The organism is Rhodococcus sp. RCBS9 (genome assembly GCF_029457415.1).
Classification (GTDB): domain Bacteria; phylum Actinomycetota; class Actinomycetes; order Mycobacteriales; family Mycobacteriaceae; genus Rhodococcus_F; species Rhodococcus_F qingshengii.
The window spans coordinates 3,260,343-3,375,357 of the sequence record NZ_CP120422.1 but is presented as its reverse complement, the minus strand read 5'-3'; the positions used below and the strand labels follow the sequence as shown (position 1 = coordinate 3,375,357).

The 115,015-nt window shown below is 62.4% G+C and carries 112 protein-coding genes, 1 pseudogene and 1 riboswitch (1 of these 114 running past the window's edge); of the genes and pseudogenes, 43 read left to right on the top strand and 70 right to left on the bottom strand.

The features are described from left to right. On the top strand, positions 1-229 hold the 3' portion of the coding sequence (locus P0M12_RS15915; protein WP_054826793.1) for an acyl-CoA dehydrogenase family protein. The gene continues 923 nt to the left of window position 1, outside the view; only the last 229 of its 1,152 coding nucleotides appear in the window; its start codon lies off the left edge, out of view; the stop codon is at positions 227-229. A 78-nt stretch (positions 230-307) separates the two neighbouring features. On the opposite strand, the gene P0M12_RS15910 is transcribed toward P0M12_RS15915, so the two are convergent. The 7 genes from P0M12_RS15910 to P0M12_RS15880 all read right to left on the bottom strand — a co-directional run bounded on the left by P0M12_RS15910 (position 308) and on the right by P0M12_RS15880 (position 8,224). Further along, positions 308-1,084 carry an enoyl-CoA hydratase gene (locus P0M12_RS15910; RefSeq protein ID WP_042451896.1) on the bottom strand — a complete coding sequence of 259 codons (777 nt, stop codon included), beginning with the start codon at positions 1,082-1,084 and terminating at the stop codon, positions 308-310. Positions 1,085-1,221: 137 nt separating this feature from the next. Then, positions 1,222-2,316 carry a CaiB/BaiF CoA-transferase family protein gene (locus P0M12_RS15905; protein WP_277376555.1) on the bottom strand — a complete coding sequence of 365 codons (1,095 nt, stop codon included), beginning with the start codon at positions 2,314-2,316 and terminating at the stop codon, positions 1,222-1,224. After that, complete coding sequence (locus tag P0M12_RS15900) at positions 2,313-3,860, bottom strand: acyl-CoA synthetase (protein ID WP_277376554.1); 1,548 nt, start codon at positions 3,858-3,860, stop codon at positions 2,313-2,315. Before P0M12_RS15900 ends, P0M12_RS15905 begins: the two co-directional genes overlap by 4 nt. Before the next feature lie 59 nt (positions 3,861-3,919). Beyond that, a complete protein-coding gene (locus tag P0M12_RS15895; RefSeq protein ID WP_277376553.1) occupies positions 3,920-4,888 on the bottom strand; it encodes an NADPH:quinone oxidoreductase family protein in 969 nt (322 codons plus the stop codon). 199 nt (positions 4,889-5,087) lie between these two features. Further along, positions 5,088-5,924: an SDR family oxidoreductase gene (locus P0M12_RS15890; protein WP_019749697.1), complete on the bottom strand. Its 837-nt coding sequence runs from the start codon at positions 5,922-5,924 to the stop codon at positions 5,088-5,090. Between the two features lie 40 nt (positions 5,925-5,964). Then, positions 5,965-6,756 carry a maleylpyruvate isomerase N-terminal domain-containing protein gene (locus P0M12_RS15885; RefSeq protein ID WP_042451910.1) on the bottom strand — a complete coding sequence of 264 codons (792 nt, stop codon included), beginning with the start codon at positions 6,754-6,756 and terminating at the stop codon, positions 5,965-5,967. Positions 6,757-6,769: 13 nt separating this feature from the next. Then, positions 6,770-8,224 (bottom strand): aldehyde dehydrogenase, encoded by a 1,455-nt coding sequence (locus P0M12_RS15880; RefSeq protein ID WP_277376552.1) that lies wholly within the window; start codon positions 8,222-8,224, stop codon positions 6,770-6,772. Positions 8,225-8,339: 115 nt separating this feature from the next. Here P0M12_RS15880 and P0M12_RS15875 point away from each other — a divergent pair, with 115 nt between their 5' ends. Continuing rightward, the gene (locus P0M12_RS15875; RefSeq protein WP_277376551.1) at positions 8,340-9,344 is read left to right on the top strand and encodes an AraC family transcriptional regulator; all 1,005 of its coding nucleotides are present in this window, start codon (positions 8,340-8,342) and stop codon (positions 9,342-9,344) included. Positions 9,345-9,386: 42 nt separating this feature from the next. On the opposite strand, the gene P0M12_RS15870 is transcribed toward P0M12_RS15875, so the two are convergent. Further along, a complete protein-coding gene (locus P0M12_RS15870) occupies positions 9,387-10,253 on the bottom strand; it encodes a crotonase/enoyl-CoA hydratase family protein (RefSeq protein WP_277376550.1) in 867 nt (288 codons plus the stop codon). Between the two features lie 160 nt (positions 10,254-10,413). Between P0M12_RS15870 and P0M12_RS15865 the strand changes: the two genes are divergently transcribed. The 3 genes from P0M12_RS15865 to P0M12_RS15855 all read left to right on the top strand — a co-directional run bounded on the left by P0M12_RS15865 (position 10,414) and on the right by P0M12_RS15855 (position 14,039). Then, the gene (locus P0M12_RS15865) at positions 10,414-11,001 is read left to right on the top strand and encodes a TetR/AcrR family transcriptional regulator (RefSeq protein WP_042451920.1); all 588 of its coding nucleotides are present in this window, start codon (positions 10,414-10,416) and stop codon (positions 10,999-11,001) included. 642 nt (positions 11,002-11,643) lie between these two features. Next, the gene (locus P0M12_RS15860; RefSeq protein ID WP_042451923.1) at positions 11,644-13,008 is read left to right on the top strand and encodes an MFS transporter; all 1,365 of its coding nucleotides are present in this window, start codon (positions 11,644-11,646) and stop codon (positions 13,006-13,008) included. 149 nt (positions 13,009-13,157) lie between these two features. Next, a complete protein-coding gene (locus P0M12_RS15855) occupies positions 13,158-14,039 on the top strand; it encodes an A/G-specific adenine glycosylase (protein ID WP_209911269.1) in 882 nt (293 codons plus the stop codon). Here the strand turns inward: P0M12_RS15855 and P0M12_RS15850 are convergent. Together P0M12_RS15850 and P0M12_RS15845 are read right to left on the bottom strand one after the other, a co-directional pair. After that, positions 14,036-15,061 (bottom strand): hypothetical protein, encoded by a 1,026-nt coding sequence (locus P0M12_RS15850; RefSeq protein ID WP_235867819.1) that lies wholly within the window; start codon positions 15,059-15,061, stop codon positions 14,036-14,038. The two genes, P0M12_RS15855 and P0M12_RS15850, sit on opposite strands and share 4 nt — an antisense overlap. A 59-nt stretch (positions 15,062-15,120) precedes the next feature. Further along, a complete protein-coding gene (locus tag P0M12_RS15845) occupies positions 15,121-16,032 on the bottom strand; it encodes a hypothetical protein (RefSeq protein WP_192711838.1) in 912 nt (303 codons plus the stop codon). 227 nt (positions 16,033-16,259) lie between these two features. On the opposite strand from P0M12_RS15845, the gene P0M12_RS15840 reads away from it, so the two are divergent. Both P0M12_RS15840 and P0M12_RS15835 read left to right on the top strand, forming a co-directional pair. Next, positions 16,260-18,947: a LuxR C-terminal-related transcriptional regulator gene (locus P0M12_RS15840; RefSeq protein ID WP_277376548.1), complete on the top strand. Its 2,688-nt coding sequence runs from the start codon at positions 16,260-16,262 to the stop codon at positions 18,945-18,947. Between the two features lie 39 nt (positions 18,948-18,986). Next, complete coding sequence (locus P0M12_RS15835; RefSeq protein ID WP_003945905.1) at positions 18,987-19,412, top strand: HIT domain-containing protein; 426 nt, start codon at positions 18,987-18,989, stop codon at positions 19,410-19,412. Here P0M12_RS15835 and P0M12_RS15830 read toward each other — a convergent pair. Next, positions 19,397-20,134 (bottom strand): alpha/beta hydrolase, encoded by a 738-nt coding sequence (locus P0M12_RS15830; RefSeq protein ID WP_042453393.1) that lies wholly within the window; start codon positions 20,132-20,134, stop codon positions 19,397-19,399. The two genes, P0M12_RS15835 and P0M12_RS15830, sit on opposite strands and share 16 nt — an antisense overlap. Positions 20,135-20,179: 45 nt before the next feature. Between P0M12_RS15830 and mhuD the strand changes: the two genes are divergently transcribed. The 3 genes from mhuD (at position 20,180) to P0M12_RS15815 (ending at position 21,702) form a co-directional block, all read left to right on the top strand. Further along, positions 20,180-20,488, top strand: coding sequence for a mycobilin-forming heme oxygenase MhuD (mhuD, locus tag P0M12_RS15825; protein WP_007726927.1), 309 nt, complete (start codon positions 20,180-20,182; stop codon positions 20,486-20,488). An 88-nt stretch (positions 20,489-20,576) separates the two neighbouring features. Further along, positions 20,577-20,716: riboswitch (cobalamin riboswitch) on the top strand. Positions 20,717-20,740: 24 nt separating this feature from the next. Continuing rightward, positions 20,741-20,935: a CbtB domain-containing protein gene (locus P0M12_RS15820; RefSeq protein ID WP_003945915.1), complete on the top strand. Its 195-nt coding sequence runs from the start codon at positions 20,741-20,743 to the stop codon at positions 20,933-20,935. Next, positions 20,926-21,702: a CbtA family protein gene (locus tag P0M12_RS15815; protein ID WP_256520328.1), complete on the top strand. Its 777-nt coding sequence runs from the start codon at positions 20,926-20,928 to the stop codon at positions 21,700-21,702. Before P0M12_RS15820 ends, P0M12_RS15815 begins: the two co-directional genes overlap by 10 nt. Positions 21,703-21,761: 59 nt before the next feature. Here P0M12_RS15815 and P0M12_RS15810 read toward each other — a convergent pair whose 3' ends face one another. Then, positions 21,762-23,597, bottom strand: a complete 1,836-nt coding sequence (locus P0M12_RS15810; protein WP_277376547.1) for an NAD(P)/FAD-dependent oxidoreductase — start codon at positions 23,595-23,597, stop codon at positions 21,762-21,764. 140 nt (positions 23,598-23,737) lie between these two features. Further along, positions 23,738-24,883 (bottom strand): hypothetical protein, encoded by a 1,146-nt coding sequence (locus tag P0M12_RS15805; RefSeq protein WP_065351896.1) that lies wholly within the window; start codon positions 24,881-24,883, stop codon positions 23,738-23,740. Between the two features lie 220 nt (positions 24,884-25,103). Between P0M12_RS15805 and P0M12_RS15800 the strand changes: the two genes are divergently transcribed. Together P0M12_RS15800 and P0M12_RS15795 are read left to right on the top strand one after the other, a co-directional pair. Continuing rightward, on the top strand, positions 25,104-25,883 hold the full coding sequence (locus P0M12_RS15800) for an acetoin reductase (protein WP_277376546.1): 780 nt from the start codon (positions 25,104-25,106) through the stop codon (positions 25,881-25,883). A gap of 77 nt (positions 25,884-25,960) precedes the next feature. Next, positions 25,961-27,229 carry a GAF domain-containing protein gene (locus P0M12_RS15795; protein ID WP_020968367.1) on the top strand — a complete coding sequence of 423 codons (1,269 nt, stop codon included), beginning with the start codon at positions 25,961-25,963 and terminating at the stop codon, positions 27,227-27,229. On the opposite strand, the gene P0M12_RS15790 is transcribed toward P0M12_RS15795, so the two are convergent. From P0M12_RS15790 to P0M12_RS15780, 3 genes are all read right to left on the bottom strand, one after another. Beyond that, entirely contained in the window at positions 27,208-27,852 is a 645-nt protein-coding gene (locus tag P0M12_RS15790; protein ID WP_007726933.1) for a DsbA family oxidoreductase, read from the bottom strand. The two genes, P0M12_RS15795 and P0M12_RS15790, sit on opposite strands and share 22 nt — an antisense overlap. Before the next feature lie 76 nt (positions 27,853-27,928). Next, positions 27,929-28,582 carry a response regulator transcription factor gene (locus P0M12_RS15785; RefSeq protein ID WP_042451934.1) on the bottom strand — a complete coding sequence of 218 codons (654 nt, stop codon included), beginning with the start codon at positions 28,580-28,582 and terminating at the stop codon, positions 27,929-27,931. Positions 28,583-28,630: 48 nt separating this feature from the next. After that, positions 28,631-29,986 carry a histidine kinase gene (locus tag P0M12_RS15780; protein ID WP_054781748.1) on the bottom strand — a complete coding sequence of 452 codons (1,356 nt, stop codon included), beginning with the start codon at positions 29,984-29,986 and terminating at the stop codon, positions 28,631-28,633. 24 nt (positions 29,987-30,010) lie between these two features. Between P0M12_RS15780 and P0M12_RS15775 the strand changes: the two genes are divergently transcribed. Both P0M12_RS15775 and P0M12_RS15770 read left to right on the top strand, forming a co-directional pair. Continuing rightward, entirely contained in the window at positions 30,011-30,526 is a 516-nt protein-coding gene (locus P0M12_RS15775) for a DUF4352 domain-containing protein (protein WP_003945701.1), read from the top strand. Next, positions 30,523-31,005 carry a hypothetical protein gene (locus tag P0M12_RS15770; RefSeq protein WP_064111334.1) on the top strand — a complete coding sequence of 161 codons (483 nt, stop codon included), beginning with the start codon at positions 30,523-30,525 and terminating at the stop codon, positions 31,003-31,005. Before P0M12_RS15775 ends, P0M12_RS15770 begins: the two co-directional genes overlap by 4 nt. On the opposite strand, the gene P0M12_RS15765 is transcribed toward P0M12_RS15770, so the two are convergent. Both P0M12_RS15765 and P0M12_RS15760 read right to left on the bottom strand, forming a co-directional pair. Next, entirely contained in the window at positions 30,980-31,414 is a 435-nt protein-coding gene (locus P0M12_RS15765; RefSeq protein ID WP_007726950.1) for an OsmC family protein, read from the bottom strand. The two genes, P0M12_RS15770 and P0M12_RS15765, sit on opposite strands and share 26 nt — an antisense overlap. 98 nt (positions 31,415-31,512) lie before the next feature. Next, positions 31,513-32,736, bottom strand: a complete 1,224-nt coding sequence (locus tag P0M12_RS15760) for a TetR/AcrR family transcriptional regulator (protein ID WP_042923747.1) — start codon at positions 32,734-32,736, stop codon at positions 31,513-31,515. A gap of 339 nt (positions 32,737-33,075) precedes the next feature. Here P0M12_RS15760 and P0M12_RS15755 point away from each other — a divergent pair, with 339 nt between their 5' ends. From P0M12_RS15755 to fadD5, 3 genes are all read left to right on the top strand, one after another. Next, entirely contained in the window at positions 33,076-34,065 is a 990-nt protein-coding gene (locus P0M12_RS15755; RefSeq protein WP_064075123.1) for a nitronate monooxygenase family protein, read from the top strand. Next, positions 34,062-34,841 carry an enoyl-CoA hydratase gene (locus P0M12_RS15750; RefSeq protein ID WP_065456172.1) on the top strand — a complete coding sequence of 260 codons (780 nt, stop codon included), beginning with the start codon at positions 34,062-34,064 and terminating at the stop codon, positions 34,839-34,841. Before P0M12_RS15755 ends, P0M12_RS15750 begins: the two co-directional genes overlap by 4 nt. 95 nt (positions 34,842-34,936) lie before the next feature. Beyond that, positions 34,937-36,526, top strand: a complete 1,590-nt coding sequence (gene fadD5 / locus P0M12_RS15745) for a fatty-acid--CoA ligase FadD5 (protein ID WP_003945871.1) — start codon at positions 34,937-34,939, stop codon at positions 36,524-36,526. Positions 36,527-36,583: 57 nt separating this feature from the next. Here the strand turns inward: fadD5 and P0M12_RS15740 are convergent, their stop codons facing one another. The 9 genes from P0M12_RS15740 to P0M12_RS15700 form a co-directional block, all read right to left on the bottom strand. Then, positions 36,584-37,063, bottom strand: a complete 480-nt coding sequence (locus P0M12_RS15740; RefSeq protein WP_007726965.1) for a nucleoside deaminase — start codon at positions 37,061-37,063, stop codon at positions 36,584-36,586. Between the two features lie 77 nt (positions 37,064-37,140). Continuing rightward, positions 37,141-39,684: an ATP-dependent Clp protease ATP-binding subunit gene (locus P0M12_RS15735; protein ID WP_003945604.1), complete on the bottom strand. Its 2,544-nt coding sequence runs from the start codon at positions 39,682-39,684 to the stop codon at positions 37,141-37,143. 297 nt (positions 39,685-39,981) lie between these two features. Then, positions 39,982-40,839, bottom strand: coding sequence for an alpha/beta fold hydrolase (locus P0M12_RS15730; protein WP_007726967.1), 858 nt, complete (start codon positions 40,837-40,839; stop codon positions 39,982-39,984). A gap of 38 nt (positions 40,840-40,877) precedes the next feature. Continuing rightward, complete coding sequence (locus P0M12_RS15725; protein ID WP_228402257.1) at positions 40,878-41,774, bottom strand: alpha/beta fold hydrolase; 897 nt, start codon at positions 41,772-41,774, stop codon at positions 40,878-40,880. A 150-nt stretch (positions 41,775-41,924) separates the two neighbouring features. Further along, the gene (locus P0M12_RS15720; protein WP_042923743.1) at positions 41,925-42,263 is read right to left on the bottom strand and encodes an Lsr2 family protein; all 339 of its coding nucleotides are present in this window, start codon (positions 42,261-42,263) and stop codon (positions 41,925-41,927) included. A 264-nt stretch (positions 42,264-42,527) separates the two neighbouring features. Further along, the gene (locus P0M12_RS15715; protein WP_167398192.1) at positions 42,528-42,680 is read right to left on the bottom strand and encodes a hypothetical protein; all 153 of its coding nucleotides are present in this window, start codon (positions 42,678-42,680) and stop codon (positions 42,528-42,530) included. 225 nt (positions 42,681-42,905) lie between these two features. Continuing rightward, a complete protein-coding gene (lysS, locus tag P0M12_RS15710) occupies positions 42,906-44,417 on the bottom strand; it encodes a lysine--tRNA ligase (RefSeq protein ID WP_065456175.1) in 1,512 nt (503 codons plus the stop codon). 11 nt (positions 44,418-44,428) lie between these two features. Next, a complete protein-coding gene (locus tag P0M12_RS15705) occupies positions 44,429-44,932 on the bottom strand; it encodes an anthrone oxygenase family protein (RefSeq protein WP_007726982.1) in 504 nt (167 codons plus the stop codon). Continuing rightward, positions 44,929-45,762 (bottom strand): NAD(P)H-binding protein, encoded by an 834-nt coding sequence (locus P0M12_RS15700; protein WP_277376544.1) that lies wholly within the window; start codon positions 45,760-45,762, stop codon positions 44,929-44,931. Before P0M12_RS15700 ends, P0M12_RS15705 begins: the two co-directional genes overlap by 4 nt. 80 nt (positions 45,763-45,842) lie before the next feature. Between P0M12_RS15700 and P0M12_RS15695 the strand changes: the two genes are divergently transcribed. Beyond that, positions 45,843-46,802 (top strand): AraC family transcriptional regulator, encoded by a 960-nt coding sequence (locus P0M12_RS15695; RefSeq protein WP_070161946.1) that lies wholly within the window; start codon positions 45,843-45,845, stop codon positions 46,800-46,802. A gap of 21 nt (positions 46,803-46,823) precedes the next feature. On the opposite strand, the gene P0M12_RS15690 is transcribed toward P0M12_RS15695, so the two are convergent. The 14 genes from P0M12_RS15690 to P0M12_RS15625 all read right to left on the bottom strand — a co-directional run bounded on the left by P0M12_RS15690 (position 46,824) and on the right by P0M12_RS15625 (position 58,857). Then, positions 46,824-47,246 (bottom strand): rhodanese-like domain-containing protein, encoded by a 423-nt coding sequence (locus P0M12_RS15690; RefSeq protein WP_003945445.1) that lies wholly within the window; start codon positions 47,244-47,246, stop codon positions 46,824-46,826. Beyond that, the gene (locus P0M12_RS15685) at positions 47,243-47,761 is read right to left on the bottom strand and encodes a cysteine dioxygenase family protein (protein WP_007726989.1); all 519 of its coding nucleotides are present in this window, start codon (positions 47,759-47,761) and stop codon (positions 47,243-47,245) included. The genes P0M12_RS15690 and P0M12_RS15685 overlap by 4 nt, the downstream gene beginning before the upstream one ends. A 261-nt stretch (positions 47,762-48,022) precedes the next feature. Then, positions 48,023-48,838, bottom strand: a complete 816-nt coding sequence (locus tag P0M12_RS15680) for a type III pantothenate kinase (protein ID WP_007726991.1) — start codon at positions 48,836-48,838, stop codon at positions 48,023-48,025. Positions 48,839-48,841: 3 nt separating this feature from the next. After that, positions 48,842-49,288, bottom strand: coding sequence for an aspartate 1-decarboxylase (panD, locus tag P0M12_RS15675; protein ID WP_003945761.1), 447 nt, complete (start codon positions 49,286-49,288; stop codon positions 48,842-48,844). 27 nt (positions 49,289-49,315) lie between these two features. Beyond that, on the bottom strand, positions 49,316-50,248 hold the full coding sequence (panC, locus tag P0M12_RS15670) for a pantoate--beta-alanine ligase (protein ID WP_003945953.1): 933 nt from the start codon (positions 50,246-50,248) through the stop codon (positions 49,316-49,318). Further along, positions 50,241-51,182, bottom strand: coding sequence for a DUF2520 domain-containing protein (locus P0M12_RS15665; protein ID WP_003945822.1), 942 nt, complete (start codon positions 51,180-51,182; stop codon positions 50,241-50,243). The genes panC and P0M12_RS15665 overlap by 8 nt, the downstream gene beginning before the upstream one ends. 110 nt (positions 51,183-51,292) lie before the next feature. Then, positions 51,293-52,414, bottom strand: a complete 1,122-nt coding sequence (locus P0M12_RS15660) for a DUF6779 domain-containing protein (protein ID WP_179090775.1) — start codon at positions 52,412-52,414, stop codon at positions 51,293-51,295. A gap of 68 nt (positions 52,415-52,482) precedes the next feature. Then, on the bottom strand, positions 52,483-52,950 hold the full coding sequence (locus P0M12_RS15655; protein WP_153213529.1) for a DUF3180 domain-containing protein: 468 nt from the start codon (positions 52,948-52,950) through the stop codon (positions 52,483-52,485). Between the two features lie 17 nt (positions 52,951-52,967). Next, positions 52,968-53,471, bottom strand: coding sequence for a 2-amino-4-hydroxy-6-hydroxymethyldihydropteridine diphosphokinase (folK, locus tag P0M12_RS15650; RefSeq protein ID WP_003945848.1), 504 nt, complete (start codon positions 53,469-53,471; stop codon positions 52,968-52,970). Next, positions 53,468-53,833, bottom strand: a complete 366-nt coding sequence (gene folB, locus P0M12_RS15645) for a dihydroneopterin aldolase (protein WP_042923559.1) — start codon at positions 53,831-53,833, stop codon at positions 53,468-53,470. Before folB ends, folK begins: the two co-directional genes overlap by 4 nt. A gap of 1 nt (position 53,834) precedes the next feature. Beyond that, entirely contained in the window at positions 53,835-54,695 is an 861-nt protein-coding gene (gene folP / locus P0M12_RS15640; RefSeq protein WP_277377922.1) for a dihydropteroate synthase, read from the bottom strand. Between the two features lie 5 nt (positions 54,696-54,700). Then, a complete protein-coding gene (gene folE, locus P0M12_RS15635) occupies positions 54,701-55,318 on the bottom strand; it encodes a GTP cyclohydrolase I FolE (RefSeq protein ID WP_019746783.1) in 618 nt (205 codons plus the stop codon). A gap of 59 nt (positions 55,319-55,377) precedes the next feature. Next, positions 55,378-57,942: an ATP-dependent zinc metalloprotease FtsH gene (ftsH, locus tag P0M12_RS15630; protein ID WP_064075117.1), complete on the bottom strand. Its 2,565-nt coding sequence runs from the start codon at positions 57,940-57,942 to the stop codon at positions 55,378-55,380. A 267-nt stretch (positions 57,943-58,209) separates the two neighbouring features. Then, complete coding sequence (locus P0M12_RS15625; protein ID WP_007727006.1) at positions 58,210-58,857, bottom strand: GntR family transcriptional regulator; 648 nt, start codon at positions 58,855-58,857, stop codon at positions 58,210-58,212. Between the two features lie 99 nt (positions 58,858-58,956). Between P0M12_RS15625 and P0M12_RS15620 the strand changes: the two genes are divergently transcribed. Together P0M12_RS15620 and P0M12_RS15615 are read left to right on the top strand one after the other, a co-directional pair. Continuing rightward, positions 58,957-60,297: an SLC13 family permease gene (locus P0M12_RS15620; protein ID WP_058039267.1), complete on the top strand. Its 1,341-nt coding sequence runs from the start codon at positions 58,957-58,959 to the stop codon at positions 60,295-60,297. Positions 60,298-60,325: 28 nt separating this feature from the next. Next, positions 60,326-61,735 carry an acyl-CoA synthetase gene (locus P0M12_RS15615; protein ID WP_064075114.1) on the top strand — a complete coding sequence of 470 codons (1,410 nt, stop codon included), beginning with the start codon at positions 60,326-60,328 and terminating at the stop codon, positions 61,733-61,735. A gap of 32 nt (positions 61,736-61,767) precedes the next feature. Here P0M12_RS15615 and P0M12_RS15610 read toward each other — a convergent pair whose 3' ends face one another. The 7 genes from P0M12_RS15610 to dacB all read right to left on the bottom strand — a co-directional run bounded on the left by P0M12_RS15610 (position 61,768) and on the right by dacB (position 71,601). Then, the gene (locus P0M12_RS15610; RefSeq protein ID WP_277376543.1) at positions 61,768-64,404 is read right to left on the bottom strand and encodes an RDD family protein; all 2,637 of its coding nucleotides are present in this window, start codon (positions 64,402-64,404) and stop codon (positions 61,768-61,770) included. A gap of 46 nt (positions 64,405-64,450) precedes the next feature. Then, positions 64,451-66,772 (bottom strand): PQQ-binding-like beta-propeller repeat protein, encoded by a 2,322-nt coding sequence (locus tag P0M12_RS15605; protein ID WP_277376542.1) that lies wholly within the window; start codon positions 66,770-66,772, stop codon positions 64,451-64,453. Between the two features lie 22 nt (positions 66,773-66,794). Then, positions 66,795-67,460, bottom strand: coding sequence for a DUF4190 domain-containing protein (locus tag P0M12_RS15600; protein ID WP_020968343.1), 666 nt, complete (start codon positions 67,458-67,460; stop codon positions 66,795-66,797). Between the two features lie 122 nt (positions 67,461-67,582). Beyond that, positions 67,583-68,137 (bottom strand): hypoxanthine phosphoribosyltransferase, encoded by a 555-nt coding sequence (gene hpt, locus P0M12_RS15595; RefSeq protein WP_003941159.1) that lies wholly within the window; start codon positions 68,135-68,137, stop codon positions 67,583-67,585. Between the two features lie 3 nt (positions 68,138-68,140). Further along, on the bottom strand, positions 68,141-69,118 hold the full coding sequence (gene tilS / locus P0M12_RS15590) for a tRNA lysidine(34) synthetase TilS (protein ID WP_050656872.1): 978 nt from the start codon (positions 69,116-69,118) through the stop codon (positions 68,141-68,143). Then, complete coding sequence (locus tag P0M12_RS15585) at positions 69,119-70,192, bottom strand: zinc-dependent metalloprotease (RefSeq protein ID WP_047269664.1); 1,074 nt, start codon at positions 70,190-70,192, stop codon at positions 69,119-69,121. It lies immediately after the preceding gene. Continuing rightward, entirely contained in the window at positions 70,192-71,601 is a 1,410-nt protein-coding gene (dacB, locus tag P0M12_RS15580; protein ID WP_050656873.1) for a D-alanyl-D-alanine carboxypeptidase/D-alanyl-D-alanine-endopeptidase, read from the bottom strand. The genes P0M12_RS15585 and dacB overlap by 1 nt, the downstream gene beginning before the upstream one ends. A 103-nt stretch (positions 71,602-71,704) precedes the next feature. On the opposite strand from dacB, the gene P0M12_RS15575 reads away from it, so the two are divergent. Continuing rightward, positions 71,705-72,196: an inorganic diphosphatase gene (locus P0M12_RS15575; protein ID WP_003941181.1), complete on the top strand. Its 492-nt coding sequence runs from the start codon at positions 71,705-71,707 to the stop codon at positions 72,194-72,196. 125 nt (positions 72,197-72,321) lie between these two features. Here P0M12_RS15575 and P0M12_RS15570 read toward each other — a convergent pair whose 3' ends face one another. From P0M12_RS15570 to P0M12_RS15560, 3 genes are all read right to left on the bottom strand, one after another. Beyond that, positions 72,322-73,152: a crotonase/enoyl-CoA hydratase family protein gene (locus tag P0M12_RS15570; RefSeq protein ID WP_007727023.1), complete on the bottom strand. Its 831-nt coding sequence runs from the start codon at positions 73,150-73,152 to the stop codon at positions 72,322-72,324. Positions 73,153-73,198: 46 nt separating this feature from the next. Continuing rightward, the gene (locus P0M12_RS15565; protein WP_124568973.1) at positions 73,199-73,405 is read right to left on the bottom strand and encodes a hypothetical protein; all 207 of its coding nucleotides are present in this window, start codon (positions 73,403-73,405) and stop codon (positions 73,199-73,201) included. Between the two features lie 133 nt (positions 73,406-73,538). Further along, a complete protein-coding gene (locus P0M12_RS15560; protein WP_277376541.1) occupies positions 73,539-75,068 on the bottom strand; it encodes an LCP family protein in 1,530 nt (509 codons plus the stop codon). A 122-nt stretch (positions 75,069-75,190) separates the two neighbouring features. Between P0M12_RS15560 and P0M12_RS15555 the strand changes: the two genes are divergently transcribed. Next, a complete protein-coding gene (locus tag P0M12_RS15555) occupies positions 75,191-76,009 on the top strand; it encodes a polysaccharide deacetylase family protein (RefSeq protein ID WP_007727026.1) in 819 nt (272 codons plus the stop codon). Between the two features lie 4 nt (positions 76,010-76,013). Beyond that, positions 76,014-77,993 (top strand): amino acid permease, encoded by a 1,980-nt coding sequence (locus P0M12_RS15550; RefSeq protein WP_078377438.1) that lies wholly within the window; start codon positions 76,014-76,016, stop codon positions 77,991-77,993. A gap of 486 nt (positions 77,994-78,479) precedes the next feature. Here the strand turns inward: P0M12_RS15550 and P0M12_RS15545 are convergent, their stop codons facing one another. From P0M12_RS15545 to P0M12_RS15535, 3 genes are all read right to left on the bottom strand, one after another. Continuing rightward, positions 78,480-78,707 (bottom strand): hypothetical protein, encoded by a 228-nt coding sequence (locus tag P0M12_RS15545; RefSeq protein WP_228401845.1) that lies wholly within the window; start codon positions 78,705-78,707, stop codon positions 78,480-78,482. A gap of 223 nt (positions 78,708-78,930) precedes the next feature. After that, positions 78,931-79,500 carry a recombinase family protein gene (locus P0M12_RS15540; RefSeq protein WP_228401844.1) on the bottom strand — a complete coding sequence of 190 codons (570 nt, stop codon included), beginning with the start codon at positions 79,498-79,500 and terminating at the stop codon, positions 78,931-78,933. After that, the gene (locus P0M12_RS15535) at positions 79,497-79,778 is read right to left on the bottom strand and encodes a hypothetical protein (RefSeq protein WP_228401843.1); all 282 of its coding nucleotides are present in this window, start codon (positions 79,776-79,778) and stop codon (positions 79,497-79,499) included. The genes P0M12_RS15540 and P0M12_RS15535 overlap by 4 nt, the downstream gene beginning before the upstream one ends. A 79-nt stretch (positions 79,779-79,857) precedes the next feature. On the opposite strand from P0M12_RS15535, the pseudogene P0M12_RS15530 reads away from it, so the two are divergent. Further along, positions 79,858-80,175 (top strand): annotated as a pseudogene (locus P0M12_RS15530) (UDP-galactopyranose mutase); the annotation flags it as partial. A gap of 108 nt (positions 80,176-80,283) precedes the next feature. Here P0M12_RS15530 and P0M12_RS15525 read toward each other — a convergent pair. The 4 genes from P0M12_RS15525 to P0M12_RS15510 all read right to left on the bottom strand — a co-directional run bounded on the left by P0M12_RS15525 (position 80,284) and on the right by P0M12_RS15510 (position 85,069). Continuing rightward, a complete protein-coding gene (locus tag P0M12_RS15525) occupies positions 80,284-81,477 on the bottom strand; it encodes an acyl-CoA dehydrogenase family protein (protein WP_228401842.1) in 1,194 nt (397 codons plus the stop codon). A gap of 182 nt (positions 81,478-81,659) precedes the next feature. Continuing rightward, positions 81,660-82,478 carry an SDR family oxidoreductase gene (locus tag P0M12_RS15520; protein ID WP_277376540.1) on the bottom strand — a complete coding sequence of 273 codons (819 nt, stop codon included), beginning with the start codon at positions 82,476-82,478 and terminating at the stop codon, positions 81,660-81,662. Further along, positions 82,471-84,273 carry a long-chain fatty acid--CoA ligase gene (locus P0M12_RS15515; protein WP_277376539.1) on the bottom strand — a complete coding sequence of 601 codons (1,803 nt, stop codon included), beginning with the start codon at positions 84,271-84,273 and terminating at the stop codon, positions 82,471-82,473. Before P0M12_RS15515 ends, P0M12_RS15520 begins: the two co-directional genes overlap by 8 nt. A 31-nt stretch (positions 84,274-84,304) precedes the next feature. Then, positions 84,305-85,069, bottom strand: coding sequence for an SDR family NAD(P)-dependent oxidoreductase (locus tag P0M12_RS15510; RefSeq protein ID WP_228401839.1), 765 nt, complete (start codon positions 85,067-85,069; stop codon positions 84,305-84,307). A 193-nt stretch (positions 85,070-85,262) separates the two neighbouring features. On the opposite strand from P0M12_RS15510, the gene P0M12_RS15505 reads away from it, so the two are divergent. From P0M12_RS15505 to P0M12_RS15495, 3 genes are read left to right on the top strand one after another with little or no spacing between them, the layout of a single operon-like run. Further along, entirely contained in the window at positions 85,263-86,495 is a 1,233-nt protein-coding gene (locus tag P0M12_RS15505) for a cytochrome P450 (protein WP_277376538.1), read from the top strand. A 19-nt stretch (positions 86,496-86,514) separates the two neighbouring features. Further along, positions 86,515-86,709 carry a ferredoxin gene (locus P0M12_RS15500; RefSeq protein WP_228401837.1) on the top strand — a complete coding sequence of 65 codons (195 nt, stop codon included), beginning with the start codon at positions 86,515-86,517 and terminating at the stop codon, positions 86,707-86,709. Next, positions 86,706-87,872 (top strand): FAD/NAD(P)-binding oxidoreductase, encoded by a 1,167-nt coding sequence (locus tag P0M12_RS15495; RefSeq protein WP_277376537.1) that lies wholly within the window; start codon positions 86,706-86,708, stop codon positions 87,870-87,872. The genes P0M12_RS15500 and P0M12_RS15495 overlap by 4 nt, the downstream gene beginning before the upstream one ends. Positions 87,873-88,162: 290 nt before the next feature. Here the strand turns inward: P0M12_RS15495 and P0M12_RS15490 are convergent, their stop codons facing one another. From P0M12_RS15490 to P0M12_RS15460, 7 genes are read right to left on the bottom strand one after another with little or no spacing between them, the layout of a single operon-like run. Beyond that, a complete protein-coding gene (locus P0M12_RS15490) occupies positions 88,163-88,609 on the bottom strand; it encodes a thioesterase family protein (protein WP_228401835.1) in 447 nt (148 codons plus the stop codon). Beyond that, positions 88,596-89,750, bottom strand: coding sequence for a CaiB/BaiF CoA-transferase family protein (locus P0M12_RS15485; RefSeq protein WP_228401834.1), 1,155 nt, complete (start codon positions 89,748-89,750; stop codon positions 88,596-88,598). Before P0M12_RS15485 ends, P0M12_RS15490 begins: the two co-directional genes overlap by 14 nt. Before the next feature lie 4 nt (positions 89,751-89,754). Beyond that, on the bottom strand, positions 89,755-90,543 hold the full coding sequence (locus P0M12_RS15480) for an enoyl-CoA hydratase-related protein (protein WP_228401833.1): 789 nt from the start codon (positions 90,541-90,543) through the stop codon (positions 89,755-89,757). Positions 90,544-90,560: 17 nt separating this feature from the next. Further along, positions 90,561-91,718, bottom strand: a complete 1,158-nt coding sequence (locus P0M12_RS15475) for an acyl-CoA dehydrogenase family protein (RefSeq protein WP_228401832.1) — start codon at positions 91,716-91,718, stop codon at positions 90,561-90,563. A gap of 27 nt (positions 91,719-91,745) precedes the next feature. Then, positions 91,746-93,272, bottom strand: coding sequence for a long-chain-fatty-acid--CoA ligase (locus tag P0M12_RS15470; protein ID WP_228401831.1), 1,527 nt, complete (start codon positions 93,270-93,272; stop codon positions 91,746-91,748). Between the two features lie 13 nt (positions 93,273-93,285). Further along, on the bottom strand, positions 93,286-94,182 hold the full coding sequence (locus P0M12_RS15465; RefSeq protein WP_277376535.1) for an SDR family NAD(P)-dependent oxidoreductase: 897 nt from the start codon (positions 94,180-94,182) through the stop codon (positions 93,286-93,288). After that, positions 94,179-95,132 carry an acyl-CoA thioesterase domain-containing protein gene (locus P0M12_RS15460; RefSeq protein ID WP_228401829.1) on the bottom strand — a complete coding sequence of 318 codons (954 nt, stop codon included), beginning with the start codon at positions 95,130-95,132 and terminating at the stop codon, positions 94,179-94,181. Before P0M12_RS15460 ends, P0M12_RS15465 begins: the two co-directional genes overlap by 4 nt. A 224-nt stretch (positions 95,133-95,356) precedes the next feature. Here P0M12_RS15460 and P0M12_RS15455 point away from each other — a divergent pair, with 224 nt between their 5' ends. Genes P0M12_RS15455 through P0M12_RS15430 form a run of 6 tightly spaced genes read left to right on the top strand, consistent with a single transcriptional unit; the run spans position 95,357 to position 100,236 of the window. Beyond that, positions 95,357-96,544, top strand: coding sequence for a lipid-transfer protein (locus P0M12_RS15455; RefSeq protein WP_228401828.1), 1,188 nt, complete (start codon positions 95,357-95,359; stop codon positions 96,542-96,544). A gap of 1 nt (position 96,545) precedes the next feature. After that, the gene (locus P0M12_RS15450; protein WP_228401827.1) at positions 96,546-97,007 is read left to right on the top strand and encodes a MaoC family dehydratase N-terminal domain-containing protein; all 462 of its coding nucleotides are present in this window, start codon (positions 96,546-96,548) and stop codon (positions 97,005-97,007) included. After that, positions 97,004-97,414, top strand: coding sequence for a MaoC/PaaZ C-terminal domain-containing protein (locus tag P0M12_RS15445; protein WP_228401826.1), 411 nt, complete (start codon positions 97,004-97,006; stop codon positions 97,412-97,414). Before P0M12_RS15450 ends, P0M12_RS15445 begins: the two co-directional genes overlap by 4 nt. A 26-nt stretch (positions 97,415-97,440) precedes the next feature. Further along, entirely contained in the window at positions 97,441-98,244 is an 804-nt protein-coding gene (locus P0M12_RS15440; RefSeq protein WP_228401825.1) for an SDR family oxidoreductase, read from the top strand. Continuing rightward, complete coding sequence (locus tag P0M12_RS15435) at positions 98,244-99,410, top strand: thiolase family protein (RefSeq protein ID WP_228401824.1); 1,167 nt, start codon at positions 98,244-98,246, stop codon at positions 99,408-99,410. Before P0M12_RS15440 ends, P0M12_RS15435 begins: the two co-directional genes overlap by 1 nt. A 31-nt stretch (positions 99,411-99,441) precedes the next feature. Further along, positions 99,442-100,236 carry an enoyl-CoA hydratase-related protein gene (locus P0M12_RS15430; RefSeq protein ID WP_228401823.1) on the top strand — a complete coding sequence of 265 codons (795 nt, stop codon included), beginning with the start codon at positions 99,442-99,444 and terminating at the stop codon, positions 100,234-100,236. A gap of 185 nt (positions 100,237-100,421) precedes the next feature. Here P0M12_RS15430 and P0M12_RS15425 read toward each other — a convergent pair whose 3' ends face one another. Then, positions 100,422-101,621: a TetR/AcrR family transcriptional regulator gene (locus tag P0M12_RS15425; protein ID WP_277376533.1), complete on the bottom strand. Its 1,200-nt coding sequence runs from the start codon at positions 101,619-101,621 to the stop codon at positions 100,422-100,424. Positions 101,622-101,925: 304 nt separating this feature from the next. On the opposite strand from P0M12_RS15425, the gene P0M12_RS15420 reads away from it, so the two are divergent. The 6 genes from P0M12_RS15420 to P0M12_RS15395 all read left to right on the top strand — a co-directional run bounded on the left by P0M12_RS15420 (position 101,926) and on the right by P0M12_RS15395 (position 107,853). Further along, a complete protein-coding gene (locus P0M12_RS15420) occupies positions 101,926-102,798 on the top strand; it encodes an ABC transporter permease (protein ID WP_228401821.1) in 873 nt (290 codons plus the stop codon). A 19-nt stretch (positions 102,799-102,817) separates the two neighbouring features. Next, on the top strand, positions 102,818-103,615 hold the full coding sequence (locus P0M12_RS15415) for an ABC transporter ATP-binding protein (RefSeq protein ID WP_277376532.1): 798 nt from the start codon (positions 102,818-102,820) through the stop codon (positions 103,613-103,615). A gap of 37 nt (positions 103,616-103,652) precedes the next feature. Next, a complete protein-coding gene (locus P0M12_RS15410) occupies positions 103,653-104,627 on the top strand; it encodes an ABC transporter substrate-binding protein (RefSeq protein WP_228401818.1) in 975 nt (324 codons plus the stop codon). Between the two features lie 67 nt (positions 104,628-104,694). Further along, positions 104,695-105,732, top strand: coding sequence for a LysR family transcriptional regulator (locus P0M12_RS15405; RefSeq protein WP_277376531.1), 1,038 nt, complete (start codon positions 104,695-104,697; stop codon positions 105,730-105,732). 121 nt (positions 105,733-105,853) lie between these two features. Then, positions 105,854-106,663 carry an enoyl-CoA hydratase-related protein gene (locus tag P0M12_RS15400; protein ID WP_228401815.1) on the top strand — a complete coding sequence of 270 codons (810 nt, stop codon included), beginning with the start codon at positions 105,854-105,856 and terminating at the stop codon, positions 106,661-106,663. Between the two features lie 41 nt (positions 106,664-106,704). Continuing rightward, positions 106,705-107,853 carry an acyl-CoA dehydrogenase family protein gene (locus tag P0M12_RS15395; RefSeq protein WP_228401813.1) on the top strand — a complete coding sequence of 383 codons (1,149 nt, stop codon included), beginning with the start codon at positions 106,705-106,707 and terminating at the stop codon, positions 107,851-107,853. A gap of 186 nt (positions 107,854-108,039) precedes the next feature. On the opposite strand, the gene P0M12_RS15390 is transcribed toward P0M12_RS15395, so the two are convergent. Further along, positions 108,040-108,228, bottom strand: coding sequence for a hypothetical protein (locus P0M12_RS15390; RefSeq protein WP_277376530.1), 189 nt, complete (start codon positions 108,226-108,228; stop codon positions 108,040-108,042). 489 nt (positions 108,229-108,717) lie between these two features. On the opposite strand from P0M12_RS15390, the gene P0M12_RS15385 reads away from it, so the two are divergent. Then, on the top strand, positions 108,718-110,523 hold the full coding sequence (locus tag P0M12_RS15385) for an alkyl sulfatase dimerization domain-containing protein (RefSeq protein WP_277376529.1): 1,806 nt from the start codon (positions 108,718-108,720) through the stop codon (positions 110,521-110,523). Positions 110,524-110,686: 163 nt separating this feature from the next. After that, on the top strand, positions 110,687-110,917 hold the full coding sequence (locus P0M12_RS15380) for a hypothetical protein (protein WP_228401810.1): 231 nt from the start codon (positions 110,687-110,689) through the stop codon (positions 110,915-110,917). Between the two features lie 143 nt (positions 110,918-111,060). Here P0M12_RS15380 and P0M12_RS15375 read toward each other — a convergent pair whose 3' ends face one another. Both P0M12_RS15375 and P0M12_RS15370 read right to left on the bottom strand, forming a co-directional pair. Then, a complete protein-coding gene (locus tag P0M12_RS15375) occupies positions 111,061-111,339 on the bottom strand; it encodes a hypothetical protein (protein WP_228401808.1) in 279 nt (92 codons plus the stop codon). Positions 111,340-111,739: 400 nt separating this feature from the next. Next, positions 111,740-111,955 (bottom strand): hypothetical protein, encoded by a 216-nt coding sequence (locus tag P0M12_RS15370; protein ID WP_228401806.1) that lies wholly within the window; start codon positions 111,953-111,955, stop codon positions 111,740-111,742. 167 nt (positions 111,956-112,122) lie between these two features. On the opposite strand from P0M12_RS15370, the gene P0M12_RS15365 reads away from it, so the two are divergent. Then, on the top strand, positions 112,123-113,157 hold the full coding sequence (locus tag P0M12_RS15365; RefSeq protein ID WP_064113761.1) for a diiron oxygenase: 1,035 nt from the start codon (positions 112,123-112,125) through the stop codon (positions 113,155-113,157). 263 nt (positions 113,158-113,420) lie between these two features. Here P0M12_RS15365 and P0M12_RS15360 read toward each other — a convergent pair whose 3' ends face one another. Beyond that, positions 113,421-114,017 carry a hypothetical protein gene (locus P0M12_RS15360; RefSeq protein ID WP_277376528.1) on the bottom strand — a complete coding sequence of 199 codons (597 nt, stop codon included), beginning with the start codon at positions 114,015-114,017 and terminating at the stop codon, positions 113,421-113,423. 89 nt (positions 114,018-114,106) lie between these two features. On the opposite strand from P0M12_RS15360, the gene P0M12_RS15355 reads away from it, so the two are divergent. Then, entirely contained in the window at positions 114,107-114,562 is a 456-nt protein-coding gene (locus P0M12_RS15355) for a hypothetical protein (RefSeq protein WP_277376527.1), read from the top strand. Positions 114,563-115,015: the final 453 nt, after the last annotated feature.

The window sequence follows — 115,015 nt, the reverse complement described above, 5'->3', positions numbered from 1 at the left end:
CATCAACGACGACCAACTGTCAGCAGTCGAAGCAGCACAGGCGAAGTGGTGGGCCAGCGAACTTCAGAAGCGCGTCGTGGATCGCTGCGTACAACTACACGGTGGATACGGCTACATGATGGAGTACCCGATCGCCCGGGCCTACGTAGACAGCCGAATCCAGACCATCTACGGCGGAACCACCGAAATCATGAAGGAGATAATCGGTCGCGACATCGCAAAGAGTTGATCAGCACCGAGAACGACCGTGGTCCCGAACATCCTGTGTTCGGGACCACGGTCGTTGTAAGCGCCGTTCTCGCTTCGTCTATCCGAAGACTGCTGCGCGCTTTTCCTGAAACGCCGCAACACCTTCGGCAAAATCACCACTACCCAACAGGTCGATCTGGCCTACGCGCTCGCGTGTGAACGCATCACCGAGTTCGGTGAGCGTAGCGTCGTTGATCGCCTTCTTGGTAAACCGAAAAGCAGGGGACGACCCGGCGACCAATCGGTGGGTCAGGTCTGCCAATTCCACCGCGAAGGCGTCGTCCTCGCACACGTGTGAGACCAGGCCGCAGTCGAAAGCATCTCGAGCGGATAATCTTTCGGCCAGCAGCGCCATGCGCATCGCGCGCGCGCGACCGATCGACGCTGCCACCAGTGCGGTAGCTCCACCGTCCGGCATCAATCCCACCTTGGTGAACGCGAGCAGAAAGTAACTCGACTCCGCCGCGAGCACGAGGTCGCACGCCAAAGCCAGCGAAACACCCACACCTGCGGCAGGGCCTCGTACCGCAGCGACCACCGGAAACGGAAACTCTCGAATGGTCTGCACCAAGGCATTGGCGGCATCGATCGTGTCCGCCGACGGCGGACCGGACAACGTCACGTCCGCGAGGTCCGCGCCCGTGCAAAAGGCCTTGCCCTCTCCTTCGAGAACCGCCACCCGCACGTCCGAGGATTGTGCGTGCTCGACGAAGATCGTGGCAAGTCTCTCCAGGGTTTCGGTAGTCAACGCGTTCATTCGCGCTGGCCTGTTGACAACTATGCGGAGCACCCCGCCGTCTTGGCTCGCGTAGACATCCGGTCGCGTTTCGGTCATTGAAATTCCTTGTCAGTCAGACTCGATCGAGTTGTGCTACAAAAGTTGATCTTCGCGATCCATCGACGATGAGTAGGGGGCAACGTAAGAACGATCGAGAGAGGCTGTCGCGATATTCCTCACCTGTACTTCTTCCCTCAGCCGCCCAGCCAATCCTTCGTCACGACGGTGGTGTCGGCCCCGGGTGGCCGAGCACCTGACGGCTGCGCAGTCCTGGAGCGGGAGAACCGCGGCGCGGGTGCCGCCTGCACTATTCCGTCGGCCTCGACAAGAGTTCCCCGCTGGGCAAGATGCGGGTGCAGCGCGGCTTCGGCGGGACTCAGGACAGGAGCAACACATGCGTCCGTCGATTCGAACAGCCCTGCCCAGGCGTCTCGCGTACGCGACGAAAACGCCTCCGTGAACCGTTCTCGGATTGTGGGCCAACCCCTTCGATCCATCTGTTCAGGCAACGATTCCGGCGCGATATCCAGGCCTTGGAGGAGCGCCGCGTAGAACTGCGGTTCGAGGGCACCGACTGCTACGAACTTGCCGTCCGAACATTCGTAGGTGTCGTAGAACGGCGTGGAACCGTCCAGGAGGTTGGTTGCACGTGAGTCACTCCACTGTCCGCTCCCTCGCAACGACCACATCATCTGCGCCAACACCGAAGTTCCGTCGACAATTGCGGCATCGACCACTTGTCCTTTGCCCGAACTCTCTCGCTCGTACAAGGCAGAGACGATTCCGAGGATCAAGAACATGGAGCCACCGCCGAAGTCCCCGACGAGGTTCAGCGGAACCGTGGGTTTCTCGGCCGGACCGATGGCGTGCAGGACTCCGGTCAGCGCCAGGTAAGTAATGTCATGCCCCGCCCGCTGCGCGAGTGGGCCGTCTTGGCCCCATCCGGTCATACGTGCGTAGATCAGCCGGCTGTTGAGTTCGGTGCACACGTCGGGACCGAAACCCAGCCGCTCGGTCACACCGGGCCGAAAACCTTCCAGGAGCACATCGGCTTTCGAGACGAGGGCTCTCACCAGCTCTCGGCCTGACTCGGTCTTGAGGTCGGCTTCCACCGACCGTCTCCCCCGCAAAAGTTGGTCCTGCTCCCGTGGCGAGATCTCGAGTCCACCAGACGGACGCTCGACTCGAACTACGTCCGCTCCGAGATCTGCAAGCATCATCGCAGCGTGTGGCCCCGGCCCCAACCCGGCGAGTTCCAGCACGCGAACACCGTGCATCGGGCCGCTCATCCGACGGATACCTCCCCTGAATAGTGTTCGCGCAGTTTCCCTTTGACCAGTTTTCCGGTCGGAGTTCGAGGTAGATCCGTACTGAACACGAGTCGCCTCGGCAACTTGTACTTGGCGATCTGTCCGCGCAAATGAGAAAGCAGTTCGTCGCGAAGCGCATCGCCGGCTTCGGCTTCGGGGACTGGCTCGACGACAGCCATCACTATCTCCCCCATCTCGTCGTCGGGCAACCCGATCACCGCCGCGTCCAATACCGAGGAATGCTCGATCAGCACGTTCTCGATCTCCTGCGGGTATATGTTCACACCACCCGAGATGATCATGAAGGACTTACGGTCGGTCAGAAACAGATAACCCTCCTCATCCATGAAGCCGACATCACCCGTAGTCGTCCAGGTCGGGTGGGCGGGATGCTGTGCTTCCTTGGTCTTTTCGGGCGCATTGTGATAACTGAAGGGCAATTCGTCACGTTCGAAGTACAGCGTACCCACCTCGCCGGAGGGTAGATCTTCGCCGTTCTCCCCACATACGTGGAGCACTCCCAGTGCGGCTCGCCCCACTGTGCCCGGCTTTCGCAGCCACTCGTCCGAGTGAACAATGGTCATGCCGTTGAGTTCCGTCGAGGAGTAATATTCGTCCAGAATCGTTCCCCACCAATCGATCATCTTTCGCTTCACATCGACAGGGCACGGTGCGGCTGCGTGGACGGCAAGTCGCAGAGACGATATGTCGTAACGGTCTCGGGTTTCCTGTGGCAGTTTGAGCATGCGCACGAACATTGTCGGCACCCACTGGCTGTACGTGACGCGATAACGCTCGATGTATTCCAGGGCCTTTTCCGGATCGAACCGATTCATCATCACTACGGTGCCACCCAGCGCCTGGACCGACGCGCACGTCCGGAGCGGAGCGGCATGATAGAGCGGCGCCGGGGACAGATAGATGTCGTCTTCGGTTACACCCCAAACACTTTGGTTCATTGTCGTCATCTGATCGCCGGGATCCTGTATCCGGCGATTCGGTAGAGCCGGTTTGATGCCCTTGGGACGGCCGGTTGTTCCCGACGAGTACAACATGTCGGCGCCGCGCGGTTGATCCGGGAGCGGTATGTCCGACTCCATGTCAGCCGCCTGGTCGAGGGAGTCGTATCCGTCTAGTTGACCGCCGAAGGAAAGCCTGGTCACCTGCCGGGGAACGAGTTCGGACAGCGTCTCTGCCAGCTCGCCCAGAGCAGCATCGACGATGACTACCTTTGCCTCGCAGTCCTCAACGATGTATGCACCTTCCGGAGCGGTCAGGTGCCAGTTGACCATCGTCAGGTAGACACCGGATCGCATAGCCGCCCAGTAGATGTCGAAGACCTGAACGTTATTGGTGGCGAGCACGGCCAGGTTGTCGCCTCGCCGCAACCCGAGTCCGTGGAGCACTCGCGCAATCCGAATCGAATTCGATTCCAATTGCGCGAACGTCACCGCTTCACCGGTCTCGGCAACGATTACCGCGGCCTTATCCGGGTTTGTCGCAACATACGCTCCGGGATACATGGTTTACTCCAAGGTTCGTTCGCAAAGGTCGTTTGTTCACAAAGTTGTTCGTGTAGAGATCATTCGAGAGACAGCGCGACTTTTCCTACCGCCGTACGCTCACGCAACGACTTCAATGCATTGGCGGCACGCGCCAAGGGGTAGAGGGTGGGCTCGGGCACCCTCAGAGCTCCCGACTCGAGCAGGGGGTAGAGCTCCTGCCATTGACGCGCCAGATACTTGGGATCAGTTTTCAGATATTCACCCCATCCTGCACCGGTAACCGAAATATTCTTCAGGAGAAGTCGATTGACTTTGACCGTGGGAATATCACCGCCGGTGAATCCCAAAACGACCAGGCGCCCGTTCGGCGCAAGGCTGCGCAGGCTGTCGGTGAAGCGGTCACCACCGACCGGATCGAGAATGATGTCGACACCGCGCCCATTCGTAATCCGTTGGACGCGTTCCTTCCACCCGTCGACCGACACGACGTGCGTTGCCCCGGACTCCGCGGCGATTTTCTCCTTCTCGCCTGTACTCACGACAGCGACGGTCTCCAGACCGAGCGCTGACGCGACATGCAACGCGGCCGTACCCAATCCACCGGCCGCGCCGTGAATCAGGACGGTCTCGCCGGCACGGTATCGCGCGCGTTCGTCGAGGGCGAAATGCGCGGTCAGATAATTCAGGAGAAATCCCGAGCCGGCCGAGAGCGAGACCGCATCAGGCAGAGCAAAGACATTGGACGGCGCGACCGCAACGGTCTGCTGCCACGCACCTTCCCCGGCCGTAAGCACGGCCACGCGCCGCCCGGGTGTGAAGCCGGACCCGGGTGGCGCGCTCCGAACGGTACCGGCGCCCTCAACCCCTAGCGCGCAGGGCAATTCGCGCACCGTTTGGTAGCTGCCCGTGGTCTGGAGAAGATCGGGGAAACTCACTCCGGCGGTGTGCAGATCAACTACCACCAGTGCCGGATCGACAGGTTCGTCGACATCGACCAACGACAGACCTCCGGGCCCCGTCGCCTCCACCAAGTGGACTGCTTTCATTCAAACTCCTCGGACTGGTCCCGGCGACTTCGTTGACAAACGGAATCCGCCGTAGCAACAGTTTAACGATCGTTAAGTAGGACTCTACGGCGACAGGCAGACCATGGCAATGGCGTCTGCCCGCGGGACGCCCCCGGGCCGTCGTCCTCGACGATGTTCGCGAAGCCACACTGGCAGGGAGCGGTTTTCGATCAGGTCGTCAGTACAGGTAATCCTCGCCGCTGGCGCGCACGGTTATGTCACTGATGCTGATACCCCATGGTTGATCAATGATGTGAACAACAGCGTCGGCCAGATCATCGGGCTTGATCAGCCAGTATTCGATGGAGTCGACGTCCTTCTGCCCGGGGCTGAGGGTGCCGTCGGTTAGATGCCCGACGTTCTCCATGTAGGTTCCCGCACGTTGACCGGTGAGACCCAGGATCGCGTTCTCGTTGACGATCCAGCTCGCCAAGTTTGTTCCTGTCACGCCTGTGGGCTTGACCGTCGTCACCTTGATCTTGCCCTTGGCTTCGATTCGCAGTGAATCCGAGATCGTGGTGACTGCAGCCTTGGTCGCGCTGTAGACGCCGGAACCGTCGATGCCTGCGTTTCCGAAGATCGACGAGATGTTGACGACTTGACCGCGTCCCTGCTCGATCATCTGGTCGTATACGGCGGAGATTCCGTTCACGACGCCCTTGATGTTGATGTCGATTGCCTTGTGCCACTTCTGCCACGCACGTTCGTGATCGGCGAAATACGCGAGAGGCATGACGCCTGCGTTATTGACGAGTACGTCGAGCGCTCCGTACTCCGAAATGCCGTGCTGCGCCGCAGCGATGACCTGATCCATGTCGGTGACGTCGGCAATCTTGTAGGTACCGGTGAATCCCGCGGCCGCGATACCGTCGAATACAGTCTTCAGGCCCGCCTCGTTGATGTCCACGCCGACGACTTTGGCGCCCTGCGCTGCCACCTTCTCGGCGATGAGTTGACCGAACCCACCGCCTGCACCGGTGATGAGAATGACCTTGTCCTGCAAGTACTGAGACATAGCTGTTTCCTCTTGTTCTGGATCTCGGGTTCGTTGTGGGTCAGACGATGTCGATGGCATCGAGGACTGCGGCGACGGTCTTGCGGTCGCCGGAAACCTCGACGGCAGACCGCCATGCAGATCGGGTGGTCCCCCACCGCAGGAATTCGGTGGCCTGGGTGGTCGCGACGTTCTCCGGCACGTCGTCAGCTTCGGTGACAGTCACTCCCCCATCGCCATGAGAGATGACGAAAGTGCGCTCGGTGGCGCCGTTGAGGCGCAGTGCCACAGGCGATGTCAAGGCGGCGGCGACAGCTTCGCCGCACATCTGCGGGAGCCCCGCAACCATCCAGTCGATCGCCGGATCGACAGCGGCCGCCACGTCGATCTCACCGTGAGGAAACGGTCCGAACGGCGACAGAAGATCCGACGTCAAATGGACGAGATGGTCGAACGACACTGCGTCACTGAGCTGATGAAGGCGATAAGTCCCGAGGTCGAGCATCTCGAGTGTGTTGTTGCGAAGCTCCTCTGTCTGCAGCGCGGCCAACGTCGCGAGTCCCGCTTCGGATTGTTCCCGGTAGTAGTCCAGGATCTGCTCGTGCGGTAGATCGGCACGCTCGCGGACGGCAGCATCGTTGAGCCGCTCGGACTTTCCACTGGGGTTCGGCGGGAACACCAGATCCGGATCGGCGATGAAGTTGAAGAAGAACGCCATGTGACCGATGAGATCGTGGACGCGCCAACCGTGGCACGCACTGTCTGCTTCCCACTCGGTCGTGCCGAACTGCTCGGCGATTTTCACTGTGTTTTCTGCCAGCGCACGAGCGCCGGCGAGTCCTGCGTCGGACATGGTGGCTCGATTCTTACGAGGATGCGAGGAAAATGGATTTGAGCTGCTGGTACGCCGCGAGCCCTTCGGGACCGAGTTCACGACCCAGGCCGCTGGCTTTGACTCCACCGAACGGTGAACCCCAGTCGAGGTTGAAGGTGTTGACACCGAACGAGCCGGTCTCGACACGTCGAGCAATTGCGATACCGCGTTCCTCGTCGGAGGTCCATACAGTCCCACCGAGGCCGTACTCGGAGTTGTTGGCAAGCGCGACAGCCTCATCGACGTCGTCGTATGAAATGACTGACAGCACCGGCCCGAATACTTCCTGCCGTGCGATGGTGCTGTCGTTGTCGACATCGGCGAACACCGTGGGCTGCACGAAGAATCCGGTGTCGAGGTCGGCGGGGCGTCCGCCACCCGTGGTGACAGTTCCGCCCTCCGAGCGTCCCTGGTCGATCAAGGACAGCACACGTTCCTGTTGCCTTGCGCTCACCATCGGGCCGACGAACGTCGACGGTTCCATCGGGTCGCCGACCTGCAGACCCTCGGCCATCGCGGTAATGGCGTCGACGTACGTCCGACTATGGCTGCGGGGAACCAAGATTCGAGTCGACATATAGCACGTCTGCCCACTGTTGAGCAGGGATGCAGTTGCCAGACCGGTTACCGTCTCCTCGACATCCGCGTCGTCGAGGACCAGGGCCGCCGACTTGCCACCCAACTCCAAGGTAACGGGGCGAAGCATACCGCCACACACCGTGCCGATGTGTCGACCGGCCGCAGTGGATCCGGTGAAGGCTACCTTGTCGATCCCGGGATGCGCCACGAGATACTGACCGATCTCCGGTCCGCCAGTCACGATGTTGATGACACCCGCGGGAAGTTCTGCCGCAATGGCGGCCTCGGCCAATATATAAGAGTCCAAGGTGGTTTCGGGAGAGGGCTTCAGCACGACGGTGCATCCCGCAGCAAGAGCCGGGGCGATCTTGAACATCGAAAGCACAGCCGGGAAGTTCCAGGGCGCGATGGCAGCAACGACACCGATCGGCTCGCGTCGCACGATTGTCGTACCCGGCATCGGTTGGCTGGCCCGTCGCTCTTCGGTAGGCATCGACTCGGCGAGGCCTGCGTAATAGCGCAAAAGCTGGACGGGTGCGGCCCCCTCGGCGAAACGGGCGAGCTCGATAGGCATGCCGTTCTGGTGAGTGACCGCCGACGCGCGGTCTTCGGATCGTTTCTCGAGTTCGTCGGCGAACCTGCGGATGACACGCGCACGTTCTGCGGCGGAAAGATCGGCCCAGTCATTCCGTCGCAACGCTTTTCGAGCCGCTGGTACAGCTGCGTCGACATCCGTCGATACGGAGGCGGGGAACGAGCCTATCTGCTGCTCTGTGAAAGGTGATACGGCTCGGATGATTTCGGAAGTATCCGGTGCTCTCCACAGTCCATCGATGAACAGTGCAGTGCGGTCGGTGAGTGTTGTCATTTCTGGCTCCTCCAGGGATGGCGCTCGACGTTGAACCAGCCAACCTGTGTTGATCATCACTGCTCAGGCGACGAGAAAATTGACATCATGCGCCAATTTATTTACATTTCGACACATGGCAGATCTGATCAGTGCCTCGTCGCTGACGCGACTGCCCGAGTTGATCTCCGAACTCGGTGGAGATCCGTACGAATTCCTCGACCGTGTGGGCGTCGATCCGGCCATCATCGGCGCGTACGACCACTTCTTGCCGTTCAGTGCCTTGTCCACGCTGCTCGGACTCTGTGCGGATGAATTGGAGTCGCCCGACTTCGCACTCAGGCTCGCAGGCAGACAGGACCCGGACATTCTCGGTCCGGTTGCCATCGTGGCCCGCAGTGCCGAGACGATCGGAGATGCGTTGCATGACGTCGCCCGGTACGCGCACGTGTACAGTCCGGCGTTGGCGGTCGATCTGACAGTCGGCGACACCGAGGTGTCCTACGGACTCGATACCGTGCTGCATCGACTTCCGTATCGGTCCCACGTCGTGGAACTGGCGATGGGCGTAACGCTTCAGACGTTCCGGATGATGGCCGGCCCGGATTTCCATCCGACGCACATCTCGTTTCAACATCCACGTATCTCCGAAATACGCAGGTATGTAGAGCATTTCGGTTGTTCCGTCGAGTTCAGCTCGGATCGGAATCTGTTGACCTTTCCGCGCGGAGTCATGCAGCGCCACCTGCCCCGGGTGGATCCGTTGGCCTACGACTTCGCCGTGCGTTTCATGGCGGGTCGAGATCCGGATGTCGCGTTCCACGACGCGGTGTCGGCTTTGATCGTGCGTTCCCTGCCTGCGGGTGCAGCCACACTGAAGCAAGTCGCGACATTGATGATGCTGCACCCGCGAACATTGCAGAGACGATTGGCGTTGGAAGGCAAGGCGTTCGAATCGCTCGTCGACGATTCACGACGCGAACTTGCTCTCGGTCTTCTCTCGAACAGAGACGTGTCCCTCTCCGAAGTGTCACGCCAACTCGGCTATTCCGAACCGAGCACCCTCACTCGAAGCTGTAGGCGTTGGTTCTCCACAACGCCCCTGGAGAAGCGGAGGGCACTTACCCGCCGCACTGATTGACCGCATGAGCTACAACGCCGACGGTTCGAAGGTCGTAGCGGCTCACCACCGGGGGCGTGGGAGATGGGATGAGAACAGATCTGGCATTGCGTCACTGCAACGGTCGGGAAACACCGCCTCTCGCTTTTCCAGAAACGCCGCAACACCTTCACGAACGTCAGCCTGAGCACCGCGAGCATTAATTCCGATGCTCTCGACGCGATGCGCAACCATGGGATGTTCGACTCCCAGCATGCGCCAGATCATCTGACGCGACAGGGCAACCGATACCGGCGCGCTGTCACGGGTCAGGCTATGCGCGAGCGCCGTCGCCTCCCCTGGAAGATCTTCGCGCGAATGCAGTCGGTAGACCAACCCGGCCGAAAATGCTTCCGCAGCAGTGAAGATCCGTCCGGAGTAGATCCAGTCGAGGGCTCGCTGGAGCGGAACCAGTTTCGGCAGCAACCACGACGAACACGACTCGGGCACGAGTCCTCGCCGATTGAAGACGAAACCCATCCTGGCGTCGTCGGCGGCCAAGCGAAAGTCGGCCGCAAGAGTCATGGTGATACCCACGCCGACCGCCGGTCCGTTGATGGCCGCAATGATCGGCTTCAATGAATCGAACATTCGCAGGACGACGCGTCCGCCGCCGTCCCGACGTAGATCGTCACCGTCCGCGTCAGTTCCGTTCGACTCGGCGCTCCATTCGGAGAATGTCTCTGCCCCCGAGGACAGATCTGCCCCCGCGCAAAACGCGCGGCCCGCTCCCGTCAGGATCACCGCGCGCACAGCGTCGTTCGCGTCGGTGGAGTCGAACGCTTCGATGAGCTCGTTTTCCATCGTCGTGGTGAATGCGTTCAGCTTGTCCGGTCGATCGAGGGTGATCACGGCGATACCGTCTTCGATACTCATCGATATGTGTTCCACAGGTACCTCTTTCTCCGGGTGGCGATCAGCGAACGATAATCGGTATTCTGCCCATATCGGCAGTTCAAGACGGTTCCTTTCCATCAGGTGTGTCCCGCGACTGTTCGGCTCTAAGCTGGGCAAGACGCAGGCACCGAGGAAATGAGAAGGAAACCGAACAATGAGTGGGGCGAAGACAGTCGTTGTCCGGCAACTCATACTCGATTCCGCTGTCCGAAACATGAACGAGCGCGGCTATCACGGGACGTCCATGCGTGACATCTCCGCCGGCGCCGATCTCACTGTCGCGTCCATCTACCACCACTTCAAATCCAAGCAGGAAATCCTTCAGGAAATCATGATTCGGGCGCTCCACGACGCCATCAGCATGACCCGCAGTGCACTGCTGCGCTCCGGCGGCGACCCGAAAGACCAACTGCAAGCAATCGTCCGCGCTTGGGTCATGTTCCATACGACCAGGCGCGAAGACGCCCTCGTAGGAGCGACAGAATTGCGCAGCTTGGACGAATCGGGTCACCGTCTGGTCGTAACCCTGCGTGACGAGCAGGAAAGCATGTTTCGCGACGTAGTCGAACGCGGCATTGAAGAAGGTGCTTTCCACACTCCCTTTCCCCGAGATGCCGTGCGCGCCATCATCAACATGGGGCAGCAAGTCTGTGTGTGGTGGCGCGTCGACGGACCGATGAATGCGGAAGATATCGCGTCTCGGTACTGCGCATTGGCGACCGCGATGATCGAATCAAGCTGAGCTGGGCGACACCTCCGCCAAAGAAGATCTGAAGGGTCGCATTGGCTGAAGCCACTCAACGCCGTCGATGTGCGAGACCAGCGTGCCTCGACTTTCGTCCGCACCCCCGCCGCTCGAATCGGTATCTCCATTCCTGAGACCTGCATCACTGACTAATCATCATCTCAGGCGAACGATCGTTTGGCAACAGATTTCGAATCGCACCCTCCTTGCGGAGAAAGTCGCTGCAAAAGCGCACTTTTCCCGACTATTGACATTTAACGATCGCTAGGTCAATGATGACTCGCAGCCGAACGATCGTTTGGCAAATTCGGAACGAAGGAGTGCGGGCCACATGACCACCTCCGCGTTGCCACGAGATGACGCTGCACACGTCGCCGGCGGCCTCGACGTGGTCACCTTCGCCACCCGACCTTGCGAGCGCCTCCGGTACGGCAATGGCGGCGAGATATGACTTCTCGTATCGAAGAACCCACTCGCACTTGGATATTGCGTCACCACCTTTCGACCCAATACCCGGCTAGCACGATTCCGTCTGGTGCCGGCGCTCGGGACAAGCTCGTCGTCGGCCGCACACCGAACTTGCCGCAACTCACGTCCTGACCGAACTCAACTGAACGACCCCACAGAGAGCGAATCGCGATGACCAACAACACCGAATCTGCGGTGGAGCGCCCGGGCAGATCTCGGCGCGCGTCCTTTGCAGCCGCTATCTCCACTTCCCTGGAGTGGTACGACTTCTTCATCTACGCGACTGCCGCCGCGCTCGTGTTCAACTCGACGTTCTTCGCCACCGACAGCGAGGTGGTCGCTGCAATGAGTTCGTTTGCCACCGTCGCAGTCGGATTCATCGCCCGTCCTATCGGTGGTGTGCTCGCCGGTCATTTCGGTGACCGGTACGGCCGAAAGCCGGTGCTCGTTGCCGCCGTGGTCCTCATGGCGGTGGCAACCTCCTTGGTTGGTTTCGTCCCCAACACCAATGTCGTGTGGCTTGCCCCGGCCATCCTCGTGACGCTGCGAATCTGCCAGGGCTTGGCCGTGGGAGCACAGTGGGGCGGGGCCGTATTGCTGGCCACCGAGAACGCACCGGCGGACCGCCGCGGGCTCTTCGGCAGCTTCGCCCAACTCGGTGTTCCGATCGGTGTGGTGCTGGGCAATATCGTGTTCCTGGTCCTGACAGCAACTCTTGCGGCTGATTCGTTCCTCTCCTGGGGATGGAGGATCCCGTTCTGGATCAGCTTGGTCATGCTTCCAGTGGCATTCCTCATCCATCGCTATCTCGAAGAAACCCCCGAGTTCAAGGCACTCGCAGAAAAACTCGCCGAATCTCCGGTCGTTCGGAAGTCCCCCATTCTCGAAGTGCTCAAGAAGAATCCAGGCACAGTCCTCGCTGCAGCAGGCGCCAATGCCATCGGCGTGATCTTCTTCTACACGATGATCACCGGTTCGGTTCAGTTCGCGACCACCTACCTGGAAATACCGCGGTCGACGGTCCTCACCTACATCCTGATCGCATGTGCAATACAGATTCCCCTGGTTCCGCTGGCGGGATATCTGTCCGACCTCTACGGTCGTAAACTGGTCTTCGGCCTCGGCACCGCAGCCATGATGCTCTGGGGTATCCCGATGTGGCTGATGATCGGTGGATCCAGCCCGGACACGATCTGGCCGTTTGCCGTCGCGGTTATCGTCGGCGTAGTAGCAATGTCCCTCCAAACTGGCACGCAGGGAACACTATTCGCTGAACTGTTCCCACCGGAGATTCGATTCTCCGGCGCTTCACTCGGTTATCAGATCTCCGCAATCATCGGAGGTTTCGCGCCGATGATCATGGTGATGCTGATCAACGGAAATCCGGACAACGCATGGAAGGTCGGTTCCTTCCTCGCCGCTGCCGGTGCTATCGGATTGATCTGCCTCTACGTGATCATTCGCCGATACTCCGGAACCTCGCCGACCGTCGCAAGCACCCGTGTGGAGACCGCGAACGCTCAGTACGCATCATGATCAACCTGGGGTGAGTGGTCTCGATGCCACTCACCCCAGGTTTTCGGGTACGAGAAATCACTGTCGGCGACTGCCGATAAAGTGGCGTCCACAAGTCGACGTGTCCTTCGTCGACCAGGAGCACAGGTTCGAGGAGTGTGTCGGTAGCAGTGGCAGTGGAATCTTCGGTGCTGCTGAAGTGGTACTCCGAGACGGCTCGCGACCTGCCGTGGCGACGCGAGGGCGTCAGTGCCTGGCAGATCCTGATGAGCGAGATCATGCTCCAGCAGACGCCGGTGGTGCGCGTTGCGCCAATCTGGGAAGAGTGGGTCGAGCGCTGGCCGGTGCCGTCGGCGATGGCAGCGTCGAGCCAGGCAGAGGTGCTTCGCGCGTGGGGCAAACTCGGTTATCCACGCCGCGCGCTGCGGTTACACGAATGCGCGGGCGTCCTGGCTGCCGAGCACGGTGACGTGGTCCCGGAAGACGTCGATACCTTGCTCTCGCTACCGGGAATCGGTTCGTACACCGCCCGCGCCGTCGCGTGTTTCGCCTACGGACAGCGAGTGCCTGTGGTGGACACCAACGTACGACGCGTGGTTGCGCGAGCCGTCCACGGCAATGCGGAACCCGGGAACCCGTCCAACACGCGAGACCTCGCCGACGTCGCGGCGCTGCTGCCGAGGACGCGTGCGCGCGCCGCCACCTACAGCGCAGCTCTCATGGAACTCGGTGCACTGATCTGCACGGCGCGGACCCCGAACTGCGAGAACTGCCCTTTGCCGAACTGCGCGTGGGTCGCTTCTGGCAAACCGGCACACACTGGACCACCCAAGAAGGTGCAGAAGTTCGCGGGCACAGATCGCCAGGTTCGTGGAAAATTGATGGCCGTTCTTCGCGAGAGTCACCGTCCGGTCGAGCGCGCGCAACTCGACATCGTCTGGCCGGCCGATCCGGGTCAGCGTGACCGTGCGTTGCATTCACTGCTGGTCGACGGACTGGTCGAGCAGACCGACGACGGCCTGTTTGCGCTGGCCGGAGAGGGTACGGCTTAGCCGACTCGCAGCGGGGTGCATTCTTCGGCTGTGGGTTCGTCGGTCTGGAGCGGTGCGACTTCCGGATCAGAACGCCGAAGTACTGCAGGAACGGCAGGCACCACTGGATCGCAAGGCGCAAGTGTCGGAATCTGTAGGGCAGCGCCGGGCGGGGGCCCGCTGGTGGAGGTCGCCGACTCGGCGCCGATGTTCGGGCTATCCGTGGACACCGCGCGCGACCCGTCTGGGGACAGCGCGATCAGCAACCCCGTCAACATGAGTAGAAGCGGCAGTACTATTGCCGCCGCCCACCGGACCCTGTTGACGGGCCGGACAGCCATGCCGCCACCGGACCGAACTTCGCTTCCGCGATCAGCCGCTACCAGCGCAGCCCCTATCGCCAGTTGGGTCCGCTCGCCGAGAAACAGGAAGCCGAGACCTGCCAGTTCAGCGGCTTCCGCGGACGGCTGCCGAGAGTCTTCCTTCACGAGCATCGCGACGAGCATCTTGGGCACAGGGTCTCGTTCGGCGACGAGGAGGTCCAATGTCGCAGCAAATGTCGAGCTGTCCGCAAGCAACTCGGCCGTGTCGTAACGATGCGCCGAGTCCACGACGCCTGCTCTCGGGTCGACGGCCGCGATCACGGTCTCACTGCCGTCCGGCCAGAACGCGAGAATCGGCGAAACACCAATGAGAGCGTCGACCGTCCGCAGGTAGGCAAGCCGTGCGTCGAGACCGTTGACCAACTCGATGTTCTCGAAAGGACTGGAGGACAACGAATCCGAGACAAGTTCGCGCACGTCCGCACGCTCGCACATCACTCCGACGACGGTGGGGCACAGATTCGAGCGCAGAGCTCGACCGGTGGCGACCTCGGCCGCGGAGGCGAGTGCGCGCGCCGACGCTTGCGGAGAGGGAACAGTCCCGTCTGCACCCCAGGGGTGACGGAACTCGTCGATCGAGCCAAGAAGGGGTGTGTCCGCATCTACGAGAGCTGTTGAAATTGACTGATTTTCGAATACAACGCCCAGGCTTTCACGCACTGGATCCTCCATTGACTGCTACTGACTGTTACGAGTGTTGCCATTCCTGCGAAGCAGTATCAGAACGTCAGGCCACCGACCGCCATTGCACCTGGTTCCAGCACCACATCCACCGGCGCTCGGCCGTCGACCGTGACGCGATACGTCCCCGGTAGCAGTCCGACAAACGAGAAGTGACCCTCGAACGGTTTCACCGTCCGCGCTGTCGCGTGCCCGCATTGATCGACGCCGTCGATCACCACCGCCTCCGAGATGCCCGATGTCACCAGACCTGAGATTCGTCCATCTGCCGAGACAGCAGCCCACTGGCTTCTCTGACCACCAACAGAAATCCCGTACGGATCACACACTCCCGGGGTGGTCGCCACCCGCACCGTGACATCGCCCGACCGCACGCGAACCGCCCCCCGATCTGCGGTGACCAGTGCAGCGATCGGTAGACCGTCGGCGTCTTCCCGCTTTCCCGCAGTCATCGTCGCCGTTCGGGTGAAGTACCGGTCCGCGTCCAGATTGCCTATCAGGCAATGTAATCCGACCTCGTCGACACCCGAGCCGTCTTCGCAGTAGTCAGGCACGGACGGCAGAACGAAACCTCGAGGCACCGGAAGTTGCACGACCACGTCGGCGAGCGGGTTGCCCCGGACACCGATGTCGATGACATACGTCACCGGATCACCCTCTCGGACAATGCCGTTGGACGGTCCCGAATCGAGCCCTGGACCGTCAGCGGGATCGAAGGGCGGTGCACCGTCAATCGCCGTCAGCTCGACGGTGAAGGGAGGCACGAACTCTCCCTCGGCCGCCAATCGAACATCCGACTGCATCGGCAGCAAGCCGAGCGCAGCAGCGCCGACCACCAGAGCTCCGGTCACGACAACTATGCCGATACCTCGCACTCCTCGGCGCCACGCTCTCGGCCGGAGTCCGACGACAACGGCCTTCGACCGCACCTCTGACAGACGAGTTCTCACGACGCTCCTTTCGATGTCTGACTCTCTCGGGCCTCCGACAGGCGCTCGCGGCCACATTTGGCGAATCCCGAGCTACGTTCAATAGAAGTCGCTCGAGGGACTCGAAAGCCAATGGTGACGGCGTGATTGTGTGGGTGAACTTCTCTCAGCCGGGGTGAATTCCCGGGTGAATTGCCCGGGATGGCACGCTCTGGATTCGCACCAGCTACGCTCCTCCCTGTAGATAGATGGATCGAGACAATCCGCCCAAACTCTTCAATCATTGCGGGGCGCGAAAGCAGAAAGGGTCCGCGCTGATGTTCGGGATGGACGGCCACGACTGGGCAGCTATTCCCGAAAGGCGCACCCTCGCGACGTCGATTCCCCGGCAAGCGCTCTTCGACAAACTTGACCGACGTGCCGCGCTGACAATCGTCCGTGCACCGAACGGCCACGGGAAATCGTCGTTGATCGCATCGTGGCTGCGCGCCCATTTGGCATCCGAACGAATACTCGTCTGGGTCTCGGCCCCACGGCCCTCGTCGACACTCGAAGATTTCTGGGCCGTTGTCCTCGATCGAATCCACGCTGCCGGAATCGCACTGCCCGACGTCGACGATCTCGCCGATCCTTTCACCGCTGTCGCCAAATCCCTGAACGCCCTCAGCCGCCCCGTGCTGCTCGTGCTGATCAGGCCGGATCTGATATCGGAACCAGAGTTGGACGATCAGTTGATCGAACTCCTCGCCCTCTGTCACAACCTGGACCTCGTGGTCACGCTCTCGGGCTTCGGCATGTTCTCCGAGCCGTACCTGCTCGACACGGACCACGAGGTGATAGGCGCGAGTGAGCTGTTGTTCACAAGAGCCGATACCGCCCATTTGCTCGCACAAGCTGACGTAAACACGACTGACGGTGATGCCGAACAAATCACATCCCTGACAGGTGGGCTGCCAGCGCTGGTTCGTGTCGCCGTTCCCGCCGTCCAGACATCGGGTAGCCGCAACCGCGAGCAGATGATCAGGAAGAACATCGCGCAGGCGATCGACGACTACGTGAACAAATCCGTTCTCATGACCGCTGATCATGTGGAACAACTCGAGTTCCTGCTCGCGACGGCCTTTGCGCGATCGATCACCGTCGACATCGCCGCCATGCTGTTCGAGTCCCAACACCCTGAGGATGGCGAGACCGTTCATCAGATTCGCGTGCGCCTGGCGATACTGGAGACAGCCGGGTTGTTGTCACGGGTCGAGACCGAAGCCGAAGAAACCTGGGAGCTGCCTCCCGCCATTCGTCGATCGATACTCGCGCACCGAAAGCGCGCTGGAGCCGATCCGGCGCAACGTCTTTCGTTCCTCGCACACAACCGACTCGACCACGGTCATCACGCGTCGGCGCTGGACTACGCGGTCGAGGCACAGAACTGGACCCTGGCAGTAGACATCGTCGAGCAACACTGGGTGACGATGATCGTCCACAATCTGGACTCGGTTCGCTCTGCTCTCCAACGGATTCCGGCGGAAGCAGCGGACAAACACTCTGCCGTGGAGGCAGGGCGCGCACTGTTCACGATGCATCCGAGCGAGCGCTCGACGGTAGTCGACTTGCTACCCGAATCGCCGGCAGAACTGTGGGCTCTCGGCGCTGAAGCCGGCGCGAAGGACGCCTTGAGCATTGCCTGCGTTCAATCGATCATGCTCAGGATGGCCGGCGAGTACGGGCTCGCAGCAGAAACCACCAGGCGCCTGTCTCATCTCAGTCGCAGTGCGCTGGAGAACAACCCGGAAGCGGTCAGCGCACAGCTCCCTCTCATGCGACTTCAATGGGCGATCAATTTTCAATTGAGCGGCAGGTTCACAGAATCCACGATCAAGGCTCGAATGGCGTACCACGGCGCCCTGTCTCATGGAGTCGACTTCATCGCTCGTAACTCTGCGGGAAGTGCCGCCCTGAATTGGGCGCTGGCTGGTGAGCCGCGGCAGGCCACACACTGGTCCGAACTCGAACAGAAGCATCCGGACCCCGGCGGTTGGCTCGAACCTGTGGTCAAGATCGCCGGCCTGACAGCACGGGCGCTCACTGCTCTCGACACACTCGACTTCGACGACGCACGTCTCGCATTGACCGAACTCGGTCTTCCGTCCGACACCGAGGAACTGTGGGCATTCGTCGTCTATGCGCATTGCCAATTCGCCTTGACCTCCGGCGACCACACTGCGGCACTACTGTTGCTCCACAATGCGATCGAAGCACATTCCAAGCAGTACACGGCTACATCTTTCGCGCTTCCTCTGTTGCAATCCGCCGAGATCGATCTCTTGCTCGCTCTCGGACAGGGGAACAATGCCGTAGCACTGGCCAAGGAGATCATCGATCCTGCAGCCAACCCGTGGACGCTCACGTCGGTGGCGCGTTTACGTCAGCGGATCGGCCAGAACGAGGCCGCGGTGGCGCTGTGTCACCAGTTCGACTGGTCTGGCGTATCCTATCCGCGGGCACAGATGGAATCGCTTCTGGTGCAAGCGGTTGCCCACTCCGAGCTGGGTGAGCCACGCCTCGCCTCTCAGGAGTGGTCCAGAGCGTGCAGCATCGCGGATCAGACCGGACTTCTACGTTCGTTCGCGACCATCGCATCGTCGGACGTCGAGAAACTCGAATCGATGGCCGAAACGAAATCGCGTGCACTCGCCGAATTCTCGAAAAGGGCTCCTGCGGAATCTTTTCCGGAATTCGTACATATCGTGGAGCTGACCGAACGCGAACAGAAAGTCCTCTCACTCCTGGCGCTCGGCATGGGGTCGGCTGCGATGGCCGACAAACTGTACGTGTCCGTCAACACCGTCAAGACTCAACTGCGCACTCTCTACAAGAAGCTCGACGTACACAATCGAAACGAAGCGATCACGAGGGCACGCCAACTGCGCTTGCTGTAGTCCGGGGTCGGATCTGATTTCGGACTACATTCTGTAGGCATGAGCACCGATTCCTGCGTCTTCTGCAAGATCGTCGCGCTGACCGAGCCGGCGATTCTCGTTCACGAGAGCGAGACAACTCTCGCATTCCTCGATGCACGGCCGGTGAGTCGCGGACACACCCTGGTGGTCCCCAAGCGTCATGCAGAGAACCTCGATGCTCTCGAAAGTCACGAAGGCGCAGAGATGTTCCGCGTCGGCACGCTCATCGCCGGAGCTCTACGCCGCTGCGACATCGCCGCTGACGGAGTCAACTTTCTCGTCAACGACGGGCGTGCCGCGGGCCAAACCGTGTTCCACTCGCACCTGCACGTCGTCCCCCGCCATCGCGGCGACAAGGCGAAGTTCGCTGCTGGACTCCTCGCCAGGCGAGCCGTCGAGCTGGAGCAGGTGGGCGCGTCGATCCGAAGTCAGCTCACGGTCTGAAGGAATTCCGTCACCACTTCGCGATAGCGCTGCGGTTGATCGTCGTGGACCAGGTGGCCTGCATCGGCAATACGTACGTACCGAGTTCCCGGCCTCTCGGCCATCTCTCGCATCTGTCCCTCGGGGGTGATGGTGAACTCTCCCTCGATCAGCAAGGTCGGCACCTCGATCGCCTTCCACTGATCCCAGAAATGCCTCGTGCCCCACTCCTCCGAGATGTCGCGGAAGGTCGACACGTCGCCGTGCAGGTACCACCCGTCGTCGCGGCGGTCGAAAGAATCGAGAAAGTACTGGCCGGCGACGGGGCCGAAGAATTCCTTCATCGCCTCCTCGGAAGCAAACGGCTGCGGCCACGCCGAGATCATCTGCGCCCAGTCCGCAGCGGTGCGTCCACGAAAGTCCGGGGCCATGTCTTCGAGGACCAGCGCACAAACCTTTTCGGGATGCGCGGCGGCGAAGCACCACGCATGCAGAGCCCCCATCGAATGACCGATCACGATCATCGGCTCCTCGATGGACGCAACCGCCGATGTCAGGTCCTCGACGAATGCCTCGGTAGTCAGTGCCGCTGGCGCCGGCCTGCCGTGACCGGCAGCGTCGAAGGTGTAGACGTGGCCGAACTCGCGGATCCACGGCACCTGGCGTCGCCACGTTCGGGAGCTGCCCATGAGGCCGTGCAACAACAGAATCGGTTGTCCCGTTCCACCTTCGTCATGCAACACGAGTGTCACGGTACGCGGTGAAGGTGCGCGGGTAATGTCGCTTGCATGGCAGTCGTGAAGATCAATGCAATCGAGGTCCCCGAGGGCGCCGGCCCCGAACTGGAGAAGCGCTTCGCAGCACGCGCTCACGCAGTCGAGAACTCCCCGGGCTTTCTCGGATTCCAACTCCTCCGCCCCACCGCCGGTGAGAGCCGCTACTTCGTGGTGACTCAGTGGGAGTCCGAGCAGGCGTTCGCCGATTGGCGTGACGGCCCCGCCCGTGAAGCCCATTCCGGCGAGCGCGCGAAGCCCGTCGCTTCGGGTGCGTCGTTGCTCGAATTCGAAGTTGTCCTGGACGTCGCCGCAAAGAGCTGATCTCGAGCGATTGTGCCTGCCTTGGCGGGCACAATCGACGGTCATCTCGGCTTCACGCGTTGACACGGTGCGGGCTGTAGTGCAAAAGTTCGCATGTAAACGCGATGGTCCGACAGGAATCCGGTGAAAGCCCGGAGCGGTCGCGCCACTGTAATTCGAGGTGAAGTGCCTTTTTCGGCACGACTATTTCGACAGCCAGACACTTCGGCCATCGCATGGACCTAGGGGACGCGAAAATCCCAGGAGGCTTCGATGGCTCTCGCCTATTCTCCCGATACGTCGATCGATTCGACTCGTCTTGCTTTCCTCGCCGCTGCAGTAGTTCTGTTCGCGATGCTGGCTCTCTACCTGGTCGGATTCGACCAGGGCGCTATCTCTCGCACCGGCATGTACATGCATGAATTGATGCACGATGGTCGACACTTGATGGGCCTGCCGTGCCACTAGTCGACAATTTCACGAAGCTTCTCATTCGTGGTTTGTTGGCTGGTCTGATCGCAGGCATCCTTGCCGGCGGAGTTGCATTCGTGCTGGGTGAACCGCACGTCAACGCTGCCATTGCGATCGAAGAAGCCAACAGCGCCACCGGTGAGGTTTCCGGCGAAGCCGCTGGGCATTCGCACGGTGACGAAGAAGAACCACTGGTGAGCCGCGACGGGCAGCGCGCCGGGCTGTTCCTGGCCACGGCGCTTGCCGGACTGGCACTCGGGGCGATCTTCTCGGTCGTTGCCAATTACGCTCGACGACTCACCGGAATGTCCGGGCCGTTGTTGGCGATCACCATCGCCGTCGGTGGTTGGCTGGCTATCGAGGCTGTCCCCTTTTTCAAGTACCCGGCCAATCCGCCGGCCGTCGGAGATCCCGACACCATCAACCAGCGCACACTGCTGTGGCTGGCCGCCGTGATTCTCGGGCTGCTGTCCGTCACCGCGGCAGCAGCGGCGGCAAAGGCAGTTTCCGGGCACGAGTTCCTCAGCGTGCGCATCGCTGCTCCGGTGGCTGCGTTCCTGGTGATCGCCACGATCGGTTACGTCTCGCTTCCCGGCATCAACGAGGTGGGCGAGGACTTCCCGGCAACTCTGCTGTGGGAGTTCCGACTTTCCTCGCTCGCTACGCAGGCGACGCTCTGGCTCGTACTCGGGTTGGCATTCGCCTTCCTTACCGAGCGCGCAACCAAGAACACCGAAGTAGCAAAGAAGTACGCCCTTCGCTGAACCTGCTGTGCGCCTTTATTAACCTCCCGCGGTTAATAAAGGCGCACAGCAGTTCTTTTTCAGCTCAGATGATGCACTTCCTGCAGTCCGTACACCGGCGTCGGGATGCCCTCGTAGCGCGCCTTCAACTGCAACGCCAAGTACAGCGAGTAGTGGCGCGACTGGTGCAGATTGCCTCCGTGGAACCACAGCGCTTCCTGCTGCGTCGGCTTCCACATGTTGCGCTGCTCGCCTTCCCACGGTCCCGGATCCTTGGTGGTGTTCGACCCCAGGCCCCACACCTTGCCGACCTTGTCGGCGGTGTCCTGACCGATCAGGTCCGCCACCCAGCCGTTCATCGAGCCGTAACCGGTCGCGTAGACCACCACGTCGGCAGGCAATTCCGTACCGTCTTCGAGGATCACGCTGTTCTCGGTCAGCTCACGAATGTTGCCGTGCGCGAGCTTGATGTCTCCATTGGCAACCAGTTCGGCAGCGCCGACATCGATGTAGTAGCCCGAGCCACGGCGTAGGTACTTCATGAACAGGCCCGAACCGTCGTCGCCCCAGTCGTGCTCGAAGCCCGCCTTCTCGAGGCGATCGTAGAAATCCTTGTCGCGCTCACGGATTGCGTCGTACACCGGGATCTGGAACTCGTGCATGATCCGGTACGGCAGCGAACCGAACGTGAGGTCTGCCTTGTGTGTCGTCATGCCGGCGGCCAGTGCTCGCTCCGAGTACAGATCGCCCAAGCCCAAATCCATCAGCGAATCCGACTTCACGATGTGCGTCGAGCTGCGCTGCACCATCGTGACGTCGATACCGTTCTCCCACAGTGCGCCGCAGATGTCGTGCGAGGAGTTGTTGGCCCCGATCACGACGACCTTCTTGCCTACGTACTGATCCGGGCCGGGGTGCTTGCTCGAGTGGTGCTGATCGCCGAGGAACTTGTCCTGCCCGGGGAACGTCGGAACGTTGGCCTTGCCGGACATACCCGTCGCCATCACCAACTGCTTGGGACGCAACGTCAGCTTCTCGCCGTTGCGGTTGACCTCGACGGTCCATTCCTGGGCCTTCTCGTCGAACGACGCCGAGGTGCAGGTCGTGGAACTCCAGTACGGAACCTCCATGACCTTGGTGTACATCTCGAGCCAGTCGCCGATCTTGTCCTTGGGCGCGAACACCGGCCAGTTGTCGGGGAACGGCATGTAGGGCAGGTGGTCGTACCAAACCGGATCGTGCAGGCACAGGGACTTGTAGCGTCCGCGCCACTGATCGCCGGGTCGCTCGTGGCTGTCGATCACGATGGCCGGTACTCCGAGCTGACGCATCCGGGCGCCGAGCGCGATGCCGCCCTGGCCGCCGCCGACGATCACGACGTAAGGCTGTGTGGTGTAACCGAGTTCGCGGTCTTCGATCTCCTTCTGCTCGGCCCACGTGATGCGGTTCGGGTCTGCCCCATGCTTGGCGCCGCGCGGACGACGAGTGCCCTTGCCTTCCTCGTGCCCCTTCAACTCCTGCAGCGACGTCAGCAGGGTCCAACCTTCATCTCCCTTCAAACGAAGGTGCCCGTGCGCGCGACCGGTTGCAGTCTCGAACTCGATCCAGGCTGACGTGACGCCGTCGGCCTCGTCGGGCGTCTCGGTCGTCCGAAATCCCGAAGGATCGGTGTCGTCGAGTCGCGCGGAGAGCATGTCGGCGATCTGCTCGCGACCCTCGACGGTCTTGATGTTCCAGGTGAACGACACCAGGTCTCGCCAGAAGCTGTCGAGTGCGAATTTGCCTGCCACACGCTCGATGTCACGAGCCGCGAGGGCCGACTCGAAATCCGCCAGCCAGGCGTCGACGCGCTCCTGAGGTGTCACCGCCGTCAACTTCACCTCGGGGGTGACTGCGGAATCGATGGTTTGCGTCATCACTTCTCCTTGTTTGTGAATGTGACACACAGCACATCTCATAAGTGGCCCCGGTCACAAGCGTTGCAGTCTGTTGCAATCAGTTGACGCGGTGCCGGCGTCCGATACCGGTTGCCCGCACCGATGTGCGGGCAACCGACTCACCCCTCAGCAGGCTTGAATCTGCCGAGTCCCAGCGACTGAAATCCCACGACGTAGAACAGCGTCCACAACACGGCCCAGTCCACGAAACCCAGTGCATTGCCGTGCAATCCGTCGACAACTGCCGGCTCGTGAAGAATGTGCTCTGCTGCAAAGCGGTAATAGAACAAGAATGTGACCACCGCGAGCACAAACGTGAGCAGCGCGCGGATCGCCAGGTTGACCCCGTCCGCAAAGCCCGTGGGTTTGTTACCGAAGGCGTTGGCCCAGAAGATCATCCAGAAAGCCCAGCACACCCCGAGCTGCGCCGGGAATTGATGGATCACACCGCCCAACTCGGCAACGGCATCGCTTCCCACCAGCGTCTTCACGACCGGAAGTGCCACGAAGTACAAGCCGGTTCCGACGGCGAAGTTACCGATCGTGGCTGCGAGCGCCGTCTTACCCCCGCCGCCGAACAGTCGCCACGGCCAGTTGTCGAGCGTCTGGCCAGTCAGGATCACAACCACCACGACGCAGTAGAACCACCCGAGCACGGTGTCGACGGTCATCAACGGATCCGTGGCGGACAGCGACACGGACGGCAGACCGAACACGAAGTACAGCGCCAGCGTCGGGACGGCGACAAACGCGATCTCACACAAACCCACCAACGGCTGCTTCATCCCCAGGGAAGTCCACGGCCAATGCTGCCAGTTCAGGACCACCATCACCCAGGTCCCGAAGCCGAAGAGCACGAACAGCGCACCCGCGAAATATCCGAGGCCGCCCTCACGATCGGCCGCGAAATCCGGGTACAAACTCCCCAAGCCGTTTGCCAGGAGCCACGTCACGACGACGGCGAAGACCGCGGTCGCGACCATGATCGCCAGGCCTTTCGCCGGCTGCGGGAGTCGGTCGAAGCCGGCGAACTCGCAGTTGAAGCCGATGAACACAACAAAAAGGATTGCCCAGAAAAGCGCCGCGTTGAACGGCAGAGGATAGAAACTCCAGGGACTGGTGGTCGGATCGGCCAGAAGGTACCAACTCGCCACGGCCAGCACGAGAACGATCACGAGGTTCGCGATCCCGAACCCGATCCAGCGGCGTGACGGTTGTCGGCTCGGCGTGGCCGGTTCCGTGGGTGTGTCGACTGTAGCGGTCATGTGCCCTCTCCCAGATTGTCTCGCAAGATGATTCGCGAAGTGGTGGCGCAACTATGGAGCCGTCGCGCGGGGTACCGGGAGGGTTGCCGAGGGTTGCAACCGCTGCCCCATTCTGCGGAATTGCAACACGGTGCAACCCTTCCGCATTGTGGTCGCCGTCACATACAAATCACTCACCGGTTCCCAGGCAACCGGTTCACTGCTTACGAGGAGAAACTGCATGAGCATCACGGGCAAGGTAGTACTGGTCACCGGCGCCGGCCAAGGCATCGGACGCGGAATCGCTCTCCGCCTCGCCCACGACGGCGCCGACATCGCGTTGGTCGACCTCGACCAAACCAAGCTGGATGCGGTTGCCGACGAGATCAGACAGATCGGCCGTCGTGCAACGACGTTTGTCGCCGACGTCAGCGATCGCGCGCGGGTTCACGCAGCCGTCGAACATGCACACCAGGAATTGGGCGGATTCGACGTCATCGTCAACAACGCGGGAATCGCTCTCGTCGGCCCGATCTCCGACGCGACGCCGGAAGAGGTCTCCAAGATCTGGAGCGTCAACGTCGACGGCGTCCTGTGGGGAATTCAAGCTGCAGCAGCAAAGTTCCAAGCTCTGGGTCAGCGCGGAAAGATCATCAACGCGTCATCCATCGCCGGTCACGACGGGTTCGCCATGTTAGGTGTTTACAGCGCAACAAAATTCGCGGTCAGGGCCCTCACTCAGGCTGCGGCCAAGGAATACGCGTCCGACGGAATCACCGTCAACGCGTACTGCCCCGGCGTCGTGGGCACCGACATGTGGGTGACGATCGACAAGAGGTTCGCCGAGTTGACCGGTGCGGCAGAGGGCGCCACCTACGAGAAGTTCGTCGGCGGAATTGCGCTGGGTCGAGCTGAAACCCCCGACGATGTCGCCGGTTTCGTCTCGTACCTTGCCGGGCCCGATTCCGACTACATGACCGGTCAGGCCGGTCTCATCGACGGCGGCCTCGTCTACCGCTGACCGCGGTGTCTTCACTGAAAGCGGTGTCTTCGCTGAAAACGGTATCTTCGCTGAAAAAGCGGTTGCCCGAGCCTGCGATGCCGCCCGGCGAGGATCCTCGCGACTACGCGAGGACCCTCGCCGCGGTGTACGACGCGACGATGGCCGGAGACCGCGCACCGGCCCGCCCAAGGGACGTGGTCCGCCAATCGTGGCAACGCCTGCGCGAGTTAGGTATCGACCCCGAACACAACCGGGTCGAACCGTCCATGGACGTCGCCGAACTCGATCTCCGTCGTCGTGAGTCCGGACTGTACGACGTCCTCGACGACGTGACACGCGGACTCGAATCGGTCACCGCGAGCGGTGAGAACATCATGGTCGTCGCAGATCTTCGCGGAACTGTTCTGTGGCGCAGCGGGTCCCATCGAGTACTGGACCAAGCTGCGCGTCTGGGATTTGTCGAGGGTGCGAACTGGGCCGAGGACAGCGTCGGCACCAACGCCATCGGAACGGCATTAGTGTCACGACAGGCGGTTCAGATCTTCTCGGCGGAACACTATGCGCGCAGCCATCATCCGTGGACCTGCGCGGGGGCACCCATCCGCGATCCGCGGGACGACCGTGTCATCGGCGTCGTCGACATCAGTGGTCCCGCCAAGACCGTCCACCCCACCACACTCGCTCTGGTCGACGCCGTCGCACGCCTCGCGCAATCACACCTGCGCGACAAGCATCGGGACAATCTCGATCAATTGCGTTCTGTTGCAGGGCCGATGCTTGCTCGTAGCGGATCACCGGCATTGGTGATCGATACTCATGGCTGGGTAGCGGCGGTCGATGCGCTACCTCATCGCTCGCGCGTGCTGCTCCCCGCGGCTTTGGCTCCCGGCAGGACGTGGTTCCCCGCTTTGGGTCTGTGCGAACTGGATCCACTTCCCGGCGGGTGGGTGGTCCGGCCGATCGCCACCGGCGAGAAAATCAGTGCGCCCACGGTGCATATCGATCTGCGCGATTCCGAGAACATGTCGGTGACCGTCACGTCGGGGTTGGGCGAATGGGCCTACTCCCCGACCCAGCGGCATGCGGAGATTCTGTTTCTCCTCGGATCCGAGAGGCGTGGACTGACCGCATCGCGGTTGGCGCAGGATCTTTTCGGTGACCCGGCCCGCACGGTGACCGCGCGGGCCGAGATGTCGCGTCTGCGCAAGAACCTTGCCGGAGTTGTTGCAGCGCAGCCGTACCGGTTCGTCGATGCAGCGCACGTCACGCTTTCCTGCCCCGACGACGGTGCACATCTGTTGCCGTTCTCGAACGCCCCGGCAGTTCGTGCCGCTCGCCTTACTCAGGCCGGTTCGGAGGCCTGAGTAAGCAACTGCAGAAACACCTCTTCGGGTTGAGCGCCGGATACTGCGACCGCACGGTTGGCGACGAAGAACGGAACGCCGCTGACCTGCAGTTGGCGGGCCATGGACAGATCTTCGCGAACAGCCTCGGCTGCGGCATCGGAGCCCAGTTGCTCGCGCACGACGTCGGCGTCGAGGCCGACGCTCACGGCCAGCTCGACCAGCACCTCACGGTCGTCGATCACCTTGCCGTCGCTGAAGTGCGCTTTGAACAGCGCTTCGAGGAGTTCGTTCTGCCGCTCACCCGCGAGATGCAGCAACCTGTGCGCATCAAAGGTGTTGGCGGCGATCACGGTGTCGAAGTCCAAGGTCAAGCCGACCTCGGCTGCCGTCGCGCTGACGTGGGCGAACATCTGACGTACCTGTTCAGGCGCCATCCCCTTCATCTCGACCAAGGCGTCGAGTTCGGTTCGTCCCTCTCCCACCGGGGTCTCCGGAGCGAGCTGGTACGAGCGCCAGATGACGTTGACGCGGTCCTTGTTCTCGAAACGATCCAGAGCCGAAAGGAACCTGGTCTTTCCGATGTAGCACCACGGACAAGCGACGTCAGACCACACTTCGATGGTCACGTCTTGGTCAATCACGATTTGATCAGTCACCGAAGGTGCAACAACGAACAGGGCCGGGATTAGTCCCGGCTCGCGTCACGAGGTCACAGAATCACGTGACCAGACCACACCGGAACGCGATCAACGACGCACTCACCCGGTTGGGCACACCGAGTTTGGCGAACAACGAGGAGATATGCGTCTTGACGGTGGTCTCACCGAGGTACAGCCGCTCCGCGATGACGCTGTTGGCCGCGCCTGTCGCCAGGATTGTCAGCACTTCGCGCTCACGCTCGGTGAGCGAAGCGAGGGGAGTCAGGTCGGGTGCTTGCCGACGCGGCGCCGAGGCCACGATGGCACGTAGAGAATCGGAGCTGAACAACGAGTGGTCCGACGCCACCACCCGTACTGCCTGCTGGAACGCCTGTGGGGCCGCGTCCTTGCTCAGAAAACTGTGCGCGCCCGCCTCGACCGCCTGCACGACCATGTCGTCGACGTCGAAGGCGGTCATCGCAATGACCTTCGGCGGATTGCTCATGGTCATCAACTCTCGGGTGGCCTCCAAGCCACCGACCCGTGCCATCTTCAGATCCATCAGCACCACGTGCGGACGAAACCGAGTGACTTTGGCTGCGACCTGATCGCCGTCCTCGGCCTCGGCAACCACCACGATGTCCGGCGCTGCTTCCAGGATGTCCTTCATTCCGCGCCGAACCCAGGCGTCGTTGTCGACGATCAAAACTGTGATGCGCGAGTCAGCGTCCATAGTGCGCTCAGATTACCCAGAGCCCCCGACAGTCGGAGGGTGGGAGGGTTACGACGACCAGGGCACCCAGCAACTGACGAGGAAATCGTCCCCCAGCGCGCCTGCCTCCACCTTGCCGCCGATTTCTCTTGCCTGTTCGGCCAACCCGCGTAAGCCGGACCGCGAACCGATCGACGTCATGGGTGCAAGCTCGCTCAGCTTGTTGCGTGCGAGGATACGAATTCCGTCGTGCGGCGACCCGGTCACCGAAATGACGAGCATCTGGTCGCTCGCGTACTTCTGGACGTTGGTCAACGATTCCTGAACGACGCGATAACAGACGTGCCCCGCCAACATTCCGACATCACCCGGGAGCAGCTCCGATTCGAGACGGCAGTGAATGCCCGCGGCGCGTGCACCGTTGACCAGATCGCCGATCGCGTCGATCCCCTGGTGCCCGCCGTGTTCGCGGCGATCACCGCTTCCCCTGAGCACTCCGACGATTCCCTTCAATTCGTCCAAAGCCTCGTGCGCGGTGGTTCTGATCATCGCAGCGGTGTTGACGACCTTCTCGGGATTGTCTGCCGCGCTGACCTGTAACCCACCGGCGAACAACGAAATCCGGCTCAGACTGGCCGCGATCGTGTCGTGCATGTCGCGCGCGATCCGCGTTCGTTCCTCGGTGCGAATCATCTCGTCGCGCATCACGTCTGTTTTCTCGGTGGCAAGATCCCGTACGTGTTCGGCCTCGACGAGTTCGGTTCTGGTCCGAATCAGGAGCGAGAGCGCCACGACGATGCCGACCATGACGGCTGCGACGAGCCACGGGATCCAGATGGCGACGTCGTATTGAACAACCGCCGAACCGTCCTTGGGTTTCATCGTTCCCATCGTGAGAACGGAGTACTCACGATTGCGAAAAGCGTCGTAGGTCAACGAAATTCCGCACGCGACGAAGACAGCTGCCGCAGCGGCAGCAAGCCGAGGCCCACGCGCGATCCGAGCAACGGCGAACAATGCGATGAGCGCCGCCGTCGCATCGGTGGGGAAGAACAACGGGCCGACCAGCGTGATCGCCAGAACCACCCAGGGATACTGATGGCGCCACACAAGCGATATCCCACCGGCCACGCCCAGGACGAACCCGATACCGACCAATACCGGTGGCATATTTCCCGACGCGCCTGCGATGCCCACCGTCATGAAGGAACAGAAAAGGCTGAACGCGACAGCGGCGGTAGTCCATACGCGTCGTCGCACAACGGTTCCTTTGGTGGTGATCACCGAGCAAGCGTATCCACCGCCACCGACGCCTCGAATCAGCCGAACGGGTGGACGAACCGCCAGGCTCCGACCGAAAGGATGAGGCGGACCGATCTTTCGACCGAAGCGGTGAGCAGTCCTCACATCGTTGACTTGTGCCATACCAACTCTCGAAAGGCGCACATCATGCGATCACTCCGCACTCCCCTCGCCCTCCTCGCCGTCGGCGCAGCCCTGTTCGCAACCATCGCCTCGGGCGAGACCGACGAAGCGAAGAAGGTCGACGACAACGGTTCTTCCGCCGCACCTGCGGCCGCCTTCGGAATCGGTGACGTCGTCGAACTGGGCGACTGGCGCGTCCAGGTACACGGCGTCGTAGATCCCTACGTCTCGACCAATCAGTTCATCACCGCTGATCCCGGAAACCGCTACGTCGTGGTCGACACCGAGGTCACCAACAACAGTGACAAGCCGTCGACGGTCTCGTCGATGATGTGCTTCGAACTGCAGGACTCGGCAAACAAGTCGTACAACATCACGTTCACCGACAGCAGCACGTCGAGTGTCGACGGAGAGCTCGCGCCGGGCGCTGCCAAACGAGGCGAATTGGCGTACGAGGTCCCCGAAGCCGCCACCGGTCTGCGCCTTCAGTTCAAGTGCGATCTGTTCTCGTCCGGCTCGGCAACCATCAACCTGTCGTGAACCGTCCGGGCGATCTGCTGCTGAATCCGTGGGCACTGGTCTCGGTGGCCGTCATCTTGATCAACGACCACGTACTCAAAGGGGCATTCGGGAACACGATGACGGGCAAGCTGTCCGACGTCGCCGGTGTGTTCCTGCTTCCCCTGCTTCTGCTCTCGGTTCTCGAGGTGCTCAGGCGAAGTCTGGTGGGGCGAGCAGCGATCGCCTGGTCCATCGCAGTCACGGGGATCGGCTTCGCCGCCGTGAAGGTGATACCGCCGATCGGCGACGCATACGAGTGGGTGATCGGGTTTCTCCGCCTGACCGCAGGAGGATTCCGCGGAGATCTCTTGCCGATCCTGGTCTATCGCGATCCCTCGGACCTGTGGGTGCTCCCGATCCTGTTCGCGAGCTACCTGGTCGTCACACACAACCGCACTCGGGCGCCGGAGGGGGCGCCCGAGCGCGAGATGATCAGTCCAGGGCCGCATCCAACGTGATGTCGACGCCGGTCAGCGCCTTGCTGACCGGGCAGGTTTCCTTGGCCGCCTGGGCAACCTTGGCAAAACCGTCGGCGTCGAGGCCGTCGACCTCGGCGCGAACGGTGAGCTTGATTCCGGTGAGCTTGAATCCGACCGTGTCGGGGCCGAGTGACACGTCCGCGGTGATGTCGAGGCTCTGGGGGGTCCCGCCGGCCTCGGCGATCAGGGCCGACAACTGCATCGCGTAGCAGGACGAATGCGCCGCGGCGATGAGTTCCTCGGGGCTGGTGGTTCCGCCGGCCTCCTCAGCTGCGCGCTTGGGGAACGACACGTCGAAGGTGGCGACGCCCGAGCTGGTGAGTTCCACCTGTCCCGATCCGGCCTCGAGGGTGCCGTTCCAGGCGGTGCGTGCGGTACGAGTTGGCATTGCTGTCCCTACTTCCGTCTTCACATGATTCGGTGAACGCCTTGCGATCACGAACCTACCCGCGATACGTGAAGTCACACCTACTGTTTCGGGCGGGACTACCCGAGGAGCGTCGCGGACAGCAGTTTCTCGACGCGGGCCTGCGCGGAGTTCTCCGAGGAAAAGTGCACGATTCGGCCGATGTCGAAGACCAGTCCGAGCGCCGCGTGGACGAGAAACCGCGCTTGGACGATCGACAACTCCGGACGCGCCTCGACACACAAGTGCGCCCACTCCTCGACGTTCAAACGCTGAATGTTGCGCAACTCGGTCCGTGATCGATCCGGCAAACTGCCGATCTCGGCAAAGTACACGGCCAACAGTTCGCTGGTTCCGAACGAAACCTCGACGTACATCTTCGCCAACGTCTCGACGGCCGCGAGAGGAGTCTCCGACTCAGCCAACGCCGAGCCCAACGTCATAGTCAGACGATCGGACGCACGGTGGAAGGCCGCAGCAAGAAGGTCGGCCTTGCTCGCGAAGTGCCGATACACACTCGACGCGTTGATACCCGCCGCGGCACCGATCTCCTCGATGCTCACGTCGTGGTAGCCGCGCTGATAGAACAGCAACACTGCTTCCTGAAGCAGCACTTCGCGTTTCGACGTCCGTACGAGGCCTGTTTTGCGTTCGGACGCCCCTGCCCTCGCGCCGTCCTCCTCGGCAGCGGGCAATTCGACGCCGATGACGGACCAGCATGCCGCAAGAATCAGCGCTTCGATCTGCTTGGCGGACAACGCGGATCGATGACCGGTGATACTGGCGATCACACTGAGCACGGCGGGCGCGATGAGTTCTACATCCGCCGGGTCGAGTTCCGGACGAACCGCTGCCAGCGGCTCGGCGATCCGAAGATTGAGCGTGCGCATTCCCACCCGCAATTGCTCACGATCCTCGTCGACCAGGTACCTGCCCTCCCATCGGTAGAGCCCTCCCCGGCGCCGATTCTCGATCGTCGCGCGGATGACACCCACCATCGTGGAGTTCAACTGCTCGCGTGGATTTTCGTTTCCGTGCACAGCTGGATCGCTGGCATCCAACAACGCCTGCGTCAGGTTGTTCACGGTGTAGACGAACAGGGCGTATTTCGTGGGGAAATGACGATAGAGGGCCGGACCGGAAATTCCGACCTTCGCGGCGATCTCGTCGATGCCCACCGCGTGGTAGCCACGTTCGCTGAATGCTTCCGCAGCAGCGGCCGCGATTTGCGCCTTCCGATTCTTCGGACGCGTCCGTGGTGCAGGGTCGCCGCCACGCACGGAGACGCGTGTCTGTCCGGGCACCTGACCCTCCACTTCCGTTGCTTTCTCTTGCACTGCCTTCGTCCGCTGCACCGCACTTCCACGGGCGCGAGTCCGAACGGATCATGTTAACCGTCGCGAAGGTCGCAATTCGCGCCCGGTACTGCTTCACCCGAAACCCTACAACGCAGTTGTAGCGGCGGACGGATTCCGGAAAAAGAGTCTTGACACCCGCTCTCTCAGCGGTGTTATGTTAGTCACGATTCGCACAACCTCGCACGTAGTCCGCTGGCGGGCTCGTTCCCTGCGGCGTGAAGTTTTCTTCGCCGGCAAGAGGGTTCGATGCCGAATGACCGACCGTAAGAAAGTAGTTGTGAGCAGATGATTCGCACTCGCTTCACCGAAATGTTCGGCGTTGACCATCCCATCGTGCAAGGGGGCATGATGTGGGTGGGACGGGCAGAACTTGTTGCGGCCACGGCAAATTCCGGCGCCCTCGGGTTCTTGACGGGCCTCACTCAACCCACACCGGAAGACCTCGTCAAGGAAATTGCTCGAACCCGCGATCTCACCGACAAGCCTTTCGGCGTCAATCTCACTATTCTGCCGTCGATCACGCCGCCGCCGTACGCCGAATACCGCCAGGCGATCATCGAATCCGGGATCAAGATCGTCGAAACCGCCGGTTCCAATCCGATCGATCATCTTCCGCATTTCAAGGACGCGGGCGTGAAGGTTATCCACAAGTGCACTGCAGTTCGACATGCGGTCAAAGCCGAGAGACTGGGCGTCGACGCCGTCAGCATCGACGGCTTCGAATGCGCCGGGCACCCAGGCGAGGACGACATACCAGGGCTCATTCTGATTCCGGCGGCCACGCAGCAACTCACGATTCCGGTGATCGCTTCAGGCGGAATCGCAGATTCACGTGGACTCGTCGCGGCGCTTGCGCTCGGAGCAGACGGCGTCAACATGGGAACTCGCTTCATGTGTACCGCGGAATCCCCTGTCGCACAATCGGTTAAAGAGCAGATTGTCGCAAACACCGAACGCGACACCAAGCTGATCTTCCGGACGCTTCACAACACCGCGCGCGTAGCCGCGAATGCGATCAGTGCCGAGGTCGTCGACATCGAAGCACGTGGCGACGCGCAGTTCAGCGACATTCAGCATCTGGTAGCCGGAGCCCGCGGACGCAAGGTCTTCGAGGACGGCGACCTCGATGCAGGCATCTGGTCCGCCGGACAGAGCCAAGGATTGATCAACGACATCCCGACCGTCGCAGACATGATCGACCGCATGGTCTCGGAGGCCGAACACCTCATCACCTCACGGCTTTCCGGATTCGTCACGGCTGTGAGCGCGGCATGACCGCCACCGCCGAGACGGGCTTTCGCTCCGAAATCACCGACGGTGTACTGCGATTGACCTTCGACCGCCCGAAGCGGATGAACGCGATCGATCTGCCCACGATGACTGCTTTCGCAGCTGCCCTCCACGACGGCGGCGCAGACCCGGCCGTTCGCACCATCGTCATCACCGGATCCGGTCGAGCGTTCTGCACCGGAGCCGACCTCGCCGCAGCGGCCGCCAACCCCGCAGACCCGAAAGTCGTCATGGATGCGGCGACTTCGCTGATTCGCGCCATCACCAGCGCCCCGGTCCCGGTGATCGCCGCGGTCAACGGTCCGGCCGCCGGCGTCGGCGTGTCCATCGCTCTAGCCGCGGACCTGACGTACGCCGCATCGAGCGCCTATTTCCTCCTCTCCTTCGTCAACATCGGCCTGATGCCCGACGGCGGCGCCAGTGCGTTGGTACCGGCAGCGATCGGACGTGCCCGAGCGGCCGAGATGGCATTGCTGGGCGAGCGAGTTTCCGCCGAGGACGCAGAGCGATTCGGGCTCGTGTCCCGCACCGTCGCCGACGACGCGTTCGACGCACTCGTCGACTCCGTCGTCGATCGCACGTCGAAGGCTCCCCGACGCGCCCTCGAACTCACCAAGCGCGCACTCAATGCGGCGACACTGGACCGCCTCGATGCTGCGTTGGAGCTCGAAAATACCGGCCAGGCAGAACTTCTCACTGGCGAGGACTTCAAAGAAGGCGCGATGGCGATGCTGCAGAAACGCGCGCCCCACTTCAAGTAATCACTGCGAATTTTCGTTAACAAAACCACTGTACGAATCGACGGCTCACTGTAGCCTGAGTCACACAATCACCCACGCATGAGAGGAACCCATCGATGGCCTCCACCGATGCAGTCTCCGAGGCGCAGCGTTCACGCCGCACCAACTGGAACAATCAGATCGCCAGGCATGCGCAGATGATTCCCGATCGCACCGCACTGCGATTCCTGGGCGATTCCATCACCTGGAGCACCCTCGACGCACGCGTCGAGAAGCTGGCGGACGCTCTTGCCCGACGCGGCGTCAGCTTCGGCGACCGCGTGCTCATCCTGATGCTCAACCGCCCCGAATACCTCGAGGTCGTGCTCGCGACCAACGCACTGGGCGCCATCGCTGTTCCGGTGAACTTCCGTCTGACACCACCCGAGGTCGCTTATCTGGTAAACGACTCCGGCTCCAAAGTCATTGTCGCCGAAGGACCGTTGGCTCCGTTGGCCGGAGCTGCGCGAGCCGCGTCCGAGGGTATCGACATCTCCATCACCGTAGGCGCCCCCGCCGAGGGTGACAGCCTGAATTACGAGGACTTGATCAGCGAAGAGGGCGAGTCGCACGCGTTCGTCGACATCCCGGACGACACTCCTGCACTCATCATGTACACCTCGGGAACCACCGGTCGCCCCAAGGGCTCGGTGCTCTCCCACTCCAACCTGTCTTCGCAAGCATTGACCTGTATCAGGGCCTTCCACCTGTTCAATGCCGATTCCATCGGCTTCTGCGCGTCGCCCATGTTCCACATCGCAGCCCTCGGTTCCATAGCGCCGAGCCTGCAACTCGGCACGACCACGGTGATCCATCCGGTCGGCGCATTCGACCCGGGTCAACTACTCGACATTCTCGAAGCCGAGAAGGTCACCAGCTTGTTCCTCGTGCCCGTGCAATGGCAGGCCGTGTGCGCCGTACAGAAGGCGCAACCGCGAGCACTGTCGCTGAAGAACATCTCGTGGGGCGCCGCACCGTCGTCCGACACGATCCTGCGGGCAATGGCCGAAACCTTCCCGGACGCATTCAATGTCGCGGTCTTCGGTCAGACCGAGATGTCGCCCATCACTTGCGTTCTCGACGGCGAGGATGCGATTCGTAAGCTCGGATCCGTCGGTCGGGTCATCCCGACCATCTCGGCCAGGGTCGTCGACGAGAACATGGACGACGTGGCGCCCGGTGAAATCGGTGAAATCGTCTACCGCGGGCCCACGATGATGAGCGAATACTGGAACAACCCCACCGCCACCGCTGACGCCTTCCACGGTGGATGGTTCCACTCCGGCGATCTCGTTCGAGTCGACGACGAAGGCTTCGTCTACGTCGTGGATCGCAAGAAGGACATGATCATCTCCGGCGGAGAGAACATTTACTGCGCGGAGGTGGAAAACGTTCTCTACGAACACGAATTGATCGTCGAAGCCGCCGTCGTCGGTCGCCCCGACGCCAAGTGGGGCGAGGTGCCCGTAGCGATCGTCGCGATGGCGCCAGGTTCAGCCGTGGACCTGACCATCGAGGAGCTGAGCAGCTTCCTCAACGATCGTCTCGCGCGCTACAAGCACCCGAAGGACATCGTCGTCGTGGAAGCACTGCCGCGCAATGCAAGCGGCAAGGTCGTCAAGGGTGAACTGCGAGAGAAGGTTCGAGCGGTCGACGCAGTTTCCTGACTTCACACGCAAACGGGCGGCACCTCCAGCGAGGTGCCGCCCGTTTGTGTGTGCCCGTCAAGCACTCGGCGAATGCAACTTCCGATGCAGTTCTCGCACCAGCGGAACCAACTCCGGCACCGGGCCTTCGACCGGGACGTTCGGCGCAACCTCGTTGACGGACAGAGACTTCACCGGCGCCGGGGACACACCCCACTCCGCGAGCCAGTCGCCGAGTTGAGCCGAAGAGCAGATGTAGACGATCCGTCCGAGGCCCACCCACGCGTGCGCGGCCGAACACATCGCGCAGTGCTCTCCCGAAGTGAACACCGTTGCCGTCGAACGCTCGTCCGGCGTCAGATACTGAGCCGCCCACCGAGCCAGCTCGAACTCGGGGTGGCGAGTGTTGTCGCCGCCCGCGATCCGGTTTCGATCCTCCGCCAGAAATGTTCCGTCGGCCGCTGCCAGGACGGAACCGAAAGGTTCGTCGCCCGCATCCAATGCTTCCGTTGCCAATTCGACGCAACGACGCAGGTGACCCAGTTCGATGTCGTTCATGTGTACGCCCTCTCCCGTGATACACGAAACGGGCGGCACCGGTGAGGTGCCGCCCGTTCGTTACCTACTCTGCTGTACTACTCTGCTGCGCTTTCGCTTTCGCCGGCCTTGGTCAGCTCGATCGGCGGTGCGTCCGGCACGTCGATCGGCTTCTTGGTAGGCGTGAACGTGAACTTCGCGTCCTCGCCCGAGCCTTCGCCGTCCCAGTTCTCGACGTCGACGAGCACGATGTGGCCGGGTCCGATCTCTCCGAAGAGGATCTTCTCGGACATCTGGTCCTCGATCTCGCGCTGGATGGTGCGACGCAGCGGTCGTGCACCCAGTACGGGATCGAATCCGCGCTTGGCCAGAAGCGACTTGGCCTTGTCGGTGACCTCCATGGCCATGTCCTTGTTCTTGAGTGCCGCCTCGACGCGAGCGAGCATCAGGTCGACCATCTGAACGATCTGCTCGTTCGTGAGCTGATGGAAGACGACGATGTCGTCGATACGGTTCAAGAACTCGGGACGGAAGTGCTTCTTCAGCTCGTCGTGAACCTTGAGCTTCATGCGCTCGTAGTTCGACTCCGTGCCCGTTCCCGAGCTGAAGCCCAGGCCGACTGCCTTGGAGATGTCAGACGTACCGAGGTTGGACGTGAAGATCAGCACCGTGTTCTTGAAGTCGACGGTACGTCCCTGACCGTCGGTGAGACGGCCGTCCTCGAGCACCTGCAGGAGGGTGTTGTAGATCTCCTGGTGTGCCTTCTCGATCTCGTCGAACAGGACAACGCTGAACGGCTTGCGGCGCACCTTCTCGGTGAGCTGGCCACCCTCTTCGTATCCGACGTACCCGGGAGGGGCACCGAACAGACGTGAAGCGGTGAAGCGGTCGTGGAACTCGCCCATGTCGATCTGGATCAAGGCGTCGTCGTCGCCGAACAGGAAGTTGGCGAGCGACTTCGCGAGCTCCGTCTTACCGACACCGGACGGGCCGGCGAAGATGAACGAGCCCGAGGGACGCTTGGGATCCTTCAGACCTGCACGCGTACGACGGATCGCCTTCGAGACGGACTTGACCGCCTCTTCCTGGCCGATGATCCGCTTGTGCAGTTCCTCTTCCATGCGGAGCAGACGAGTGGTCTCCTCCTCGGTGAGCTTGAAGACGGGGATACCGGTCCAGTTGCCCAGAACCTCGGCGATCTGCTCGTCGTCGACCTCGGCAATGACGTCCAGGTCGCCCGCACGCCACTGCTTCTCACGCTCAGCGCGCTGAGCAACGAGGGTCTTCTCCTTGTCACGCAGGTTCGCAGCCTTCTCGAAGTCCTGCGCGTCGATCGCGGACTCCTTCTCGCGACGCGCGTCGGCGATGCGATCGTCGAATTCGCGCAGGTCCGGCGGTGCAGTCATCCGACGGATGCGCATTCGCGCGCCCGCCTCGTCGATGAGGTCGATCGCCTTGTCCGGCAAGAAGCGGTCGTTGATGTAGCGGTCGGCCAGCGTCGCCGCTGCCACGAGAGCACCGTCCGTGATGGAGACACGGTGGTGAGCCTCGTAGCGGTCACGAAGACCCTTGAGGATCTCGATGGTGTGCTCGACGGTCGGCTCGCCCACCTGAACGGGCTGGAAACGACGCTCGAGGGCAGCATCCTTCTCGATGTACTTGCGGTACTCGTCGAGCGTGGTGGCACCGATGGTCTGCAGCTCACCGCGAGCAAGCTTGGGCTTGAGGATGGAGGCCGCGTCGATAGCGCCCTCGGCCGCGCCCGCACCCACGAGGGTGTGCAGCTCGTCGATGAACAGGATGATGTCGCCGCGGGTGTTGATCTCCTTGAGAACCTTCTTCAGGCGCTCTTCGAAGTCACCGCGGTAACGGCTGCCGGCCACGAGCGACCCGAGGTCGAGCGTGTACAGCTGCTTGTCCTTGAGGGTCTCGGGGACCTCACCGTTGACGATTGCCTGAGCCAGGCCCTCGACCACAGCGGTCTTACCGACACCGGGTTCACCGATGAGAACCGGGTTGTTCTTGGTACGACGCGAGAGAACCTGCATGACACGCTCGATTTCCTTCGAGCGGCCGATGACCGGGTCCAGCTTGCCTTCGAGGGCAGCTTGCGTCAGGTTGCGACCGAACTGGTCGAGCACGAGCGAGGTGGACGGCGTGCCGGCCTCTCCGCGGGTGCCACCGGTTTCGGTGGGCTCTTTGCCCTGGTAGCCCGACAGCAGCTGGATGACCTGCTGGCGGACGCGGTTGAGATCGGCACCGAGCTTGACCAGAACCTGGGCTGCTACGCCCTCACCCTCACGGATGAGACCGAGCAGGATGTGCTCCGTACCGATGTAGTTGTGTCCGAGCTGCAGCGCTTCGCGCAGACTCAGCTCGAGGACTTTCTTGGCGCGCGGTGTGAAGGGGATGTGACCGGACGGAGCCTGCTGGCCCTGGCCGATGATCTCCTCGACCTGGCTGCGGACTCCCTCGAGGGAGATACCCAACGACTCCAACGACTTGGCTGCGACACCTTCGCCCTCGTGAATGAGGCCGAGAAGGATGTGCTCCGTGCCGATGTAGTTGTGGTTGAGCATCCTGGCTTCTTCTTGAGCCAGGACAACAACGCGCCGCGCGCGATCGGTGAACCTCTCGAACATCGCTCTCCCTCACACTCTCCGGCGGGCAGGTTCGAGACCGGATGTCTCGTCCCTGGTCGCCGCGTTTCGCTCCGGCACTACAGACTGATCGCCTCGCCGGTCAGCGGACTGACGTCCACGAATCGACAAAGGTTGCACGACCCCACTTATTACTCTAGAGGGCGCGAAGTCCACCTGCTGCTCCTCCACCCGATTGGCGGCGGAAGCCGGACTGCTTACCGTTCACAACGTCGCAGCTGAGGGAATCGTTTCCCGGTTCCTGTACGCCTGAAGCGAACAGCGATTTTCGACGCCTGATCAGCCGAATATCGGGAGTACCCGAGCGCACGGCACCTCACGCGGATTCGACGGATCCAGCGCGTTGAGCGTCAGAGTCGCCGTTCGCTGCGACGCCACCAGCGCGATGTGATCCGACAGGTCCTGCTCGCAACCGTCCTGAACAACTATGTTCGACGCGTTCGACGCGGCCAGTATTCCGCTGCTGTACGGAACGACCACTTGATCGAACCGAGTCACGATGTTGGTGTACTCGACGTCATCGGAGTAGACGCCCGCGTCGCGCAGTTCGGTGACGAAGCTGGCGTTGTCGAAATCCGGTCCCCCGACGCCTTCCGGCGGGCCGACCTCCGAGCCGTCCCACAACGGAGCGATGGAGACGATCTTGGAAACGTGCGTGTCACCGCCGAGGAACTTGGCGTAGTAGGCACTGACCGTCGTCCCCTGGGAGTGCCCGATCAGGTCGACCTTCGAGGCACCCGTCGCAGAGAGAACGTCGTCGACGAAGTCCGACAGCTGCCCTGCGCTGTCTCCGAGTGGTGCGAGACCGCCGGCTGCGGAAATCGGCCACGGCTGGTCCGTTCGATTCCCGAAGGTGAGCGCAAAAACGCAGTATCCCTCGTTGGCTAGTACGGGTGCGAGTACGCCCCAATTGGTCTGACGGTTGGCCGCCGTCCCGTGCACCAGGACGACTGGATCAGGATGAGCAGCGGAAGGCGTGCACGAGAAGTCGTTGGTGCCAGGGGCCGATCCGCCCGGGTTGGTCGCTTCGAGGGCGATTCCACTGAGGAAACCGGACGGGACGGGAAGAGGTTCGTTCGCCGACGCAAGAGACGGCGCGGACACGGCCACGGCTCCCGCCACAGCGAGAGCGCCCACGCATGTTCGAATCCCCACCGAAGGCCTCCGCATAGTGATCAACCCACGACGGGCAATACCGAGTTGCACGGTACCGGCCGCTGATGCGCGGGGTCGAGTGCATTGAGAGCAAAAGTCGCGGCGCGCAGCGATGCCGCGATGGCGAGGTGATCGGAGATGTCTTGCTCACAACCGTCCTGGACGACGATGTTGGTGGCGTTCGGCCCAGGCTCCAGCCCATTTGTATACGGCAGCACCAGTTCGTCGTGGCGGGTCGTGATGTTCGTGTAGTGAACACCCGGCGCGTAAACGCCTCCCGCACGGAGATTTTCGATGAACTCCGAGCCTGCCCCCATGTTCAGACATGCCTTGCAGATCGGGAATCCGGCCTGCGCTGCCTCGGATACCCCGAGTTCGCGAAGGCTGCGGCCGACACTTGCCTGCTCGTTTCCGAGCGTTCCCTTCCACAGCGACGCCACCGAGACGATGTTGTCCACTTTGTCGGCACCACCGAGGAACTTCGCGTAGTACCCGTTGATGATGGTGCCCTGGGAATGTCCGATCAGATCTACCGATGTAGCACCCGTGGCATCAAGTACTTGATCGACGAAATTCGACAATTGTGCTGCGCTGGAAGGAATTTCCTGCATTCCACCGATCGCCGACAACGGCCACGGTTGCTCGGGGAAGTTGCCGTACGTCAGCGCGAAGACGCAGTAGCCCTCGTTGGCGAGCAACGGCGCATAGGTGGCCCAGTTGGTCTGCCTGTTTCCACCCGTTCCGTGAACGAGCACAACCGGATTGGGATGTTCGGCAGTCGGTTTACACGAAAAGTCATTGGATCCAGGAGCTGAACCGCCAGGATTTCCCAACTCCTGAGGAACACCGGCAAGGAAGGCATTGGGCACGGGCAACGGAGCCTGAGCCGAAGCCACGGAGGTGAACCCGACGAGCATCAGAGCGGCAAGAACCACGCCCCCGAACAACCTGTTTCTGTGCACGACCGACTCCTCTACGAGAGATGCGAACCGTGCAGACGCTAACAAACTAGAACGCGTTATCAATCCGTTTCGGCAAAATGCGCCCGAATCCATTCGCGATCCATTTCAGACGGCCTTTTCGTAGGCTCGGCGCACCTCGGTGGAAATACGACCGCGGGCCGAAATCTCGAAGCCGGCACCCTTGGCCCATTCGCGGATGGCGGCACTCTGATCGCGGTCGGCAACTGGGCGAGACTTGGCCACCGATCCGTTGGCCGATTTTGCGGAATTCGACTTTCTCGCATGGGGAATCCACTTTTTCAGTGCATCGCGCAGTTCCGCGGCGTGGGCGGCGGTGAGATCGATTTCGTAAGCAACTCCGTCGACGGAAAACTCCACAGTTTCGTCCGCGGGTGATTTTTTGTCCAGATCGTCAACCATCGTGACAACAACCTTTTTCACCACGACCATTCCTCCCCAGATCCTTCGATAAGCAGCGACAATAGCACCTGGACAAACGTCCTGTCTCGGCTCGTCAGGATGATTGGGACTTCTCGCCACCGGGTATGCCGGTCGACTTGTCTTGCGACAAGGACAGTGCCGATACACTCCTCGCGACGCATCGGGGGATGCATCCAGACGGGGGAATCATGACAGACGACGGCTCGAGAAAAGACCTCTACCGAGCGCAATCTTCGCCTCCAAGAACGGCACTCTCGCCAGTATCGCTTACGGCGGACCCACGAATTTCACCATCTCCGGACGCCCTGCGATCCGGTACACCGCAACCGTCACAAATATCCCGGCGGACAACGAATGCGATCCGCCCTCAGCACAATTCGATGTCGTCACCACACCCGGATACTCCACAGCCGAGGTCATGGTCTTCCTTGTCCAGTCGGATCAGGGACTACCTGACGCACTCAACCAGGGCACGATCGACCAAATCATCGCAACAATTCGTAAGTCCGAAACTCGGGCGACCGCGCATGGATGAATCCTTTGCCGCAGGCGAATGTCGTTGGGAACTATCGAATACCTTGGGAGCGCCCCAACTGAAAAAGGTTCAGCCGCAACATGTGCGGCCGAACCTTGATCGAAGTAAAGCTAGCGAGCGGACGGACGAACGATCGGGAAGAGGATCGTCTCGCGAATACCGAGACCAGTCAAAGCCATCAGCAGTCGATCGATTCCCATGCCGGTGCCGGTGGTCGGCGGCATGCCCTGTTCCATCGCGGCGAGGAACTCCTCGTCCAGCACCATCGCTTCGTCGTCGCCTGCCGACGCGAGGCGCGCCTGGTCGACAAAGCGCTCACGCTGGATGACCGGGTCGACCAGTTCGGAGTAGCCGGTCGCCAATTCGAATCCGCGGATGTAGAGGTCCCACTTCTCGGTGACACCCTTCTTGCTGCGGTGATCACGGGTCAGGGGCGACGTCTCGACCGGGAAGTCACGGACGAACGTCGGCCCGTACAGCTGATCGCCGCACTGGTGTTCCCACAACTCCTCGACGAGCTTGCCGTGGCCGTAACCCTTGTCCTTGGGAACCTCGAGGCCGACCTTCTCCGCCAGAGCGAGAAGCTCGTCGACCGTCGTATCCGGCGTGACCTCGGTGCCGATGGCAGCCGACAGCGACGGGTACATCTCGAGAACCTGCCACTCGCCACTGACGTCGTACTCGGAACCGTCGGCGAGGGTGAGGACCTGCGTGCCGAATGCTTCCTGCGCAACTTCCTGGACGAGTTCACGAATCATCTTCGCGGAATCGTCGTACGTGCCGTAGGCCTCGTACGTCTCGAGCATCGCGAACTCGGGCGAGTGAGTGGAGTCGACGCCCTCGTTGCGGAAGTTGCGGTTGATCTCGAAGACCTTCTCGATACCGCCGACGACGCAACGCTTGAGGAACAGTTCCGGCGCGATACGCAGGTACAGGTCGATGTCGAGGGCGTTCGAGTGCGTGACGAACGGGCGAGCTGCCGCGCCGCCGTGCAGCGTCTGCAGCATCGGCGTCTCGACCTCGAGGAAGCCGCGGCTCTCGAGTGCATTGCGCAGCGCACGGACAACTGCGACGCGCTTGCGGGCGTTGTCGCGAGCCTCGGGGCGAACGATCAGATCCGCGTAGCGCTGACGCACCCGGGACTCTTCGCTCATTTCCTTGTGAGCAACCGGCAGGGGGCGCAGCGACTTGGACGCGATCTGCCACGCGTCGGCCATCACGCTGAGCTCGCCGCGACGGGAGCTGATGACCTCACCGTGGATGAAGACGAAGTCGCCGAGGTCGACGTCGGACTTCCAGGCAGCCAGTGCCTCTTCGCCGACGCCGGCGAGGCTGATCATGGCCTGCAGCTGGGTACCGTCGCCTTCCTGCAGAGTCGCGAAGCACAACTTGCCGGTGTTGCGCATGAAGATGACGCGGCCGACGACGCCGACCAGCACGCCAGTCGCCGTGTCCGGCTCGAGTTCCGGGTACTCCGCGCGGATCTGCGCGAGCGTGTGGGTGCGATCGACCGAAACCGGGTACGCCTCCTGCCCCTGCGCGAGGATCCGTTCACGCTTCTCGCGCCGGATACGGAGCTGCTCGGGGGTGTCGTCGACTGGCTGGGCTTCTACATCACTCACGGGGTACAAGACTACTGGGCCGTGTCCACCGCGTTTGTTGCTGGTAGCACCGCGGCCACCGCGAGCACGATTCCCGACAGTAGGTACAGCCCGACCCGAACGTGATTCCACATAGTCCAACCCGCCTCGTACGACGCCCATGCGGCCGCGTCGGTAGTGCTGACCGAGGCAAACGCGTCGTTGCGAGGGACGTGGTAGATCGCGGTCACCGCGAAGGACGCGAGCACCCCGACGCAACCGACGACAGCAAGGACCCAGCCGTCCGGTCTGGAGATCGATGCCCAGATTCCAGCGGCGATCGCGGTGAGCGCCGATCCGACCAGCGGAAGCATCAACGCACTACGCGGCGCTTCGACGTTGATCGCCTGCATCGACGTGATCGCGGTATGTGCATCCACCGACCGCAGGGCGGGCATCACGAAGGAAGAGAAGGCAAACAACGCACCACCGGCAACGAGCGCGCCGAGCGCAGTCACCCCGAGCAACAGCTCCAAGAAGATCTCGGACTTCTTCACGACCAGACCCCCGTTCGGGCAGCCTCGCCGGCAAAAGTGGTGAAATCTCGAGCGGGTCGTTCCAGGACCGCTTCGACGACGCCGGTCACACTTTGATTTCGTCCGTCGAGAACCTCGGCAAACAGGTACCTGAGTAACTCCACGACGTCACTCGGGACGCCGACCTCCGCCATGCCGTCGGAAAACTGTTTGAGTCCAATTCTTTCGAATGTCACGAGACGACCCGACGCCGTCGAAATCGCATCCACCGCCGCCGCGAAAGTGAGCAACTCCGGACCTGTCACCTCGAGAACTCGGCCGAGGAGGTCGGTTCGAGTCAATGCGGCCACCGCCACGTCGGCGAGATCGTCGACGTCGATGAACGGCTCCCCCACCTCACCGACCGGAAGTGCCAGGTGGCCTTCCCGAATCGGATCGAGTAGGTACCCCTCACTGAAGTTCTGGGCAAACCAACTGGCCCGCACCACAGCCCATTCCAGACCGCTGTCGGCGAGAACCTGCTCGGCTTTCTGCGCCGCCGGTTCACCGCGCCCGGACAGGAGCACCATGCGACGAACCCCTTCGCGGTACGCAAGCTCCGCGAACTCCTCGATGTGGGCGCTCGATTCCGGAACAACCAGATCTGGCGCATACGTCACATATGCCACGTCGACGCCGGACACTGCTGGCTGCCACATCGTCTGATCGTTCCAGTCGAAACGCGCCCCGGATGTTCTCGATGCGATTCGGGTACGGATTCCCACCGCCGTCAGCCTCTGCACAACGCGCGCACCGGTCTTGCCGGTACCACCGATCACTACTGCCGATTGAATGTCGCTTGTTGTCGTCATGCACTCATTCGACCGCGGAGCGTCAATACGATCCATAGCCGAAGGTCGCAAAAACATACGCCAGCGTCTACCGTCGAAGCATGGATGCATTGTCGATGATGCTGGCCGGATCGCGGGCGGAGGGCGCTTTTCTACTGCGCTCGCTGCTCGATCCACCGTGGTCACTACGTATCGAGGACCACGCACCGATCACCGTGCTGGTTCTGGTTCGAGGCAGCGCGGTCGTCGTCTCCGACACCGGACAGACAGAAGATCTCGAGGCCGGCGACGTTGCACTGTTGCGCGGCCCCGATCCGTATACGGTCGCCGATCACCCGGACACACCAGTCCACGTACTGATCGACGAAGCACAGAATTGCGCTGCGGTCGACGGCACAGCACTCGAGGACATGTCGGTTCTCGGCGTTCGCACCTGGGGCAACTCGACCAGTGGTCAGACCGTCATGCTCACGGGCACATACCGTTTGGACTCCTATGTCAGCCGTCAGATCCTCGACAGCCTGATACCCGTCGCGGTAGTCCGTCGCAGCATGGAAACCACGCCGATGACGACGCTTCTGGAACAACAAATCGCCGCGGACGGGCCAGGGCAGGAAGTGTTGTTGGACAGGCTCCTCGACCTGGTTCTGATCTCGGCGGTCCGTACGTGGTTCGCGGCGAACCCGGATCGATCGCCGCGTTGGATCAAGGCCTACGAGGATCCCGTCATCGGGCATGCCTTGCGGCTCATACACAATCGGCCGGAGCACCCCTGGACGGTCGCGGCTTTGGCCCAGGAGTCCGGCTGTTCGCGAGCGGCCTTCGCGCGCAGGTTCACCAGCCTCATGGGGATCGGACCGGTTGGCTATCTGACCGAGTGGCGCTTGTCGGTGGCGGCGGATCTGCTCGCAGACCCGGCACGAACGGTGTCGTCGATCGCGCGAGAAGTGGGTTACTCGAGCCCCTTTGCCCTCACAACCGCGTTCACCCGTCATCACGGAATGAGCCCGAAGATGTACCGCCAGACCCGCTGTGCGCCTTTATTAACCGCCCGCGGTTAATAAAGGCGCACAGCAAATACCTCAATGAGCTGACACAGCCGCCAACTCGCGGGAGCAATGACGAACTCCGCTGAGCGCACCGAGCAGGCCGGCGGCCTTGATCGCCTGGTACCCGCCCACGAGATCGGTGGCCTTGTGCAGACCCAACTGCTGCAACGACGCTGCGGCCAGGCTCGAGGTGTAGCCCTCGGAGCAGACGATCACCCACTCGACGTCGTGGTCGGTGGCCAACGCGAGGTGTGCGCTGCTGGTGGGGTCGAGGCGCCATTCGAGCACGTTCCGCTCGATCGCGAGTGCACCGGGAAGAGTTCCCTCGATGGCGCGCTGCGCCTGCGGGCGAATGTCGACGAAGATCGCGCCGCGGTGGAAGGCTTCGGTGAGCTGGAAGACGTACATACGATCGATCTGTGCGCGAGCGTCGTCGAGCATTTGGTCGATGGTCATTTGGTGCCCCCCTCGGGCAGGTCGGTCAGCTCGGTACGGGTGCGGCGAAGTGTCCGGTGATCCGTCACTTCGTAGAAGGACATTGCCGTCAGCGGCGGCGAGTAGGCGTGAACGCTCAGAGTCGGTGCATCAGAGCTGATTTCGATCGGAGCACCGGGAGCATCCGTCGAACGCACGACATCGTGAACCCATCCGAGCGGGAACGAAGCCTGATCGCCGGCGTCGAGCTGGCGTTCCACCAGGGCGTCACCGGCCCAACGGAATTCGGTGAGCGAACCACTGAGGACGGTCAAGGCACCGAACGAGCCTGCGTGGTCGTGCAATTCGGTGTTGCGTTCGGGCACCCAACTGATGAGCCACACATCGACGTCGTCGTCCGCGTGCAAGCGGGTGGACCAACGGTCGAGCGTCGGGAAGGTGTCGGGGATGAGGTGATCGAAACGGCCGTCGAGCACGCCGTTTGCTCCCTCGTCGGTCAGACGCAGCAGATCGGCCGGGCGAAGGCGGGTAGGCAACGACGCACCACTCGGGCGACGTCCGGACGCCCCACGGTTAGCGCTACTACCTGCGGAAACAGCACGGTCAGCAGTAAGAGTCGGGGCCAAAACAGAGAGATCTGCAGAATATGTGGATAGCACGAGCTAGCTCCAAGGAATGTGAATTGGTCAAGGCAGCGGTCAGCCTCGACAACACTCCTGAGCACCCATGCAGCGATTCACGAGCACCATTGTGGCATAACTTTTGCAATCGCGAAACCGCTGGAACGAAACCATCGATCAGGCGACGGGTCGTCGACCGGATCCACGACGCGCCTGATTGCGCTCGAAGACCAACCTCAGCCCCTCGAGGGTGAGGTCCCGTTCGAGGTGATCGATGGTGTCGGACTCGGGAATGATCAGCGGTGCGCTGTCCCCGGTCGCGATCACGGAGACGTCGTCACCACCGAACTCCGGTAGTTCGTCGCGGACGCGGTTGACCAATCCGTCGACGAGGCCCGCAAAGCCGAATACCGCACCGGACTGCATGCATTCGACGGTATTCTTGCCGACCACCGAACGCGGGCGCACCAATTCGACCTTGCGCAGCGCAGCGGACTGCGACGCCAAGGCATCGGTCGAGATCTCGAGTCCGGGCGCGATGCAGCCGCCCAGAAACTCACCCTTGGCGGAAACGACGTCGACACAGGTCGACGTACCGAAGTCCACGACAATGCATGGCCCCTCGTAAAGATGGTGAGCGGCAAGGCTGTTGACGATCCGGTCGGCTCCCACCTCTTTGGGGTTGTCCACCAGCAGTGGCACTCCGGTGCGAATACCCGGTTCGACCACCACATGGGGAACGTGACCCCAGTACCGCTCGAGCATCACACGGATTTCACGCAAGACGGACGGCACTGTCGACAGCGCCGCAACGCCGGTGATCTGATCGACATGAGAACCCAACAGCCCACGGAAGGTCAACGCCAACTCGTCGGCAGTCATCCGAGGATCGGTTCGCATTCGCCAGTCCTGCAACAGCTTCGAATACTCACCAGTCCCGGAGAACAGACCGAGAACGATGTTGGTGTTCCGGACGTCGACCGTGAGCAGCATGGATTACACCAGGCTGGATTCGCGCGAGGCCTCGAGCGTCGACAGCATGCGTGGGGTGATCAGACCCGAACCCTCCGGCGCGTGAGCCGGGTCGGAACCGAGTTCGATCTGCTTGTTGTCGGCATCGACGAAGACTACGCGCGGGGAGTACTCCTTGACTTCCTGCTCGTTCATCACGCCGTAGGCGATGAGGATGACCAGGTCGCCTGGCTTGACCAGATGCGCTGCCGCACCATTGATTCCGATGACACCGGTTCCGCGCTCGCCGGCAATGACATACGTCTCGAGACGCGCACCGTTGTCGATGTCGACGATGCACACCTGTTCGCCTTCGAGGAGGTCTGCGGCGTCCATCAGATCCTGGTCGACGGTGACGGAGCCGACGTAATGCAGGTCGGCGTGAGTCACGGTGGCGCGGTGGATCTTCGACTTCATCATCGTGCGAAACATATCCAGGTCCTTACTCGTGAAAAGTGCTCAGTGAGACAGCAGGTCGTCGATGGCGTCGGCGGATGGGTCGGTGTCACGCTCGAGGAAGCCGGTTCCCACCGCGACACCGACGTTGTCGATCAAACGGGTGGTTCCGAGCTTGGCGGCCACCAACAGTCGACCGTCACCTCGCTCGGGCGCGGGGCCCAGATCGACGCCCCGAACCTCGAGGTAGTCGACCTCGATTTCCGGAACAGCTGCCAGAACAGCGCGTGCGGTTTCCAGGATTGCTTCCGCTCCCCCAGCCGCCGCGTGTGCACCGGCGATCAGAGCGGCGGACAGCGCGACCGCTGCCGCGCGCTGGTTCTCGTCGAGGTAGCGATTGCGAGAGGACAACGCGAGACCGTCGAACTCGCGAACCGTCGGAACTCCGATGATCTGTACATCGAAGTTGAGATCCCACACCATCTGACGGATGAGCGTCAGCTGCTGGTAGTCCTTCTCACCGAAGTACGCGTGATTGGGTGCCGCGATCTGCAGCAACTTCGCCACTACCGTCAGCATTCCCGCGAAGTGAGTGGGGCGCGCTCCGCCTTCGAGTTCGCTACCCAACGGGCCCGGCACGATGGTGGTGCGCTGGCCCCGCGGGTACATCGTCTTGGCGCTCGGCGCGAACACCAATTCGACGCCCTCGGCGCGCAACAGGTCGAGATCCGCATCGAGAGTGCGCGGGTACGCGTCCAGATCTTCGCCGGCACCGAACTGGAGCGGGTTCACGAAGATGGAAACGATCACGACGGCGCCGGTGACCTTGGCCTGACGAACCAGTTCGATGTGGCCGGCATGCAGCGCACCCATCGTCGGAACGAGCGCCACCTGACGCCCGACACCTCGCAGTGCCCGCGAGACGCGCCGAAGCTTGTCCGGATCGTGGTGCACCGTCAGTTCGCCGCGCTTGTATCCGCCCTGCAGATCACTCACGACGGTCACCTCCCGTTTCAGTCAAGATGTCGAACAATTCGGTGGGGGCGCCCACCCGCTGGGCCGATCGCAAGGACATCGCCCGATAGCCGGCAGCGAGCTCCGGATCCAGGTCTGTCAGTACGCGCAAATGTGTGTCGACAGCAGCAGCGTCGCCGCGTGCCACCGGGCCGGTCAACGCCGAGGGACCGCGTCGTAGCGCGTTGTCCAAGGCCGCCGACAGCAGCGGCTGCAGGACTCGCTCGGCCACTCCACCCGGATCGCCGTCGACCAACTGCTGACCGAGCAGCTCGTCACCTTGCAACGACGCTCGCAGGGCCTCGACGGCGTCGACCACGAGCGTGACCAGGTGATTACTGCCGTGAGCCAGTGCGGCGTGGTAGAGCGCGCGGTTCTCCTCGCGCACTCGGACGGGCTCGCCGCCGATCTCGAGGACCAGTGACTGCGCGATCGCGTAACCGATGTCGTCGGCAGCGGTGATTCCGAAGCATGCCGACGACAGCCGTGCGGTGTCCTCGTCGTGACCGGTGAACGTCATCGCCGGATGGATAGCCAGGGGTAGTGCGCCCAGTTCGGTGAGTGGAGTCAGGATCGCGATCCCGTTGGCACCGGACGTATGGGCGACGAGCGTGCCCGGCTTGACGGCATGGGTGGCCGCCAGACCTCGAACAAGATCCGCAAGTTGATCGTCAGGAACGGCGAGAATCAGCAACTCGGAACGAGCTGCGACGTCGGCGGCCGGAAGAATTTCGGTATCGGGAAGCCGCTTCACAGCGCGGGCAACCGAAGCGCTGGAGACGGCGGAGCAAGCGCTGACAACATGACCGGCTCGCTCCAATGCGGCACCGACAGCTGTTCCGACCCTGCCTGCGGAGACAATTCCTACCGTCAATCGCGCAGGTGCAGGTCCATTAGTGATCCCGAAGGAAGTCACCGGATTCCTCTCGTTCGTTCCAGTCCCGCTCGGCGGGTACCAGACGTTCTGCGTCCGAGGATATCCTTCGCCCGAACCGTCATGCCATGGCCGGGCGAGTGATCTGCGACTCAGTCCTCTCGGCGACGGCGTCGACCGGAGCCTTCGGACGGGTTGTTCGAACTCAGATTCGCCATGATTTCGGCGACGGTCAATCCGTTGGAATGAGCACCACTGGCGGCATCTTCCGGAGCAGCACGGCGACGACGTCGCGGCTCCGCGTCAGGCTCCGCAGCGGATTCGGGTTCAGCTTCCGCGACAGCTTCGGGAACAACCGCGGGAACAACCTCGGGCACCTCTTCGACGACAGCGTCTTCGATGACGGCATCTTCGATGTTCGGGGCCTGGGCGGGAGCCTTGACTTCAGGCTCGACCGGCGCGACCGGCTCCGAATCCTTCTTCACCGAAACGTCTTTCACCGTTCGTGTCGGCGAGGAACTCACCGGAGAACTCGGTGCTTGGTTCCCGCTCTGGGGCTTCTGCGTCTCTTGTGGCTTCTGCGTCTCTCGAGACTTCTGGGTCGGGATGACGCGCGGCGCCACGAAGCTGCTGTCACGCCACGACGTCTCCGCGAACACGACGGTTGTCTCAGCAGTCACCGGATCGTCGTTGGGCGAAGCCAAGCCGCCGACGTTCGGTGCCGGTTGGCTGGGCCCGCTCTGGCCGGCGCCGGGAACGTACAACCCCGACGGTGCCGGCTGGTACGCGCCGTACGAACTACCGCCAAGTTCCGGCACTCGCGTCGAATCGGTCTTGAGCGCGGTCTGTTCGGGCAGCAGCCCACCTTCGAACAGTGCTTCGAGGTTTCGGCGCAGCGCTACCAATTCGGCGCGCAACCCGGCCAGCTCCTCCGCGTCCGCGGTCACCTCACGTCGCACGCGACCTTCGACGCTCAGTTCGTACTCGCGTCGAGCAGAAATTTCACGTTCGAGCTGCAGTTCGTACACGGTCTGCAGATCGGCAACCTTGGCTTTGTCCAGTGCCGACTCACGCCGATACTTGGTCATGGCGATAGCGCCGAGGGTGGCTGCCCACAGAGCGACGACCAGACCCACCCGAAGAAGCTGAACGCTGTTACTGAAAATCAGAAACAGCGAAGCAATGACAGCAAGTGCCAGAAGAGCAGCAATGATCATCTGGCTCGCGCTGCGCTTGCTTCGGCGCGCAGACTTCGATCGACCAGAATTTGTCATGGTTGCCAGGGTACTTGCCGAGACCGGGGTCGCCACGTACCTCGGTGGGTGATTTGCCGACCAGGCTGTCAGTGCGCAGGCTCGTCAGGTGTATCTTCCGGCGTCTTGCAACAATGTTCGAGCCACAGAGCTGCCGCTACCAGCGCAATTGCGGCGCCCAACCCCACCCACGCGCCCGGCGTGTCGGAGGCTGCAGCCTGCAGAACCGAGCGCTGTGGGATGAGATACACCAGCACTCCGACCCAGACACCGACGGTAGCTGAACCGACCAAAGCGGATGCTTTGGCCAATGCCAGCGCTCGGGCGGCGGTGATCGGATGAAGCTGTCTGAGCCCGTCGCCGACCTGCCGGTTCTTGACGCGTGAACGAATGACAAAAGCGAAGACGGCCTCGGCAACGGCCACGAAGTACAGCGACGCTCCCGCATAAACAGGGATGGGCGGCATCGAACCGTAGAACACGCGAATCAGAATCCAGGTGGCCACGGCCGCCACTGCGGCGAGTACCGCGAGTTCACTGATCCGGGTCGGCTTCAAACCCTTGTCGTTTTCGGTCACCGCGCAAGCACCACATCGGTAGTGCGGACACCTTCGCGCTCGGTGCGATCGAGGCCGTCGAGAATTTGTGCCACCGGCAACTTCTGGCCGTCGACGATCAGCGTCGCGTCAGGCTCGACGTCCAGCCAGGGAACGAGAACGAATGCCCGAAGATGCGCGCGCGGATGCGGAAGTGTGAGCACGGGATCGGAACTGACGACGCCTTCGCAGTCGACTACGTCCACGTCCAGGCTCCGCGGCCCCCACCGCTGTTCGCGCACCCGGTCTGCGGCTTCCTCGAGAGCTTGCGAGCGGCGAAGCCATTCAGCGGCATCGGCTTCGGGATCGTCGACCACCACCACCGCGTTGTAGAAATCCTGCTGCTCGACGCCACCCCACGGCGCGGTCGAATAGACCGGTGAGACAGCAACGACGGCGCTGCCCAACCCGTCGACAACGGACTGTAGGTGAGCCACACTGTCGCCGATGTTGGAACCGATCGACAGAACAGCGCGCGTCATGCCGATCTGGTCCGATGTGCGACGACGGCGACGTCCGCAAAAACCAGCGGAATCGGTGCCGACGGTTTGTGGACAACAACCTCGACGCTCTCGACTCGCGAATCTTTCATGACGTCGTCGGCGATCTCAGCGGCGACGGTCTCGATGAGATCGCGCGACGGGCCGGCGACTACCGCTGCGGCGGCTTCCGCCAACTCGCCGTAGTGCAGGGTCTGCGTCAGGTCGTCCGACGCCGCGGCGGGAGCCAAGTCCATCCATACGGTGATGTCGATGAAGAAGTCCTGACCGTCACGCTTCTCGTGGTCGAACACTCCGTGATTGCCGCGAACCTTCAGTCCGCGCAATTCGATTCGGTCCCCCATGTCAGGCCCTTTCTCGTCCACGGTTCCAGGCGTCGACCACGGCAATGGCGTCGAGCGAAGCTTGTGCGTCGTGCACCCGAACTCCCCAGGCGCCTTCGCGCGCTGCAAGGGCGGAGACCACGGCCGTCGCAGTCTCGCGGCCACCAGGTGGACGCGGATTGCCGTCGGGATCGCTGAGCAGAGACCCGAGGAACCGCTTTCGGGAAGCGCCGACCAGTACCGGGAATCCGGTCGCGTTGAACTCGGGTAGTGCACGCAACAGTGCCCAGTTGTGGTCGGCGTTCTTCGCGAACCCGAGGCCGGGGTCGAGGATGATCGACGACGAATCGACCCCCGCCTTCAACGCCAGATCGACCTGCGACAGCAGTTCGTCACGGACATCGCGGACCACGTCGTCGTAGTGATCGGCGCTGCCACGATGGACGTAGTCACCGGCCGAGCGCCAATGCATGAGGATCCAGGGCACTCCGGCGTCGGCCACAACGGAGGCCATGTTGGGGTCTGCGCGACCACCCGATACGTCGTTGACGATGCCTGCGCCCGCTTCGATCGCGGCGGCGGCGACGGAAGCACGCATCGTGTCGACGCTGACGCGAATTCCGGCTGCCACGAGTTCTTCGATCACCGGGGCAATTCGGTCCGCCTCGAGTTTCGGATCGACGCGGGTGGCTCCGGGGCGCGTCGACTCGCCGCCGACGTCGACGATGTCGACGCCGATGCGTTGCAGTTCGAGTCCGCGAGCGATCGCCGCGTCACGATCGAGAAATTGACCACCGTCGGAAAACGAATCGGCGGTGACGTTCAGAATCCCCATCACGACCATCCGGGCCGGATCGCTGCCTGCAACGGGAGCCGCGGACATCTTGCTCACTTACGCAGGATGAGGTCCAGCGCTTCGGACCGCGAGGCCGCGCTGGATTGCAGGAGCCCACGAACCGCAGACGTGGTCGTGCTGGCTCCGGGCTTGCGGATACCGCGCATCGCCATGCACAGATGCTCGGCTTCGATGACGACGATGGCTCCGCGCGGGTCGAGCTTGCGCATCAAAGCATCCGCGATCTGACTGGTCAGGCGTTCTTGAACCTGCGGACGCTTGGCGTACAGGTCGACGACGCGCGCGAGCTTCGACAAACCGGTGACCTTGCCCGACTTTCCCGGGATGTAGCCAACGTGAGCAACACCGTGGAAGGACACCAGGTGGTGCTCGCACGTCGAGAACATCGGAATGTCTCGCACGAGCACCAACTCCTGGTGACCCTCGTCGAAAGTTGTGTTCAACGCGTCGTCGGGTTCGGAGTACAGACCCGCGAAGATCTCCTTGTACGAGCGCGCAACCCGGGCCGGCGTATCGAGCAGTCCTGGGCGCTCCGGATCTTCACCGACCGCGATCAACAATTCCCGTACGGCAGCCTCTGCCCGCGCCTGATCGAACGGGCGGCCCGTTCCGAGCGACACCAGTTCACTGGCCACATCATTCACCGACAACCGAACTCTCCTCGAGAATTGTTCACAGGTCCCCCGCCGCAGAGCCTAGTGGCGCAAGGTCAGCGAGATCCGTCCGGTCCGTCCCAGCGAACGGTGCTCGGTCCCTCGTCCTCAGCCGAATGGTGCGGCGGAGGAGTTTGCGGCTGTTCCGGTGCGGGGCTCTGCCACTGGTTTTCGCCGGTCGGGTTTCCCCGGTTCGGATCGGCGAAGGGTCCACTGTCCGGGTACTGCACCGGGTAATCGGGCTGCGCGGGGTAACGGCGGCCGGGATGCGGCTGCTCCGGGTACGCCTGCTGCCCCGGGTGCGGCTGGCCGTACTGCCCCTGATCGGGCTGGGGCTGACCGTGTTGGGGCTGACCGTACTGGCCCTGCGACTGGTTCGGCGGGGTCGGATTCTGTCCACCGGTGTACCCACCCGACTGCTGTCCGGGGTACGTCGGCGACGGGTTCTCACGCGGAGGCCAACCCGGTGCCGACCATCCGGCGGGCGCTCCGTAGTCGGGTGTTCCCGGTTGCGGAGTCTGCTGCGGAGCACTCGGCTGCGGGTACGAAGGCTGTGCGTAGCCGTTCGAGGGTCCCTGGTTGCCGTTGTTGGGGAGACCACCGTTGTTGGGGAGACCACCGTTGGGGGCACCGCTGTTGGGTGCACCTGCCTTGACGAGAACAGGTGCGGCAGCGGGCTCCGGCCAGGTTTCGCCGCGCTCGATCGCGAGTTCGCGAGGAGTCTTCACCGGCGGACGATCCGAAGGCGTGCGCCCACCGAAATCGTTGAAAGCCGTGATGCGCGGACGCTTTTCGACGCCGGCAAGGATCTTCTCGAGGTCCTTGCGAGTCAACGTCTCACGCTCGAGCAGTTCGGTAGCGATGAGGTCGAGCGCATCGCGGTACTCGTTGAGGATTGCCCACGCTTCGGTGTGCGCTGCCTCGATGAGGTTGCGCACCTCTTCGTCGATTTCACGGGCGATCTCGTGTGAGTAGTCGGACTGAACGCCCATCGAACGGCCGAGGAACGGATCCCCGCCCTCCTGTCCGTAGCGAACCGCGCCGAGCTTGGCACTCATGCCGTATTCGGTGACCATCGCGCGGGCGATCTTGGTCGCCATGTCGATATCGGACGACGCTCCGGTGGTGGGCTCGTGGAACACCAACTCCTCGGCGGCGCGTCCACCCATTGCCATGACGAGACGAGCGATCATCTCCGAACGCGTCATCAAACCCTTGTCGTCCTCGGGCACGGTCATCGCGTGGCCACCCGTGCGACCGCGAGCGAGGATCGTGACCTTGTAGACCGGCTCGATGTCAGGCATTGCCCAAGCAGCCAGCGTGTGACCGCCCTCGTGGTACGCCGTGATCTTCTTCTCGTGCTCGCTGATGATGCGACTCTTACGCCGCGGTCCACCGACAACACGATCCACCGATTCCTCGAGCGAGGCTTCGGTGATGACGGTTCCGTTTTCGCGTGCGGTGAGCAGCGCAGCCTCGTTGATGACGTTGGCGAGATCAGCACCCGACATTCCGACGGTCCGCTTGGCGAGACCTTCGAGGTCGGCGTTGGGATCGATCGGCTTGCCCTGCGAGTGCACGCGCAGGATCGCGCGGCGACCGGCGAGGTCGGGGGCGCCGACCGGAATCTGGCGATCGAAGCGTCCCGGACGCAGCAGTGCGGGGTCGAGGATGTCGGGGCGGTTGGTTGCGGCGATCAAGATGATGCCGGTGCGATCACCGAAGCCGTCCATCTCGACGAGCAACTGGTTGAGTGTCTGCTCGCGCTCGTCGTGTCCGCCGCCCAGGCCTGCGCCGCGCTGACGACCGACGGCGTCGATCTCGTCGACGAAGATGATGCAGGGGCTGTTCTGCTTGGCCTGCTCGAACATGTCGCGAACACGCGAAGCACCGACACCGACGAACATCTCGACGAAGTCAGAACCGGAGATGGTGAAGAACGGGACGCCGGCTTCGCCTGCGACAGCGCGAGCGAGCAGCGTCTTACCGGTTCCGGGAGGGCCGTACAGCAGCACACCGCGCGGAATCTTGGCGCCGAGCGCCTGGTAGCGAGCCGGGTTCTGCAGGAAGTCCTTGATCTCGTACAGCTCTTCGACAGCCTCGTCCGCACCGGCGACGTCGGCGAACGTGGTTTTCGGCATGTCCTTGGTGAGCTGCTTGGCCTTCGACTTACCGAATCCCATGACTCCGCCGCGACCACCGCCGCCCTGCATCCGGTTCATGACGAAGAAGAAGATGCCGAACAGAATGATCATCGGCAGCACGAACAGAAGGATCGACGTCAGCCAGCTCTCCTGAGTGACCGTCGTGTTGAACTTGTCCGCACCGGCGCCTTCGACCTTGTCGAAGATCTGCTCCGACGCACTCGCGGGGTACTTCGCCAGGATCTGCGTCTTACCGTCGGTGGCGTCGTTGCCGTTCTTGAGCCACAGACGAACCTGCTGCTCACGGTCGTCGATCTGCGCCGACTCAACGTTCTTGGCGTCGAGTTGGGAGATCGCGACCGAGGTGTCGACGGTCTTGAAGTCGCGGGTGTCGTTGCTGAAGTAACTGAAGGCATAGATCACCAACAGCACGACGGCTACGAGTAGCACGTTACGGAACACAGTCTTACGGTTCATACAGGTCGGCCGATGTGGCCGGTCCTTTCGAGAGTGCGGGTCTGCCAGGTCGCCTTCCGGCTGCCAACCGGACACCTGCAGGTTACCGCGATCGGCCCCATCGATGCCCGCCAGCGGCCGTGCCGCTTGGTTGGAACGGTCGTCACTGTGTTCAACGTGCGCATTGCCGATCAGGTTCCCGGGCTACGTCGCAGCACAGTTTCCTGTGAGCGAACATGCTCATAGTGGTTATCGTGCGCTTTTCCGACGCTTTTCCGTCGTTATTCGTCAGGCCGTTTCGGAGAGGATTCCCGCAACAGCGTCAGCGGCGCCCGATTGGTCACCGTCGATGATCCGGTGCGCGAGCTGATCGAGTCGCGCGGACAGTCGCGCCGAGGACTCGGGCACGTCCGCCTGCTTGGCGATGGTGTCGTCGAGATCAGCCAGTAAGCCGCCACCGGCCAGGTGCCTGACGCAGCGCCATGTCTCGGCGAAGTTTCTCGCGGTCCCGTCGTCGGTCAACATCGCGACCCGAAGCGCAGCGTTGGGATTCGACGCCGCCGCCCGAGCCAGGCCGGCCATGATCGCCTCCCTGGCGGCAGTCAGTTCGTCAACGGTTCGGTCCTGTAGCCGCACTCCCGAGTCCGCAGAGCGGCCCGCGTCGGGCGTCGGAGCTTCACGAATCACCGCTCCGTTACCGTGCTGAATTTCGACTCTGCCCCGAATCTCGAGGGCCACGAGCGCTTGAGCCAGCGACGCGCGACTCACGCCGAGTTCGGCAGCCAGGCTGCGTTCGGGAGGAAGCCGATCGCCGGGCGAAAGGCCTTGAGCCTCGATGAAATTCGAAATGTGCTCGGCCAACTGCTCGTACAGGCGCGGACGCTTCAATCGTCCGGGCAGGCCCGAGCGCGAGCCGGGCGATGACGTCGAATTCATGCCTCGGAGTGTACTTGACAAATGGAGCAGTGGCAGAGAGGCTAGGCCAATTCCAAGTGATGCAGACCACAAGCTGGTCGCGAACGGATTGAGAGTTCGATGGCAAATGTCATAGCCCTGTCAGTACTTGTCCTGGTGTTCGTCATATCCACCGTGAGGTCGGTGAACATGGGTGCGCTCGCCCTGGTGGCTGCCTTCGTCGTCGGAACACTGGTCTTCACCGTCGATACCAGCGAGATCCTCGACGGCTTCCCGGCCAGCCTCTTCGTCATCCTGGTCGGCGTCACCTACCTGTTCGCGCTGGCCAGAAACAACGGCACGGTCGACTGGATCATTCACGCGGCAGTCCGCGCGGTCAGAGGACGAGTGGCCCTCGTGCCGTGGGCGATGTTCGCGGTGTGCGCGGCCGTCACCGCCATGGGCGCGGTCAGTCCCGCTGCCGTCGCCATCATCGCGCCCGTGGCAATGGGCTTCGCCACCCGCTACCGGATCCACCCCATGCTGATGGGCTTCATGGTCGTCCAGGGCGCAACGGCGGGCAGCTTCTCCCCTATCGGAATCTTCGGTGTGATCACCAACGACGTCATGCGTCAGAACGGCCTCCCGTCGAGCCCGGCCTTGCTGTTCGTCTCGACCTTCGCGGCCGCGGCCGTTGTTGCTGCCATCGCGTACGTGTCGTTCGGCGGACGCGCGTTGATTGCGCGCGGCGCCTCCGAACGCGTGCTCGTCAACGCAGTCGGCAATGCGTCTGGCGGTGGCGACACCATCACCGGTTCGGGTTCCGGCGACAGCTCGAAGGGTGGCGGCAAGTCCTCGGGTGGGGCCGCTCCGCACGAGGGAGCGCTCAATCTCGAGCGGCGACTCACCCTGCTCGGACTGGCGTCGCTTGCACTCGGCGCCTTGGTGTTCGACCTCGACGTCGGATTCACCGCACTGACCGTCGCGGTACTTCTCACCCTGATCTTCCCTGCCTCCGCCCGCGGCGCCGTCGACAAGATCAGCTGGGGCACCGTGCTCCTCATCGGCGGAATCGTCACGTACGTCGCTCTTCTGCAGAACCAGAACACCGTCCAGTGGCTCGGGGATTCTGTTGCACACGTGGGGATTCCACTTCTCGCAGCCTTCTTGATCTGCCTGATCGGCGCGATCGTGTCGGCGTTTGCATCCACCACGGGAATCCTCGGCGCACTCATCCCTTTGGCAATTCCATTCCTCATGACCGGTCAGGTCAATGCAACCGGTCTGGTCATCGCGCTGGCAATCTCCTCGTCTCTGGTCGATTGCAGTCCGTTCTCGACCAACGGCGCGCTGGTGGTCGCGAACGCCGCTCCGGAAGAACGCGACGTGGTGTTCGGGCTGACGATGCGGTGGGGCATGACCATCATGGTGGTGACGCCGATTCTCGCCTGGCTGCTGTTCGTTGTTCCATGGTCCGTCTGAATCTTCGCTCAAAGAAAGGGAACTCGCGATGAACAGCGAATCCACACTTCTGCGCTCCCTCGACCCCCGCATCTTCGACGATCACGGAGCGGCGGTCAGTTTCGGCGAAGGCGCAACCCTCTCTCGCGCCGACTTGTTTGCCGCCGCCACCGCGGTCGCCGATCGAATCCATGGTGCACAGCGAGTGGCAGTACAAGCCGCCGCCGGCCTCGAGACAGTGGTCGCCGTCGCCGGCGCACTGATCGCCGGTGTTGCCGTGGTCCCGATCCCGCCCGACTCCGGCCCGCTCGAACGTCAGCACATCATCGCCGATTCCAAGGCCGAACTGATACTCGGAGAAGGGCCGACGGATTCGAGTATCCCGTTGATTCCCATCGATATTCACGCGCGATCCGCGACGTCCTATCCCGAACCGAGTGCGGCAGCTACTGCACTGATCATGTACACCTCGGGAACCACCGGAGCTCCGAAAGGCGTTGTCCTCTCGCGAGCATCGATCGCAGCGGATCTCGACGCGCTCGCTCATGTGTGGAATTGGACGCCAGAGGACACACTCGTCCACGGACTGCCCCTCTTCCACGTCCACGGGTTGATTCTCGGCGTGTTGGGCGCCTTGCGCGTGGGTTCGCCGCTGATTCATACCGTCAGACCAACTCCGGATTCGTATGCCGCAGCGGGTGGCTCGTTGTACTTCGGTGTTCCGACCGTCTGGTCACGCGTGTGCGGTGATCCCTCGGCGGCAGCAGCATTGCGATCCGCGCGCTTGCTCGTGTCCGGAAGTGCACCACTTCCGGTTCCATTGTTCGAGCGGATGAAATCGCTGACCGGGTTGGCTCCCGTCGAGCGCTACGGAATGAGTGAAACCCTCATCACCGTCAGCACGACGCACGACGGCGAACGTCGCCCGGGTTGGGTCGGGCACGCCGTTCCGGGAGTCAGGACGAGGTTGCGCGGCGAGAACGGCGAATTGTCGGCGCACGACGGAGAGCAGCTTGGGCAACTGGAAGTTGCGGGCGCCGTTCTCTTCGACGAGTACCTCGGGAACCCCTCGAAGACAGCGGAATCCATGACCGAAGACGGCTGGTTCCGCACCGGCGACATCGCGGTGATCGACGACAGCGGATTCCACCGCATCGTAGGTCGCGAGTCGGTCGACATGATCAAGTCCGGTGGATACCGCATCGGTGCCGGCGAGGTGGAACAGGCACTTCTGGCATACCCCGGCGTTCGCGAGGCCGCCGTCGTCGGTATGCCGGACGACGATCTCGGCCAGCGCATAGTCGCCTTCATCGTCGGCGACGTAGCCGACTGCGCTGTGGTTTCGGACTTCGTCGCCGAATCACTGTCGATCCACAAGCGCCCACGCCAGGTTTGTCTGGTGGACAGCTTGCCGCGCAACGCTATGGGCAAGGTCCAGAAGAAGCTGCTGACGCCCTGAAGGTGTGCTTGTTTCACTCGAAGCGTGCTCGCTCACTGCCTGGTGACCACGACGACGGCATCAGCCATCCGATCGTGGAAGCCGCGGACGTCCGGTGCGCTACTGATCGAAACGATGATCGCGATCGAAATAGCGACTGTTACCAGAGAACCGAGAATGCTCGCGACACTGCCCAACGACATCGAATTCAGCATGCCGACGAGCTCGTCACCACTACCGAGCATGGCCAACGCCGAAACAGCCGATCCGAGGTACATGGGGATCACGAATGCATTCCGTTTGAAGGACTGCGCCAGGGCCGGACGCGCACCTCCTACCGAGCGAACGCCTATTCCGAGGGCGAGTTTGCCCAGGGTTACCCCGAATGCCGACTCTCCCCATACGAAGTACACGATCGAACCGATCCCGATCATGAGGCCGATCAGACCCGAACTTGTCCGGTAGGAATCGAAGTCGAATCCGTTTCCGAGCGTCGCGGTGGAGATCATTCCGCCGACGACCGACACAACTGCGAGAATGACAAAATCGATGAACCGGGCGGCAACTCGTATCCCGGCTCCGGCCGGCCGAAACCCACCAGGCCGGAGTGGAACGCCGGTCGGCCCATACCCCGGGTCCGGTGGCGGCACGGCAAATTGCGGCACGGCCGATCGCGGTGCGAACGGTTGCACAATTTCGCCGCTGGAGCTGGACTCCGGTCCGCTCGAAATGAACGTCTCGGTCGCAGGTTCGGGTTCGGGTCCGAGTAGACCGAATTGCCCGGCAGCCCTTCGGTCCAACGCTGCATCCACAGCAGGATCACCCAGCGCTTCGAGCCACGTCACAAGATCGTCGTACGTCGACGGATTCGCAGCGATCGCCGGCCGCAACTCCGGCGAACTCGACGCGATCTCGAACAGCACCGCCGCTGGAGTCCGCGGATCCGCAGCCTCGAGAGCACGTCTCGAAGACTGCACGGGCACGGGCACCGGCGCAGGCACGGGCACACGGCCAGGTTCAGGTTCAGGTTCAGGTAGACCGAATTGCCCAGCAGCCCTTCGGTCCAACGCTGCATCCACAGCAGGATCACCCAGCGCTTCGAGCCACGTCACAAGATCGTCGTACGTCGACGGATTCGCAGCAATCGCCGGCCGCAACTCCGGCGAACTCGACGCAATCTCGAACAGCACCGCCGCCGGAGTCCGCGGATCCGCAGCCTCGAGAGCACACCCCGAAGGCCGAACGGGCTGTCCGAGATTCGGTATCGCAGCTGTAACCGTGGTGGCCGACGCGAACAGTTGCACCCCCGCATACAAATTCCGAACAGCCGGTGAGACTGTGAGAGCGAGAGCAACCAGAACCACCAGCATCGCCATGGCGAGATCGAATATCCATGCACTGTAATATATTTCGCCATACATGGCCGACTGCACCACGAGACGAGCGATCATCAGGACGAGCAAGCCGAGACAGACTCCGAGACCGACCTCGCGTGACGGGCGAGGGTCGAGCGAAGAATACCGAAGCGACAGTGATCTGACTCCGACAACGGCAAGAATCCCGAAGAGTATCGCGAGAACAGCGAGCACTAACGCATCTCCCCACGGCACGATGCCAAATTGCGTTGCTGCCATTGCGATCTGAGAGAATCCAACACCGAAGCTCCACACCGCGATCAACAGCATGCCGTTTCGTGCCGCTGCGAGCCAGACGTATCCGGGGTGCGTCCCGTCGCCGACGGACGCAACACCGAATGGAATGAATGTAATTGCGGCTGCGGCAATCAAGAACGTGATGCCGTAGTAGGGACTAGCCGTGACCGTGTGGAACAGCTCGACACTTGTGCCCTCGCTGATCGAGTGGAGTAATCCGGCTGCGAGGAGAGCGATGCCGAGCGCGGCGATGGTGAGGCGCCAGGACGCAAACCGTCTGGCGAGACCGACTGCCGCAACACCCACCACGACGATCGGAACGGCCGACGACACGAAGAGAACGATCAGGCTCTCGAATGTCTGCGGCCCGTCGTAATATCGGTAGCGACTGACGGAGACCAGGATGTAGATCAGCGCGAGTAGCGCCGAGGCCACTGACGACCCCCAAGCCACAAACACAAGCGGCTTCACCAACGCCAACCATCGCGGCGCGGTTCGAGGGTCGATGCGAATTTCGGCCGCGCGCGGTTGAGCTGCGAGCAGGGCGCCGGCAAGCCCGAACCACGCTCCAGCGCCAACCCCGTTGCCGGTGAAAATACTCGAACTCTCACTGAATCGGAACATTCCACGAATGACGTCGTAGACGACAAGACCCACAACAGTGGCAATGAGGGGTCCGTTGGCCACCAGACGCAGCACACGTATCTGCCCGACATTCCAATTCGGCCCGAGCATTCCGAGTCGCGCCACGTACGGCAGTAACAGCGACGCCAGCGACAGCAGTGTCGGCAGAACCAGAAGCAGCACAAGAGCACTCGAACCGACGCGGGCTATTCCGACGGTCGCACTCCACGGTAAGAAGAGCGACACGAACAGCAGTGCCGCGGCTGTCCCGTCGCGGGTGTAGTCACCGATCCGAATATCCACGAACGCAGATCGCGTCGGTGAATAGCTCTGTGGCGGTGGATACATGCCGTGCGACTGAGGCGAACTGCTTATTGATGGTTCACCGGGTTGACGCGAGTTGTCTTCGGTCATTCGCCAAGCTCCTCAGATGTGGGAAGTGCGCCGAACGGGTCAGGCACTATCGCCGATATTTGGTGGTCCCCGACGAATCGCGATCGTTGCTGACGATCTTGGCGAAGCATTGATCGTTGGCAATCCGCTTCGAATCGCACCACCCGTTGGCCGCATCCGCATCCGCAAACGTCAAGCCTGCGACGGTTATCCACCAACCCCGGAGATCGAAGGTCCGCCATTCGTCACTCCAGAGCAGACGCACCTCCGGATACATGAGACGAAGTTCGAGATGCTGTCGCAGGATCTGGGCAGCAGTCCAATGCACCTGAGCGCCATTGATATCCGCCGCATCGAGTCCGACCCGCTTGGAGGAGATCTGAGCCACCCACCTGTTCGCGAGGTCACCGATCACAAAGGGGCGATCGGCGTCGGCCTGAGCCCGGAGGGCGTCGAGACTCGCAGATTCGACGTCGCCCGTTGTCGGCTGCGCGCTACGTGTGGGTCGGATCGGCGTATTGGTGTCACTTCGCGATGCCGGCCCGGATGTCAGGCTGGTATCACTCGTCCCGTCGTCCTCGCATTCGACGAGTTGAGCACCTGACGCTCTCGAATTGGTCAGACTCGAAGACTCACCGAGAGTGTTCGGCAGCCTCCAGAAGCTACCGAGGTCGTACAGGAACTCGCGCTGGATCGAGTTCGTCGTGTTCGTCCCATCGGTTCGGGGAAGATAGATCGGCGCATCGGAGAAGTCGAACACCGCCGATGCAACGCTCTGGCCGGTGTCGGTGATCGATACACGAAGCGCGTCGGTGGAGACGATGTCTCCGCCGGGGCATGATGCTTTCATTTCCATTAGAACGACGAGACCCTCTGCCTGCGTGCGGTATTCAACCGGCGTCAGGGTCGGTGTCCGGCCGCATTTCGTGACGTACTCGTTGCCTCCGTCGAATTCAGGGACAGCGGGCAGCCTGCCCGGTGCTCCTGACGGTCCGCCGGTCGGTGGGTAGTAGAGGAATCTGTCATTGGAGATCGAGGCGAGTCCGTCGTGGGCCTTCGACCAAGACCAGTGGTTGGTGTGGGAATCGAGGGACCAACTGACAGAGCCGTCGTCGAGTTCGACGGCGAGTACCCTGCCGTCGTTAGGATGGACGAGAATTCGCTCACCGTCCGAGACCGAGTAAGAGAAGTAGTCGCCGATCTTGGTCGACCACAACTGTTCCCCGGTGTCGATTCGGTAGGCCGAGAGCGTGTCCGAGTCGTTGCCCAACACGATGTCGCCGACGATCCGGCGTAGCGAGAAGTGGTCTCCGCCGATGACCGACCACAGCTCGGTGCCGTCGTTCATGTCGTAGGCACCGTGCGAGCCGATGTACGGACGAGATTTCGATGCCGAGACAAGCCACGGTGATGCCGGTGCGTCTTCGTCAACTCTAAATCTCTCGGCACCGTCACGGTCGGACACGATGCTGGAGTATCCGTCCGACGCAAATGGCATCGCACAGAGGACGCCGGCAAAACCTTGTCCTGGAAGTGCCTCGTAGCCACCCAGATTCGGATTCGAAAGCAGTGCGCCATCGACCGCGTTGAGCGCCGTAGATCCGATGCTCGAGTAATAGACGATGCCGTCGACGATCTCGAAAGAATGCGAATCGCCGGATCCGACGCAGTCGGTTTCCGGTGGAGTTGTCGTTGTCCACGCCGCATCGAGGTCGGTGGGGGTTCCGCGCGAAATCACCAGCCCGGACTGGCTACCGCCGACAGTGAAGACCGCTCCGTCGGAAACCTCGACCAAGGTGGCCGTATCGGTGTCGACACTCGAACGAATCGCCCCCGAGTCGAGCGAGAAGGAAACGACTCGAGCTGTTCCACCAGGGTTCCTGACGACACAAGGTAGGGCTGCATCGATCGCGGTGGTCGCACACGACACCGTGCCGGCGACCGGCGTTTGCCATCGAATGGATCCGCTCTCGGCGTCGACTGCAACAAGTTGGGACTGCTGGCCCTGCTGTGGACCGACCGTAGTGATCAGAGTCTGTCCCACGGCGATGAATCTCGCCGTTCCATAGCTCGCACCGAGCGAATCCGGCCACAGAAATCTTCCGCCCGGCAGAACCTCGTCAACGTCCAACGACCACCCTGGCGTCGGCTGCGTCGGGTAAGTGTTGACCAGCTGGCCTGCCACCGGTCCATCGGTGTCTCCCGACCGGAGAATCGTGACAACGGTGACGGCGCCTGCGGCGAGGGCCGCGACGGCGGTAAGGGCTGCAACGGCAACAATCCATCCTCGGCCACGAGATCGAGAGGGCGGAGGATGTCCGGCAACCAGAGCCTGCGGTGGTGAAGGTGGGGGTGGTGGGGGAGGTGGGGGCGGGGGCGGCAACGTCATCGGTTGTGTCTCCCTCTGTCGATCATTCGTCCGCTAGGCAAAGCACTACGACAGGACTCTCTTTGCGAACCCAATCGGCGGTGCACGAAGATGTGGACGTGCCGCGGCTGACTACCCGGTGAGTGGCGCTGCTCGAGCTGCATGAGACCGGACTGACGTATGTCTCGCTGGTCCCGTCGCCCTTGTCTGCCCCGAGCCTTCGTACGACGCAGTCACCTACCGAGGCATTGGCGATGACCGACGCCGTGTCGCTTCCGCTGTACGTCGGCGCCACCGTCCGGGATGTGGTGGTCGCATACGTCGGATAAGTCGTACTCGACGATTCAGATGTGTAGTAGAGAGAAGACGCGCTGTCGTAGTCGTCGAACGCGCGGGTGACTGCATTGGCAATGAGAAACATCCACACGATCGACAGCACCAGAAGCGCGGTGAAGATGTAGCCGATGACCAGACCGGCGATTGCAAGTCCTCGCCCCTGCTCACCGGTTCGTTTGATCTGCGCCAGCGAAATGTGGCCGAGCACAATGCCGACCGGCGCCAGCACGAGCGCCCCGACCAGGGCGGCAATTGCGAGGCCGTTTGTGGTCGGAGGTTGGTACAGAACGCCCTGCGGTTGGGCACTCCAGTACTGCTGCTCCCCACCAGGCGGGGGCGGTGGTGGCGGTGGCGGTGGTGGCGGAAGGGTCACCGAATAAGCCGTCGATAGCGCATTCCGTGAATCTAGCGACGCCTCGGAGACCTGTCTGTCGTCCGTTCGGCGGACTGATGCAGAGGTGCCGAAATGTGAAGAGTTCTAACCGGCGAGCAGGCTCAGCCGCCGTAGACCTCGGGGTCCAGGGTGCCGATGTACGGCAGATCGCGGTACCGCTCGGCGTAGTCGAGGCCGTAACCGACGACGAACTCGTTGGGGATGTCGAAGCCCACGTCGCGGACGTCGACGTCGATCTTGACCGCATCCGGCTTACGGAGCAGGGTGACGACCTCGAGCGAAGCGGGATTACGTGTCTTGAGGTTGCGCATCAGCCACGACAGCGTGAGACCGGAGTCGATGATGTCCTCGACGATCAGCACGTGGCGACCGGCGATGTCCTTGTCGAGGTCCTTGAGGATGCGGACGACGCCCGAAGACGAGGTCGAGGATCCGTAGGAGCTCACGGCCATGAATTCCATCTGCGACGGGATCGGCAGCGCGCGGGCGAAGTCGGTCATGAAGAAGACCGCTCCCTTGAGGACGCCGATCAGCAGGAGATCCCCTTCGGGGGCGCCTGCCGGGTAACGCTTGGCGATGTCCTCAGCCAGTTCCGCCGTTCGTGCACGGATCTGTTCTTCGGAGATCAGTACCGATGCGATGTCGCCCTCGTACACGCGTCAAACCCTTCGTCGGTCTTCGAATCCGAGGATCAGCCTGCCACGTCGCCGGGCCGCCACCAACCTCGCCTCCGGTGTTCCGCCCCCGATCGCGACGCCGCCTTGCCCCCGCCAGTCGGTCACCAGGGCGTCGACCGCCCGTAACTGTTTGTCCGTCAATGCTTTTGCGCCGCCCTGCAGCAGCCAGGCGCGCAGAGCGCGTCGACGGATTGCGGTGGGCGCTTCGGCAAGTGTGTCCACTTCCACTTCCCCGTCGACGACAACCCGTAGGAGTAGGGCCTCGGCGTACTCGTCGAGCGCCTCACCGTCCTCACGCAACTGCGTCGCGGTTCGGGCCAACGCCTCGGCAACTCCCCCGCCGAGAATTTCTTCGAGCAGCGGCAACGCCTCGTGCCGCAGACGCACGCGAGTGAACTCGGGATTGTTGTTGTGCGGGTCCTCCCACGGCGTGATGCCCAGGTCGACGCAGGCCGCCCTGGTCACCGACCGACGGATGCCGAGTAGCGGCCGTCCCCAGGGGGCGTCGAATGCAGCCATACCCTGAATCGATCGCCCACCGGACCCGCGGGACAGTCCGAGAAGGACGGTCTCGGCTTGATCGTCGAGCGTGTGTCCGAGCAGAACCGGGAGGTCAGTCCTGGCGTCGCGCAGAGCGCTGTACCGAGCCTCACGCGCAGCGGCTTCGAGACTCCCACCTTCGGCTACGTCGACGGTCAGCACCGTCGCGGTCCGGCAACCCAGCGCCAGCGCCTGGTCTGCGGCCGAGCGCGCGACGGCATCAGAACCATCTTGTAGCCGATGGTCCACGATCAACGCGTCGACAGAATCGGTTTCCGCCACCGCTGCTGCGGTCAACGCCAATGAATCGGTGCCCCCGGACAGGGCGACGACCACACGGCGTCGTGGCTCGAATGCGACCGTCCATGCCCGCACGGCCTGTCGCAGCGCCAGGAGGGCAGGCGTCTCAGGCAGCAGCATCTAGCCGAGAACGCGCTTTACCCACGCGTCGGGATTGTCGATCTCGTCGAGCAACGGCAAGGTCTCGGGCCCGGTCCAGATGGTGTTGAACTGCTCCATGCCGACCTTGAGAACTACCGCGTCGACGAAGGCCTTGCCACGCACGTACTGCGCCATCTTGGCGTCCATGCCGAGAAGCATCTTGATGATCCGCTGCACGGGGTTGGACTTGCGCTGCCGACGCTTGTCGAAGGCCGCGCGGATAGTTGCCACCGACGGCACCACTGCGGGGCCGACGGCGTCCATCACGTGGTCTGCATGCCCTTCCAGGAGAGTGCCGAGTACGAGCATCCGATCCAGCGCGTCACGCTGGGGTTCCGCCTGCGAGGCGCGCAGCAGCCCGATGATGCCGCCCGCCGTCGCACCGTCACTGGAGTCGGGTTCCTTCCGCGAGCGCAGCTCTGCAGCAAGGCGCCCGACAACGTCGGTCATCGACTCGTCCACCGTCGCACCAAGCGTTTCGACGGATTCCTTCATGTACTCCGCGAGCCACGGCGAGGACGAGAACTGGACCCGGTGCGTGACCTCGTGCAGGCAGACCCACAACCGGAAGTCACTCGGGTTCAGCCGAAGGGACCGTTCGACGGAGACGATGTTCGGTGTGACCAGAAGCAGGGTGCCGTGCTCGCCGGTGAACGGGTCGTACTGCCCGAGGATCGCCGAAGACAGGTACGCCAGCATGGCGCCGGCCTGCAGGCCCGCCGGCTTTCCGACGATGAGATTGCCACTGCCGTCAGGGTCGGCGCCGGTGAGATGTGCCATCGACCGCGAGGCCGCCGTGATCCACCCGGCCCGGTCAAGCACGTCAGCAGCCGGGACCGGTAGACCGTCGGCCAGCCCGGTCACTTCACGAACCGGCAGTTCTGCGCGCTCGGACGCTTCGGCGAGTTCTGCGGTTGCCGTCTCGGCCGTGTAGCGAGACATCGCGGGGCCGCCGCGCGCCAGTTTTATCCCGGCTTTGGCGGCAAGACTCCAGTCGACGGCACCACCGAGCGGAGCCGAGGCTTCATCGTCTTGTGGAGTCTTTTCGGCCACTATTGGCACCCGCAATTCCTCAATGCTCCGGCAATCGCGTCCAGGGCAGGACGGCTCACTTCTGGCGGCCGGTCATTGGACATCAGTGCGAAGGTGAGCACTCGCCCGTTCTGATCGACCACGAACCCTGACAACGCGCTGGCCGTTGAGAGAGTTCCCGTCTTGGCTCGCACCCAACCCGCACCGGTTCGGTTTCCGGACGCGTAGCGGTCGGACAAACTTCCTGTTCCGCCGGCCACCGGAAGGTAGTCCAGCAGGGGGCGCAGTTTCGGATCACCGTCACCGGCCGCAGCCGTCATGACGCGATCGAGTACCTGAGCGGGAATGAGATCGTCGACGGACAGTCCGCTGGAATCGTGCAGCGATACACCGGTGTAGTCGAACCCGGCCGCCTGCAGGGTCTTGCCGGTCGCGTCGACGGCTCCGGTGAACGAAGCTTCGATTCCGGAGGCAATCGCGACCTCACGCCCGATGGTCTCTGCGAGCACGTTGTCGGAATGTTCCATCATCTGCAGCAGCCGGTCGCTCAGCGGCGCCGACTGCACGGTGGCGATCGGCTTGGCACCGGCAGGCGCCGCGCCGAGACTCACGTTGGCGGGATCGACACCGAGCGCCTGAGCGAGCACCTTGCCCGCGTCCAACGCGGGAGTTTCCGAACGCGGCGACTCGTCTTGAGTGCCGTCGTACCGACCACCTTCGATCATCACCGATTCGATCGGGGTGATGTAACCGGCCGCGATGTCCGCGGGGAACCAGCCGGTGGCCATGTTGTCGCCCTTGAACAAGCTCGAGTCCACCACGACGCTGTTCACCGGCGTACCGGCAGCCTTGATCTGGTCGACGAGATCCGCGATGTGCGCTGCGTTGGCGTAGTACCCGCTCTGCCCCTTCGGCGTCGCCGTCAGCGTCGGGTCACCGCCGCCGACCAGAACGACCTGCCCGGGGCTCGTTCCGGGCACCACAGTCGTGGACAGCCGGTGGTCGAGCGGCAACTTCAGCAGTGCCGCCGATGCGGTCAGCACCTTCGTCGTGGACGCGGGCGTCATCGGCGTCGACGGGTCCGTGCTCCAGAGAATGTTTCCGGTGAGCGCATCAGCGACTACTCCGGTGAACTTCCCCAGATCCGGGTTGGCCACGGCCGGGCCGATCGCCGCTGCGATTCCCGACGCGCTCGGGATCGGTGCGTCCGTCGGGACGGGCACCACCTGAGGTGACGGCGTCACGAGCGCAGGCTGCGGCGACGTAGTCACGGTCGCGCTGCCCGCGGTGTCGTTCGACGTACCGAGTTTCACGACGACAACTCCGGCGACGGCCAGTACAACCACTGCACCGACCGCCAGAAGGATGCGGAAGTTACGCCGTCGACTCTCTTCCAACGAGCCGATCTTCTTCTTTCCTTGGCCCGCCAACGCCCCTCCGTCTGTGCTCTGCCTACTGGGTGGTCAGGCAACCTTATCCTTGACCCGATATCCTTCCGACGAATCATTACCGACACGACAGCGAGGAATCGGCGTGGAGTTCGACGTCACCATCGAGATCCCCAAGGGTCAGCGCAACAAGTACGAGGTCGACCACGTAACCGGTCGCGTCAAACTCGATCGCTACCTCTACACAGCTTTCGGCTACCCGGCCGACTACGGCTTCATCGAAAACACCCTGGGTGAGGACGGCGATCCGCTCGACGCCATGGTCCTGCTCCCCGAGTCGGTCTTCCCCGGCGTCATCGTCGAGGCTCGCGCAGTCGCGATGTTCAAGATGGTCGACGAGGCCGGCGGAGACGACAAGGTCCTCTGCGTTCCGGCCGGTGACCCCCGCTGGGATCACATCCAGGATCTGGGTGACATCTCACAGTTCGAGCTCGATGCGATCAAGCACTTTTTCGTCCACTACAAGGACCTCGAGCCGAACAAGCACGTCGAGGCAGCCAACTGGGTCGGCCGCGCCGAGGCAGAGGCCGAGATCGAGGCTTCGATCAAGCGTCTCGCTGCCAACGGCGGTCACTGAGCTCGAGTTCTCAGGCCTAACGAAAATCCCCGCACATCGGAAGATGTGCGGGGATTTTTGTGCTGTTTTTACTCGCCCTTGCAGTTCCTACTCACCCTTGCAGTTCCTACTCACCCTTGCAGTTCCTACTCACCCTGGAAGACTGGCGGGCGCTTCTGGAAGACGGCGGTGATGGCCTCGGTCAGATCCTGCGAAGGCAGGAACGCCGCGTTCCAGGCTGCGACGTAGCGAAGGCTGTCGTTCACGCTCGCGCTGCGGGTGTGATCGAGCACGTCCTTGATCCCGTGGACGACGAGCGGCGGGTTGAGCGCAATCTCCTTGGCGGTCGCGCGCGCCGCTGCCAGTACCGCGTCGGCATCTTCGAAAACGTCGTTGACGAGGCCGATCTTCTCGGCGCGCGCTGCGTCGATGTCCTTGCCGGTCAGAGCCAACTCACGCAGGTGTCCGTCGCCGATGATCGCGGGCAGACGCGCGAGGCTGCCCATGTCTGCGACGATCGCGACCTTGACCTCGCGGATGCTGAACTTGGCATCGGCACTTGCGTAGCGGATGTCCGCCGCCGTGATCAGGTCGACGCCGCCGCCGATGCACCAGCCCTGCACAGCTGCGACGACGGGCTTGCGGCAATCTGCGACGGCATTGATGCCCGACTGCATGCGCTTGATCATGTCGTGGAACTTGGTGCGCGGGCCTGCCTGAGCCTTGTCCGCGAGGACGGCACCGAATTCACCGCTCATCGCCGGCAGGTCCAGTCCGAACGAGAAGTGCTTGCCGGAACCGGCGATGACGATTGCACGCACCTCGGGGTCGGCGTCGAGGTCGGCGAAGATTTCGGGGAGTTCACTCCAGAAATCCGGCCCCATCGCGTTGCCCTTGCTCGGCCCGATCAGCGTCACCTGGGCGATGTTGTCTTCGCGCTCGACGGTGAACGCATTCCAGCTCTTCTGTTCAGTCATTACTCAAGAGTAACTAAAGGTCGGGCTCAGCCGAAGACCGCTGCCTTCATCCGAAGATTCCTGCCTCGTCAAGTACCAGTACGACGAGGGTGACGGCCATCAGGGCGAACATGATGAGCATCGCCATCCTGGCCGCCCGCTCACTGGTCGGTGGGAAAACGCGCTGCGCCGGATGCTCGGCCACGTACTCGGACAAGGACATGGTCCTGGCACGTGAGCGTGTCGGATTCTGTACCGCTGCTGTTGTAGCCATGTCGGTGATCCTTTCAACTACGCAATCTCAGTCAGGTACCCCAAAGGTGAAGTACCCGACTGAGTTCGACTTCTCCAATGTAGACCCGCAGATCGAAGAAGTCAGCGTGAGTTTGGTGCGAATTACCTGAGAGTCAGTCCACACAGGGGATGCCGCCATTCGCGTCGGCCCGGATGGGTGATCCCTGCGCTCCCGTATCGGGAACGGTGCCGGCGGATACCGACGAGTCCGACTGCGCCGGAGCGGCCGAGAACACGGTCTGCGCATTGTCCTCACCGATCAGTACAGACACTGATTCGGCCGCTGCCTGCTCGTTAGGCACTGCGGCCACGCCCAACTGCTCGGCCAGCGCCTCTGCGACGGCTTTGGCGCCGACTCCATAGCTGACCACCGACTTTGCCGTCGCAACTGCGGTGCTCACCTCTCCGACTTCGACTCCCGACGCTTTCATCGCCGCTGCCAACGCGGCGCCCAACCCGTCCGTCGCGGTTCCGTTGCGGATATCCACAACTTCGTTCCCGGTCGAGACAGCAGTGTCCATCGCAGGTGCAGATGCCGAGTCACCTCCCGCGAAGATCCGCGACACTTCACTACGCAGACGCGCCGGATCGACGATGTTGACGTCCTGGCCGGCGACGGTCTCGTATCCCTCGATGGGCAGGGTGTAGAAGTCGATGTTCCCACCTGCGAGAGCGCTTGCCTGAGAAGCGAATCGGACGGGATCCATGGCAGAATCGATCACCACGTCCTTCTTCACCACGTCGGCCAGCGCCGTCATCTTCGGAATGTTTCCGATGACGCCGGAGCCCTTCAAGTTGGCGATCACCGCGCTGATGAAAGCCTGCTGCCGGTGGGTGCGATCCAAGTCCCCGTTGTCCAGGCCGTGGCGTTGACGGACAAACGAAAGTGCCTGTGACGCATCGAGAGTCTGAACACCGGCCGGGAAGTTGGCGCCCGAGAAGTCATCCTGCACCGGATTGTTGAGGCACACCTGAACGGGGCCGATAGCCGAGACGACGTCGTAGAAGCCCATCAGGTTCACTTCGGCAAAGTGATCGATCGGAACCTTGAGCAGATTCTGCACGGTGGTCAGTGTCGACCGCCGACCGACTTCACGCGCTTGCTGTTCTCGTGCAGCAGGATCCGTCACACCGTCCGCTACGAGTTTGGCGTCCGCTTCAGCCTTCGCCATTCCGTACGCTTCCTTGATCTTGGCCATTCCGTAGCCGGGAACAGCGACGTAGTCGTCGCGTGGGATCGCCACCGCACTGGCCTTGCCGCCATCGCCCGGAACATGGAGCAGGATAAGCGTGTTCGTGTTGTATCCACCCACATCGCTGTCCCCCGCATGCAGCTTGTCGGTGACGAACTCTGCCGGCAGATCGCTGCCGTCCATCGCCTTGCGACTGTCGAGCCCGATCAACAAGATGTTGGTATCCCCGTCGAGCGAACTGCCGGCGTCGTCACCGAGGGCGGAGAGCGCATCCGACCGGTACAGCCCCGACGTCAGATCCGACTGCACGTACCAGCCGATTCCGACGCCCACCAGAATCGTCGTCGACAGGGACGCCGCCGCCAGCTTGCGCCCTACCGAGAGCGTCGACCGCTGCGGTTGACGCCTACGCCTGTGCCTGGTTGCCGAGTGTCGAGGTCGCGGTTCCACGGCCGACACGCTATCCACCGTTCCTGAGTAGAACCTGTCGATACCGGACACGGCTGGTCATTGGCTGAAAAAACGCTGAGAATGAAGTCCGAATAGGGCAAATCTGCTCTAGGCTCCGCCCTGTGGACCGCCGACGCTTCCTCAGTGCCCTCGCAGCAGCAACTCTGACCGGAACCGCCGCGGTGACCATGGGAACCGCTTGTTCGTCACGTTCGGTCGGGACGGCAATCGCTGCAGCCGACGAACCAACCGACCCCGTCCCTGTCCCGGATCTCCCGCCTGCCTTGTTGCCGCCTCCACCGCCGTCTGCCCGGGTGCCGCTGCCCGCCGGCGGATCGTTGACCGCGTTACCCGGCGGTGGGGATCTGTTTGCCCTGACGGTTGACGACGGAGCCAGCTCCGAAGTCGTGCGCCTCTACACACAGTTCGCAAAAGACACCGGCATCCGTTTGACGTACTTCGTCAACGGGCAATACAACTCGTGGACCGAAAACGCCGGACTTCTCAGACCGCTGGTCGAGAGCGGACAAATTCAGCTCGGCAATCACACCTACTCGCACCCGGATCTGACGTCCGTGTCGAAACAGCAGATCGCCGACGAGCTGACGAAGAACGGCACGTTCCTGCGCAACACCTACGGCGTGGACGCGGCGCCGTACTTTCGGCCGCCGTACGGAAGGCACAACGCGACAGTCGATTCCGTGGCCGCGAGCGTCGGCTACACCGTGCCCACCCTCTGGTACGGATCACTGTCGGATTCTTCGTTGATCACCGAGGAGTACATCCTCCAAATGGCGAACCAGTACTTCAATCCGGGGGCCATCGTGATCGGGCACCTCAACTATCTGCCCGTGACCCACGTGTATCCGCAACTGGTGGACATCATCCGGAGCCGAAACCTGCGGACTGTCACGCTCAACGATGTTTATCTGAAGCCGTGACGCCGTGGTGACCGCAGCCGACAACGAGGTCCCGGCCGACAACACGGCTCCGTCTGTGAAACAACGCACCGAGGCCTGGCTGCTCGCGGACATCACCGAGGAACCAGCCGGACATCTGGGGCCACACCGGATGGCGCCGAAGAAGGAGAAGCGCCACCCGTGGTGGAAGGTGATGTGCCTGACGGGTGTCGATTACTTCTCCACTCTCGGTTACCAACCCGGTATCGCGGCACTGGCGGCCGGCACGTTGGCTCCCATCGCGACAGTCGTATTGATCCTGCTGACACTCTTCGGCGCTCTACCGGTCTACCGGCGAGTGGCTCGCGAGAGTCCGCACGGCGAGGGTTCGATCGCCATGCTCGAGAAGCTGCTGCCCAAGTGGCGCGGCAAGATCTTCGTTCTCGTGCTTCTCGGCTTCGCGGCCACCGATTTCCTCATCACTATGACGCTCTCGGCTGCTGATGCCACGGCGCACCTCGTCGAGAACCCTTTTGCTCCAACCTTTCTCTCCGGACACACCGTCGCCGTCACCCTGGTTCTGCTCGCGCTCCTCGCTGCGGTCTTCCTCCGCGGATTCACTGAAGCGATCGGTATCGCGGTCGGATTGGTCGCCGTCTACCTCGCCTTGAACGTGGTGGTCATCTCCGTAGGTTTGTGGCACATCGCGACCGCGCCGTCGTTGGTCACCGACTGGACGCGCGCCATGACCACCGAGCACGGAAACCCGGCGATGATGATCCTGATCGCGCTGATCGTCTTCCCGAAGTTGGCTCTCGGTCTGTCCGGCTTCGAAACCGGCGTCGCGGTCATGCCGCAGATCAAGGGCGATCCGCACGACACCGAACAGAATCCACGTGGCCGCATCAAAGGTGCGCGGCGCCTGCTCACCACTGCGGCGCTGATCATGAGCGGATTCCTGCTGACGTCGAGCCTGGTCACCACCATCCTGATCCCAGAAAACGAGTTCCAACCCGGAGGCGCTGCCAACGGTCGCGCGCTTGCCTTTCTGGCCCACGACTATCTGGGTGAGATCTTCGGAACTGTCTACGATCTCAGCACGATCCTGATCCTCTGGTTTGCCGGTGCGTCGGCAATGGCAGGGTTGCTCAATCTTGTTCCGAGGTATCTCCCCCGCTACGGCATGGCGCCGTCGTGGGCCCGAGCCGTGCGTCCGCTGGTCCTCGTGTTCAGCGTCATCGCCATCACTGTCACGATCTACTTCGACGCCGGTGTCGACGCTCAGAGTTCCGCGTACGCAACCGGTGTCCTCGTGCTCATCTCGTCGGCGACCGTCGCCGTTGCACTGTCCGCTCGTAAGCACGGTCAGCGAAAACTGTTCGTGGGGTTCAGTTTTGTCGCAGTTTTGTTCGTCTACACGACGATCGCGAACATCTTCGAACGTCCAGACGGTGTGAAAGTGGCGTCGTTCTTCATCGCCGCGATCATGGTGGTGTCCTTCCTTTCCCGGATCTCGCGAGCCTTCGAACTACGGGCAACCTCCGTCGAATTCGACGAGACCGCGCTGCAATTCATCGCCGAGGCAGCCGAGAAGGGTTACCTCGCGATGGTGGCGCACGACGTCGACCGTCTCGACGAGGACGAGTATCGGCAGAAGGAATCGCAGCAGCGCGCCGAAAGCAACATCCCGGAGGCGGAGTCGATCATCTTCATCGAAGTCAACGTCACAGACTCCTCCGAATTCAGCACCGACCTCCTCGTCCACGGCCGACAGCGCGGTGAGCACCGGATTCTCTGGGTCGACAGCCCTGCCGTCCCCAACACCATTGCGGCGGTTCTCCTGCGGACGAGAGACATCACCGGCGTGATTCCCGACGTCTACTTCGAGTGGACGGAGGGAAACCCGATCATGTACCTGCTCCGCTTCCTGTTCATCGGTGAGGGCGAAACCGCTCCCGTGACCCGTGAGGTCCTCCGCCGCGCCGAACCCGACCAGTCCCGCCGGCCACACGTCCACGTCGGTTGACGCGGCAAACGATGAGCAGAGGGTTGGTCCAGGCCATGCACCAGGGAAGATCGCACAGAAAGAAGTGCTGCGTGCCTATATTCAGGCGAAACTCGCGGATATCACATCTTGCGTGCGAGGCTCGCCCTGAAACCCATGCGATGGTGCGGATCTATAGGACGATCGGCCCCCGCTGCACCCACACGTCGAAGCGACTGGCTATCGCAGGTTCGATTCGTCTGTCACCAAGCGATAAAGAACGTATCCAGAAAACACTGTTATGGAGACGACGCAGAGTACGAGCATGATGTCGAAGAAGATAGTCATGTTTCCCCTCATGGGTTCGACCAGAATCGATTCGTTTATCCCCGCGAAAGTTTCTCCGTGAAAATGTCCTGTTCCGCAGCTCCAATCGTGTGAAGGCGATAGCGCCTCACCACCCGAGGCACGGCTCAGCACTACTCAGGGTGAGGGCTTGGCAGTGTCATGCGCTGCGCAAAGGGTCAATTACGATTCCTGATCCGCTGACACGAGGTCGCGGAAGTAGTCGGACAGACGGTGAGTGCCAGTCCGCTCGCCCACCGACTCACGTTGGAGCCCTTCGATGAAGAATCGAGCCAGCGACGACGGGCGCGGCCCCAGGCGATCCGCGGTCCAGATGACAGGCCGGACGAATCCGGCAGGGACCGAGACCATTCGGGGCCGCTTGTCCACCGCGGCGAACGCCAAGTCCACGATGTCGCGATACCTGTAGATGTCCGGGCCACCGACATTCCACTCACCGGACCCGTCCCCGACCGCTGAGTTGGAGGCCGCCGCACTGCGACTGCCCCGGAGAGAACACGAAAAACTGACCGCTGTCGCAGAAGAGTTCTTCGGGCACCTGACGGAATGAACTCTCTCCAGTTGGGTTGAGCTAAGCGAGTACCCGCGGGACTGAGCGATACCTTTGTCGCGTTCAGTCCTGGCGGACTTCCGATGTGAGTGCGCGACTGACGGAGGATCGGCCGACGCCGAGTGTCAAGGCGATGGCGTCGAGACTTCTCCCCTGCTCGCGCAGGGTGCGGGCAAGTTCGATGCGTTTGGGAATCATGACGGTGGGCCGTCCGCCGTGTCTGCATTGCCGGCGGGCAGCTTCGAGGCCGGCGTGGGTGCGTTCGACGATCATGCGGCGTTCCATTTGGGCAAGGGCCGCCATAATGTGGAAGAGGAATTCTCCACCTGCTGCAGTAGTGTCGAATTCTTCTGTGAGGGAACGGAATGCGATGCCACCTTCGCCAAGAGTGTGGACGGTGTCGATGACCTGGCGGATAGATCGTCCGAGCCTGTCGAGTTTCCAGACTCCGAGGACATCGCCGTCATGGTCGCGTAGGTAGTTCAGGCATTCGGCGAGTTGGGGGCGCTGCGCTGTGGAGCCTGATTCGTAGACGGTGAAGATGCGGATTGCGACGGCTTGGCGGAGTGTGTGTTGCTGCAGTTCGGGGTTTTGTTCGAGGTTGGACACGCGGGCGTATCCGATGATGCTCACAGTCTCGGTACTTCTGGTCTGCTGCTGTGTTGCGGGATGGTGCGGCTGTTCACAAGTTGGTAGTCGACTTCTGGACTCCAGTGGGTGTGGAACTTGATGGTATCGAGGTCGGCAAGTTCTCGCTCCGGAGCGGCCGGCTTTGGCGTGGAGCGGATCTCGAACGGCTGTGGGTCATGTTGCGGTGCTTCGGATTTGATCCGACTCGCCCAGGTGTAGGCCTGTTCGGGCATGGTGTCGTAGTGCTCGATCATGGCCTGCCAGCGCCCGGGAAGGGTCATGACGTTCTCGCGGGGCGCTGCGGCGATCGAGTCCGCGGAAACTTCGGTGACGGGTGTGATCGCGGGCCGCAGGACGTCGGAGAGCTCCTGTGCGACAGAGAAAGAAGATGAGCCGTACTACCCGATCAACACGCCTGATGATCGGGAAAAGCTCGATCGCTACAGGCGAGTGGCAAAGCAGGAAGCGTCCCAGTACAACGTCCTCTTCGGCGGCCGTGGTTGGAACAACAAATACCTCGACATGCATATGTCCATCGGATCGGCCCTCACGGTATTCGACAACAAGATCGCACCGGTCTTCGCCGACGAACGTCCTCTCGACGGACGGCACGCTGGATTGACCGCTCCCCGGCGCCAAACAACTGCACCCACTCCGGGCCACCTATTATCCGACTGAAGCCGGATCCTTCGGTAGTTGCGACGGCCACGTCGCCTGATGTCAGTTTCCCGTCCTCTCGATGGGTCCGGACTACATTTCTTGCAACGAGGGTTCCGCCAACCCGGATCAGACACGGTATGAATCAGGCAGTCTCCCATCGACGCCAACCTGTCTGATCATCGCTCCGGCTAAGTTCCGCTCATGGATCGGAGAGGATCCCTCGTAGATGCGCAACGCACGAACATCACGCCACATCCGTGGGACGGGATGCGGGCCAACAATGCCCTCGCCTCCCAGTAACTGTACGCAACGGTCGGCGACCCGGCTCGCCATTTCGGAACAGTACAGCTTGGCGGAAGCGATGCGGTGGCGGGGAATGACACCGACGTCGAAGGCTCGCGCACTCTCCATTGTCAGTGCACGCCCCGCCTCGAGGTCGGCGAAGCTGGCTCCGAGTGTCGCCTGAACCGCACCGAGTTCGGCCAGCGGGCCACCGAACTGTCTGCGGCCGTTGACATGTGAAGTCGTCTCTTCCAACATACGAGTGGCTTGGCCGACACAGGTCGCGGCGACATGCAGACGGGCGTGATTGATGCCGCGCAGTGCCATCGTCAGCCCCGAACCTTCAACACCTCCAAGAAGGTTCGCCGCGGGCACTTCGACACTGTCAAAGTAGATCTCGCCGACAGGCGCCTCTGCATGCCCGTTCATGATCGTGGGAAGGACCGTCCGCACGCCGGGAGAGTTGGCGTCTACGATGAAGGCTGACACTCCCGCGGCGCCATGTTCGGATTCGTCGGTGCGGGCGAAGACAATGAAGGCGTCTGCCCAGGCGGCGTTCGTGATGTAGCGTTTGCTGCCGTTCAGAACGTACACATCACCGTTGCGAACGGCTGCGGTGCGCAGGTGGGCTGCATCCGATCCGGCAGCGTCTTCGGTGAGGGCGAATGCCGTAACCAACTCTCCTGCTGCCATCGCAGGAAGCATCCGTAGGCGTTGTTCCTCGGTTCCGTGATCGAGGATGGCCTGCGAACACAGGCCGATCACCGTCGAGAAGCGTGACCGGTACACGCACGACGCACGCGTGAATTCGAAGGTGAGCTTCACCTGCTGTTCCATGGTCCATTCGAGGCCGCCGTAGGCACGGGGTATTGAAATGCCGAATAGGCCGAGTGCAGCCATCCTGTCGAGGATGCGGGCGGGCACCTCGCCCGCCGCAACCATCTCGTTCTCCGCCGGGACGAGTTCGTTGGCGGTGAAGTCGGCGATGGCCTTCAGATAGGTGGGGAACTCGTAGTTGAGGACCTCGGAGTCGATCATCAAAGAGCCTTTCGACATAGGTGTCCGGGGGGCAGGCAGGGTATCGCCGACGATTCGGGGGATCTGATTGCACTGCAGATGATCTGGTTCGACCGGCCCTTGGCGGTTTGTCGCGCTACGCGAATCGACATTCCGAGGGCGACGCGGTAAGGATTACGGACGATGAAGTCGCCGCCCGGTATTCACATTCGTTGTTCGTCGCGCGCAGCGCCGTTCCAAATGTCCTCTTGGCACATCAACGTCTCGCCGCCACCGTCCACGAATAGGGTCTGCCCGGTGATCCGCGTATTGGCCGGGCTGAGGAAGAATGCAATCGCCGGAACTATGTCTGTCGACTCGGCCCGTCCGCCGAGCGGCATCGGACGTGCTGCCATCACGCGAGCGACGTCCGCCGGAGTCCGATCACGGACGGTCATCGGCGTGTTGACCCATCCAGGCGCCACTGCATTGAGCGGGATGCCTGCGCCTGCCCATTCCGCAGTCGGAGCTGTGCGTCGTAGCCATCGGCCCGCTGCTCGTTTGCTGCTGGCATATGCCGTGTGCTCGGCGTCGCCGGGTAGCGCGTCGACCAGACTGACGGCGCGCCCCTCATTTCCGGCTAAGCAAGCTTCGACCACACCGTCGTCTACTGGGAGAAGGACGGCCCGCGATGTGATCAGCACCGCGCGTGGCGCATCGAGACGCAACAGAGGGCGTAGCCCCTCGAGGCTCGCGATCGCACCGAAGTAGTTGACCCGCACCGTCATGGCGTCCCGACGATGAACACCAGCATTGGCGACGATGCCATCGATGCCGTGCGGAGCAAGATCACGAATTGCATCGACAAGCGCGGCTCGGCCGGTCAGCGTCGCGAGGTCCACGCTGACGTCGACGCCGGCGAGGTCGACACCGATGACGTGATCTCCCTGGGCGCGGAGGTGTTTCGCTGTAGCGGCGCCGATGCCACTTGCGGCGCCGGTGACGACGATGGTGCGGCCTTCACCGAAATCGTTGTCAGGCATAGAGGGCGTCGATCTCATCGGCATACTTCTCGTGCACCAGTTTGCGCCGCACCTTGGTGGTCGCGGTGAGCTCTTCGCCGTTCGTGTCCCAGTACATCGGCAGCACACGGTGAGCGCGCACTTGCTCCACCCGCGACAACCTCTCGTTGCCTCGCGCAATTCCCTCGGCGACCTCGTTCATCACCTGTGGATCTTGGGAAAGCGTCTCCGCACGAAGGTCCGTGATACCGCGAGCGGACGCGAATGCAGCGACCTGATCGCGGTCAAGAACGATCAGCGCCGCGATGTGTGACCGTCCGTCGCCGACTGCGACAACCGAACCGGCAAGGGGACAAGCGAGTCGGAGCGCGTTCTCGATGTTTGCCGGGGCGAGGTTCTTGCCCGAGGAGTTGATGATCATGTCCTTCTTGCGGTCGACGATTCGGACGTAGCCGTCCTCGTCGAGGGTGGCGATGTCGCCGGTATGTAGCCACCCCTCCGTATCGACGGCCTCGGCCGTTTTCGCCGGGTCGTTGCGGTAGCCCCGCATCACGCCGGGGCTACGGAGCAGTAGTTCACCGTCGCCGGCGAGCTTCACCTCTACGCCGTTGCGCGCCTGTCCCACGGTGCCGATCCTGATCCGGTGAGGGTGGTTGGCGATGCCTGATGCCGCGCTCTCGGTGAGTCCGTAGACTTCGCAGACTGTCACGCCAAGTGCCAGAAAGAATTCCAGTGTTTCCGGCGCGATCGGTGCGCCGCCGGATGTTGCGTAGTACAAGGCGTCGACACCAAATCGTCTTCTCCACGTGCCCAAGACGCTCGCGTCCAAGGCTGTGTGCTCAGTCTCGAGCGCCTTGGGAACCGGTGCGCCGGAGAGTTCGAGGCGGACTTTCTCCAGACCGACTGCGAGTGCTCGCTCGGTTATGTCTCGTTCGGCTGGGGGCTCCGCGGCGATCGCATTTTCGATCATTGTCTTGAGCTTGTACCAGATCATCGGTACGCCCATGAAGGTCGACGGGTGCACCTCCGAAAATGCTGTCAGTACTGACCTTCCGTCGATTACGTCTGTCACCGTTGCCCCGGTCACCATCGGTAGGTAGTGCGCGGCGAATCTGTTTGCGAGGTTGGCGTCAGGGAGATACGACAGCACCCGCTCCTCTGCGTCGGGGGTCGTGAATTCCTCTTGCTGCGCCGCCCTGGTCGACGCGGAGTAGAGCAAGTTGGCATGGGCGATCTCGACGCCCTTGGGGTCCCCTGTCGTGCCCGAGGTGTAGATCAGCGCGGCCAGATCGTCGCGCGAAACGGCGCGCCATGACGCATCGAAGTCGAAATTCGGATCGGAGAGCGCGTAGAGCGCCTCCAGTGAGATCTGGTCGGCCGCAGCGTCGTCGATGCAAACCACGCGAGTACCCGGGTACTGCCCGGCAGCCGGGCGAACGACCTCGCTGAACTGCGCCTCACACACGACCACGCGGCTGCCGGCACTGCCGAACAATGAGGAGACCTGCTCGGCGGTGAAGGTGTTGTAGATCGAGTACGACCCCGCACCGAGATGCATCACTGCTGCGTCGACGAAGTGGAACTCCGGGCGGTTCCTCAACATGATCGCAACTGTGTCACCGGGGCGAACCCCGAGGCCCGCGAGACCGGCGGCGATGCGTCGAACCTGTACGTCATACTCGCGCCAGGTGAAGGTCCGCCCGTCCGCCCAGTCCCGCAGCGCGACACGATCGGGGTAAGTAGTGGCAGTGGACTGGAATACGTGACAGAGGCTGGGCGCCTGAGCGACCTGTCGCGTGGTCAGATGTGTGGGCACGTGAGGTCTTCCTTGATCGAGGGGTCGGGACTCATAGGGCATTCGGGGGCCAAAGTTGGAGTACCTGTCCCGACATGTGGGTCGTGGCGGGTGAGACGAGATAGCGCACGGCCTCGGCAACTTCGTCCGGTGTCCCGAGACTGTCGGCAATCTCTTTCTCGCGCTCGGGCTGTTCGCTGAGTCGCTTGCGCAGCCTGCCGGTCGAGATCAGACCTGGAGCAACGCAATTGACCCGAATCCCCTCCGCCGCCAGCTCGTTCGCAAGGTAACGGGTGTAGTGCATGACGGCTGCCTTGGTGATTCCGTAGTGGGCGTAGGTGCCCTGAGGGTTGGCGATCGCCCCAGTAACCGAACCCATTGTCACGATTGCGGGGTTGGTTGCTTCTCGCAGTGCCGGTAGGCATGCCTGCACGGTCGTGATCGTGCCGTGAAGGTTGCGACGCAGGACGTCGTCCAGCGCTTCCAGATCAATGGTGGCGGCGGTGTTTTCGGCGAGACCTCCGCTCCCACCACCGGCATTGCACACCACGGCGTCGAGTTGCGACCACTCTCGGAGGATCTGTTCGCCGAGCGCATTCATCGCCTCGACGTCGGTGGTACTTGCTTCGAGCGCGATGGTCGGCACTCCGATTTCGCTCAGCTCGTCGAGGACCGACCCGGCGGCCTCGCCGAACGCGCGGTAACCGTTGAAGTCGGTGTCGACGACAGCGACGGCGTACCCCTCACGGGCGAGGGAGAGGGCAATTTGTCGGCCGATGCCGCGAGCGGCGCCGGTTACGAGTGCGGTAGTGGACATTATTGCCTCCTAGGAGTCAAACGATCATTTACTTGTATGTGCTCCGACAGCAGGATGTCAAGAGGCTCAGGGAAAGTTGATGTAACAATTCGTTTGATATCTGTCGTTGCATTTTGGTCGAACAACAGCATAATAGAGTGCATAAGTGAATGAGATCTAGAGTAAATTCCACAACTCAGCCTCTGGAGTTTGTATGACACACGCAGTCGATATCCCCCAGTACCCGATGCCTCGCAACGTCGAGCGCTGCCCGTTCGATCCGGCAGAGAAACTGTTCGAGATCCAGCGCGTCGACGGACTACGACGGGTACGCATCTGGGATGGCACCCAACCCTGGCTCGTGACACGGCACGCCGACGTCCGCGCGGTGATGGCTAGCCCGCACGTCAGCGCCGACACCGACAACCCGGCATATCCGCACAGCTCCGCCGCGATCAAGGCCCGCCGAGCACGGGCGAAAACCTTCTTCACGGAAGACGGTGCCGCCCACGACATCCCACGCCGTGCACTGGCAAGGGACTTCACAGCCAAACGCATGCAAGGAATGCGCGAGGTCGTCCAGACCGTCACCGACCAGTGCATCGACGAGATGCTCGCAGGCCCGAAACCCACGGACCTCGTCGAAGCGCTCGCTCTGCCGGTGCCGTCGGTCATGATCTGCGAACTGCTAGGGGTGCCATATCACGAGCACGACCGTTTTCAGGTGCTCACCAAGGTGTTCACTGCAGCGACTTCCACGGCGCAGGACACCGTCGCAGCGGCAGAGGAGATGCTCGAGATGATTGCCGTGGTCATCGACGGCAAGATGGACAACCCCACTGACGACACCCTGAGCCGACTCGTCGTCGAGCAGCTGATTCCCGGACACATGACCAATGAAGAAATCGCACGGATGGGGTTGCTGCTTCTGACCGCAGGCCACGAGACGTCGGCGAACATGATTGCCCTCGGGACCGCAGCTCTGCTGTCTAATCCGGCGCAGGCCGCTCTGATCCGCAACTCCGACGACCCCGCAGTCGTCGCGGGCGCAGTCGAAGAATTACTGCGCTATCTCACGATCGTCCACTCCGGAGCCCGGCGCGTCGCAATCGATGATTTCGAGATCGCCGGCACCGAGATCCACGCCGGAGACGGACTGATCCTCGACTTCGGCACCGCCAACCGCGACACTGCCGCCTTCACCAGCAACGGCCACGGCGAACCCGACGACCTCGACATCAGCCGCCCCGCACGGCACCACCTCGCGTTCAGCTTCGGCGTCCACCAGTGCCTCGGCCAGCAACTCGCCCGCGTCGAATTACAGGTCGTCTACTCGACCCTGCTCAAACGAATCCCCACGCTCGCACTCGCCGAACCGCTCGAAAACCTCGAATACAAAACCGACATGTCCATCTACGGCTTGCACCGCCTGCCCGTGACCTGGTGAACGAAAAAAGGACCGCATGATGAGAATTCACATCGACGAAGACAAATGCGTAGGCGGCGGACAGTGTGTACTCGCTGCACCCGAAGTGTTCGACCAGCGCGATGAAGACGGCATAGTCATCCTGCTCCAGGATGCACCTTCCTCCGACCTCGCAGCGCAGGTGCACGAGGCCGCACTACTGTGCCCGGCGCTCGCAATAGTGGTCGAAGAATGACCATCGACCAGGTCGTGGTCGTCGGCGTCTCCGCAGCGGGTCTGACCGCCGCCGAGACACTCCGACGCGAAGGGTACACAGGCCGGCTGATGCTGATCGACGGCGACACACGGCCACCGTACGACCGGCCACCGCTGTCGAAGCAACTGCTGCGCGGTGAATGGGCCGAGGAGAAGCTCACGCTGCGCCCGCCCGCCGCACTCGAAGGCCTCGACGCCGACTGGCGACTGGGAGTGCGGGCCGAGCACCTCGACCTCGAGTCCCGCGAGATCGGGCTCTCGGACGGCTCCCGAGTAGGTTTCGATGGTCTGGTCATAGCCACGGGTGTGCGTCCGCGGACGTTACCGTTCGCGGACGGCCGCCGGGGCGTACACGTTCTTCGCTCCGTCGAAGACGCGCTCGCACTGCAGAGGGAAATGGTGCCTGGCGCCGCAGTCGTCATCGTGGGCGCGGGTTTCCTCGGTACGGAGGCCGCCGCGGTGGCCGCCGGACTCGGCTGCCGAGTGGCTGTGATCGACCCGCTGGATCTACCTCTGGAACGCCAACTCGGCCGGAGGATCGGGACGCGGGTCGCACAGCTGCACCGCGACCACGGCGTTCAACTTCTCGGCGGGAGCGGGGTTACCGACATCCGCGAGACAGACGGCCGTGTGAGAGCACTTGTACTGCAGGATGGTCGGGAAATTGCGGCGGACGTGGTGCTGATAGCGATCGGCGCCGAGCCAGTGACTGACTGGCTCAGCGGTAGCGGACTGGTCCTCGAAAACGGCCTTCACTGCGACGAATTCTGCCAAGCCGCCCCCGGGATAGTCGCTGCTGGCGACGTAGCGTCGTGGCAGCACCCGATCCTGGGCCGGCTCCGACTCGAACACAGGATGAACGCCACTGAACAAGGCATGGCTGCCGCACGGACTTTGTTGGGCGAACGTATACCGTTCTCGCCGGTGCCTTACTTCTGGAGCGACCAGTACGACGTGCGGATCCAGGTTTACGGCCGCCCCACCACCGCCGACTTCACCGCGGTGGAAGGATCCATCGACGATGGGCCGTTCGCCGCCGTTCAGCGCGACGAATCGGGTCGTATCACCGCCGTCGCCGGGTGGAACATGCCTCGCCGACTACGTGAACTGCGACAAGAACTTGTGAATCAACAGGCCGCGTAATGCCGACCGACTTCGGGTGGCTTCCGATGACGCATCCGCGCAGGCCACCCGAAGTGGAGTCGATCCGTGACAGGCTCCCGACTAACTCGGCTTACCTGCCCCTCGGCGTGAACAATACTGAGGACCGAACAGCCTGTTCTCCACAGGGAAACCGCGACATTCGGCCACACAGCTTGATTCGTGCCGAGTGGTTCGTCTTTGGCACACCTGCCGGATTAGCTTTCAGTCGACGACGCTGTAGTCGGGCTGGGTGAGACGCTGCTACCGTCTCGCCCAGCCCGACTACATCGCTACGAAAAAGATCTCAGCCGGTGGCGGAATTCGTCAGGCATCGGCCACGGCTTGCGGGTCTGTTCACCAACCAACACAATCACCGTTTCGGCGACCACCGCGGGATCGGCGGCAGCACACGTGCGAATGGAACTGCGCAATCGGAAGGACGTCGTACCGATATCGGACACCCAGAAGTCGACGAGAAGTGGCGAGGCCTGATACCAGAGTTCCCTGCGGTAGTCGAAGTCCTGCTTGCGCACCATGTGCCGCACATTCTTCGGGAGCGAATCGAGCAACCCGCCGGTGGAGGAGTGCAACGTCACCGGTCGACCGAGGTAGGCACGTCTCGCCTCCTCGACGATCCGTACCGACGCGACATTGTTGACGTGCCCCTCTGGACCCAGATCGTCGTACCGGACGGAGACGGACAGGGTCCGCACCCCCTCGAACTCAGTTGACGACATCAGCGGCCCGCAATTCGTCGATCCGCGCCGGCCCGACTCCCGCGGCCAGCAGCACAGCTCCGGTGTCGGCCCCGACGACAGGCGCGGCGACCGGTCGCGGTAGTGGCGTACCGGAGAATCTCGGCATCGGTGCAGGTTCGATGGTCCCGGATTGACCGACGAGAAATGTCTGACGCGCATGGTTGTGCGGGTGGTGGGGTGCTTCCGTCAGGTCGAGAACCGGAGAAAAGCTTGCGCCGCGTCCGTCGAAGATCGTCTCCCACTGGTCGCGTTCGTGCTGAATGAACAAGGCGGCGAGAGTCTTTCGCATGAGCGGCCACGCGGCACTGTCCGTCCGGTCCGCGAACGTCGGATGCCCAATCAGGCCCAGGACGCCGAGCATCGCGCGGTAGGAACGCTCGTCCCCGATACCGAGGGCGACATGGCGATCGTCGGCGCAGCGGTAGACGCCATAGCAGGGGTTACCACCGTCGATCCCGTTGGTGCCCCGTTCGACATTCCACCGGCCCGCATTCCAGAAGTCGTGCACCATCGCCATCATCATGGCGCTTCCGTCGACCATCGCGGTGTCGACAACCTGGCCCAGGCCGGAGTTGCGGCTGTTCAGAATGGCGCCGAGCACACCGAGCGCGAGGAATGTTCCGCCTCCCATGTCCCCCACCAGGTTGAGCGGCGGCACCGGCTCATCACAGGTACCGATAGCTCCGAGAACGCCGGTGAGAGCGATGAAGTTGATGTCGTGACCCGGATCCTGGGCGAGCGGCCCGTCCTGCCCCCAGCCGGTCATCCGGCCGTACACGAGAGCGGGATTACGGGCGAGCATCTCGTCCGGACCGACACCGAGTCGCTCGGCTACACCGGGCCGAAAACCTTCGATGACAGCGTCCACGCCACTGGCGAGATCCAGAACCAGATCGGCTCCGCGCGGGTCCTTGAGGTCGACCGTGATGGAGCGTTGGTTGCGGTGCAACACAGGGAAAGGGTTGTCCCGGCCAGCGTCGCTCGGTCGGTCGACTCGGATGACCTCGGCGCCCATGTCGCCGAGCAGCATCCCGGCGAAGGGCGTGGGACCGATACCGCCCAGTTCGAGTATCCGGACACCGGTGAGCGGACCCCGTGAGGTGACTGGTTTGGTGGTCATCGGGTCAGCTCACGAACTTCGGGACGCGCTTCTCGATGAACGCCAGCCGCGCTTCTTCGGCGTCCGGCGACGCCAGGCAGGTCGCGAATTGTTCGGCCTCGAGTGGCAGGTAGTCGCCGAGCGACAAAGTTGCCGCGGCCTTGAGGTTTCGCCGCGCAGCGGCAAGACCTCTCGGCGATTTCGTCGCGATATTGGCAGCGACCTCGCGAACCCTCGCCGAGAGTTGCTCGGGCGGCAGTACCTCGTTGGCCAGTCCCCATTCGACGATCTCCGCGCCGCGGATCTTCGGCGAGAGCAGCATCAGCTCTGCTGCCTTGGCCGGGCCGAGCATCCGCGAGAGCTGCCACGGCCCACCGAGGTCGCCGCCGAAGGCGACGTCGACGAAAGCCGTGCGCATCACGGTCGTGGTCGAGACGTATCGCAGGTCGGCACTGAGGGCGAACGACATGTTTGCACCGGCACAGCCGCCCTTGACCTCCGCGATGATCGGCGTGTTCATGTCGTGCATCTGGGTGATCAGTCGGGTGTAGTGCATCAATCCGGTCCGGCCCGAGAGATGGTCCCCCGGTGGGTAAGGCGCCGGCGTGGCACCGGCGTTGTCGCGCCCCACACCGAAATGGTCACCCGTACCGGTGAGCACGACGACCCGGACGGACGAATCCATCTCGGAGCGCTCGAGCGCGTCGAGCAGTCCGTCGGCCATTTCGAAGTTGAAGGAGTTGCGACGCTCGGGACGGTTCATCGCGATGGTCGCGATGCCGTCCTCGATAGTGAACAGAACGGTGTCGGTCATGGTTGTCCCTCCAGGCCTTACAGGCCCATGTCCTTCGCGATGATGGTCTTCATGACTTCGGTGGATCCGCCATAGATGCGGTTGACTCGCAGGTCAGCGAACATCCGAGCGATGGCGTACTCCCGCATGTAGCCGTAGCCGCCATGCAGTTGGAGGCACTTGTCGACAACGCGGCCGGCCATCTCGGTGGTCTGCAACTTGATGCGCGCCGCATCGGCTGCGGTCAGTTCGTGGTCGCTTTCCAGTTCGATGCCACGATCGACCAGGGCCTGACTCGCTGCTACCTCGGCGTCGCACTCAGCGAGCACGAACTTGGTGTTCTGGAACGCGGCGACAGGCTTGCCGAATACCTTCCGCTCTTGGACGTAGTCGCAGGTCATGTCCACTGCGGCACGCGCACGCGCGACGGCGTCGACACCGACGATCAGCCGCTCCCGGGGAAGGTTCCGCCCGAGATAACTGAATGCCGCCCCCTCCTCGCCGAGCAGGTTCTCGACCGGGACGTGTACGTCTGTGAACGACAGTTCGTTGGTGTCGCTGGCCTTGAGTCCGATCTTGTCGAGGTTGCGGCCGAACTCGAAGCCGTCGGCGTCGGTGGGAACGACGATCAGGCTCAATCCCGCGCGCCGGTCGGTTTCGCTCGGCGCCGCCGTACGAGCGGCGACGACGCACAACTCGGAGTTTCGGGCACCGGAGATGAACGTCTTCGCGCCGTTGATCACATAGTGACGCCCGTCGGGGGAAAGCCGGGCCGAAGTCCGGATTCCGGCAAGGTCGGAGCCGGTGCCGGGCTCCGTCATCGCGATGCACAACAGGATTTCGCCCGATGCGATATCCGGCAGCCACCGCTGCTTCTGCTCGTCGGTGGCAAGGCTCAGCAAGTACGGCAGTACCATTCCGGTGCTCAAGCCGTAGTGCCCCAAGTGCACGCACGCGCGCGCGACCTCTTCGGAGATGATCGCCTGGTATTTGAAGCTCACCTCACCGGGCCCGCCGTACTCCTCGGGGATGCCGAAACCGGTGACACCGATCTTGCCCATCTTGCGGAACAGTTCGCGCGGCACCATGCGGTCGTGTTCCCACTCCGTATAAGAAGGTGAGACCTCGGTCGCTATGAAACCGCGGATCATGTCACGAAACGCATCGTGGTCGGCGTCGTAGATCTTGCGTTGCATTCTCGAACTCTCCTTGTGTCGTCCGGCTCAACCGGCCGCGATGGTGTCGCGCAACTTGCCTTTGATGATTTTTCCGGTGCCGGTCATGGGCATTTCGTCGACAATCGTCAGACTGCGCGGTGCCTTGTACCCGGCGATCCTGTCCTTGACGAAGGCCCGTACTTCCTCGATCGACGCGTCGTGTCCGGGACGCAGAACGACGACGGCATGTACCCGTTCCCCCCAGTCGGTGTCAGGAACGCCGATCACGGCGCAAGCCGCGACCGCGGGATGCCCCGCGAGCACGTTCTCGACTTCGGCGGGGTACACGTTCTCACCGCCGGTGATGATCATGTCCTTGAGACGGTCGGCGATCCAGAGGTAACCGTCCTCGTCGAGGTAGCCCCCGTCTCCGGTTTGGAGCCAGCCGTCACGGATCGTGGTTGCCGTTTCCTCGGGTTTGTTCCAGTAGCCCGCCATCACATGGTCACCGCGGGTGACGATCTGGCCTACCGTCCCCGGAGGGACCGGGTTCCCGTCGGGGTCGACGACCTCGAGCTCGATGCACGGGGTCGCCCGCCCAACCGACCCGAGCTTGCGGCCGGCCCGGTGGTCGGGCCCGTTGAGCATTGTCAGGCAACCGGTTTCGGTCATGCCGTAGACGTGCACGAGCTGCGTGTGCGGCAGATTCTTCATGACCAGCGCAAGGAGGCTGTCAGGGGTCGCCGACGCGCCGTATCCGATGAATTCGAGGCTGCCCAGATCGTACGACGCGAAATCCTCGTGCTCGCAGATTCGTTGGATCATCGTCGGTACAAGTGCGCATCCAGTGACGCGGTGTTTCTCGATGGTGCGCATCGCGTTCTCCGGCGAGAACGTCGGCACGAACACGAGCTTGCCGCCGAGTAGTTGCTGGGAGTACCAACCCAGCAGGGCGCCGATGTGAAAGAGCGGCCCGGTCAACATGGTGACGCCGCCGGCGCGGACCGCTGCGCCGGACATCTGGTAACTCAGCAGCCCGGTGAGAAACGAACGGTGGGTGATCATCGTGCCCTTGGCGGCGCCCGTGGTGCCGCCGGTGTAGAGGACGAATGCGAGGTCGTCATCCGACCGGTGCGCATCGGCGACCGGTGCGGCCCCCGCGATCATTTCGTCGTAGACGACGGTGCCCTGTGGCGCCTCACCGCGTCCGACGTACACGATGGCTGCGAGTCCGGGGACCTGCTCGCGCATCACCTGCACCAGGGGGGCGAAAGCCTCGTCGACGAAAACAATCTTGCAGCCGGAGTCGTTGAGCGCGTATGTGATTTCGGTTGCCGACCACCGCGTGTTGAGTGGGCTCGGTACCGCCCCCGCCCACCAGCTCCCGTGGAAAACTTCATGGTGCCGATCGGAGTTGAGCGCGACGATCGCAACCCGGTCGTTGTCGCCGACTCCGAGCGCGTGTAGCGCGCCTGCCAACCGGGCGACACGATCAGCCGACTGGACCGAGGTGAAGACGCGGTCGGCGTCGATGGTCAGGACGTCATCGGCCCAGTAGCGAACCGCGCGGTGCAAGGCATGGGTAAGGTACATCGGGTCAGACCTTTCAACTCATGATGTTCGGGCGAATGATCTCCAGTGCGTGCGGAAACGACTCGTCCTCCATGATCGCGGCGAGTTCGGCGACGCTCCAGCCATGGTCGGCCTCCACGACGTGACCGACCGAGAACCCGCGATAGAGACCGACATGACCACCGGTCACGGAAAAAACCTGCCCGGTGAACGGGCAATCCGCCTTGACGAGGTAAGCGACCAACGGCGAAGCGTTGCGCGGGTGAAACTTGTCGAACGCATCTTCGTCCTCCGGCGCGGCTACAGCCGCGGCGAGGCCGGGCGACGAGGTGACCATTGCGGTCCGGGCAGCAGGTGAGATCGCGTTGGCGCGGACGCCGTAGTGACCGAGCTCGGCCACTGCGAGCAGGGCCTGCGCAGCAAGACCAGCCTTGGCTGCCGCATAGTTCCATTGTCCGACGTTGCCGTGTAAACCCGCAGCCGACGTGGTGTTGACGATCGCGCGGTCGACCTGACGGCCGGCCTTGCTCTCCGCCCGCCAGTGCCGGGCCGCTGCCCGGATCACCGAGAAAGCACCCTTGAGGTGGACGTCGACAACGAGGTCGTAGTCCTCTTCGGACATGTTCCAGACCATCGCGTCGCGGACGACGCCCGCGTTGTTGACGATCGCATGCAGGTCACCGAACGCGTCGCGCGCGGCCTCGACGAGGCGCTCACCGGTTGCCATCTCCGAGACATTGCCTGCGACGCCGACTGCCCGTCCGCCGGCGGCGATGATTTCCGATACGACGTCGGCGGGCTCCGCCAGGTCGTTGACGACGACCCGCGCCCCCTCACGTGCCATCAGCAGTGCATGCTCGCGACCGATGCCGGCGCCGGCGCCGGTCACGATCACGACCCTGCCGTCCAGTTGTTCTCTGTGTTGACTCACTTTTCGTCCTTTGTGTTGGAAAGAAGCCGGACCACCGACTCCTGGGCGGCGCTGGCAACCATCGTTCCGTCGGGTGACCAGAACGTGCCCTGGTTGAATCCCCGCCGAGAGGCGACGCTGGTGCTCGCCTGACGCAGAAGCAGCCAGTCGTCGGCGCGTAGCGGGCGGTGAAACCAGACGGAGTGATCGATCGAGGCCAACCCGACTCGACCGGGTTCCCGGCGCAGCGGGTACATCACTTCGTGCTCGATCGCCGAGGACTGCGCAAGTGTGCTGTCCGACAGATACGTCAGAGCGCAGGCGTGCACGAGCGGGTCGTCCGGCAAGGGGCTCCGTGAGCGCAGCCAAACATCCTGGCGGACAGCGCCATCAGCGCCAGGCGCGGTGGGGCCCGTCGGACGCGGAACGATGCGCGCCTCGATCGCGCCGGCGTAGACCGCCTCGGCGTGCGCCTCGGGATGCAACGAGCGCCACACGTCGTACACGTCGGGCGCAGTCGCGGGAGCGGGCACGACAGGTGCGACCAGATGCCGTTCACTGCCAGCAGTCGTTCGAACGAAAGATGCTGTCATCACGAATATTTCGGAACCGTCCTGAACTGCGGACACCTGACGCGCGCTGTAGCCGCGGCCGTCTCGGCTGCGTTCAACGTGGTACTCGATGACCTCGTCCGGTCGGCCCTCGCGCAGGAAATATCCGTGCAGCGAATGTGGAACCCGGTCGGTGTCGACGGTCGCTCCCGCGGCGGCGAGGGCCTGGGCGGCGACCTGTCCGCCCATTACGCGCTTCGGTGCACCCGCATGGCCACTGCCGTGGAAGGTGTCCGCGCGGTGCGGCCGAACAAAGACGAGGTCGGCCAACCTTGCGGCGGTGGTGAAATCGAGGCTCCGCTCGGGATCGTCGATCGACGCCTCCGTTCCGAGCTTCGTCGGACTTGTCCGGTGGGCCACGGCATCCTCCTTTTCGTTGACGAACAGCCCCCTAGTCGCAACCGTTCTGACTCTAACGATAATTCACTTTACCCTGCTTGTGTCAAGATGGTTCCCGAATCATCAGTTACTTTGCCGGATCCGACGCCTTTGTAGACAGCCTGCACCCGACCTCGCGTTGCAGCCCCTTGACAGTGCGCCGTCCGACGTCTAAAAGTTAATGAACATTAGGCAAGGAGGCCAGAATGAAATCTCGAGTGCTGATCGCCGGCGCAGGAATGATCCCCTTTACCAAACCCAGTGTCGGCGCACGATATGACGATATGGGTGCCGCCGCCGCCCGGGCAGCCCTCGACGATGCCGGCTTGAGTTACAATCAAATCGGCCAGGTCTACGCTGGATATGTTTACGGTGACTCGACTTGTGGCCAGAGAATTGTGTACCAGCTCGGAATGACTCGAATTCCTGTGCTCAACGTCAACAACAACTGTGCATCCGGCTCGTCGGCATTGTGGCTGGCCCGACAAGCCGTTGCCAGTGGCGCAACCGAATGTGCGCTAACTATCGGCTTCGAGCAGATGCCGCCGGGCGCGCTCACCGCCAAATGGACTGACCGGCCCGCTCCGCTGTCGGCGTTCCAGGCCGCACTCGACGACATTTACGCCGTCGATCCCGCACTACCGATGACGCCGCAGTACTTCGCGGCAGCGGCGCAGGAGTATCTCGACAAGACGGGCGCTACTGCCGAGACGCTGGCAGCCGTCGCCGTGAAAGCGCGCAGGCACGCGGGCGACAACCCACTCGCCGTCTTCCGCACTCCAATCACCGTCGAAGAAGTGCTCTCCTCCCCCACCGTCGCAGGTCCACTGACCCGGCTGCAGTGCTGCCCACCGACTTCCGGCGCGGCCGCCGCCGTGGTGTGCACCGAGGAATTCGCCCGCAAGCACGGCCTCGACGCCCGGGTCGCGATAACGGCACAGGCACTGGAATCCGACGACCAGGACCTCTTCGACAGACGGAGCGCGATCTCCCTTGTCGGGTCAGACGTGACACGCCGAATCGCTGAGCGCGTGTACGAAGAAGCAGGGGTGGATCCGGCCGACATCGACGTGGTCGAGTTGCACGACTGCTTCACCATCAACGAGGTGCTCACCTACGAGGGCCTCGGGCTCTGTGAACCCGGCGGCGCCGAGAAGTTCATCGCCGAAGGTGACAACACCTACGGAGGCCGCGTGGTCACCAATCCGTCCGGCGGTCTGCTCTCCAAAGGCCACCCTCTCGGTGCTACCGGGCTCGCGCAGATCGTCGAGCTCACTCGACAACTGAGCGGCACCGCGGGCGAGCGGCAGGTGCCGAACGCCAAACTCGCACTGCAGCACAACCTCGGTCTGGGCACGGCCGGCGTCGTAACCCTTCTGGAGAGGCTCTCGTGAGATGACTACCCCTATCGACCCCTCGCTCATCGGTACTCGCACCGACGAGTTCTCGACCTCCGCCGAGCGTGGACGGCTGCGATTCTTCGCCGAGGCCACCGGCCAGACCGACCCGCGCTACAGCGACCTCGACGCGGCTAGAGCTGCAGGCCACCCGGATCTCCCGATCCCTCCGACCTTCTACTTCTGCCTGGAGATGGACAACCCCAATCGGGGCGACTTCCTCGCCCAACTCGGCGTCGATGTCCGCACCATCCTCCACGGTGGACAGAAATTCACCTACCACGCGCCCGCTCACGCCGGCGACGTACTGACTTTCTGGACCGAAGTCACCGACGTGTCCACCAAGAAGGGCGGCGCGCTGCAATTCATCGTCCGCGACACCCACGTCGGCATCGCGGGAAAACCCGTCGCGACACTCACCAGCACGATCGTCGTGCGCGATCCCAAGGCGGCCCGATGACCTCGCCAACCACCACCGCCACCAACCTCGCGTTCGGCCAGGAGCTCCACCTCGCCTGCCCTCGGATCACCCGCACCACCCTGGCTCTCTACGCCGGCGCCTCCGGCGACCACAACCCCGTGCACATCGACACCGACGCATGCCATGCGGTCGGCATCGACGACGTCTTCGCCCACGGGATGCTCTCGATGGCTTACCTCAGTCGACTGCTCACCGACCACTGGCCGCAGGAACAGATCGTCTCCTTCGAGGTCCGCTTCAGTGCGATAACCCCCGTCAACAGCGAACCGACCTGCACGGGCACCGTGACAAAGACCGACGACGATCTCGCTCATCTCGACCTCACCGTCGCTTTACCCGACGGCACCGTCACACTCCGCGGCGCTGCCGTCGTACGACTCGGCTGACCCTCTCTCACAAAGGAAGAATTGACATGCCCACACTTCAGGACAAAGTCGCGGTCGTCACCGGCTCCGGTCGCGGAATCGGACGCGCCGTGGCGCTCAAGCTGGCAGCCGAAGGAGCCAAGGTCGTCGTCAACGACCTCGACGACGCGCCCGCCAAGGAGACCGTCGAGGACATCGTCAGGGCAGGCGGGCAGGCCGTCGCCTGCGTCGGCTCGGTCACCGCGCCCGACTTCGCTCAGCGCTTCGTCGACACTGCAGTCGAGAACTTCGGCGGCATCGACATCATCGTCAACAACGCGGGCTACATCATGGACAACGTCATCCAACGGATGACGGACGAGCAGTGGGACAGTGTCCTCGAGATGCACCTGACCGCGCCGTTCAAGATCCTGCGGGCGGCCGCCCCGTACATCAAGTCGAACCCGACCGAGTACCACCGCAAGGTCGTCAACGTCTCGTCGGTCTCCGGCGTCTACGGCAACCCGGGCCAGGTCAATTACGCTGCCGCGAAGGCCGGCGTCATCGGTTTGACCAAGACTCTCGCCAAGGAATGGGGCCGTTACAGGGTCAATGTCAACGCTGTTGCCTTCGGCTTCATCCTGACTCGGATGACCGAAGCTGTTGCGAGCGAGGACACCGTTGTCGAGATCGAGGGCCGCAAGATGCGGGTCGGTGTCAGCCAGGCCGCAATGGACAGTGTGCAGAAGACCAGCCCCCTCGGACGCCCGGGTACGCCCGAAGAAGCAGCCGGGGCAATCTACGCATTGTGTCTGCAGGAGATGAACTACGTCTCCGGTCAGTGCGTCACCGTCGATGCGGGTGCCCGATGATGCGCGACGCCGTTATCGTCGAAGCTGTTCGGACCCCGGTCGGGAAACGCAAAGGTTCACTCTCCCAACTCCATTCGGCAGATCTCTCCGCCATCGTCCTCAACGCGCTCATCGAGCGCACGGGCCTCGACCCCGTGCTTGTGGACGACGTGGTCTGGGGCTGCGCGATCCCCATCGGCATGCAGAGCGGTGGCATCGGCCGAGCGTCGGTGCTCGCTGCGGGCTGGCCCGAGTCCGTCCCTGCTGTGACGGTCGAGCGCCAGTGCGGTTCGTCTCAGCAGGCGGTGCACCAGGCCGCTGCGGGTGTGATCTCGGGGCAGTACGACATCGCCGTGGCCGGCGGTGTGGAGATCATGAGCGCCGTTCCGGCGCAGGCGGCGCTCGGCGACGGTTCGTGTGGTGAACCGTTTGGCCCTTCGGTGCTGCAGCGTTACAACGGAATACGCTTCCATCAAGGAGTCGGCGCACAGATGATCGCCGACGAGTACGGCCTCACCCGCACGGACCTCGACCATCATGCGCTCGACTCTCACGCGCGTGCCGCGCAAGCGATCGACGAGGGGCGATTCAAGAACCAGATCGTGCCGGTCGAGGTAGCCGGCGAGGACGGCTCCACGCGACTTTTCGACACGGACGAGGGCATCCGTCGCGGCTCTACTATCGAAGGGCTCGGTGCACTCAAACCTGCCTTCGGGGGCGACGGAACCATCACCGCCGGCAACGCCTCACAGATCTCCGACGGTTCGGCCGCACTGCTCATCACGACCAGTGAGATCGCACAGCAGAAGGGCTGGCGCCCACTGGCGCGTATCCATACCGCTGTCGTCGCGGGCACCGACCCGGTCACCATGCTCAAGGGCCCGATCCCCGCGACCGCCAAGGCGCTGGCCAAGGCGGGTCTGGGCATCGACGACATCGGAGTCTTCGAGATCAACGAGGCGTTCGCACCGGTAAGCCTCGCGTGGCTGCGCGACACCGGTGCGTCGTACGAGCGGATGAACCCGAACGGCGGTGCGATGGCGATCGGTCACCCGATCGGCGGTTCCGGCGCCCGACTGATGACAACAATGGTCCACCACATGGTCGACCACGACATTCGATACGGGCTCCAGTCGATGTGTGAGGGCGGCGGGATGGCAAACGCAACGATCCTCGAACGCCTCTGACCCCCAAACAAACCGAGCAGGAGTAAAAGCTATGGAGCTGCACAACTACGCGTTCGACAACCTCGCCACCACCCGCCACGGTGCGGTCCTTGAGGTCCGCATCGACCGGCCCGACGACTTCAACGCGATCAATCACGCCACGCATCGCGACTTCATCCGGTTGTGGCGCGAACTGCGCCGCGACACCTCGGTGCGGGCCGTCGTACTGACCGGAAACGGCAAGGCCTTCTCGGCGGGCGGCAACCTGAAGGGCCCGCGGATGTCGGCAGGTCAGGAACTCGACGACTTCTTCCGCGATGCTCGGTCGATCATCGTCGACCTGCTCGAGGTGCCGCAGCCGATCATCGCCGCCATCAACGGTCCCGCAATCGGTTTGGGAGCGACCATTGCCTTGCTCTGCGACGTCACTTACGCCTCACGAACTGCCATTATCGCCGACCCTCACGTCAACGTGGGGGTTGTCGCAGGAGACGGCGGGGCGATCGTCTGGCCCTGGCTGGTCGGAATGGCCCGGACCAAAGAATACTTCTTCACCGGCGACAAGATCGACGCCACCGAGGCGGAACGCATCGGACTCGTCAACCACGTTGTCGACCCCGACGAGTTGCTCGACGCTGCACACGCATTGGCTCAGCGATTGGCCGATGGGCACACACGGGCCATTCAGGGCACCAAGCAGGTCCTCAACGCGATCCTGCGCGACACCGCAAACACCGTCCTCGACCTGGCACTGTCCGTGGAGAAAGAGTGCTTCGCTTCAGGGGACCACGCCCTAGCTGTCGAACAGTTCTTCACGCAGCGCGAGGCGGCAAAGCAAAATGCTTGAACTGCAAACGGTTCCGTAAGTGGGTACCAATTTCACGCAGTCTCGATGCGAACTTGGATCCGGTCGCACTCCCGTCGACTGGATCCAAGTTCGCCACTGAATGTTGCTATTTTCCAACGAATTCCGAAACCGCGAGCACATCGCGCCGTCTCAGCGAGTGCGTCGTTCCGTCGGCCTGACTCCGGTCAAACCAGAAGATCGGCGGTGTCGAACTTCTCCTCGATGCCCAGAACGGCATGCCCGAGCCGCCGAAGCGGTTGACGCTGCTCGGTTTTCCGAACAGGGAGGTGATGACGCATCGCGTCGATCACGCGCTGGGCTGCGCGGACCAAAGCTTCTGTGTCGGCCTGGCTCAAGTCTTTCCGACTCGCTGCGAGCAATACTGCCCATTCGTTGACGTAGTCCTGCTGCGCTCGTCGGATCGGGGCTCGCTCCTCTTCCTGAACATGGACGATCCCGGTTGTCAACGCCACGAGCGCATCCCCCTGCGCGACATTGATTCGGACGAACGATGCAAGCGCCAACTCGAGAGCTTCGGCAGGGTCGTCAGTACTCGACAACGCGGCTGCCAAATCGAAATTGAGTGCTTCGAGACAACGCAGGATGATGTGGGAAAGTATCGCGGATTTACCAGGGAAATGGTGGTACAGCGTCGGCCCGGATATCCCTGCCGCAGCGCCGATATCATCCATTCCGACGGCCTGGAACCCTCGTTCGGCGAAAAGGTGCACAGCGGCGGCCAGTGCAGCCTCACGCCGAGACGCGAAACTGAGCACACCCACTACCGGAGTGTGTGGCGCCGGTTCCTGCGCCACGGGCAGCAATCGAGGGATCTCTGCCACAGCAGTTGCGGCAGCGACCATGAGACGGCGCCCCCGCTCCCTGTCGACTTTCACCCGCTCGAAAGCTCGCGCAGTGTTCATCACCGCATGAACAGCCCAGGTCAGGGCATCAGCGTCGGCTTCGGTCAGATCGCTGCGGGCGCGAAGCAGCGCTGCTCGTAACGGCATCAGTGCTGCGAGGTGTCGCTCGGCGAGCCTCGACCGAGCTTCCGACTCGAGAAAAGGACTACTGCGTTCCCACAGTGTGTTGACGCGTCCGGGACGTAAGAGTGCCTTCGCGGCCTCGCCGAGAAGTGCCGGCAACTCCGTGTCACTTGTGTAGATGCGTTCGATCTGGTCGATCTCGAGCTCGATGGCGGCCATCAACAAGTCGGATTTGCTGCGGAAATGGCGGTAGAGGGCCGGACCGGTGATCCCGACTTCGGCCGCGATATCTGCGACAGAGGTGTCGTGGAAGCCTTTTCGCTCGAACTGTCGTGCGGCGGCCGCGACGATCAGTTGTTTGCGGTTACGCGGTCGACGTTGAGGAGACCCTTCGGTCATTTATTAGCCCTCTCATGTCAGAACACCGGTTGGCGTCGCGCAGATGTTAGCAGGTGTTCGAGTCGCTGTTCGCGATTCCTTGCTTGTCTCACCAGGCGGCGTTAACCCGCCGATTTCCGTACTTGAAAGTAACAAAGTGAACGACTTTGTCATATTTCGAGACTCATCTATTGGTGCCAAAACGCCTTTATGCACTGTTGACATGTGCAAAGCTAGGATGCAAAGTTATCAACTGCTCGGGTCTAGCACGATTTCGAGCTCTGGCGCCGCGGAGCAGAGGCCCGCCGCAACTAAGGAGTCCGTCATGTCGCAAATCACTGCCGACGAGCAGTCGATGCATCGCAAGGACGACGTGCCACCCGGCACACCCGTCCGCCCGCTGGCGAAAGTCCGCCGACCCCGAAACGCACGAAAATCGACGCTGCTGATCCGCGTTGCTCAACTCGCGCTCGTCGTCGTCTGGCTCGGCGCATGGGACCTGACCGCGCGCTACCAGTTGATCACTCCGATTTTGGCCAAGTCGCCGAGGCAGTCATGGGACTACTTCGTCGGGGCCGTCAAGAACGGGGAGCTCTGGTCCAACGGCCAGGCCACGATGCTCGCCGTCGTCATAGCCTGGGTCCTGGCCAGCATCGTCGGCGTCGTCGCAGGTATCACACTAGGCCTACTGCCGACCTTCGAGCGCATTCTCGCTCCGTTCCTCGACGCAGCCAACGCAATGCCGCGCATCGCCCTCGCGCCCTTCTTCATCGTCGCGTTCGGCATCGGCACCGAAGCCAAAGTCGCACTGGCCAGCACACTCGTGTTCTTCATCGTGTTGTCAGCGTCGCGAGCCGGTGTCCGGTCGGCCGACTCCGAATGGTTACGCCTGTCTGCGGTACTAGGTGCGAAAAAACACCACCTGTTCTGGAAAATCATGCTGCCGGTGGCCACTCCTGCGATCATCGCCTCACTCCGACTCGGGCTGATCTACGCACTGCTCGGCGTCGTCGGATCCGAACTGATCGCGGCCGAAAACGGCCTCGGCCAACTGATCGCCAAGTACTCGTCCCTGTTCCAACTCGAGGCGGTCTACGCAATCTTGATCTTGCTCGCCGTCATCGCCGTCACCCTGAACCAACTCATGGGATCCATCGAGAGGCGACTCCTCCGCTGGCAACCCCCCGCCGACCACTGATCCAGAAGAGATGACTGCCATGAACAGCACCACCGTCAGTACCGGCACTGAGAACATCGACCGCAGCGCCACTATGATCCGGCTGCACCAAGCACGAGTCACCTTCGACAAGCCCGAAGGCGGAACCCACACAGTCCTGCACGACATCGACCTCGACATCGCAGCCGGTCAGTTCGTTGCGTTGGTCGGACGCAGCGGCTGCGGCAAAACCACTCTGCTCAACATGATCGCTGCCCTGGTCGAACCGTCGTCCGGCTCGATCCAGGTCCACGGCACCAGCCCCCGAGAAGCCCGCCCTCACCTGGGCTTCATGCTCGCCCGAGACGCGCTGCTCCCATGGCGATCCGCCCAGGGCAATGTCGAATACGGGCTCGAACTGCGCGGAATTGACCGCGCTACCCGGCGCAAGGTCGCACATGACTGGCTGGGCCGCGTACACCTCGGCGGCTCCGAACGGCTGTGGCCATGGCAGCTGTCCCAGGGCATGCGTCAGCGCGTCGCGCTTGCCCGCACGTGGGCTCTCGATCCTGACGTCCTACTGATGGACGAACCCTTCGCAGCCCTCGACGCTCGCACTCGAATCTCGGTCCAGCAACAGTTTCTCGAATTGTGGCAGTCCGGACCGCAACGCACAGTCGTCTTCGTCACTCATGACCTCGGTGAAGCGATCACACTCGCGGACCGAGTCGTCCTCCTGGGCGAGGGCAAGATCCTCGACGATGTCGAAGTCGGTATCGAACGGCCCCGCGATCTGGAGAGCGTGGCTGCCCACCCGCGCTACCAAGAACTTTACGAGCGCTTCCGGGCATCTCTTTAACATCTCTCTTCCTTATGATCCAGGAGATCCAGACACCATGAAAACCAAGATCCTCTCTCTTTGCGGAGCCCTTGCACTGCTCGCCGGGGCCGCGGCTTGCGGCTCGTCCGAGGCCGGCAGCAACGATCCCAACAAGATCAATGTCGGTTCGTTCCCCGGCACTATCTACACCTATCCGCTCGGCGTCGCCGAGACCAAGGGCTTCTTCACCGACGAAGGCTTGGACGTCACGCTGATCGACGGCAAGTCCGGCCCCGAAATTCTGTCGGCGATGATCGGCGGCAGCACCCAGGTCACCTTCGGTCAGCCAGGCGTCATCGTCCCCGCCGGTGCCCAGGGGCAGGAACTTAAAGTACTGGGCCCCTACTCACGCGGCCGAGTCGTGATGGTGGCGACCGAGGAATCCGGCATCACCACTCTCGACCAGCTCCCGGGCAAGAGGTTCGCGGTCCCACAGCGCGGTGACTCCAACGAACAGCGAACTCTCAGTGTTCTCGAGGAGTACGGCATCGACGGCACGGCGATCACCTTCATCGGCACCGGATCCCCCGCAACAACAGCTGCCGCGATCGCCAACGGCCAAGCGGACGCAAGTGTTCTGGGCCTGACGACGTACGAGTCGCTACTCGCCAAGGGCACCAAGCTTCGCATCATCGCCGGCTCCACCGAAGGCACCATGGGTGAACGCGGCAAGAACGACGTGACCGGCATGTTCGCCACCACGAAGCAATTCTGGGACACGAATCCAGACGCGATCGGCAAGTTCTGCCGTGCCATGAAATCCTCGATCGAGTGGATCGCAGACGACGCCAACTCCGACGAAGCCACCAGAATCCTCGTTGCCTGGACCGGCTTGTCCGAGGACACAGCCCGCGGGGTTTGGGAGAGTGAGCGCGACACTTTCACCATGGACCTGAGCGAGCAACTTTGGAACGCCAATGTCTCGTATGTCGATCCGAAGATCGATCCGAAGTACAACGACATCGTCACCAACGGATGCCCCTCAAGCTAGCCACCCCGAACCGGTGGATTGTCCCGACTGGGACGGCGAGCGCGTTCGGAGTCGCTACGTTGCCAGCATGGACGTGCGGCAATTGGAATACTTTCTTGCGGTGGTCGACAACGGCGGCATAAACCGTGCCGCATTAGCGCTCCATGTCGCTCAGCCGTCGTTGTCCCAATCGATTCGCAAGCTCGAGAGTGAACTGAAAACGGAGTTGTTTCACCGCGTCGGTCGGGGTCTCGTACTCGCCCCGGCCGGCGAGGCGTTGGTCGGCCCGGCGCGCAGGGTGCTGCGCGAAATGGACGCGGCACAAGTCGCTGTTCGCGAAGTACGGGCACTCGCGCGAGGCCGCATCGACATCGCGGCTCTCTCCGACATGTCCACCGATCCACTGTCGGTGTGGGTCGCGCGTTTTCGAGTGAAGTACCCCAACATTCGTATGCGCGTCGAGGAACGTGACGACCTCGCCGGGGTGCTCGAGCTGGTGAAGTCCGGCGCCTGCGAGCTCGGCGTGACGATGCTGCCGCTTCCCCGCGGGGCATTTGCGAGCACAGATGTCGTCTGTCAGCGATTCGTCCTCGTACTGCCGCCAGGTACAGGAGACGATCTGCCCGACCCCGTCCCACTCGAGATGCTCGACCGCATCCCATTGGTCATGGGAGGACGCAACACCGCCAATCGGGATTACGTCGAAAAAATGCTTCGCGGCAGCGGCGTCGAACCGTATGTTGCCGTCGAGGTCCCCCAGCGCGGCGCAGTCGTTCCGATCGTTCTCTCCGGCGGCGGTGCGGCGATCGTCTCGATGCGCGTCGCAGTGGAGGCGAAGCAGCGCGGTGCAGTGGTCAGAGATCTGACCCCGTCTCTTTGCCGCGACATAGGGTTCGTGCACCGCATCGGTCGACTCACTGAAACTGCTACGGCATTTCTGGACTACTCGAACCTCCTGGTCGGACAGTGGGAGAGAGCTGTGGACCAGCAAATGGCACAAGGACATTCACGGATAGACGCAACCTCGAAGATCGTCGCAGCAATGGAGCGACGCAATGTGTCGGCATTTCGAGACGAATCCCCAGTTGAGCAGGTTCCCGACGATCTCCTGCCCACCGACCTATAGGCAATTGCAGTCAATGCAGCCCGAATCGTGTCTTTGACGCCGTCGATACCTCGTCGTTTGATGTGATGAGTGCCGTTGAAAACAAAGATCTTCGGTGACTCACGATCATGAAAGGCCATCGATGGCAAATAGGGGTCCCCGCTCAACAGTCTCATGTTCGATCGAGACCGGAATCGCGACAGTCACACTCAGCAATCCTGGACGTCGAAACGCACTCTCACTGCGAATGTTCGGCGAATTATCGGAGACATTGGGTGAGTTGGAAAAATCCGTCGATGTTCGCGTCGTAGTTTTCACCGGCGAGGGCTCTGCGTTCTGCGTCGGCGCCGATCTAGCCGCTGAGCCCCGATCGCGTTCCCTGCAAGGTGATTCCGTAGAAGGGGATACCTCACGGTTGCGCGCCTCCACACGCGTTGCGGAGCAGTTGTACGAGTTTCCGCGCCCGACGATCGCGGCGATCAACGGTCCGTGCGCCGGTGCCGGCCTATCCCTGGCCGCCGCCGCCGACTTCCGCGTCGCCTCCGATGCTGCGGTCTTCAATACCGCTTTCCTTTCTGCGGGATTGTCCGGCGATCTCTGCGGTATCTGGTTTCTGACCCGAATGCTCGGTGGTGCACGAACGCGCGAGCTCTTCTTGACACCGTCCAAGTTGGATGCGCAATCCGCCTTCAGACTGGGATTGGTGAACTCGATCGTGTCCTCCGACCAACTTGACGCAGCAGTACGGCAGCTCGCGGATCGGCTGGCTGGATCTGCTCCGATCGCGCTCCGAGAGATGAAGCAGAATCTCATTGCGGCCCAGACGATGTCATTGGGCGACTACGCGGCTACCGAGGTGGCCGCAATGGTCCGTTCGTTTCACACCGAGGACGCACGTGAAGCGGCATCCGCATTCCTCGAGAAACGTGCTCCCACCTTCAAGGGTCGATGAATCACCACGCTGACCACTTACGCACACGTTCAGGAGAATTCATGTTCAGAGATGTCTACACTGCCGACCACGATGCATTCCGCGAGACGGTCAGACAGTTCATCGGCAAAGAGATCGTTCCCCATATTCCCGAGTGGGAAACCGCCGGAGTGGTGCCACGGGAGTTGTATCGCAAGACAGCGGAATTGGGCATCAACGGACTGCAGATTTCGGAAGATTACGGCGGCGGGGGTGTCAAGGGATTCCGTTTCAACGCGGTAGTGCTCGAGGAAACCGGTTATGCTGCTGCAACAGTCGGTGGATTGCAGGTCCACCTCAACACCGTACTCCCCTATTTTCTCGAGTATGCGAATGACGAGCAGAAGGCGCGTTGGTTTCCGGGTTTCGCCAACGGTGATCTGGTCACTGCGATCGCGATGACCGAACCCGGAACGGGTTCGGACCTCGCTGGGATGTCAACCACTGCCGTGCGCGACGGCGACAACTACGTGCTCAACGGTGCAAAAACGTTCATCACCGGCGGAATCAATGCCGATCTCGTCATTGTCGCAGCGCGGACTGGGAAGTCGAGCGACAATCGACGAAAGGGACTGTCACTCTTGGTGGTCGAGGCCGATATGGCAGGCTTCCTACGCGGCAGAAACCTCGACAAGATGGGTCTCAAAGCCCAGGACACCGCGGAACTCATGTTCGACAACGTCCGGGTTCCGGCGGCGAACCTGCTGGGCGTAGAGGGTGACGCGTTCACCATGCTGACTGCGAACCTGCCACAGGAACGACTCACCGTTGCCATCGCCGCTCAGGCAACTGCCACCGCGGCTTTGAACTTAGCGATTGATTACGTCAAGGACCGCAAGGTTTTCGGACAGCGAGTTGCAGACTTCCAGAACACCAAGTTCGTCCTCGCCGATTGCGCGACGGACCTCGAAGCGGCGCAGGCCCTCGCCGATCGAGCGCTCGTTGCGCTCGATGACGGACGACTATCCGTTGCCGACGCAGCCAAGGTGAAGCTTTTCTGCACGGAAAATCAGGCCCGCATCATCGACAAGTGCCTGCAGTTGCACGGTGGATACGGATATATGAGTGAATATCCGATCGCCCGCCTCTACACCGACGCCAGGGTGTCCCGGATCTTCGGCGGTACCAGCGAGGTCATGCGAAGCATCATCTCGAAGTCGTTGAACCTCTGATACATACCTTGACCGATGTTCCCCGCCAAGCAGTTGTCGACGAACTGAAGGCGCGCGGTGGACGGCCGGCACCGATCTTGGACGTGGCGTCATTCACTGCCCTTCTCGGTGGCACCAACACAAGCGCTCACACGAACCGCCACACCCGGCCGCGGCTGTCCCACAAGTGAGACGAAAGAGTCCACCTCAAACATCCGACACCACCCGTTCCGCGAGACGCCCACTGCGCGAACCGTCGAGGTCCCCCGCTTCCGGAAGCGGGGCGCCGGAAACACTCAACGCAGGGGAAGCAGTCGGATGTGCACTCTGATCGAGTCGTACATACCCCAGGCCAGCGACCCCTACTGCCGCGACCACCGCAGGGAAATCGCCCATCGCGGTCCAGTTACACCCGACGATGCATACGCGGGAGAACACTCCTGGTCCAACAGAGCTTTCTGCGCCGATTCACGAAGAAGACCTCACCGGTCGGAGTGTCAGAGCCGTCAGCGTGAACTCCGATAGCAGACATGAGAGAGTTCTCGACCACGAGCATGCCGTTATCCGCAACGTTGTGTAGTGCCGTGCCCAGTGGTGCAGCGATCGGCCGCCCGTGTCCCAGGTGTACCGACACTGTGTACGCACGTCGACTCAAGATCGTAAGGTCACCGGCCTGATCGAGCACCGACCTCCTCTCTACCGAATCAGTCGAATCAATCCTCGTTCCATGGCAGCACCTGCTGGCGGCGCCCGTCCCAGCGTCTACCACGCACCACAAACAAGGGCCAGTTCATCCGAATCAGGTGAAGTGCATCCGGAGATAAGAACAGAAAATCGGTCGGTAGAAGTGTCGGCGAGAGTTCCCGAACCAAGGAGTTGACAGCAATGGCGTTGGACTACGACGACCGCACCGATTTCGACAACGCCGACCGTGGATTCATCGCCACGATCGACCCGATGGTGATCCGAAACGCCACCGGCGAAATCGTTTTCGATTTGTCCGGATACGGCTACCTCGACGAACAGTGCCCCGCCACAGTCAATCCGAGTTTGTTCCGACAAGCGCAACTCGTCCGGAAGAACGGCTTGTACAAAGTCACCGACGGTATCTACCAGATTCGCGGCTTCGACTTGTCGAACATGACGCTCGTCGAAGGTGACATCGGAGTCATCGTCATCGATCCGCTGATCTCCGCCGAGTGCGCAGCAGCCGGACTCGCACTCTATCGCGAGCACCGCGGCGAGCGTCCTGTAACCGGCGTGATCTACACCCATTCGCACGGTGATCACTTCGGCGGTGTTTACGGAGTTCTACCTGATGGGCGCGGGGATGTGCCGATCCTGGCTCCCGAGGGATTCATGGCCGAAGCCGTATCCGAAAATGTCTATGCGGGTAACGCGATGAACCGGCGCGGAACCTATATGTACGGCTACGCACTGCCGGTCTCGGCGGAAGGACAAGTCAGCGCGGGCCTGGGCATTCGGGGTTCCTCCGGAAGCATCGGACTGATCCCCCCGACCATAGACATCACCCACACCGGTCAGCAAGAAACTCTCGACGGCGTCCCCATCGTCTTTCAGGTAACTCCCGGCACCGAAGCACCGGCAGAGATGAACTTTCACTTCCCTCGCCACCGCGCGCTCTGCCTCGCCGAGAATGCCACGCACAACCTGCACAATGTGCTCACCCTGCGAGGCGCACAGATTCGCGACCCGCGGGCATGGTCGCAGTACATCGACGAAGCGATCGAATTGTTCTGTGCAGAAACAGATGTGGCGTTTGCATCGCACCATTGGCCGACGTGGGGAAAGGATGCAATCGACGACTTCCTCGTGGTGCAACGCGACCTGTACATGTACATGCACGATCAGACCCTGAGAATGTTGAATGCCGGCCTGACCGGACCAGAGATAGCCGAGGAATTCGAATTGCCACCGCGTCTGGCTGATTCATGGTCTGCCCAAGGATATTACGGATCCATCAATCACAACGTAAAAGCGATCTACCAGCGCTACCTGGGATGGTTCGACGGCCACCCCTCGTCTCTGTGGCAGCACCCCCCTCGCGCACAAGCCTCTCGCTACGTCGAAGCATTCGGCGGCATCGACGTAGTGCTCACCAAGGGAAAACAGTATGCAGAGAAAGGCGATCTGCGGTTCGCAGCGGAGTTACTCAAACACGCAGTGTTCGCATACCCGGACAACGCCGATGCCGCAGGAGTCCTGGCCGACGTCTTCACCAGACTTGGTTACGGTTCGGAGAACGCCACATGGCGTGGTTTCTATCTGACCGGCGCCAAGGAGCTGCGATCCGGTATCGCACCGACACCGGTGAGTACCAGCACCGGGATGGCGGATGCTCTCTCAGTCGAGCAACTCTTCGACACCATCGCGATCCGCGTGAACGGCCCCCGTGCAAGGCACGATTCATTCCGCATCGACTGGGATTTCACGGATCTCGAGCACACTCTACGGCTCTCCCTCTCGAACGGTGCGCTCATTCGAACGAAGAATCCGCGTACTCTGGCGAAGGTCGATCTCACGATTACCCTCACTAAACCGCAACTTCTCGGCGTGCTCGCAGGAAATGGTCTCGAAGGGTTGCAACACACCGGGGACCCCAACGTGCTGACACGTTTGTTCGACATCCTCGACACTCCCGACCCCACCTTCCCGATCGTGACTCCCTGAACGGAAAGCGGTAATCGCAGATCTATGTTGCGTGTGTTGCCGAAGTCAGCAACATAGGTGGGGCATCGGCCCGAGTGGACGGCCCATATGGTGTCGAAAGATCGGCACCCGGACAAACGATTCCCGACTGCTCCGGAGGGGGCAGGCGGGTGCGCCAGGATTTGTGTTTGAACGCCCAGATCCAGTGTCCGGTCATCCAGATTGCGAAGTCCTCGGCGCGGATGGCGTAGGCGTCTACCTCGCAGTCCGTTCAGCGTTGGGCAATCCCGGCCACACCACATCCGCACGTATTGATCAGCTGGTGGACGAGACCGCCAACCATCGCGGCGAGGTTACGTTCACGGTCAACAATCCTGCGATCCGGACGAGCACCGTCGACATCAAGCAGTGGTGACCCAGGACGATCTTCACTCATAGGGCCGGTGAGCAAAGTGCTCGCCGGCCCTTTTTCCGTGCATTCAGCAGCTGCCAGGCCCAGGTCGCTGGCATTTCGGTGACAGCGATCCGCTGTTTCGGTGACAGCGATCCGCGACTGCGCTAGCGAGGTGGCAGAAGTTGATCCAGAAGAACCTTGGCACCGGTAAGCGACAACGCCCGATTAGCCCGACGCAACTCACGTAATGCGGCCAACGGTTGCTCCGAAGCAGAGATTCCCTCCGACTCCAGTACGTCTACAGCCCAACGCGTTCCGGTTTGGACCGCTTCATGCTCGGTGCCGCCGAAGACGTCTGTCAGATTCTTTCTGCCGCCCACAGGACGGCGCGCCGCGACAGCAACACCCACCGCTAAAGCCAATGCCGTATAGAGCGCGATCACACCATGAAGGCTATCGCCTATCTTCCGGCCGCGCCTGACGCAAACTCCGCTCTTGCAGGCTCGGCGCTGAACAAGTCTCAACCGACCGACGGCACTTCGGTGATGGCGTCGGCGGTCACGAGCATGTCGATCTCGACGCTGTTGGTTCCGCCGGCATCGGTGACGCGCACAGTTACCCCTGCCAGAGCCATTGGTCGTCGTACATTTTCGCCCAGAATTTCAATTCAGATAGCGACCTCCACTGAAACCGGTTGTTACACAGTCACTTAAGGAAAAGAATTGACTTAACTTGAAGTTGCCGGTGAGATATTTCGACTGTCACCAGTCGCCATCCCGGCAACAACCACGGGCTATCGGATCCCCGTCGCACAACGAAAGAGGTGCGGGCCGATCCACATGATCAACTGTCTGCGCCTGCTCGGATGTCGTCGCGGTGCAGGGACACACGTTCGACGAGGTGAGCTCCGACCCGACCACGCGGGGACACCGACCACGACGAGATCGCGAGAACTTCGTCCTGGGCCCATCCCACCGTAGAGGTGGGCGGATGCACACAACGGCCCAACGTGCCACCGTCGGCTACGTCCAGCACCCTCGTCTCGACAGCAGGACCCACACCACCATCAAATGCCGAGAGCTGCGTGCATGGTGCGATATTGAGCGTCCTTTTCGCCCTTCCGGACTTACCCGTGGACGTGCAGACTCATACAGTTACTGTGGACGCGTAGTCACACTTAGTTTACTGTGGGCACGTCTGAGATAGATGCCACAAAGGAGCCCGAAATGCAGTTCCTAACACCTCGTCGCACGCGGCGTAACGCGCCATCTGTCCGGTTAACTCCGGGGCGCAATACCGTCAACGAACATCGCGATTACCACGACACTCTGCGCACACTGTCCGAGGCATCCTCGACAGGGCTCCACTTCGAGGCGTTCAAAGACATCGCCTGGAATTCGCCCGAGTTCGCCGCCCCCGCGGACGACCCAAGATGGACACTCCCCGCGGTCGACCCCTTGTCCCACACCGACTGGTACCGCGCGCTCTCACCCCAGGAACAACGGCGGGTTGCCCGGATTCGGCTCGCATCTATAACAAAGACCGGCTCCCAGTTCGAGCAACTGCTCCTTCTCGGCGGTACCCAGTTCTTGATGGGCCTGGCGAACGAGAACCCCGAATTCCGCTACTTCATGCACGAACTCACCGAAGAGACGCACCACATCCAGATGTTTCAGGAGTTCACCAACCGGGTGGCTCCGGAGGTCCACGGTGCCCCAACGTGGCTTGTCAAGGCCTTCCCCCTGGTCGGTTCGCTGGGATCGCTGTGGCCCAGTTTCTTCTTTCAGATCATCCTCGCTGGAGAGGAGCCGATCGACCACATCCAGAAGAGCATCATGCGCGGCGGTGGCATTCACCCGCTCACCGACCGCATCATGCAGATCCATCTCGCCGAGGAAGCACGTCACATCGGGTTCGCCCATGCATGGTTGCGCCATCACGCTCCGCGCATGAGCCGATTCAACCGCCTCGCACTCGGCCTCACCACGCCTGTAGTCATGCGCATAGGGTTTTGGTCCATCGTCGTCCCGAGCCGGCAGGACGCGACGTTGCTGGGTATCCCCCGCAATGTTCTGCGCGAGACCTATTCGATGCGCAACCCCGATTTCCGGCGACTCCTTGCAGAGTCCTGCGCAGACGTCCGGAGCCTCGCCGACGCCAACGGAATGCGCACCCGGCTCACCCTCTGGTCCTGGCGGCTTACCGGAACCGACGGCCGGCTCTCGCGTTACCGCAACGAGCCGTCGAGGGCCGCGGCTTGACGATCTGCAACCCGCGACGCAGCTGCCCCTCTCCCACTTCGACAGACAGCTGCGTTACCCACTCACCGCGGTCGAGGCAATGGCGCACAGATATCAGCGCGCCAACCACAGGCCCACACCCGAATCGCCCCATCGAATTGTAGGAAGCACATCCACCAAGGCGAACCAGCGACATCAGTGCCAGCGGACACGACCCAGGCTGCAGGATTCAACGCTGAACAAGTCTCAGCCGACCGACGGCACTTCGGTGATGGCGTCAGCGGTCACGAGCATGAACTGAACGGGCCGTACAGCCATTCCACGTGGGGGGCTCCCGGTCCTTCTGTTACCCGCCAGCCGAGTGCCCGCAGCCGAAGGTCCAGGCCACCGGAACCGGGAACGGTGTCCGCCGTGATCATGCTCGCCTCCAATCTCCCGTTGTCCTGCTGGAATTGGATCGAGCCGAGGTCTTTCACCGCAGGGGCATCGAGGGTCACGATGTCGTAGCCGGGCATAATGCGCACCACCCATTCCAGTCGCTCGGCGAAATCCGTCCAGTCGGTGCATCGGTCGGGTGCGCCAAGTCGACGTCCACCAGATCCGGAATCGCGGCCTGCAGCTTCTCCCAGCCCTCGGCAGTCATGCTTGTCCTCCCAATAGTCTCTCTCGCCGTAGAACATATCTGCCGCTACGACAACCACAACGCCACCAGCGGGTCGCGATGACCGGTAGTCCCGAATCTCACGCGAACCAGGGCCGCCAACAAGCAACACAGCGAGATCTGGCGCAAACCTGCCCGCAGGAAACGCATAAACCCCGACCACGTCCTCACACGATCCCAATGGCGTCGACGTCACCAGAACCGAGCCCGACTGTGCCACTACCGAACTCGCGAACAGGCCAGATAAACGCGACTGCAGTATTTGGACGTTTAGCGGTGGCACCGGGCTGCGCGCGGTACAACTAACCAATGAGGAGCTACGCCAATCGCCATCGCATACTGATCGTGTTCACCGTGATAGTTGTCGTAGTGGGCTCGCTGTGGTGGACGAAAACGATCGCCTTCACCCGATCACTAGCCATTGCCTTCAGTTCCGAACCACACGGATCCGTTCCGCGCGGCGATCTCGCAGACATCACTCCCACAATCGTCGCCAGCTTCCCGTTCTCCGAAGAGACGGTCAGCCTCGTCGCGGACAGAATCGTCAACACCTACGGCGGCAACACATCCGACTACGAATCAACCCTGACCATCACCGACACAATTGATTTCGCCGGAAAAGTCGTGACAGCACGCGGACGAACACCGCTGGCCACCCAACGGATGGCGAACTATGGCGCACAAGCACTGAGCGAGCTGATCAACGAAGCCACCTTCACGCGGACCGGCCAAGCAAAAGTTTCCTTCCTGGTGCTCACCGACTAAACGCCGCCGCTGTTAGCCGAGTGCGCAGCTCACCGACACCCACCACAAACCGGGGACGCGTCATCACCCCAGTTCAACGCCACAAAACGAGCACTCAGGCACGCGCAGGTCGGATACCCGCTCATAGTGAAGGTGAATCCCGCCGCTCCCCAATCGCCAGCACCCCCATCAACCCCACAACCACGACAAATTCCGTCCACGGGAGCCACGACGGCACAAGCCGATCAGTGAACACCACCAAGGCGCAGGTAATCAGCGCGAGCACAGATACAACGCCCAAAACGCCACGAAGCACCCACCGGGCCACACGCGAGGAGAACATGCCGCTACCCCCGATCAACTGGCATCGACCACTTGTGCTCAGTCGGCGGTTGTCGCCGACTCGAATATAGCGCCGCACCCATCAACACCCACCCGACGACCGCGAACACCGACGCCACACCATCGAACACC

Bases quoted from the DNA above. Each gene is read 5' to 3' on its own strand.
- P0M12_RS15910 (WP_042451896.1), bottom strand. From the start codon at position 1,084: ATGACCGAAACGCGACCGGATGTCTACGCGAGCCAAGACGGCGGGGTG.
- P0M12_RS15905 (WP_277376555.1), bottom strand. From the start codon at position 2,316: ATGAGCGGCCCGATGCACGGTGTTCGCGTGCTGGAACTCGCCGGGTTG.
- P0M12_RS15900 (WP_277376554.1), bottom strand. From the start codon at position 3,860: ATGTATCCCGGAGCGTATGTTGCGACAAACCCGGATAAGGCCGCGGTA.
- P0M12_RS15895 (WP_277376553.1), bottom strand. From the start codon at position 4,888: ATGAAAGCAGTCCACTTGGTGGAGGCGACGGGGCCCGGAGGTCTGTCG.
- P0M12_RS15890 (WP_019749697.1), bottom strand. From the start codon at position 5,924: ATGTCTCAGTACTTGCAGGACAAGGTCATTCTCATCACCGGTGCAGGC.
- P0M12_RS15885 (WP_042451910.1), bottom strand. From the start codon at position 6,756: ATGTCCGACGCAGGACTCGCCGGCGCTCGTGCGCTGGCAGAAAACACA.
- P0M12_RS15880 (WP_277376552.1), bottom strand. From the start codon at position 8,224: ATGACAACACTCACCGACCGCACTGCACTGTTCATCGATGGACTGTGG.
- P0M12_RS15875 (WP_277376551.1), top strand. From the start codon at position 8,340: ATGGCAGATCTGATCAGTGCCTCGTCGCTGACGCGACTGCCCGAGTTG.
- P0M12_RS15865 (WP_042451920.1), top strand. From the start codon at position 10,414: ATGAGTGGGGCGAAGACAGTCGTTGTCCGGCAACTCATACTCGATTCC.
- P0M12_RS15860 (WP_042451923.1), top strand. From the start codon at position 11,644: ATGACCAACAACACCGAATCTGCGGTGGAGCGCCCGGGCAGATCTCGG.
- P0M12_RS15840 (WP_277376548.1), top strand. From the start codon at position 16,260: ATGGATCGAGACAATCCGCCCAAACTCTTCAATCATTGCGGGGCGCGA.
- P0M12_RS15835 (WP_003945905.1), top strand. From the start codon at position 18,987: ATGAGCACCGATTCCTGCGTCTTCTGCAAGATCGTCGCGCTGACCGAG.
- mhuD (WP_007726927.1), top strand. From the start codon at position 20,180: ATGGCAGTCGTGAAGATCAATGCAATCGAGGTCCCCGAGGGCGCCGGC.
- P0M12_RS15820 (WP_003945915.1), top strand. From the start codon at position 20,741: ATGGCTCTCGCCTATTCTCCCGATACGTCGATCGATTCGACTCGTCTT.
- P0M12_RS15810 (WP_277376547.1), bottom strand. From the start codon at position 23,597: ATGACGCAAACCATCGATTCCGCAGTCACCCCCGAGGTGAAGTTGACG.
- P0M12_RS15805 (WP_065351896.1), bottom strand. From the start codon at position 24,883: ATGACCGCTACAGTCGACACACCCACGGAACCGGCCACGCCGAGCCGA.
- P0M12_RS15800 (WP_277376546.1), top strand. From the start codon at position 25,104: ATGAGCATCACGGGCAAGGTAGTACTGGTCACCGGCGCCGGCCAAGGC.
- P0M12_RS15795 (WP_020968367.1), top strand. From the start codon at position 25,961: ATGCCGCCCGGCGAGGATCCTCGCGACTACGCGAGGACCCTCGCCGCG.
- P0M12_RS15785 (WP_042451934.1), bottom strand. From the start codon at position 28,582: ATGGACGCTGACTCGCGCATCACAGTTTTGATCGTCGACAACGACGCC.
- P0M12_RS15780 (WP_054781748.1), bottom strand. From the start codon at position 29,986: ATGGCACAAGTCAACGATGTGAGGACTGCTCACCGCTTCGGTCGAAAG.
- P0M12_RS15775 (WP_003945701.1), top strand. From the start codon at position 30,011: ATGCGATCACTCCGCACTCCCCTCGCCCTCCTCGCCGTCGGCGCAGCC.
- P0M12_RS15765 (WP_007726950.1), bottom strand. From the start codon at position 31,414: ATGCCAACTCGTACCGCACGCACCGCCTGGAACGGCACCCTCGAGGCC.
- P0M12_RS15755 (WP_064075123.1), top strand. From the start codon at position 33,076: ATGATTCGCACTCGCTTCACCGAAATGTTCGGCGTTGACCATCCCATC.
- P0M12_RS15750 (WP_065456172.1), top strand. From the start codon at position 34,062: ATGACCGCCACCGCCGAGACGGGCTTTCGCTCCGAAATCACCGACGGT.
- fadD5 (WP_003945871.1), top strand. From the start codon at position 34,937: ATGGCCTCCACCGATGCAGTCTCCGAGGCGCAGCGTTCACGCCGCACC.
- P0M12_RS15740 (WP_007726965.1), bottom strand. From the start codon at position 37,063: ATGAACGACATCGAACTGGGTCACCTGCGTCGTTGCGTCGAATTGGCA.
- P0M12_RS15735 (WP_003945604.1), bottom strand. From the start codon at position 39,684: ATGTTCGAGAGGTTCACCGATCGCGCGCGGCGCGTTGTTGTCCTGGCT.
- P0M12_RS15725 (WP_228402257.1), bottom strand. From the start codon at position 41,774: ATGCTCGTCGGGTTCACCTCCGTGGCTTCGGCTCAGGCTCCGTTGCCC.
- P0M12_RS15715 (WP_167398192.1), bottom strand. From the start codon at position 42,680: ATGACCTCGGCTGTGGAGTATCCGGGTGTGGTGACGACATCGAATTGT.
- P0M12_RS15700 (WP_277376544.1), bottom strand. From the start codon at position 45,762: ATGACGACAACAAGCGACATTCAATCGGCAGTAGTGATCGGTGGTACC.
- P0M12_RS15695 (WP_070161946.1), top strand. From the start codon at position 45,843: ATGGATGCATTGTCGATGATGCTGGCCGGATCGCGGGCGGAGGGCGCT.
- P0M12_RS15690 (WP_003945445.1), bottom strand. From the start codon at position 47,246: ATGACCATCGACCAAATGCTCGACGACGCTCGCGCACAGATCGATCGT.
- P0M12_RS15680 (WP_007726991.1), bottom strand. From the start codon at position 48,838: ATGCTGCTCACGGTCGACGTCCGGAACACCAACATCGTTCTCGGTCTG.
- panD (WP_003945761.1), bottom strand. From the start codon at position 49,288: ATGTTTCGCACGATGATGAAGTCGAAGATCCACCGCGCCACCGTGACT.
- P0M12_RS15660 (WP_179090775.1), bottom strand. From the start codon at position 52,414: ATGACAAATTCTGGTCGATCGAAGTCTGCGCGCCGAAGCAAGCGCAGC.
- folK (WP_003945848.1), bottom strand. From the start codon at position 53,471: ATGACGCGCGCTGTTCTGTCGATCGGTTCCAACATCGGCGACAGTGTG.
- folB (WP_042923559.1), bottom strand. From the start codon at position 53,833: ATGGGGGACCGAATCGAATTGCGCGGACTGAAGGTTCGCGGCAATCAC.
- folP (WP_277377922.1), bottom strand. From the start codon at position 54,695: ATGTCCGCGGCTCCCGTTGCAGGCAGCGATCCGGCCCGGATGGTCGTG.
- ftsH (WP_064075117.1), bottom strand. From the start codon at position 57,942: ATGAACCGTAAGACTGTGTTCCGTAACGTGCTACTCGTAGCCGTCGTG.
- P0M12_RS15625 (WP_007727006.1), bottom strand. From the start codon at position 58,857: ATGAATTCGACGTCATCGCCCGGCTCGCGCTCGGGCCTGCCCGGACGA.
- P0M12_RS15620 (WP_058039267.1), top strand. From the start codon at position 58,957: ATGGCAAATGTCATAGCCCTGTCAGTACTTGTCCTGGTGTTCGTCATA.
- P0M12_RS15615 (WP_064075114.1), top strand. From the start codon at position 60,326: ATGAACAGCGAATCCACACTTCTGCGCTCCCTCGACCCCCGCATCTTC.
- P0M12_RS15610 (WP_277376543.1), bottom strand. From the start codon at position 64,404: ATGACCGAAGACAACTCGCGTCAACCCGGTGAACCATCAATAAGCAGT.
- P0M12_RS15605 (WP_277376542.1), bottom strand. From the start codon at position 66,772: ATGACGTTGCCGCCCCCGCCCCCACCTCCCCCACCACCCCCACCTTCA.
- tilS (WP_050656872.1), bottom strand. From the start codon at position 69,118: ATGCTGCTGCCTGAGACGCCTGCCCTCCTGGCGCTGCGACAGGCCGTG.
- P0M12_RS15570 (WP_007727023.1), bottom strand. From the start codon at position 73,152: ATGACTGAACAGAAGAGCTGGAATGCGTTCACCGTCGAGCGCGAAGAC.
- P0M12_RS15565 (WP_124568973.1), bottom strand. From the start codon at position 73,405: ATGGCTACAACAGCAGCGGTACAGAATCCGACACGCTCACGTGCCAGG.
- P0M12_RS15535 (WP_228401843.1), bottom strand. From the start codon at position 79,778: ATGACCCTTCCCGGGCGCTGGCAGGCCATGATCGAGCACTACGACACC.
- P0M12_RS15525 (WP_228401842.1), bottom strand. From the start codon at position 81,477: ATGATCGACTCCGAGGTCCTCAACTACGAGTTCCCCACCTATCTGAAG.
- P0M12_RS15520 (WP_277376540.1), bottom strand. From the start codon at position 82,478: ATGCCTGACAACGATTTCGGTGAAGGCCGCACCATCGTCGTCACCGGC.
- P0M12_RS15510 (WP_228401839.1), bottom strand. From the start codon at position 85,069: ATGTCCACTACCGCACTCGTAACCGGCGCCGCTCGCGGCATCGGCCGA.
- P0M12_RS15505 (WP_277376538.1), top strand. From the start codon at position 85,263: ATGACACACGCAGTCGATATCCCCCAGTACCCGATGCCTCGCAACGTC.
- P0M12_RS15500 (WP_228401837.1), top strand. From the start codon at position 86,515: ATGAGAATTCACATCGACGAAGACAAATGCGTAGGCGGCGGACAGTGT.
- P0M12_RS15495 (WP_277376537.1), top strand. From the start codon at position 86,706: ATGACCATCGACCAGGTCGTGGTCGTCGGCGTCTCCGCAGCGGGTCTG.
- P0M12_RS15490 (WP_228401835.1), bottom strand. From the start codon at position 88,609: ATGTCGTCAACTGAGTTCGAGGGGGTGCGGACCCTGTCCGTCTCCGTC.
- P0M12_RS15485 (WP_228401834.1), bottom strand. From the start codon at position 89,750: ATGACCACCAAACCAGTCACCTCACGGGGTCCGCTCACCGGTGTCCGG.
- P0M12_RS15480 (WP_228401833.1), bottom strand. From the start codon at position 90,543: ATGACCGACACCGTTCTGTTCACTATCGAGGACGGCATCGCGACCATC.
- P0M12_RS15475 (WP_228401832.1), bottom strand. From the start codon at position 91,718: ATGCAACGCAAGATCTACGACGCCGACCACGATGCGTTTCGTGACATG.
- P0M12_RS15470 (WP_228401831.1), bottom strand. From the start codon at position 93,272: ATGTACCTTACCCATGCCTTGCACCGCGCGGTTCGCTACTGGGCCGAT.
- P0M12_RS15455 (WP_228401828.1), top strand. From the start codon at position 95,357: ATGAAATCTCGAGTGCTGATCGCCGGCGCAGGAATGATCCCCTTTACC.
- P0M12_RS15450 (WP_228401827.1), top strand. From the start codon at position 96,546: ATGACTACCCCTATCGACCCCTCGCTCATCGGTACTCGCACCGACGAG.
- P0M12_RS15445 (WP_228401826.1), top strand. From the start codon at position 97,004: ATGACCTCGCCAACCACCACCGCCACCAACCTCGCGTTCGGCCAGGAG.
- P0M12_RS15440 (WP_228401825.1), top strand. From the start codon at position 97,441: ATGCCCACACTTCAGGACAAAGTCGCGGTCGTCACCGGCTCCGGTCGC.
- P0M12_RS15435 (WP_228401824.1), top strand. From the start codon at position 98,244: ATGCGCGACGCCGTTATCGTCGAAGCTGTTCGGACCCCGGTCGGGAAA.
- P0M12_RS15430 (WP_228401823.1), top strand. From the start codon at position 99,442: ATGGAGCTGCACAACTACGCGTTCGACAACCTCGCCACCACCCGCCAC.
- P0M12_RS15425 (WP_277376533.1), bottom strand. From the start codon at position 101,621: ATGACCGAAGGGTCTCCTCAACGTCGACCGCGTAACCGCAAACAACTG.
- P0M12_RS15420 (WP_228401821.1), top strand. From the start codon at position 101,926: ATGTCGCAAATCACTGCCGACGAGCAGTCGATGCATCGCAAGGACGAC.
- P0M12_RS15415 (WP_277376532.1), top strand. From the start codon at position 102,818: ATGAACAGCACCACCGTCAGTACCGGCACTGAGAACATCGACCGCAGC.
- P0M12_RS15410 (WP_228401818.1), top strand. From the start codon at position 103,653: ATGAAAACCAAGATCCTCTCTCTTTGCGGAGCCCTTGCACTGCTCGCC.
- P0M12_RS15405 (WP_277376531.1), top strand. From the start codon at position 104,695: ATGGACGTGCGGCAATTGGAATACTTTCTTGCGGTGGTCGACAACGGC.
- P0M12_RS15400 (WP_228401815.1), top strand. From the start codon at position 105,854: ATGGCAAATAGGGGTCCCCGCTCAACAGTCTCATGTTCGATCGAGACC.
- P0M12_RS15395 (WP_228401813.1), top strand. From the start codon at position 106,705: ATGTTCAGAGATGTCTACACTGCCGACCACGATGCATTCCGCGAGACG.
- P0M12_RS15390 (WP_277376530.1), bottom strand. From the start codon at position 108,228: ATGGGCGATTTCCCTGCGGTGGTCGCGGCAGTAGGGGTCGCTGGCCTG.
- P0M12_RS15385 (WP_277376529.1), top strand. From the start codon at position 108,718: ATGGCGTTGGACTACGACGACCGCACCGATTTCGACAACGCCGACCGT.
- P0M12_RS15365 (WP_064113761.1), top strand. From the start codon at position 112,123: ATGCAGTTCCTAACACCTCGTCGCACGCGGCGTAACGCGCCATCTGTC.
- P0M12_RS15355 (WP_277376527.1), top strand. From the start codon at position 114,107: ATGAGGAGCTACGCCAATCGCCATCGCATACTGATCGTGTTCACCGTG.